99 protein-coding genes, 1 pseudogene and 1 riboswitch (1 of these 101 running past the window's edge) are annotated in these 115,343 nt (G+C 61.4%); of the genes and pseudogenes, 38 read left to right on the forward strand and 62 right to left on the reverse strand.

From position 1 onward, the window contains the following. Positions 1-821 precede the first annotated feature (821 nt). Positions 822-2,825 (forward strand): RNA polymerase sigma factor RpoD, encoded by a 2,004-nt coding sequence (gene rpoD / locus FSO04_RS00005; RefSeq protein WP_168435507.1) that lies wholly within the window; start codon positions 822-824, stop codon positions 2,823-2,825. 60 nt (positions 2,826-2,885) lie between these two features. On the opposite strand, the gene FSO04_RS00010 is transcribed toward rpoD, so the two are convergent. The 13 genes from FSO04_RS00010 to FSO04_RS47335 all read right to left on the reverse strand — a co-directional run bounded on the left by FSO04_RS00010 (position 2,886) and on the right by FSO04_RS47335 (position 22,141). Next, positions 2,886-3,266: a hypothetical protein gene (locus tag FSO04_RS00010; protein WP_154557790.1), complete on the reverse strand. Its 381-nt coding sequence runs from the start codon at positions 3,264-3,266 to the stop codon at positions 2,886-2,888. Positions 3,267-3,652: 386 nt separating this feature from the next. Then, positions 3,653-4,099 (reverse strand): M48 family metalloprotease, encoded by a 447-nt coding sequence (locus FSO04_RS00015; protein WP_166618128.1) that lies wholly within the window; start codon positions 4,097-4,099, stop codon positions 3,653-3,655. A gap of 19 nt (positions 4,100-4,118) precedes the next feature. Continuing rightward, positions 4,119-5,225 (reverse strand): YjgN family protein, encoded by a 1,107-nt coding sequence (locus FSO04_RS00020; RefSeq protein WP_154557792.1) that lies wholly within the window; start codon positions 5,223-5,225, stop codon positions 4,119-4,121. A 147-nt stretch (positions 5,226-5,372) separates the two neighbouring features. Beyond that, positions 5,373-6,170, reverse strand: coding sequence for a YfaP family protein (locus FSO04_RS00025; protein WP_154557793.1), 798 nt, complete (start codon positions 6,168-6,170; stop codon positions 5,373-5,375). 22 nt (positions 6,171-6,192) lie between these two features. Beyond that, complete coding sequence (locus tag FSO04_RS00030) at positions 6,193-6,972, reverse strand: YfaP family protein (RefSeq protein ID WP_174825266.1); 780 nt, start codon at positions 6,970-6,972, stop codon at positions 6,193-6,195. Between the two features lie 203 nt (positions 6,973-7,175). Then, complete coding sequence (locus FSO04_RS00035; RefSeq protein WP_414693357.1) at positions 7,176-9,092, reverse strand: DUF2300 domain-containing protein; 1,917 nt, start codon at positions 9,090-9,092, stop codon at positions 7,176-7,178. 11 nt (positions 9,093-9,103) lie between these two features. Next, entirely contained in the window at positions 9,104-13,900 is a 4,797-nt protein-coding gene (locus tag FSO04_RS00040; RefSeq protein ID WP_166618133.1) for an alpha-2-macroglobulin family protein, read from the reverse strand. Positions 13,901-13,905: 5 nt separating this feature from the next. Further along, positions 13,906-14,637: a DUF1175 domain-containing protein gene (locus FSO04_RS00045; protein ID WP_414693358.1), complete on the reverse strand. Its 732-nt coding sequence runs from the start codon at positions 14,635-14,637 to the stop codon at positions 13,906-13,908. After that, on the reverse strand, positions 14,638-16,428 hold the full coding sequence (locus FSO04_RS00050) for a DUF2138 domain-containing protein (protein ID WP_154557797.1): 1,791 nt from the start codon (positions 16,426-16,428) through the stop codon (positions 14,638-14,640). Positions 16,429-16,917: 489 nt separating this feature from the next. Continuing rightward, positions 16,918-18,114 carry an aminotransferase-like domain-containing protein gene (locus tag FSO04_RS00055; RefSeq protein ID WP_154557798.1) on the reverse strand — a complete coding sequence of 399 codons (1,197 nt, stop codon included), beginning with the start codon at positions 18,112-18,114 and terminating at the stop codon, positions 16,918-16,920. Between the two features lie 123 nt (positions 18,115-18,237). Further along, a complete protein-coding gene (locus FSO04_RS00060) occupies positions 18,238-19,410 on the reverse strand; it encodes an NAD(P)/FAD-dependent oxidoreductase (protein WP_168435508.1) in 1,173 nt (390 codons plus the stop codon). 156 nt (positions 19,411-19,566) lie between these two features. Further along, positions 19,567-21,066, reverse strand: coding sequence for an L-piperidine-6-carboxylate dehydrogenase (gene amaB / locus FSO04_RS00065; protein WP_154557799.1), 1,500 nt, complete (start codon positions 21,064-21,066; stop codon positions 19,567-19,569). 244 nt (positions 21,067-21,310) lie between these two features. Beyond that, on the reverse strand, positions 21,311-22,141 hold the full coding sequence (locus FSO04_RS47335; protein WP_233464694.1) for a type VI secretion system protein TssA: 831 nt from the start codon (positions 22,139-22,141) through the stop codon (positions 21,311-21,313). An 11-nt stretch (positions 22,142-22,152) separates the two neighbouring features. Between FSO04_RS47335 and FSO04_RS00075 the strand changes: the two are divergent. Further along, positions 22,153-22,740: pseudogene (locus tag FSO04_RS00075) on the forward strand (type VI secretion IcmF C-terminal domain-containing protein); the annotation flags it as partial. A 114-nt stretch (positions 22,741-22,854) separates the two neighbouring features. Here FSO04_RS00075 and FSO04_RS00080 read toward each other — a convergent pair. Then, complete coding sequence (locus tag FSO04_RS00080; protein ID WP_154557802.1) at positions 22,855-23,697, reverse strand: HTD2 family dehydratase; 843 nt, start codon at positions 23,695-23,697, stop codon at positions 22,855-22,857. A gap of 251 nt (positions 23,698-23,948) precedes the next feature. Here FSO04_RS00080 and FSO04_RS00085 point away from each other — a divergent pair, with 251 nt between their 5' ends. After that, the gene (locus FSO04_RS00085) at positions 23,949-24,773 is read left to right on the forward strand and encodes a 2OG-Fe(II) oxygenase (RefSeq protein WP_154557803.1); all 825 of its coding nucleotides are present in this window, start codon (positions 23,949-23,951) and stop codon (positions 24,771-24,773) included. 274 nt (positions 24,774-25,047) lie between these two features. On the opposite strand, the gene FSO04_RS00090 is transcribed toward FSO04_RS00085, so the two are convergent. The 4 genes from FSO04_RS00090 to FSO04_RS00105 form a co-directional block, all read right to left on the reverse strand. Continuing rightward, on the reverse strand, positions 25,048-25,857 hold the full coding sequence (locus FSO04_RS00090) for a VOC family protein (protein ID WP_154557804.1): 810 nt from the start codon (positions 25,855-25,857) through the stop codon (positions 25,048-25,050). Positions 25,858-25,914: 57 nt separating this feature from the next. After that, on the reverse strand, positions 25,915-27,099 hold the full coding sequence (locus FSO04_RS00095; protein ID WP_154557805.1) for an ABC transporter substrate-binding protein: 1,185 nt from the start codon (positions 27,097-27,099) through the stop codon (positions 25,915-25,917). A 226-nt stretch (positions 27,100-27,325) separates the two neighbouring features. Then, positions 27,326-28,072, reverse strand: a complete 747-nt coding sequence (locus tag FSO04_RS00100) for a CbtA family protein (RefSeq protein ID WP_154557806.1) — start codon at positions 28,070-28,072, stop codon at positions 27,326-27,328. A gap of 11 nt (positions 28,073-28,083) precedes the next feature. Beyond that, positions 28,084-28,305 carry a CbtB domain-containing protein gene (locus FSO04_RS00105; RefSeq protein ID WP_154557807.1) on the reverse strand — a complete coding sequence of 74 codons (222 nt, stop codon included), beginning with the start codon at positions 28,303-28,305 and terminating at the stop codon, positions 28,084-28,086. Positions 28,306-28,358: 53 nt separating this feature from the next. Next, a riboswitch (adenosylcobalamin (AdoCbl) riboswitch) is annotated at positions 28,359-28,446 on the reverse strand. 95 nt (positions 28,447-28,541) lie between these two features. Between FSO04_RS00105 and FSO04_RS00110 the strand changes: the two genes are divergently transcribed. Continuing rightward, positions 28,542-29,156 (forward strand): histidine phosphatase family protein, encoded by a 615-nt coding sequence (locus FSO04_RS00110; RefSeq protein WP_154557808.1) that lies wholly within the window; start codon positions 28,542-28,544, stop codon positions 29,154-29,156. Positions 29,157-29,193: 37 nt separating this feature from the next. On the opposite strand, the gene FSO04_RS00115 is transcribed toward FSO04_RS00110, so the two are convergent. From FSO04_RS00115 to FSO04_RS00130, 4 genes are read right to left on the reverse strand one after another with little or no spacing between them, the layout of a single operon-like run. Further along, a complete protein-coding gene (locus FSO04_RS00115; RefSeq protein ID WP_154557809.1) occupies positions 29,194-29,634 on the reverse strand; it encodes a hypothetical protein in 441 nt (146 codons plus the stop codon). A 45-nt stretch (positions 29,635-29,679) separates the two neighbouring features. Then, positions 29,680-30,690 carry an alpha/beta hydrolase gene (locus FSO04_RS00120; RefSeq protein ID WP_154557810.1) on the reverse strand — a complete coding sequence of 337 codons (1,011 nt, stop codon included), beginning with the start codon at positions 30,688-30,690 and terminating at the stop codon, positions 29,680-29,682. Positions 30,691-30,733: 43 nt separating this feature from the next. Then, on the reverse strand, positions 30,734-32,092 hold the full coding sequence (locus tag FSO04_RS00125; protein ID WP_154557811.1) for an MFS transporter: 1,359 nt from the start codon (positions 32,090-32,092) through the stop codon (positions 30,734-30,736). After that, the gene (locus FSO04_RS00130) at positions 32,089-33,165 is read right to left on the reverse strand and encodes an alpha/beta hydrolase (RefSeq protein ID WP_154557812.1); all 1,077 of its coding nucleotides are present in this window, start codon (positions 33,163-33,165) and stop codon (positions 32,089-32,091) included. Before FSO04_RS00130 ends, FSO04_RS00125 begins: the two co-directional genes overlap by 4 nt. 336 nt (positions 33,166-33,501) lie before the next feature. Here FSO04_RS00130 and FSO04_RS00135 point away from each other — a divergent pair, with 336 nt between their 5' ends. The 6 genes from FSO04_RS00135 to FSO04_RS00160 all read left to right on the forward strand — a co-directional run bounded on the left by FSO04_RS00135 (position 33,502) and on the right by FSO04_RS00160 (position 39,560). After that, positions 33,502-34,410: a LysR family transcriptional regulator gene (locus tag FSO04_RS00135; RefSeq protein ID WP_154557813.1), complete on the forward strand. Its 909-nt coding sequence runs from the start codon at positions 33,502-33,504 to the stop codon at positions 34,408-34,410. Between the two features lie 100 nt (positions 34,411-34,510). Continuing rightward, a complete protein-coding gene (locus FSO04_RS00140) occupies positions 34,511-34,645 on the forward strand; it encodes a hypothetical protein (RefSeq protein ID WP_429361537.1) in 135 nt (44 codons plus the stop codon). 6 nt (positions 34,646-34,651) lie between these two features. Then, positions 34,652-36,754: an FUSC family protein gene (locus tag FSO04_RS00145; RefSeq protein WP_154557814.1), complete on the forward strand. Its 2,103-nt coding sequence runs from the start codon at positions 34,652-34,654 to the stop codon at positions 36,752-36,754. A 45-nt stretch (positions 36,755-36,799) separates the two neighbouring features. Further along, positions 36,800-37,009, forward strand: coding sequence for a DUF1656 domain-containing protein (locus tag FSO04_RS00150; protein WP_054040146.1), 210 nt, complete (start codon positions 36,800-36,802; stop codon positions 37,007-37,009). Next, positions 37,006-38,025, forward strand: a complete 1,020-nt coding sequence (locus FSO04_RS00155) for an efflux RND transporter periplasmic adaptor subunit (RefSeq protein ID WP_168435509.1) — start codon at positions 37,006-37,008, stop codon at positions 38,023-38,025. Before FSO04_RS00150 ends, FSO04_RS00155 begins: the two co-directional genes overlap by 4 nt. Beyond that, on the forward strand, positions 38,022-39,560 hold the full coding sequence (locus FSO04_RS00160) for an efflux transporter outer membrane subunit (protein ID WP_154557815.1): 1,539 nt from the start codon (positions 38,022-38,024) through the stop codon (positions 39,558-39,560). Before FSO04_RS00155 ends, FSO04_RS00160 begins: the two co-directional genes overlap by 4 nt. Positions 39,561-39,819: 259 nt before the next feature. Here the strand turns inward: FSO04_RS00160 and FSO04_RS00165 are convergent, their stop codons facing one another. The 3 genes from FSO04_RS00165 to FSO04_RS00175 form a co-directional block, all read right to left on the reverse strand. Further along, the gene (locus FSO04_RS00165) at positions 39,820-40,281 is read right to left on the reverse strand and encodes a (2Fe-2S)-binding protein (protein ID WP_154557816.1); all 462 of its coding nucleotides are present in this window, start codon (positions 40,279-40,281) and stop codon (positions 39,820-39,822) included. A gap of 25 nt (positions 40,282-40,306) precedes the next feature. Continuing rightward, positions 40,307-42,577 (reverse strand): xanthine dehydrogenase family protein molybdopterin-binding subunit, encoded by a 2,271-nt coding sequence (locus FSO04_RS00170; RefSeq protein WP_154557817.1) that lies wholly within the window; start codon positions 42,575-42,577, stop codon positions 40,307-40,309. Between the two features lie 281 nt (positions 42,578-42,858). Beyond that, positions 42,859-43,746 carry a LysR family transcriptional regulator gene (locus FSO04_RS00175; RefSeq protein WP_154557818.1) on the reverse strand — a complete coding sequence of 296 codons (888 nt, stop codon included), beginning with the start codon at positions 43,744-43,746 and terminating at the stop codon, positions 42,859-42,861. 100 nt (positions 43,747-43,846) lie between these two features. Between FSO04_RS00175 and FSO04_RS00180 the strand changes: the two genes are divergently transcribed. Next, on the forward strand, positions 43,847-45,268 hold the full coding sequence (locus FSO04_RS00180) for an aldehyde dehydrogenase family protein (RefSeq protein WP_154557819.1): 1,422 nt from the start codon (positions 43,847-43,849) through the stop codon (positions 45,266-45,268). A 59-nt stretch (positions 45,269-45,327) separates the two neighbouring features. On the opposite strand, the gene FSO04_RS00185 is transcribed toward FSO04_RS00180, so the two are convergent. The 4 genes from FSO04_RS00185 to xylA form a co-directional block, all read right to left on the reverse strand. Then, complete coding sequence (locus FSO04_RS00185) at positions 45,328-46,527, reverse strand: sugar ABC transporter permease (protein ID WP_154557820.1); 1,200 nt, start codon at positions 46,525-46,527, stop codon at positions 45,328-45,330. Then, positions 46,524-48,092, reverse strand: coding sequence for a D-xylose ABC transporter ATP-binding protein (gene xylG / locus FSO04_RS00190; protein WP_154557821.1), 1,569 nt, complete (start codon positions 48,090-48,092; stop codon positions 46,524-46,526). The genes FSO04_RS00185 and xylG overlap by 4 nt, the downstream gene beginning before the upstream one ends. Before the next feature lie 88 nt (positions 48,093-48,180). After that, the gene (gene xylF / locus FSO04_RS00195; RefSeq protein WP_054040132.1) at positions 48,181-49,209 is read right to left on the reverse strand and encodes a D-xylose ABC transporter substrate-binding protein; all 1,029 of its coding nucleotides are present in this window, start codon (positions 49,207-49,209) and stop codon (positions 48,181-48,183) included. A 175-nt stretch (positions 49,210-49,384) separates the two neighbouring features. Continuing rightward, on the reverse strand, positions 49,385-50,707 hold the full coding sequence (gene xylA, locus FSO04_RS00200) for a xylose isomerase (protein ID WP_154557822.1): 1,323 nt from the start codon (positions 50,705-50,707) through the stop codon (positions 49,385-49,387). A gap of 310 nt (positions 50,708-51,017) precedes the next feature. On the opposite strand from xylA, the gene FSO04_RS00205 reads away from it, so the two are divergent. The 6 genes from FSO04_RS00205 (at position 51,018) to FSO04_RS47045 (ending at position 56,523) form a co-directional block, all read left to right on the forward strand. After that, positions 51,018-52,235, forward strand: coding sequence for a XylR family transcriptional regulator (locus FSO04_RS00205; RefSeq protein WP_154558009.1), 1,218 nt, complete (start codon positions 51,018-51,020; stop codon positions 52,233-52,235). Positions 52,236-52,268: 33 nt separating this feature from the next. After that, positions 52,269-53,354: an aldose epimerase family protein gene (locus FSO04_RS00210; RefSeq protein WP_154557823.1), complete on the forward strand. Its 1,086-nt coding sequence runs from the start codon at positions 52,269-52,271 to the stop codon at positions 53,352-53,354. Between the two features lie 173 nt (positions 53,355-53,527). Continuing rightward, positions 53,528-53,839: a DUF4148 domain-containing protein gene (locus FSO04_RS00215; protein ID WP_154557824.1), complete on the forward strand. Its 312-nt coding sequence runs from the start codon at positions 53,528-53,530 to the stop codon at positions 53,837-53,839. Between the two features lie 794 nt (positions 53,840-54,633). Further along, on the forward strand, positions 54,634-55,710 hold the full coding sequence (locus tag FSO04_RS00220) for a polyamine ABC transporter substrate-binding protein (RefSeq protein WP_233464703.1): 1,077 nt from the start codon (positions 54,634-54,636) through the stop codon (positions 55,708-55,710). Positions 55,711-55,837: 127 nt separating this feature from the next. Next, positions 55,838-56,200, forward strand: coding sequence for a cupin domain-containing protein (locus tag FSO04_RS00225; RefSeq protein WP_154557826.1), 363 nt, complete (start codon positions 55,838-55,840; stop codon positions 56,198-56,200). Positions 56,201-56,283: 83 nt separating this feature from the next. Continuing rightward, positions 56,284-56,523: a hypothetical protein gene (locus FSO04_RS47045; protein WP_199203002.1), complete on the forward strand. Its 240-nt coding sequence runs from the start codon at positions 56,284-56,286 to the stop codon at positions 56,521-56,523. Positions 56,524-56,612: 89 nt separating this feature from the next. Here the strand turns inward: FSO04_RS47045 and FSO04_RS00230 are convergent, their stop codons facing one another. The 4 genes from FSO04_RS00230 to FSO04_RS00245 all read right to left on the reverse strand — a co-directional run bounded on the left by FSO04_RS00230 (position 56,613) and on the right by FSO04_RS00245 (position 60,941). After that, complete coding sequence (locus FSO04_RS00230) at positions 56,613-57,623, reverse strand: Ldh family oxidoreductase (protein WP_154557827.1); 1,011 nt, start codon at positions 57,621-57,623, stop codon at positions 56,613-56,615. Between the two features lie 154 nt (positions 57,624-57,777). Next, positions 57,778-58,518, reverse strand: a complete 741-nt coding sequence (locus tag FSO04_RS00235; protein ID WP_154558010.1) for a FadR/GntR family transcriptional regulator — start codon at positions 58,516-58,518, stop codon at positions 57,778-57,780. A gap of 257 nt (positions 58,519-58,775) precedes the next feature. Further along, positions 58,776-59,783, reverse strand: a complete 1,008-nt coding sequence (gene lhpH, locus FSO04_RS00240; protein ID WP_154557828.1) for a trans-3-hydroxy-L-proline dehydratase — start codon at positions 59,781-59,783, stop codon at positions 58,776-58,778. A gap of 36 nt (positions 59,784-59,819) precedes the next feature. Next, entirely contained in the window at positions 59,820-60,941 is a 1,122-nt protein-coding gene (locus FSO04_RS00245; RefSeq protein WP_154557829.1) for a branched-chain amino acid ABC transporter substrate-binding protein, read from the reverse strand. Between the two features lie 144 nt (positions 60,942-61,085). Here FSO04_RS00245 and FSO04_RS00250 point away from each other — a divergent pair, with 144 nt between their 5' ends. Beyond that, on the forward strand, positions 61,086-63,329 hold the full coding sequence (locus tag FSO04_RS00250; RefSeq protein WP_233464695.1) for a N,N-dimethylformamidase beta subunit family domain-containing protein: 2,244 nt from the start codon (positions 61,086-61,088) through the stop codon (positions 63,327-63,329). 29 nt (positions 63,330-63,358) lie between these two features. Here the strand turns inward: FSO04_RS00250 and FSO04_RS00255 are convergent, their stop codons facing one another. Further along, complete coding sequence (locus FSO04_RS00255; RefSeq protein WP_154557830.1) at positions 63,359-63,961, reverse strand: NADPH-dependent F420 reductase; 603 nt, start codon at positions 63,959-63,961, stop codon at positions 63,359-63,361. A 167-nt stretch (positions 63,962-64,128) separates the two neighbouring features. Between FSO04_RS00255 and FSO04_RS00260 the strand changes: the two genes are divergently transcribed. The 5 genes from FSO04_RS00260 (at position 64,129) to FSO04_RS00280 (ending at position 69,470) form a co-directional block, all read left to right on the forward strand. Beyond that, positions 64,129-65,058 carry a LysR family transcriptional regulator gene (locus tag FSO04_RS00260; protein WP_154557831.1) on the forward strand — a complete coding sequence of 310 codons (930 nt, stop codon included), beginning with the start codon at positions 64,129-64,131 and terminating at the stop codon, positions 65,056-65,058. A 291-nt stretch (positions 65,059-65,349) separates the two neighbouring features. Beyond that, positions 65,350-66,219: a transporter substrate-binding domain-containing protein gene (locus tag FSO04_RS00265; RefSeq protein ID WP_154557832.1), complete on the forward strand. Its 870-nt coding sequence runs from the start codon at positions 65,350-65,352 to the stop codon at positions 66,217-66,219. A 75-nt stretch (positions 66,220-66,294) separates the two neighbouring features. Next, positions 66,295-67,821 carry an amino acid ABC transporter permease/ATP-binding protein gene (locus tag FSO04_RS00270; RefSeq protein ID WP_154557833.1) on the forward strand — a complete coding sequence of 509 codons (1,527 nt, stop codon included), beginning with the start codon at positions 66,295-66,297 and terminating at the stop codon, positions 67,819-67,821. Positions 67,822-67,829: 8 nt separating this feature from the next. Then, positions 67,830-68,504: a GntR family transcriptional regulator gene (locus FSO04_RS00275; RefSeq protein ID WP_154557834.1), complete on the forward strand. Its 675-nt coding sequence runs from the start codon at positions 67,830-67,832 to the stop codon at positions 68,502-68,504. 111 nt (positions 68,505-68,615) lie between these two features. After that, positions 68,616-69,470, forward strand: coding sequence for an urea carboxylase-associated family protein (locus tag FSO04_RS00280; RefSeq protein ID WP_154557835.1), 855 nt, complete (start codon positions 68,616-68,618; stop codon positions 69,468-69,470). A 56-nt stretch (positions 69,471-69,526) separates the two neighbouring features. Here FSO04_RS00280 and FSO04_RS00285 read toward each other — a convergent pair whose 3' ends face one another. The 6 genes from FSO04_RS00285 to FSO04_RS00310 form a co-directional block, all read right to left on the reverse strand. Continuing rightward, positions 69,527-70,798, reverse strand: coding sequence for an RNA polymerase sigma factor (locus tag FSO04_RS00285; RefSeq protein WP_154557836.1), 1,272 nt, complete (start codon positions 70,796-70,798; stop codon positions 69,527-69,529). After that, positions 70,795-71,166 carry a YciI family protein gene (locus tag FSO04_RS00290; protein ID WP_154557837.1) on the reverse strand — a complete coding sequence of 124 codons (372 nt, stop codon included), beginning with the start codon at positions 71,164-71,166 and terminating at the stop codon, positions 70,795-70,797. The genes FSO04_RS00285 and FSO04_RS00290 overlap by 4 nt, the downstream gene beginning before the upstream one ends. Positions 71,167-71,292: 126 nt before the next feature. After that, positions 71,293-72,375 (reverse strand): threonine aldolase family protein, encoded by a 1,083-nt coding sequence (locus tag FSO04_RS00295; RefSeq protein ID WP_154557838.1) that lies wholly within the window; start codon positions 72,373-72,375, stop codon positions 71,293-71,295. Positions 72,376-72,528: 153 nt separating this feature from the next. Then, complete coding sequence (locus tag FSO04_RS00300) at positions 72,529-73,344, reverse strand: helix-turn-helix transcriptional regulator (protein ID WP_154557839.1); 816 nt, start codon at positions 73,342-73,344, stop codon at positions 72,529-72,531. A 74-nt stretch (positions 73,345-73,418) separates the two neighbouring features. Beyond that, positions 73,419-74,636, reverse strand: a complete 1,218-nt coding sequence (locus FSO04_RS00305; RefSeq protein WP_154557840.1) for an MFS transporter — start codon at positions 74,634-74,636, stop codon at positions 73,419-73,421. 113 nt (positions 74,637-74,749) lie between these two features. Next, positions 74,750-75,184: a winged helix-turn-helix transcriptional regulator gene (locus FSO04_RS00310; protein WP_154557841.1), complete on the reverse strand. Its 435-nt coding sequence runs from the start codon at positions 75,182-75,184 to the stop codon at positions 74,750-74,752. Between the two features lie 157 nt (positions 75,185-75,341). Here FSO04_RS00310 and FSO04_RS00315 point away from each other — a divergent pair, with 157 nt between their 5' ends. Continuing rightward, positions 75,342-76,340 carry an aldo/keto reductase gene (locus FSO04_RS00315; RefSeq protein ID WP_154557842.1) on the forward strand — a complete coding sequence of 333 codons (999 nt, stop codon included), beginning with the start codon at positions 75,342-75,344 and terminating at the stop codon, positions 76,338-76,340. 201 nt (positions 76,341-76,541) lie between these two features. Here the strand turns inward: FSO04_RS00315 and FSO04_RS00320 are convergent, their stop codons facing one another. Beyond that, positions 76,542-77,156 carry an ankyrin repeat domain-containing protein gene (locus FSO04_RS00320; protein ID WP_154557843.1) on the reverse strand — a complete coding sequence of 205 codons (615 nt, stop codon included), beginning with the start codon at positions 77,154-77,156 and terminating at the stop codon, positions 76,542-76,544. 71 nt (positions 77,157-77,227) lie between these two features. Continuing rightward, a complete protein-coding gene (locus FSO04_RS00325) occupies positions 77,228-78,715 on the reverse strand; it encodes a catalase (protein WP_154558012.1) in 1,488 nt (495 codons plus the stop codon). A gap of 856 nt (positions 78,716-79,571) precedes the next feature. On the opposite strand from FSO04_RS00325, the gene mug reads away from it, so the two are divergent. The 5 genes from mug (at position 79,572) to FSO04_RS00350 (ending at position 89,897) form a co-directional block, all read left to right on the forward strand. Then, positions 79,572-80,153: a G/U mismatch-specific DNA glycosylase gene (gene mug, locus FSO04_RS00330; protein ID WP_233464696.1), complete on the forward strand. Its 582-nt coding sequence runs from the start codon at positions 79,572-79,574 to the stop codon at positions 80,151-80,153. A gap of 557 nt (positions 80,154-80,710) precedes the next feature. Then, on the forward strand, positions 80,711-81,964 hold the full coding sequence (locus FSO04_RS00335) for an efflux RND transporter periplasmic adaptor subunit (RefSeq protein WP_154557844.1): 1,254 nt from the start codon (positions 80,711-80,713) through the stop codon (positions 81,962-81,964). Between the two features lie 15 nt (positions 81,965-81,979). Continuing rightward, positions 81,980-85,111: an efflux RND transporter permease subunit gene (locus FSO04_RS00340; protein WP_154557845.1), complete on the forward strand. Its 3,132-nt coding sequence runs from the start codon at positions 81,980-81,982 to the stop codon at positions 85,109-85,111. Beyond that, positions 85,108-88,419 carry an efflux RND transporter permease subunit gene (locus tag FSO04_RS00345; protein WP_154557846.1) on the forward strand — a complete coding sequence of 1,104 codons (3,312 nt, stop codon included), beginning with the start codon at positions 85,108-85,110 and terminating at the stop codon, positions 88,417-88,419. The genes FSO04_RS00340 and FSO04_RS00345 overlap by 4 nt, the downstream gene beginning before the upstream one ends. Then, a complete protein-coding gene (locus FSO04_RS00350; RefSeq protein WP_154557847.1) occupies positions 88,416-89,897 on the forward strand; it encodes an efflux transporter outer membrane subunit in 1,482 nt (493 codons plus the stop codon). Before FSO04_RS00345 ends, FSO04_RS00350 begins: the two co-directional genes overlap by 4 nt. Before the next feature lie 23 nt (positions 89,898-89,920). Here FSO04_RS00350 and FSO04_RS00355 read toward each other — a convergent pair whose 3' ends face one another. Then, positions 89,921-90,955, reverse strand: a complete 1,035-nt coding sequence (locus tag FSO04_RS00355; RefSeq protein WP_154557848.1) for a saccharopine dehydrogenase family protein — start codon at positions 90,953-90,955, stop codon at positions 89,921-89,923. Positions 90,956-91,135: 180 nt separating this feature from the next. On the opposite strand from FSO04_RS00355, the gene FSO04_RS00360 reads away from it, so the two are divergent. After that, entirely contained in the window at positions 91,136-91,747 is a 612-nt protein-coding gene (locus FSO04_RS00360; protein ID WP_154557849.1) for a TetR/AcrR family transcriptional regulator, read from the forward strand. Between the two features lie 46 nt (positions 91,748-91,793). Here FSO04_RS00360 and FSO04_RS00365 read toward each other — a convergent pair whose 3' ends face one another. The 3 genes from FSO04_RS00365 to FSO04_RS00375 form a co-directional block, all read right to left on the reverse strand. After that, positions 91,794-92,096, reverse strand: coding sequence for a VF_A0006 family four-cysteine protein (locus FSO04_RS00365; RefSeq protein WP_154558014.1), 303 nt, complete (start codon positions 92,094-92,096; stop codon positions 91,794-91,796). Positions 92,097-92,299: 203 nt separating this feature from the next. Next, the gene (locus FSO04_RS00370) at positions 92,300-92,731 is read right to left on the reverse strand and encodes a hypothetical protein (RefSeq protein ID WP_154557850.1); all 432 of its coding nucleotides are present in this window, start codon (positions 92,729-92,731) and stop codon (positions 92,300-92,302) included. 132 nt (positions 92,732-92,863) lie between these two features. After that, entirely contained in the window at positions 92,864-93,232 is a 369-nt protein-coding gene (locus FSO04_RS00375; RefSeq protein ID WP_154557851.1) for an antibiotic biosynthesis monooxygenase family protein, read from the reverse strand. A gap of 95 nt (positions 93,233-93,327) precedes the next feature. Here FSO04_RS00375 and FSO04_RS00380 point away from each other — a divergent pair, with 95 nt between their 5' ends. Next, the gene (locus FSO04_RS00380; protein ID WP_154557852.1) at positions 93,328-93,804 is read left to right on the forward strand and encodes a MarR family winged helix-turn-helix transcriptional regulator; all 477 of its coding nucleotides are present in this window, start codon (positions 93,328-93,330) and stop codon (positions 93,802-93,804) included. 90 nt (positions 93,805-93,894) lie between these two features. Here FSO04_RS00380 and soxR read toward each other — a convergent pair whose 3' ends face one another. Next, positions 93,895-94,383: a redox-sensitive transcriptional activator SoxR gene (gene soxR, locus FSO04_RS00385; RefSeq protein WP_154557853.1), complete on the reverse strand. Its 489-nt coding sequence runs from the start codon at positions 94,381-94,383 to the stop codon at positions 93,895-93,897. Between the two features lie 83 nt (positions 94,384-94,466). Here soxR and FSO04_RS00390 point away from each other — a divergent pair, with 83 nt between their 5' ends. Together FSO04_RS00390 and FSO04_RS00395 are read left to right on the forward strand one after the other, a co-directional pair. Continuing rightward, positions 94,467-95,480 carry a questin oxidase family protein gene (locus FSO04_RS00390; protein ID WP_154557854.1) on the forward strand — a complete coding sequence of 338 codons (1,014 nt, stop codon included), beginning with the start codon at positions 94,467-94,469 and terminating at the stop codon, positions 95,478-95,480. A 149-nt stretch (positions 95,481-95,629) separates the two neighbouring features. Beyond that, the gene (locus FSO04_RS00395) at positions 95,630-96,088 is read left to right on the forward strand and encodes a hypothetical protein (RefSeq protein ID WP_154557855.1); all 459 of its coding nucleotides are present in this window, start codon (positions 95,630-95,632) and stop codon (positions 96,086-96,088) included. A 136-nt stretch (positions 96,089-96,224) separates the two neighbouring features. Here FSO04_RS00395 and FSO04_RS00400 read toward each other — a convergent pair whose 3' ends face one another. The 9 genes from FSO04_RS00400 to FSO04_RS00440 all read right to left on the reverse strand — a co-directional run bounded on the left by FSO04_RS00400 (position 96,225) and on the right by FSO04_RS00440 (position 105,713). Continuing rightward, positions 96,225-96,608 carry a hypothetical protein gene (locus tag FSO04_RS00400; protein WP_154557856.1) on the reverse strand — a complete coding sequence of 128 codons (384 nt, stop codon included), beginning with the start codon at positions 96,606-96,608 and terminating at the stop codon, positions 96,225-96,227. Positions 96,609-96,737: 129 nt separating this feature from the next. Next, a complete protein-coding gene (locus FSO04_RS00405; protein ID WP_154557857.1) occupies positions 96,738-98,195 on the reverse strand; it encodes an NCS1 family nucleobase:cation symporter-1 in 1,458 nt (485 codons plus the stop codon). A 168-nt stretch (positions 98,196-98,363) separates the two neighbouring features. Beyond that, a complete protein-coding gene (locus FSO04_RS00410; protein ID WP_168435510.1) occupies positions 98,364-99,830 on the reverse strand; it encodes a trypsin-like peptidase domain-containing protein in 1,467 nt (488 codons plus the stop codon). Between the two features lie 279 nt (positions 99,831-100,109). Further along, complete coding sequence (locus FSO04_RS00415) at positions 100,110-101,309, reverse strand: porin (RefSeq protein ID WP_154558015.1); 1,200 nt, start codon at positions 101,307-101,309, stop codon at positions 100,110-100,112. Between the two features lie 106 nt (positions 101,310-101,415). Then, positions 101,416-101,904 (reverse strand): TIGR00725 family protein, encoded by a 489-nt coding sequence (locus tag FSO04_RS00420; protein WP_154558016.1) that lies wholly within the window; start codon positions 101,902-101,904, stop codon positions 101,416-101,418. Between the two features lie 58 nt (positions 101,905-101,962). Beyond that, positions 101,963-102,793 carry an ABC transporter permease gene (locus FSO04_RS00425; protein ID WP_166618130.1) on the reverse strand — a complete coding sequence of 277 codons (831 nt, stop codon included), beginning with the start codon at positions 102,791-102,793 and terminating at the stop codon, positions 101,963-101,965. 10 nt (positions 102,794-102,803) lie between these two features. After that, a complete protein-coding gene (locus tag FSO04_RS00430) occupies positions 102,804-103,904 on the reverse strand; it encodes an extracellular solute-binding protein (protein WP_154557859.1) in 1,101 nt (366 codons plus the stop codon). Between the two features lie 26 nt (positions 103,905-103,930). Beyond that, complete coding sequence (locus FSO04_RS00435; RefSeq protein WP_154557860.1) at positions 103,931-104,977, reverse strand: ABC transporter ATP-binding protein; 1,047 nt, start codon at positions 104,975-104,977, stop codon at positions 103,931-103,933. A 4-nt stretch (positions 104,978-104,981) separates the two neighbouring features. Further along, positions 104,982-105,713, reverse strand: coding sequence for an ABC transporter permease (locus tag FSO04_RS00440; protein ID WP_233464704.1), 732 nt, complete (start codon positions 105,711-105,713; stop codon positions 104,982-104,984). A 288-nt stretch (positions 105,714-106,001) separates the two neighbouring features. On the opposite strand from FSO04_RS00440, the gene FSO04_RS00445 reads away from it, so the two are divergent. The 4 genes from FSO04_RS00445 to FSO04_RS00460 all read left to right on the forward strand — a co-directional run bounded on the left by FSO04_RS00445 (position 106,002) and on the right by FSO04_RS00460 (position 108,209). Then, complete coding sequence (locus FSO04_RS00445; RefSeq protein ID WP_154558018.1) at positions 106,002-106,886, forward strand: LysR substrate-binding domain-containing protein; 885 nt, start codon at positions 106,002-106,004, stop codon at positions 106,884-106,886. Positions 106,887-106,999: 113 nt separating this feature from the next. After that, positions 107,000-107,518, forward strand: coding sequence for a helix-turn-helix transcriptional regulator (locus FSO04_RS00450; RefSeq protein ID WP_154557862.1), 519 nt, complete (start codon positions 107,000-107,002; stop codon positions 107,516-107,518). Positions 107,519-107,538: 20 nt separating this feature from the next. Next, positions 107,539-107,955: a VOC family protein gene (locus tag FSO04_RS00455; RefSeq protein ID WP_154557863.1), complete on the forward strand. Its 417-nt coding sequence runs from the start codon at positions 107,539-107,541 to the stop codon at positions 107,953-107,955. Next, entirely contained in the window at positions 107,952-108,209 is a 258-nt protein-coding gene (locus tag FSO04_RS00460) for a hypothetical protein (protein WP_154557864.1), read from the forward strand. The genes FSO04_RS00455 and FSO04_RS00460 overlap by 4 nt, the downstream gene beginning before the upstream one ends. Positions 108,210-108,258: 49 nt before the next feature. Here FSO04_RS00460 and FSO04_RS00465 read toward each other — a convergent pair whose 3' ends face one another. Next, positions 108,259-109,380, reverse strand: a complete 1,122-nt coding sequence (locus FSO04_RS00465) for a YncE family protein (protein ID WP_154557865.1) — start codon at positions 109,378-109,380, stop codon at positions 108,259-108,261. Between the two features lie 359 nt (positions 109,381-109,739). After that, positions 109,740-110,057: a DUF4148 domain-containing protein gene (locus FSO04_RS00470; protein ID WP_154557866.1), complete on the reverse strand. Its 318-nt coding sequence runs from the start codon at positions 110,055-110,057 to the stop codon at positions 109,740-109,742. Between the two features lie 329 nt (positions 110,058-110,386). Between FSO04_RS00470 and FSO04_RS00475 the strand changes: the two genes are divergently transcribed. Continuing rightward, positions 110,387-111,340, forward strand: a complete 954-nt coding sequence (locus FSO04_RS00475; RefSeq protein WP_154557867.1) for a LysR family transcriptional regulator — start codon at positions 110,387-110,389, stop codon at positions 111,338-111,340. On the opposite strand, the gene FSO04_RS00480 is transcribed toward FSO04_RS00475, so the two are convergent. The 4 genes from FSO04_RS00480 to FSO04_RS00495 form a co-directional block, all read right to left on the reverse strand. Beyond that, positions 111,337-112,281 carry a cupin domain-containing protein gene (locus FSO04_RS00480; RefSeq protein WP_154557868.1) on the reverse strand — a complete coding sequence of 315 codons (945 nt, stop codon included), beginning with the start codon at positions 112,279-112,281 and terminating at the stop codon, positions 111,337-111,339. The two genes, FSO04_RS00475 and FSO04_RS00480, sit on opposite strands and share 4 nt — an antisense overlap. Positions 112,282-112,500: 219 nt before the next feature. Next, positions 112,501-113,271, reverse strand: a complete 771-nt coding sequence (locus tag FSO04_RS00485; RefSeq protein ID WP_154557869.1) for an ATP-binding cassette domain-containing protein — start codon at positions 113,269-113,271, stop codon at positions 112,501-112,503. Then, positions 113,271-114,260: an ABC transporter permease gene (locus FSO04_RS00490; protein WP_233464705.1), complete on the reverse strand. Its 990-nt coding sequence runs from the start codon at positions 114,258-114,260 to the stop codon at positions 113,271-113,273. The genes FSO04_RS00485 and FSO04_RS00490 overlap by 1 nt, the downstream gene beginning before the upstream one ends. Before the next feature lie 8 nt (positions 114,261-114,268). Next, on the reverse strand, positions 114,269-115,343 hold the 3' portion of the coding sequence (locus FSO04_RS00495) for a sugar ABC transporter substrate-binding protein (RefSeq protein ID WP_154557870.1). The gene runs 14 nt beyond the window's last position; the window shows 1,075 of its 1,089 coding nt (coding positions 15-1,089); its start codon lies off the right edge, out of view — the gene reads right to left on this strand; its stop codon occupies positions 114,269-114,271.

Genomic DNA, 115,343 nt, shown 5'->3' on the forward strand with positions numbered 1-115,343 from the left:
GTTCAAACCTGTTACTGTTTTTCGGTTCAGTTAAGAACCGGTCGCTCACTCAACGTACTGACGAATGATTAACCTGCCGGCGTGAATCCACCCCGACAGGAAAACCTTCCTTTAATACTCGTGTGAGACTTGATACTTTCGCTTCCGGCAGACCCCGAAGAGTCCACCGGCGCGTCGCGCATCAAGCGCCCACACTTATCGGCTGTTAATTTTTAAAGATCGAGTACGCACTCACTACCGGAACAGCGCCGCGCGAGGTTGACATCAACCGTCAACATCACAACCACCCGGCACCGCTTCGTTCTGCGTCGCTGCATCAGCAGCAGAGAAACGAGATTATGAAGAACGACCGACAGGTCGTCAACCCCCTTTTGTGAATTTTCTTTTGACCAAGTGCGATTTGACGCCGAAACATGCACCCCACTATATGGAGCAAGATCGACGAAAAGTCATCCGGTCGTGCGGGAGTGGCCGACATAGCCTATAGTGAAGAGCCTGCATACGCGCACGACGAGCAGTTGAAGTGCTGCCTTCTGCCCCCACCTGAACTTACGGATGACAGGCGATGAAGGGACCCTGCGACAAGAGCGCATGACAAATTGGTGTGCTCATAATGCGCGCGAAGGCGCAAGCTCGTATATAATGCGAGCCGCGCGAATTTCGCACATTTCTATCGGCCCGCTTCGCGCGGGCTCATCTTTTTTGCTCCCCAGAGCACAGCCAAACAACCGCGTTGAGTCACTCAGGTGATGTTGAGCCATGCTCGAAACGCCTGACGGTAGCGTCTTGCGTCTCATAGCGAAGCCTCTAGAGGAGAATACGTGAACCCTTTTGATCGCGAAGATTCGCAACACGAAACTGCCGGATACACCGCCAAGGCACCCGCTGGCCGTACAGCCAAGGGCAAAGGCGCAGGCAAAGCGATCCCCGTAGCGGCTGAACTGCCGCCGCAACAGGCTGAAGAACGCCAGCGCCAGATGCGCGCGCTGATCCAGTTGGGCAAGGAGCAAGGCTACCTGACCCACGCGCAGATCAACGACCACCTGCCCGACAACTTCGCGCAGACGGCGGCGATCGACAGCATCGTCAGCGCCTTCAACGACATGGGCGTGCAGGTCTACGAGCAGGCTCCGGATGCGGAAACCCTGCTGCTCAACTCGAACGCCCCCGCCGTGGTGTCGGACGATCAGGCAGACGAGGAAACCGAAGTCGCGTTGTCGACCGTCGATTCCGAGTTCGGCCGCACGACCGATCCCGTGCGCATGTACATGCGCGAAATGGGCGCAACTGAGCTGCTGACCCGCGCCGGCGAAATCGCGATTGCGAAGCGCATTGAAGACGGTCTTCACGAAATGGTGCAGGCGATTGCCGCTTGCCCGCTCGCGATCTCCGCCATTCTGGCAAGCGCCCAACAGGTCGCGGACGGCGAACTGCGTATCGACGAGCTCGTCGACGGTCTGAATGAAGAAACGGTTGCGGCGGAAGACGCCAGCGCGAGCGCGGACGCCGCAGCGGACGTCGACGCCGACGCGACCGACGATGACGACAGCGATAGCGAAGACGACGACGATGCCGGTCCGGCCGACTCCTCGGCAGCGGACGAAGCACGCCTGAAGCAACTCACCAGCGATTGCCTGGAAATCTTCGCGCAAGTCGGCATTCTGTCCGACCAGCAGAACGCCTCACACACGCGCGGCGACGTCAGCTCGAAGGCTTACCTGCGCGCCCGCGAAGAGATTCAGCAGCACCTCGCCAAGATCCGCTTCACGGCACGCACCATCGACCGTCTGTGCGGCGACGTGCAACACCAGGTCGCGCAAGTTCGTGCGATCGAACGCCGCATTCTGCAAATCGTCGTGACGAAGAGCGGCATGCCGCGCGAACAGTTCATCGAATCGTTCTCGGGTCATGAAGCCGATCTGGGCTGGACCGAGCGCGCCGCGCGCGGTGCGTCGACGTTCGGCGCGGCACTGGAGCGCCATCTGCCGGCAATCCAGTCGGAACAGCAGAAGCTGATCGACATCGAAGCAACCGTTTCGCTGCCGCTCAAGCATCTGAAAGAGATCAATCGTCAGATGGTCGCGGCCGAGTCGAAGATGCGCAAGGCCAAGAGCGAAATGATCGAGGCAAATCTGCGTCTCGTGATCTCGATCGCGAAGAAGTACGTCAACCGCGGCATGCTGTTCCTCGACCTGATCCAGGAAGGCAACATCGGTCTGATGAAGGCGGTGGACAAGTTCGAATACCGCCGCGGCTGGAAGTTTTCGACGTATGCAACGTGGTGGGTTCGTCAGGCTGTGACGCGCTCGCTCGCCGATCAGGCGCGCACGATTCGCGTGCCGGTGCACATGATCGAAACGATCAACAAGCTCAACCGCATTTCGCGCGAGATCCTGCAGCAGACCGGTCAGGAAGCCCATCCGTCGGTGCTGGCAGAACGCATGGAACTGTCGGAAGAGAAGGTGCGCGGCATTCTGAAGATCGCCAAGCAGCCGGTGTCGATGGAAACGCCGGTCGGTGACGACGGCGACGCCACGCTCGGCGACATGATCGAAGATTCGGCAGCTTCCTCGCCGGCCGACGCAGCAATGCAGGCCGACTTGCGCGCCGCCATCGACGACGCGCTCGACTCACTGTCGCCGCGCGAAGCGAAGGTGCTGCGTATGCGTTACGGCATCAACACGAAGTCGGACCACACGCTCGAAGAAGTCGGCAAGCAGTTCGACGTCACGCGCGAGCGGATTCGTCAAATCGAAAGCAAGGCCATGCGTAAGCTGATGCATCCGAGCCGTGCAGATCGTCTGAAGTCGTTCCTCGACCGCTAAGCCAAGCCGGTCGTTGCGCTTGTCGTGCGTCATGCACGACAAGCGCATCTCTCTCCCATTTCAAGCAAGCAACGAGATGATCCCGCCAATGGTGATTCCCGCTGCCAGCCAACGCCCAGCCGTGTAGAACGCATTACGCTCTTCATGAGGCTGATCCGGGCGTTCGAGACCCAGCGTACCGTATGCAAACGCCTTGACCGCCGAGACGTCGGTTGTCGATGCGCCCTCTCCCGCTGAATCGCTTACCGCACCATCCTGAACCGTATTGCCCTCTTGCGCCGCCGTCGCTGCGCCTTCGGCGGAGATATGGACGGCGTCGTCCTGCCCGGATGTATTTGACGCTGTAGTCTGCGTGGCCGTGTCGTCCGTTGCGGACCGGCTCTTCGTTGTCGCGCGATCCGATTCCGGCAGTGTCGACGACAGCGCACTGTCGATTTGCATGGCAACCTCCGTTTATTTCGCCCAACGCATGCGCCGCCTCCGGTTCGCTGTGGCAATGCAAACAGACCCATTACGCTCGCACACGGCGGTTCGACGCACGACCGCTTACAGGACCTATCGACGGCAGCAAGCCAAAACTTGAGCGCCGGAAAGAAGCGGTAAGCTCCATCGGATGGCATTGCGCCATCACACGCCGATCACTCGACGAGCCTGCCAGAAATGTATACGACGACTGCGCAACACGCGGTTCTACAGAACGGATTCCATAGTTCGATTTGTCCACAGAAACTGTTCAGAAGCCTGTGGATATCCTGAGCAAGAGTCACCCAACTCGTTGAGCGCATTGGTTTTCACATCTACGCTTCCGACACGACAGGTCGCACGGCTCACGACTTCCCGCACATTGCCCGAACCGCCGCCCACTGCTGCGCCGTCAACGCACTCTCGCCGACCGGCGATCCCTGATTCCGTGCTTCCCGGTCGAGCGTACGCGGATGATCCGACAGAAACTCGATCGCACCGCTGGCGCTGGCGCTACGCTTCTCCGTCAACGCAAAAAATGCCGCGAGCCCATCACTGCGCAATCCGCTCGCTTGCAGATAGGCAACGCCGTTCGCATCGGCGAGACGTTCCATGTCACGGCTATACGACAAACCCACTAATCGCCCCGCCAGCGAAGAAACGTCTGCGAAACCCAGATGGATACCCAAGGTTGTGCTGATCAGAGTGATACCGGCGCTGCGAAACATCGACAGAAACGCCTCGCTCCAGCGCAGCATTGCCACGTGAGGCGCGGCTGTATGGCCATCGTAATAGCATGCGCCGATCGGCACTGAAGGTTCCACAACCGCGTCAGAACGCGCCGCCATGATCGAGCAGGTTCAGCATGCCTTCGCCCGTGCGCGGCGGTTGCTGATCGCTTTGACCGAGCGTCTGCGGGTCGAGTTGACCGGACACCTGCAGCGTATCGGCTGCGAAGCGCATCACGCGATGCAACACGATCGGAAAACCCAGACCCAGCGTAAAGACGATGATCGCCAGATTGCCCAGCATCATGCCGAGCAGACGCCCGGCGGTAATGCTGCTGCCGAAGCGCAGTTGCGTGCCAAGCGTCGTATTACCCATGACATGGCGCGTCACCAACGCCAGATAGAAGCACTGGATCAGCAACGCACCGACGATGAACAGCACGTAGAACAGGAATATCGAGCCGAATGCGGCGAACGCGGCAGGATCATGGGCCTTCAGCGGTGCATGCCCGATGGGCAGCAACGCCATGATGCTCTTGAGGAAAACTGCCCCGAGCACGACGAACAGCGCGACGACGCCCAAAAACGTGCCGACGAACGCGCCATACAGCGCACGCGCGCGGCCTTCAAAATGAAACGGCAGGCTGCCGAAACTGCTCGCGTTGATGCGTCGCTCCGCAAGGCGCATGGACACCCACGGCACCATCTGTCCAAGCGTGACGATGCACAGCAGGCCATACAGCAATGCGTACGCGCCGTAGACCCACGACGAGCCGGTCATGCCGCCGCGAATCCCACACCATTGGGTGCGGCTCAAGCGGTAACGCTGCGCGCTGAAATACGCCCCTGCTGCGATCACCGCGATCACGATGTAGAGCACAATGATCGGCACGAGAGCCAGTGCAGCGCTCCCTGTGATCGCGCGCAGAATCGCGCTAAGAATGCCAGCACCGACAATCGCGCCAAAGATAATCGCAATCGCCAGTAGAAAACCTTTGAACAGTTCGCCGCCCGTTCCGGTGTACTCAAATCGCTCACCTTGAAAACGCATGCGCGACCAGATATATCGGCGGGTATTCGTGGTGGCCCAAAAACGATAAATGCCAAGCGTGATGATCTGCAGCAACAGATTCTTGATGAATATCCCGTACAGCTCTCCAACCTTGCCGTCATAGCTCAACAGCGGTTGCTTCTGGTCGAGTGAGTTCATTTTTTCTTCCCCCGGCTGGCAAATATACGTTTTTGAGGCCCGCATGCGCATAAGCGCATATGCACGGCGGGCGGGTGGTCTTTCCTTCGCAAAACTGACTACGACAGCGTGAAAATTTGAAATCTGGCCCGCAAGAGAGCAACTGTTTTACGGCATCACGAATGTTTTCACGAGCGTCAGCTCGCCCGGCTTACGCATCGGCACCCGAATGGTTTCGCTCTTCTCGTTCGGCGTGTTCTCGTTCGTGATGATCGTCACCTGCGCGACGGTCATATCGCTGCCGCTGTTCCCGTTACCGTAGTAATTCACATAGACGAGATACGTGCCCTTCAACGGCGCCGCCGAAGAGTAAATCTCCGGGCCGTAGCCGGTCGTCACGTCGACGTCGAGTGCGCCGCCGTTCGGCGCGACCCGGTCGCCATACCACGTATGCACGCCGTCCGGCGACACCACGTGCAAGTCCAGATCGGTGCCATCGGTGTCCCATGCGAGCACCACGCGCAACTTGGGTTGCGTCTTGCCGCTGTAGGCGTCGTAAAACTGCACGCGCTTGCGCGAGCCATCCGGCGCCCGCAGTTCCACGCTGTTGCTGCCGGACGGAAACGCGTAAGGCCGCGAAAACTTGCCGTCTTCCTCCACCCGCTGCGGCAACGGCGTGCCGTCGACCACCAGCGTGCCCACCGTGGTGCTTTTCTTCTTCGGCGTGTTGCGGATCTGCCCTTCGATCAACGCGAACTTCGACTGCCCTTCCGGTGTCGATACCGACACCGCCGGATAGTGCACGTCCTGCGTATAGCGCTCGCTGTCACCGCTGGTGTTGCGCCAGCCGTTCAACGGCGCGCCGAAGTCGATATCGCTCGCGTGCGCCACCGTCGCAGCCTGCAAACAGGCGACGACGAGCATCATCCAGCCAGCCTTCATCCAACCCGTCGTCTTGACCTTCATCGTCACTGCTCCCATCCCGCTGTCAGAGTCGCTCGCTTTTCACGAGCTGCAGGTCGCCGATCTTACGCAGCGGCACGACCATCGTTTCACGCCGCTCGTTCGGCGTGTTTTCATTGAACACCAGCGTCAACGTCGCGGTAATCACGTCGCGCTCGTGCGCGGCGGCGTCGAAGTTGTAGCCGATCGAATCGAAGTTGCCCCAGTAGTTCAGAAAGAACAGCCATGTACCGTGCTCGGGTGCCGCCGACGAAAATATCCCCGGCCCCGCGCCGTCCACCGAATCGACATCGAAGCCGCTGCCGTCTTCGAGAGTCGGATTGGCGAAGAACGCGTGCAGACCGTCCGGCGTGATCACGTGCAGATCCACCTGCGCTTTCGGATCATCCCACGTGACGATCGCGCGCAGCTTCGCCTGCGGCTTGCTGCGGTCGGCTTCGTAGAACTGCATGCGCTGGCGCTGCTTGCCGTCGGCGGAAATCAACTCGATGCTGTTCGAGCCTGCGCCGAATGCCCACGGGCGTGCGAATGCGCCTTCGTCGTCGGTATAGAGCGGCGTTGGATTGCCGTTGACGACCAGCGTGGGCGGCTTGCGCGCGTGTTTGTCGATGTGCTTCAGGCACCCTTCGATCAGCGTGCGATAGCGTTGCGCGCCACGGTCGACCGGCGGCCGGGGATACGCCGCGACGAAGTGCTCGCCTTCGTTCGTCAGCCCACTGTGGCGCCAGCCGCCGAACGCGCCGGTGAGGTCGGCGAGCGCTCCGCCATTGCCGTCCGCGCCGGCGGCTTGCACGTTCGTCACCATACTCGCCGCCAACGCAGCCGAGGCCACAGCAATTGCCATGTGAAAACGAACACCGCGCGCAAGAGGTGGCAAGGTAACAGCCACGCGAACGCAAACTCGAACGCACTGCATAAGAGGCGCCAAGGCAATGGCCGCAGGAATTCGAACGTGGCGCATCACAGGAAGCGCGCGGAACACGGCGGAAAGCGAGCGCGAGACGGTGTTCATTGGATCGGATTGTCGGTACGGATCAGCGTGCGCGCGGTACGTTCGACGAATTCTTCATCGAGCCCACGCGGATGATGCTGGAACGCGAGGTGAATATATTCATGCGCCAGCGCGATACGGTCTTCTTCGGTCTGCAAGCGATACACGTACACGCGATTGCGCTGCGCATCGGCATACGGCCGACCTTCGCGCACCGCGCACACAGCAGGCAGATCGGGCGTCTCGTAGCCGGGCGCGCCGTCCATACGCCGCGCCCACAACGGCGCGTTGCGTTGCAGCCATTGCTGGGCGCCAGCCACCTGGATGCAATCGCCGGACAAGGGGCTCTCGAACGACGTCAAGGTCGCTTGCGGCCAGGTGCGCGAGAGAATGGTGTCGAACGTGAGGCCGGTTTGCGCGGACGCCTTCGCGGCGAGCCAGCTCATCTGACCGGGCGCGGCCTTGTCGTGGTGATACTGGACCGGCACGCCGGTGAGCACCAGCGCATCGGTCAGATCCGCGGCACGACGCGCGGCGGCAGTCGGCACGCGCGGCAGGACGCGCTGCGTGTTGCTGCTGTCATCGATACGGAAACAGCCATGATCGTGATTGCCGTGCTGCACGACGTAGGACCGCGCCGCTACCGCCAACGCCTTGGCCGCTTCCGGTTGGCTCGTGTCGCCCTCCCGCTCGACCACTCGCGCGACGTAGTCGTTCATACCGAAACGGCCGACTACTTGCGGTGCGCCTGCAGCGTCGCGATCGAGCCGCAGTTCGCCTCGACTTTCCACACGTGCCCAGTTGCCATTGACGAAGCCGATCCGGAACTCGCCACGCAACGGGCCGTCCGGTACCGCAGCCGGACCTTTGTCGCCGAGCACCTGGCGAATCGGATAACGGCTGAAGAAGTCGACCAGCACGCACGCGTTGTCGTCCGGTACAGCGACTTGTGTGAGCAACGGCGCGATGCGCGGCGCGGCGGCCGCCAGCACGCGCGCGCTGCCGCCGGCGCCGCCGAGCCACACCGGCGTGCCATCGGCGAGCCAGCCTGCCGCGCCGCCGATCGAGGCGCCGGGCCGCGCGGGATCCGGCATCGTCCAGGTTTTGGCGCGCAGCAGGCTGCCATATAGCGACACGGTGCCTTCGCCGCGCCCGCTCGTCAGCACCGACACCAGCGTACTCGCCGCCGCTTCGCGCGGCTTGGCTGGCATCGCCTGCAATGCAGCGAGCAGGTCGGTCACGGGCACGCGGTGCGTCGGTGTCATCGCGTGAAGGTCGCGTAGCCACGCGGGTGCATGCGCGGCGGTCCAATACTTGCGCCAATCGGCGGGATCGAGTTGCAGGCGTGCGGGCTCGAAAAAACGTCCGCATGATTGCACCAGCGCATGTTCGCGGTCGATGTGCCCGCCCGTCATGCAGCAATACACTTCTTCAGGATCGCCGCCGCTGCAGGTGTAATCCGGCGTAGCGATATTGCGATCGACCAGATAACCGTAGACGAACAGCTTCCACACGCTGCCGAGCGGCGTTTCCAGCGTCGCCGGCAACGGACTCGCCGACTGCGGCACGAGGCCGTCCGCGCCGCCGCCGGCGTTGAATTGCCAAAGCAGCGATTGACCGTCGCGCAACCAGGCGAAGCGCAGCATGTTTACCGGTGGTGCGGCTGACGGCGAGGTTGGCGATATGGTTGACGCCGATCCTGGCAATGAGCTTGGCGACGACGTTGACGGCACATTTAGCGATGAGCTCGTCGCCGACCTTGACGACGCGTTCGGCGCCGAGCTTGCCACCGCAGCTAGTGACGCAGTCGACAATGCCATCGCCGCAGTCGCTGCCACACCCGCGCCACTCAAAACACACCCCACTCCCACGGCGAGCGCAATCCGCAGCGTAGCTGCCAGACGATCGCGCGAGTGCCGAAGAGCGGAGAACATAGCGGTCTCGCTTACTGAATACGCAGAGTCGTCATGCGATCGCTCTTGCCGCCTTCGAACGCCTTGGCGTCCGGCTGATACATGCGGAAGTAGCGCGCAGGCGGCAACGCGAACGTACCCGGCAATGCAAAGCGCACCAGTTGCCGCAGCCTCACTGGACGATCGAGCAAAGGCACCGGCTGGTGATAGGCCAGCTCGCCCATCTCATACGAAGCGGCACGCGCAAACGGCTGCGGACCGCTTACCCCTTCCTTCTCGCCCGGCAACCCGTCAATCGACACGCCCCAGCTTGTCGCCTCCACATCGCCGCCCGGCGGCAGCGGCGCGTCGAGCAGACCGTAGTGGTATGCATTGCCGGAGCGCGGTGTGAGCGTGACTTCGTCGACGTACAGCGCATTGCTGTCGATCGCATCGCCTGGCTTTACCAGGCGCGCAGTAAATGCCGAGCGACCCAGTTGGCTCTCGGCGCCACCCGCCTTCTTCGGATCGACCTTCACTTCGAGCGGCTCCAGCTTGTAGAAACGACGTTCGACGGTGATGTTCAGTCGGCTGTCCTCGCTCGTATGACTGCGGAACGCAACCAGCGCGTTCACGTCGGTGCGCGCGCTGCCTGCATCGAGCGTGGCAGGCAAAGCAGCGCCGGTCCACTTCCACAGCGGCGTGCCAGTCGGCGTCGCAGCGCGCGTCCAACCCGCACCTTGCAGCAACGGCAACGAAGCCGGCGCCGTGTCGCCACCTAGCGCTTTACGCACCCACAGCAACGTCAGTGCGCGATCGAGCGTCGGGTAGTCGGCGCTGCTCTTCGCGAGCAAGGCCGATGCATCGATCGCCGCGCCGCCGTCGCCACCTGTCATGTAAAGCAGGCTTTGCACGAGCGGTGCGGGATCGTTGACCAATGCCGTGCGTGCGGCACTCGCCGCTGCATCAAAGCCGTCCGGCAGTTGAGCACTCGTGCTACGCGCCATATTGGCGACCAGCAGCGTCGCCATCTGCTTGCCACGCGGCGAATCGGCTTGCGCGAACACGATGCTGTCCGACGCGCCATACGTGCCGTTGCGCGCAGGAGTGGAAGCATTGGCCGAGGCCGCTGCATCGCTCTGCAAGTCCGCCGCAACACCCGACACCGGCGTCGCGACCGGCAGGCCCATCTGCTGCATGAACCACAGCGCCAACGCGCGATGCAGCAGCGGCTCTTTCGCACCGGCATCGCGATAGACGTCCATTGCATGCTGCCAGTTGTCGGCGGGCAGCGTAATGCCGAGGCTGCGGCTCGCGAGCCAGTCCGCGTAGTACGCGTAGGTCGTGATCAGCGAACTGCCGCCGGTCGTATCGCCCCACCAGCCGAACGTGCCGCCGACACCCGCCAACATCGCCAGACGTTGCCGCTGATTGCGCAACAGCGCTTCGAGCCCCTGCGTCGAACTGGCGCCGCTGTCACCACCGAGGCCGCGGCCGATCGCATCGTGTGCGAGCGCCAAAGGAATCAGGCGGCTCGACGTCTGCTCGGCGCATCCGTACGGATAGTTGATCAGATCGTCGGCGACACGTGCAAATTGGCTCGCGGCACTGCCGATGAAGCGCACGCTGACGTCCTGCGCATCTTGCGGCAGATTGAGCGGCTTGTTCGAGCCGTCGAGCGCCACTGTGTTCTGATGCAGATCGAGCCAGCCGCTCGCATCGAGCCGGATGGTGGTCTGCAAGCGATCCACATCCTTACCCGCCCGACGCAAGCTCGCGTTGATCACACCCGCCTTCAACGCACCGGTCGGCAAACGCAGGTAGTTCGCGCCGCGCTTGAGCGTGACCTTCTGGTTCAACGAGAGACCGCCGCCGTCGACCACCCACTCGGCGTCCATATCCGCGTCGGTCTGATTGAAGGCGATCATGTCGATGGCCGGCTGATCGTTGACGCGGAAATGCGAAGGCCCACTCCACTTGAGATACAGCGCCTTGTCCGAACGAACATACGCGGTACGTTGTCCGACCATGCCGTCCGGCGCCGCCGCGCGCACGGTGACGCGCCAGCGGGCCAGCGAGTCCGGCATCTTGAAGGTCATGGTGGCGTGGCCATTCGCGTCGGTCTTCAGCGTACCTTCCCACGCGGCTGTGTCCTGATCGTCACGACGCGGCCGTTCGAGCACCTTCACGCCGCGCTCGTTGTAGTTGGCGCGTTGCGGCCCGCCCGGCGCACCCTTCAACGGCGAGCGCGCGAGGTCGTACGTAATGAACGACAGACTCGACGATGTCCGCACATTGTTGCGACGCGGATGATAGAAAAAGTCGACGATATTCGGTGCGATCTCCGGCTGCAGCACGTAGACCATTTCATCGACCACGCTGACCGTCAGATTCGCTGCTTCCGGCTTGCCGTTCAGCGTGCTGTCGAAGTTGAGCGTGACCGTATCGCCCGGACCGTACACCGGCTTGCCGCTCTTCACGTTCAATTCGATCTGCGGTTGCGCGACCACGATGCCCGCGTTCTGGAACACGTATTCGCCGGCATGCACGTACAGCACCGAGAACGTCATGTTCGGCGCGAATGCTTCTCCGACCTTGATACGCGCCTTCCATTGCGACGGCGCCACGCGTTGCAACTGCAGCCAGTCGCCGCCGGCTGTCAGCAACGCGCGATGTTCGACGTTGTCGCGCTCCAGTGTCAGGAGGGCATCGTCGACCGGCATCGGGAAGGTAATCAGCGCCTCGGCGGTATCGCCGATCTTGTACCTGTCGCGATCGAACACGATCTCGACGCTGCCCGGAATCGCCTTCAGGCCATCGCCCGCCACCCAGTGGCTCGCTGCTGCAAGCAGATTGCCTGTGTCGTCCTTGACCGACAGCATGTACGAACCCGGTTCGTCGAATTGCACCGGGAACGACAGCTTGCCGCCCGCCGTTGCTCCCTTGATTGCGCCTTCTCCATGAGTCTGCGATTCAAGGCGTGTCCATTCCCACTTGGCCGGCGCACGCGAAGACGGATCGATCGTGCCGAGCGCCTGCAGATCGAACTTGACCGCTTCCTTCGGCTGCGAAAACGACTTGGCCGTTGACAAGCGATAAGGCGTCGCGCCGCGCGCGATCAGCACCTCACGCGTCACACGTACCTTGTAGGCCGCGCCGTCCTGCGCGAACAGGGTCAACGCATAACGGCTCGGTTCTTTTGCAGCGGGCAGCGTGAGGCTTGCATTGCCGTCGCTATCGGTTGTGAGTTCCTGCTGTTCCAGCTTGACCGGAAACAGCCCTGCGTAGCGCAGTTCACCATCGACGATCGTCACTTTCTGCGCACGCAGCGTGACCGAGACCTTGCTGTCGCGAACCGGTTTGCCGTCCGGATAGCGCAACTGGATCTTGCCCTTCAGTTGCTCGCCCGTCGCATAGTCGGTTTTATCCATCGACAGGTTGACGTCGAAATGCGGCTTCACATATTCGGCGACGCGAAATGCGCTGCCGTATACATCGCCGTTGTAATCGAAGCGCAGCGTATAGCCACCGGCGGTAGCATCGGCGGGCAACGTGAAGGACGCGTCCGCGCCCGTATCGGAAGCAAAATGCACCTTGCTGGTCGCCACCGGTGCGCCGTTCGGATCGAGCACGTCGAGCTTGATATCGGCTTCTGCAGGCGCGGTGGATTGCGTCGCGTTCTGGAACGTGCGGCCGATGAACTTCACATGCACTGCGTCGCCCGGCCGGTACATCGGACGATCGGTCACCGCGTAGATCTTGGTGTTGTAGATCTCGCTGTCGTAGTAGAAATTCTCCGAAACGAATACGCCGCCTTGCGGATCGGTGCCGAGCACGTAACTGCGCTCAGGGCTCACGTGTTGCAGCACCAGTGCGCCGTCGCTGCCGGTGGCGCCGCTTTGCAGCACACCTACGCCGTCGGTCCAGTTCACGTCAGTATTCGCCACCGGCTTGCCGTTATCGCGCCGGGTGGTCCACACCAGCATGCCACTCGATGCCGCTTTCACAACCGCAACCGTGTCCGATACGAACAGCAAGGTATGCGCGCGATAGTTGCCGATCACCGCCTCGACGATATACAGCCCCGGCGGCAGCTTGCCCACCGGAATCATCACGTTGCCCGAACTCGCTTCGATGAAGTTACTGCTGCTGCCTTCGAGATTGACACCCTTCGGCGGCTCGATCACCTTCGCGTCCCAAATCGGATAGCGAAAGCGCGCGACCATGTCATAGCCCTTCAGCGGCGCGAACTGCGAGTTCCGCTGGAATTGCGTCTGTTTGCCGGTCTGCTCGCCGAGCTTGAATTGAGGCTCGGCTTCGGTTGCCTTGCTTCGCGTCGCGAACGACAGCACACGTTGCCAGGCGCGGCGCGCTTCGGTGAACCAGCGGTCCCACAGATAGGCCAGCGTATTTGCCAGCCCTTCGCCCTGATAATTCGGCGCGACGTTCAGGCGATGCAGATTCTTCTGCGCCTTCAAAAAGTCCAGCGGCTTCGGCACGCGATACACGACGATATCCGCACCGCCATACGCTTGCAGCGCATCCTTGAACTCGCGCCCGGGCGCTTCGAGACGCACCTGCGCCAACTGATCGCTGCCGAAGCTCGCATCCGAGAGCAGGAAGAACGGCTGGCCGTCGACCTTCTGCGACGCGAAGTTGCTCGATGGCGCTGTCTGCAGCGTCGGGTTCGCGGCGATGTTGGTGTCGGCGGCGCTGCTCGAGGCGACGTCGTCGGCATAGGCCGTTGGTGCGATGGCGAGCGTCAGGGCCGCAAAGAGCGCGACCACGGTGAAGCCTGCGCGGCGTTTCAGGTTGCCGAGCCAGGCGCGCGACGCGGTGACGGAGTTCATTCGGGTCATGGTGTGAGAAAGTCCAAACGAAACACGCCAACGAAATTCGGATTGCCGTCGAGCGGCTGCCAGCGGGAATCTTTCCATTGCATCAGGTCGGAGACGGCCACGGCGCGCAGACCGGTATCGGTCGGCGTAACGGTGCCTGTGTGATAAGCGATGTAGCGATCCAGCCAGATCATCAGATGCTGGTCGTCGCCCTGGTCGAAGAACAACAGGTCGCCAGGCAGCGCCTGGTTCACGTCCTTCGAAACAAAACGGCTATTGCGTTGAATCAGTGCGATCGCCGACGCATACGCGCCGGTGGACCCGTCGAGCCGCGTCCAACGATTCGCGATTCCGCGTTGCGACGTGGACAGTTGCAATTCGGGCGGCATGCTGCTGGTGTCCGTGAGACTGGTCATGCCGTTCGCGCGCAACCATTTGGTGTCATGCGGCTTGAGCGTCTCGCCGACGGCAAAGCGCACGAGGCCTGCGCAATCGCGTTGCGTCCAGCGCGGCGTCGGACCGCGGCGCATTTGCTGGTCGACGATGCGCACGAACCACGCGCGAAATGCGGCGGATTGCTGCGGGGAGAGCGCGTCGGGGTCGGGCGATGCGGTTGTGCTGGTGAGCGCGTTCGCGTACGGCGCGAGGCTAGCCATGACGAGCGCTGAAGCAGCGCGCGCGAGCCAGATGCGGCGTGCCGTGCGGGCATTCGTCGCGAATGCCACGTCGGGGACGTGAAGGCAGCGCACTTAGTCGCCCTCGGTGCCGGGCTGATCTGCAGGCGAGTCTGCTACTCCCGCGGTGGCGCCGGCATCCGCACCCGCCTTCGCGCGATCGAACCACCACTCCACCGGGACCCAACTCGTCGACCCCGGCAAGCTCTGCGGCAGCGTCAACGAAACCGGCGGGTAGTGTGCCAGCGCATGCAGCTTCGGCACGAGATGGGTGCGCGACGCATTGCGGAACACCGCTTCCTGATCCGCCGGCAATGCCGCGCCCGCTTCGCGTTCGATCAACGCAGCCGCGGAGGAAGGTGTCAGCGTGAGAATCGTGCGCGGCAGACGCTGCGGCGCGAGCGTATCGGCCAGCGCCGGATAACGCTTGTCGAGCACGGCGAGCGTGTCGTCGACTAGACGTGAATCAGGGGAGAAAATTAGATAACCATGCGCCAGCGCGAGCGTCACCGGGAAATAGCGCTCCGCCGACAGTTGCGATGCGAACGACGCCTTGCTGGACAGCGCCGTACCGGAGAGCGCGCTGACCTGCCGTTGCCACACGGTAACGCCGGCGCCCTGGTCGTGCTTCGTGACCGGCAAGCGGCGATAGCCCGAATCAGCCTCGCCGGATTTAGCGGCCTTCGCCTCGTACGCGCCGATCACGTCGCCAAAGGTCTTACCGAGTGCGCTCTGCAGCGCAGCGATGCTCGCCGCGTCCTGTGTCTTCACGCGAGCAACGAACACCGGCGCAACCAACGTGGACTTCGCATACCAGCAGACGGCCGCGGGACCGGTGAGCTGATCGCCGATCGCAGCAGCGCCATCCGCGCCCACATCGGCCACCTTGCCCAACAGGCCCGACGCTTCTTTCCAGTCCGCCGGCAAGCTCGTGCACGCAGCCGGATTGGCCGGCAACGCGCGCCACAAGTCGGCGCTATTCCACGCTTGCGGCAACTTGCCCGGCTCGATCAAAGCGGCAGTCTGCCAGTTCGCCGCAGCGCTGCCGTTCGGCGAAAAATCGAATCGCAGTGCGTCGATGCCGGAGAAAAATGCCTGATAACCAAACGACAAATAATTGGCCGACACCACCAACCGGTGGCCCTTCGGCGCATCGCCCGGCGCGTCCAGCTGATAGGCGCGCGTCGCATCGTCGCGGCCGGAAGAAAGCATCTCGGACACGGCGTCAGCCCGCTCGCCCAGCAAGCTGCCTTTCGCGTCGAGCAGCACGCCCGGGGCGGACATCACCACAAGGCGGTCGTCCTTCGTGGCAAACAGAATCGTGCGGCCAACCGCCAGCTTCAACGCGTACACTGGTACGTCGCCGGAGAGTTTGGCGACCTGGCTCAACTGCGAGTCGCTCGCGGCGACGTTGCCGAAGCCTTGCAGCAGCTTCGCCAGGCCGTTACGGTGCATCGACATCACCCAGTAACCGAGGCGGCCGTCCGGCGAGCGCCACAGCAGCACATGCGCGGGTTCGTCGAATACGCGGCGGATCAGTTCATCGCGCCAGTCGAGTTGATGTTCGAACGCGAGACGGCGCAGCGCGCCTTCTGTGGACAAGCGTGTGTCGTTTGATTCGTAATAGTCGACGAAGTCTTGAGTCAGCACGTCGTGTAACAGCGGCACACGTAAAATGTCGCGCGGCAAACGTGAGAGCGCTTCGCTGTCGATCACCGCATCCGGGTGATGAATATCAAGCACGATTTCGCTGGTCCCGGCGGCTTTGCGATGCCCGAATGGACGCCACACCGCCTGAATGACGATGCCGGCCACGACCAGAAGACCGACTACCAGGATTGCAATCTTTTTTCGCGACATCTTCATCTGATTTTTTCTGGTTCGATGCGACGGTATTAACGTGGATGGCCGATGAATTAACTCACCGAAATCATTCGCCGAAGGCAGCGATGATAACCGATATTTTTAGCCCAAAACCAGCGGGACTCTCCATTTAACATTCAGCCATGTTTCAGGAGTTTGACGGAAATATTGAACAAGCGAAATTAAATCTTTAGAAAGCGGGCTCGTTTGAAGCAGCGGCTTGAGTTAAACGGTGGCTGAAAGCGGCGGCATACAAAGGAAGGGATGCTTGCGCCCGCTGCCGGCTTGAACAGCGCAAAAGAGAGCCCGCTGGCGTAGTCCGGCTAGGCGTGGCCTGATGCCTCTTTACCGGATCGGGATGGTTATGCTAAATCTCAGCGACTTAGCACCTGCATAAAAAAACCCGGCTACGCACAACGTGCTCACCGGGTTATTTCATGTATTGCCCTTACTGCTTTACCGCCAATATTATGTTAGCCGCGTTAGCTGTCATCAAAACAGTGCGAGCGCCTGCTTCATTCTCTGCACGCCGGTTTCGATTTCGGCGACACCGGGCGCTGCAAATGACAGGCGCAGTGCCGTCAAATCGATATTGTCTTTATAGAAAGCGACGCCCGGCACGAACATGACATTGCGCTCGATACAGGCGCGCAGCGTGTCGGACGCATTCTGACCGCCCTTCAATCGCGCCCACACGAACATGCCGCCGGCAGGACGATGAAACGCGATGGCGTCACCCAGATGCTCATCGAGCGCATCGCACAGCGTGCGGCACTTCACGGCATACGCGTCGATGATCCTCGGCAGATGACGCTCCAGCGCTCCACTCGCGAGGTATTCGGCGGCGATCGCCTGGGTCCACGGCGAACTGCACAGGTCGACGGTCTGCTTGGCGACCACGCAACGGCGCAAAATTTCCGCATGCGCGATCATCCAGCCGACCCGCAAACCCGGCGCGACGATCTTCGACAGACTCGAAAAATGCACGACCCAGTCGCGTGAACCGGGCACCTGATCGCTCAACGCGAGCAGCGACGGCAGCGCCGCGCCGCTGAAACGCAGATCGCCATAGGGATCGTCTTCGACGATCAGAAAATGATGACGCGCCGCGAGCTTCAACAACGCCATGCGGCGTTCGAGCGACAAGGTCGCGCCAGTCGGATTGGCAAAGGTCGGGACGGTGTAGAGCAGCTTCGGTGGGCGAGCTAATGTGCCCGCTTCGAGCAACGCGGCAAGCGCGGCGACATCGAGTCCGTCCTGATCGACCGGCACCGTCACCACGTCCGCCTCCTGCAGCTTCAATGCCTGCAAGGTCGCCGGATAGGCAGGCTGTTCGACCAGCACCACGTCGCCCGGCGCGACCATCACGCGCAACAGCAGATCGAAGCCTTGCTGCGAACCCGTCGTGACGAGCAATTCCTGCGGCGTGCAAGGCGTACCGCGCCGCGTCATCAAAAGCGCGAGTTGGTCCTTGAGGACAGCGAGGCCATCAGTCGGCCCATATTGCAGGCAGAGCGTGGGCTGCTGCGACGCACGCGCGGCGGCCGCATCCAAACCCTCGCGATCGAACAGATCGCTCGCCGGATAGCCGCCGGCAAACGAAATCATGCCGGGTTGCGCCAGATACTTGAACAGCTCGCGGATCGGCGAACCGGTCGGCGCTTCGAATGCAGGATTGAACTTGAACATGGTGACGGGCCGCTTATTTCATCGATGGAAGATCCGCGTCGATTGTGGCCATCGTCCGGGTGGGCGGCAAACGATATCTACGCACTACGTATTGCGTTTTCCGCATCACCTCGAACGCGCGCGCTAAACCACGTTCTTCTCGACGATCGGCCGGTTTTCGAGCACACGAGTGAAACTCAGCGAACCAAGATCAAGCGTCGTATAGCGGCCATGAAGGATCAATTCGCTGACACCGCGGCCGGTTGCCGGGCCCTGCTGCAAACCGTGCCCGCTAAAGCCATTGGCAAAAATGCAGTTATCGACGTCCGGGTGGTAGCCGATGATTGCGTTCTGATCGAGCACGTTGTATTCGTAGTAGCCGGACCAGCAGTTCTGCACGCGCAGCGCCTCGAATTGCGGTACGCGATGCGCGAGCGTCGGCCAGATCACGTCGTCGAATAGTGCGTGATCGACTTCGTCGAGCGGCAAATCGTCGGGATCGTTATCCGCTGACGGCGATGTACCGCAAATGAACGAGTTGCCCTCAGGCCGGAAATACACGCCGCTGGGATCGATCAGCAAAGGACAGTGTTCGAGTCGCGCAGGCGACGTGACATTGAAAATACTGCGCCGTCGCGCGAACACCGGAAGATCGATGTCGGCCATCTGCGCGACTTTGCGCGACCAGGCGCCCGCCGCATTCACTACGAAATCGCAGGCGTAGACCTCACCATCCGCGGTTCGCACTTGCGTGACATGCTTGCCGTCGCGATGCAGCGCGGTCACGTCGGCGGCAATGTAGCGCGCGCCGAGCGCCTGCGCTTTCTTGCGCAGCGCCTGCACGAGGCCGTAACCATCGAACCAGCCCTCACCGCTTTCGCCGAAAGCGCCGGCAACGAGGTCGTCGGTATTGAGCCAGGGAAAGCGCGCTTGCAACGCGTCTTTATCGAGCAAACTGATATCGGCGCCAAGACGCTTTTGCAGCGCGTGATTCTCACGCAGCGTCGCCTCACCGGCGGGCGTGGCGAGAAACAGATAGCCGCCTTCGTGCAGATCGATCGAGGGCTTCGAGCCGTCGATTTCGAGCCGCTCGCCGATCGAGCGCAGAAACTCGATGCCAAATAGCGACATCTGAATGGAAAGCGGTGTAGAGAATTGCTGGCGAATGGATGCCGCCGATAACGCCGACGACGAACGCGCATACGTCGGATCGCGTTCGATCACCGTGACGCTGACCGACGGATCATTAAGCCGCAGAAAATACGCAATCGAGCTGCCGATCACCCCACCGCCGACGATCACGACTTTGGAACTCACGTCTCACTCCACGAGTAGCGTGGCCGCTCTGAAACGGCGGGCGGCGCAAACGAATTGCTGAAAGAAGTTGTGAACAGCGGCGCGTGGATGCGCCGCTGCTTTCTGCTGAATGCTCTACTGATCGACTGCTTTATCGCTGTATCGCTACTGGCCGGATCAGTCGATATTGAAGTCGATGCCCTGCGCGAGCGGCAACGCCGACGAGTAGTTGACCGTATTGGTCGCGCGGCGCATATAGGCCTTCCACGCATCCGAACCCGACTCACGACCGCCGCCGGTTTCCTTCTCGCCACCGAACGCGCCGCCGATTTCCGCACCGCTCGGTCCGATGTTCACGTTAGCGATACCGCAGTCGCTGCCCGAGTCGGACAGGAAACGTTCAGCTTCGCGCAGATCGGTCGTGAACACGCACGACGACAAACCGTGCACCGCCGCATTGTTTGCATCGACCGCATCTGCGAAATCCGAATAGCGCAGCACGTAAAGAATCGGGGCGAAGGTTTCTTTCAGCACCACTGCCGTTTGCGACGGCATTTCGACGATCGCCGGACGCACGTAGTAACCGCCTTCATGGCCCTTCACCTCGACGCGCTCGCCGCCGAACACCTTGCCACCTTCGGCCGTAGCCTGCTGCAGCGCTTCCTGCATGCGAGCGTACGATTGCTTGTCGATCAGCGGTCCCATCAGCGTGCCCTTTTCGAGCGGATTGCCGATCGGCACCTTGCTATACAACTGCTTCAGACGTTCGATGGTCTTGTCGTACACGCTCTCGTGCACGAACAGACGCCGCAGCGACGTGCAACGCTGCCCCGCCGTACCCACTGCCGAGAACAGGATGCCGCGCATCGCGAGTTCGTGATCCGCCGTTTGCGCGACGATGCCCGCGTTGTTGCCACCGAGCTCGAGCAGCGAGCGGCCGAAGCGCTTCGCCACTTCAACACCGACCGTACGGCCCATTTCCGTGCTGCCCGTTGCACTGACGATCGATGCGCGCGGGTCGGCCACCAACTTCGCGCCGACATCGCGGCCACCGTTGATCAGTGCGGTCAGGCCGGCCGGCGCGTCGCCGAATTCCTTCAGTGTTTCGCTGAGAATCTGGTTGACGGCAAGCGCGGTCAACGGCGTCTTTTCCGACGGCTTCCAGATCACTGCGTTGCCGCACACCAGCGCCAGCGCCGCGTTCCACGACCACACCGCGGCCGGAAAGTTGAACGCCGAGATCACGACGCACGTACCCATCGGATGCCAGGTTTCAGCCATACGATGGCCCGGGCGTTCCGAGGCGATCGTCAGACCGTACAACTGGCGCGACAGACCGACCGCGAAGTCGCAGATGTCGATCATTTCCTGCACTTCGCCCAAGCCTTCCTGCAGGATCTTGCCGGTTTCGAGCGTGATGATGCTGCCAAGTGCGTGCTTCTTTTCACGCAGACGGTTGCCGAGCAGGCGCACCAGTTCGCCGCGGCGCGGCGCCGGAACGTTGCGCCAGGCCGTGTATGCCTCTTTCGCATTGGCGAGGGCCGCGTCGACTTCCGCCACTGTGTTGCTGGCCACACGGCCGATGAGTTCGCCGGTAATGGGCGAATGAACCGCGATGTCGCCGGCTTGCGCCGCGTGGGCGATGCCGAGGTCGGCGAGGATGGTGGAAGCGTCCATGAGAATCCCTTTAATTTCCGATGCGAAACAAGAGTAAGTTCGGAAACTATACACGCGGGATTTTGCGGCGGCAAGGGTATTTGCCCCGGGGTTGGGTGGCGGATCGGGCTGGATGGGCTTGTGAGCTTGGTGCGCCGTAGAGATGGCGGGGCGTCGGGCGGTGTCGTGGGCCAGTGCTGCCGACACCCCGGCAGCGCGGTATGGCTTGTTCAGTCGTTTCTTATTGGAAATTCGCAAACGACCTTCACGCCTCGGTATCCCACTGCACGAGCAGCTCCGGCGGGATTGCCTGCACCACCTCGGCGTAGCGCTTGCCCACGAACTGCTCTGCGCGCCGTAGCAGCACCGGAATTGGGCTGCTGGGCTCGTGGGTTTCGAACCAATGCCGTGCCTCGCGCATTTTCTCCAGAGCCATCAGTCGATCAGTCGCGGACGTGCAGGCGCTCCGCATGGGCTGGCCCGGCTCGGCTGCATGCGGCGTTGTCGCAACCTGTACGGTAGTTGTAACGTCGAGTGGCGCACCCATATCGCCGACCTGCGTTACACAAGCGGCTGCGTCTTCCAGAACGCCGTCGTGCGCGGCCAGGCTTTCAATTGGCCGCGCAAACAGCCGCAGCACGTTACCGAGCGCGGACAGATCCGGGGCAAATGAATGCAGATGCAGTTCGGACCATGTCTCGATGCCCTCGAAACTCGCCAGCGCCTGATCGAATCCACTCAACACTGCGCAAGTCTGCGCGCGCAGATCGTCCAGTTGCTGTCGCACCGAGTCCTGCGAAAGCGCGTCGGCTGGGCGTGGTCGGGCAAATGCACGTTCCACGTCCCGGACCTGCAGGCGCGTAGCGGTCGACTTGACGAGGAATATTTCCCGCAGATCCGACAGCAGGCCATCGACGTCGGTTAGCGCCTGGAGTGCGTTCGATCGTATCTCTAACGCAGCATCGCGATCCGCATCCACCGCGAGTTGTGGATGGATCGTGTCGGGGTAGAGGTCGAGCCAGCTTGCCAGCAAAGCCATGCCCTCCGCGAAACCAGCACTGCCGGCCAGCTTTGTCCGGCTCCGAGCGAACAGCACGGCGAGCCGGATGGCGTTACAAAACGCTTCCAGGCGCAACCGAGCCCGTGCAGGGGCCGAGTCTGGCGCCGTTCGAGCGTGCGAAGGCCATCAGGGATGTGTTTTTCACAGACCCAGGACAGAAGAAACTAGCCTGGAAAGCCGATATCACCATCCCTGAACTCGACCCGACGATCACCGGACTCGTGCTCGACATTGACGGTCAGAGCGAGCAATACCAGCATGGCCCCGTCCGGCCGTTTTCCATAACTTGGCCCGGGCCACGTGGCGGTGCGCATGCGGAAATTACAGCGAACCCGCGCATTCGTCCGGATACCTCAACGATTTCGACCGACGGCCCGTGGGCGCTGTTGCGTCTGCTAAGCAAAGGGACGCTGATCAATACGGCGACCCGTGGCCGCACACGCGTTGAGTTCGATTTCGACGGACGCAAGGCCGTGCTCGATATTGCGAGTGCGGGCAGTGTCGCCAATCCACTGACGGGCGATGTGCTGAGGGGATTTCAATGCCCCAGTTCCATGGCGATGTTCAGTTTGCCGGATAGCGGACCGCCGGTGGGGTTGCCGCCAGGGTTGCCGGTCACCCAGGCGGTGAATTGACAGGGGAAAGGACCGCCAAGGTTATCGAAGAGCAGTTCATTGGTCTCATGATTGCCCCTCAAATCTCCTGGGCCAATCCTGCCGCGTAGTTCGCGCAAACAACTCTCCCAGAGTTCAAGCAAGCGCGGCCGTAGCCCGCATAGTCAGATAACCTTCGTGGTCTTTGGCCCACAAGTCGACGGTCCTACCGTCGGCAGCCGGTTTGCCGCATACCGTAAAAGGCTGGCCAGCGAAGGTAGGCCGCAACGCCTTGAACGCAAAGCTCTGCACCACCGCGTCCGGTTGTTCACGACGCACCAGATCAACCAGGAGTGTCGCGATCAGCGGCCCGTGCACGATCAGCCCGGGATAGCCTTCCACCTCGGTCACATACGGGTAGTCGTAGTGAATGCGATGGCCGTTGAAGGTCAACGCGGAGTAGCGGAACAACATCACAGCGTCCGCATCGATCGTACGAGTCCACGTTTCGCCCTCGGGTGCGAGCGCCGCTTGCGGTGGCCGGGCGCCCTCTTGTGGCGCATCGCGATAGACAATGTCGTGCTCTTCTTCGAGCTTCAGTTCACCACCAACTTCGATCGCGTGCTGCACCGTCACGAACACGAGACGGCCCGAGCGGCCGGTCTTGTCTTCGATATTGGCGATGGTCGACGTACGTTTCGCATGCTCGCCGACTTTGAGCTGCGCATGGAACGTCAGGCGGCCACCGGCCCACATTCGGCGCGGCAACGGCACCGGTGGCAAAAAGTCACCGCGCTTCGGATGACCGTCCGGACCGACCTCGGACAGCGGCGCGATCGGCAGAAAGTACAGCCAGTGCCAGAGAGGTGGCACCGTATCGCCACTTTCTTCCCGGTCCAGGGTGGCAGCCATTGCCGTCAGCGGAAACGCGGTGATGTCGTCTTCGGTCACCGCTTCCTTGTTGAGCCAGTCGTCGAGTTTCTCTAGGGAAGCAGACATGGGCAAAGTCTCCAAACACACTGATTGGACGAAATAGGTCTTACGATAAACCTTGCGGCAGGTTTCGCGAAGTTTGCATTTTCGAACCGGGCCTTCGCTTTTGCTTAAGACGCTCCGGACACCCACGCGGCGGATTGGAGCGGCTCGGCCATAACGATGCGGGAATTGGAGAGCAAGAGTCGGAGTGCGTGGCCTTGGGCGTGTGCTTACACTCGGTCATGGTTCGATGAATCGCCTTACGGAGAATGCTCATGAATACGGTCGCGAAGGATCTGCACTCACAGTCGCCGGAGTTGGAACTGGAACTGGGGTTCGAGCCCGATCTGAAACACGCTGGCGCATGGGAGTCAGGCTCCAGCACCGTCACCGGTTCGCTTACGCAGCGCGTCGACGCGATCGACTGGTTCGATGTCGAAGAAGAACTGAACGGATATGGCTGCGCGATGCTGCGCAATCTGCTCAGTGCGCAGGAATGCGACGCGCTGACAGCGCTCTATCCGCGCGACGATCTGTACCGCAGCCGCGTCGTGATGGCGCGCCATGGCTTCGGTCGTGGTGAATACAAGTACTTTGCGTATCCGCTGCCGCAGCTGGTGGCGAAGTTGCGCGCCGAGCTTTATCCGCGCCTCGCGCCGGTCGCGAATCGCTGGAACGAGGCGATGAATATCGATGTCCGCTATCCGGTCGCCCACGGCGAATTTATCGAGCGCTGTCACGCCGCCGGCCAGCTGCGTCCAACGCCCCTGATTCTTCAATACGCCAAGGACGACTACAACCGCCTGCATCAGGATCTATACGGCGAACACGTGTTCCCGCTTCAGGTCGCGATTCTGCTTTCGGAGCCAGGCCAGGATTTCACGGGCGGCGAGTTCGTCATGACGGAGCAGCGTCCGCGGATGCAGTCGCGCACGGAAGTCGTGCCGCTCGGCAAGGGCGACGCAGTGGTGTTTGCGGTTCATCACCGGCCGGTGCAGGGCACGCGCGGCGTGTATCGGGTGAATCTGCGACACGGCGTGAGCCGCCTGCGGTCGGGTCACCGGCACACGCTCGGGGTGATTTTCCACGACGCGACCTGATTGCGCTCCACACGATGACCACCCGTCCCGGCTGGACGCGCCGCCAAGCCACGGACCGGTCCCGCGTTCAATTGGGCGCTTAGGCGTAGGAGCGCGTAAGCGGCGATGGGATTCGGATTCTGTTTGCCCACGGCGTTAAGGGACGGTAGCTGTTGTGAACTTGTCCACAGAAAATGTTCGCAAGCCTGTGGATAACAACCCCACAACAGCACCAACTACTTGATCCACTTAACTTCCTAAGCGCTGCACGCTGCGCGCCGAAAGGCGATTCCCCTCATCCCGCGACGATCTCGAACCACGCGCCATGCGTGCGATCACGGTCGAGCACTCGCGACTGCGCTTTACCATCAGCGCGCAAAGCGACACCCAACACCCCTTCCCCACGCGTGGCGAGTTGCCGGCGCAACGCCGCGCCTTCGGGGGTAACACTCGCGGCATCGACATGCACGGGGCTCAGCAACACAACCGACGCATCACCAATCGACACCGTCGCCGACGCTGCCCCCAGCCCCGGCAAAGCCACCGTCCGCGCGTCCGCAAAACCAAGCAACGCCCGATACCGCTGCAAACTCGCCTTCAAATCCTCCACAGCGACCGTCAAGCTCGCCACCCCTCGCACACCGTTCGCATGTTCACGCACTGCGCCTTCAGCCACACGCAGATCACGCGGCGTGATATCCCCGCACAGGAATGGCAAGTCGCTGGTTTGCGGGCGGCCGGTCTGCCACTCGAGCCGCGCGCCGTCCGGGCGGACGCGCCCACCTGCCTGTGGCCCGTCGTATTGCAAGCCCCGCCCATGCGCGGCGTCAATCACAGCACCCACGCTCGACGGCAACAACGCGTAATCAACAAATCCATCGCCATGACGCTGCCCCACATCCCACCAGCGACGCTGCGGCGCCGCCTGCAAGAAAGCGATCAGCTCGATGTAACTGCCGTCGGCGAAACCGATTAGCGCGTTGTGCGTCACGCCATCGGCATGGGTACCGCCTTGCTGCACGGTGAAACCGAGCGCCGTGAAATCTTCAATGGTCTGCGTCAGGTCGTGGACGCGAATCACAATGTGGTCGAGTAAAAGGCTCATGGCACAAAAGACGTGAATGTTGTGAATGTTCGGAGCGTTCGACATACAGCGAAATACCTACTTCTGGGCAACCGTCGCCTTACTCTCAAGCAACGCCCACTTGTCGTTCTTCACCACCACGTTGATGTTTTTCACGCCGATCACACGACGCGTCGCCGGATCGAAATTGGCCTTGCCGAACACGACGCTCGGAATGTCATGCAGCTTCGGCAGCGCATCGCGCACGGCTTTGCGGTCGGGGCCGCCGGCGCGCAGCGCATAGGCGGCGATGATGACAGCGTCATACGCATAAGCATTGAAAGCGTCCGGCTCACGGTGGTATTTCGCCTCGAAGCGTTTGACGAAGCTTTGCACTTCAGGCCCGGATTCACCAGGGAAGAAGCTGGTGTTCGTCGCCACACAGTTGACAGCCGTCCCGCCGAGTTCGAGGAATTTCGGCGAATACACGGAACTGGCTGCGGCGATCGGCAGGTTGATACCGCTTGTGCGCGCCTGGCGGGCGATCTGCGCGCCGTCGGAGTAGTATGAGATCAACACGATGCCATCCGGATTCGCAGCGCTCACGCGCACCAGCGTCGCGCGGAAATCTTTCTCGGCCGACTGATAGCCCTCTGCCGCCACGACTTGCGCACCGCGTTCGTTGGCGGCTTTGACGAAGACGTCCTTGCTGGTGCGTCCCCAGTCGGTGTTCAGATAGAGCACGGCGATGCGCTTGAGGCCGAGCGTTTTCACGGCGAGGTCGGCAAGCAGCGGCTGGGCGTCGGCCTGGCTGACTGACGGGCTCCAGATGTAGTCGCCGCCTTTGGTGAAGTCAGGATGCGAGTTGGTGAAACCGAGTTGCACGAGGCCGGCATGCTGATAAGTCGGCGAGGCGGCCATCGAAGCCGGACTGGAGAAGTCGCCGAGTTCGATCAGGATGCGCGGGTCGTTGACGAATTTCTGCGCGATCGTGATGGACTGGCGCGGGTCGCTCTGGCTGTCCTCGAAGACGTAGTTCAGCGGGCGGCCGTTGATGCCGTTGTGGCTGTTGATCTCATCCAATGCAAGATCGAAGCCGGCTTTCCATTGCGCGCCGTACTGAGCGTTCTGTCCGGTCAGCGGGCCGCTGACGCCTATCAGGATCGGATCGCCCGAAGGTGGCGCTGCGATTGCCGTTGTCGTCGTTATTGCCGATGCGGCCAGCAGCAGAAGTGTCGTGATGCGAGTGGCCCATGATGGGCGCAGGTTTGATGTATTCGACATGGCTCCAGGCTCGGTTTGCATGAGATTGGAGTGAGTGTCGGATTTGCCCCGGCTTCGGGCAACCAAGCGATTCGCATAACGTTATGCGGCCATGGAACTTGTCCACAGAAAATGTTCGCAAGCCTGTGGATAACATTCCTGCAAACGCGCCAAGTACTTGATGTATTTAACTTCTCTCGCGCTGCACGCCGGCGTGACCGCGGCTCGCGCGGTCACACCATTCACATCAAAGGTAAGCGGACTTCGCGGCGCTGCGGCTCGCGGGAGCCAGCAATTTGCTTCGCTCGACGAGGGCGCCGAACAGCAGCCCAACTGTCGTCCACATAACCACCTGCATGCCGATGGCCGCGACGCGGAACTTCCACAGCAGCACCGCCGGGAAAGCCGCCGGCACTTCGTTGATCGTCGGCATCGACAGTTGCACGGCAGCAATGATCACGACGAACACCAGGCCCGCCACAATCGAGCCATTCCACGCGCCCAGCTTCAGCGCCGCGCGGCGCCGAACCTTCAGCGAGAACACCATTGCGGCCAGCGAGATCGCGATCATCAGGAAGAACAAGCCGGTCCGCGTCCCGATCGTCTCGGGGTCGCCCACCGAAGGGGGATTCGCCGGGTACTTGATGTTCGGAACGATCACCAGCGCAATAAACGCGCCAAGCGCGAGCCATGCGGACAACGCGCGCGCACTCAGCGCGCCGACGCGGCCATACGCATACGCGAACACCAGCGAGAACAGGCCACCGAACGCGGCGCCGTACGTGACCACGCCAGTCAACAATCCCAGGCCCGCCTGGGTGCCGCGGCTCACCAGTTCGGATTCGGGCGCTTCGCCTTTGGCGGCGTCGGCCTTTTCCTCGAAGGAAATCGCCTGGTCGACCTGCGGTTCGCCCACCAATCTCGCGAAGCCGAACGTGAGCAATCCCGCGGCGATGCCTGCAAGCATCCCGCGTACCAACAATTTACCAACCATGTTCGACTCCGTTAGTGGCAGGGAAAGCCGAGCAGATGGCGGCCGTCGTGCACGAATTCATGCACATACATGCCAGGCACCAGCGACGTGGCACCCTGTTCCGCACCAACGAAATACAGCGCGAGCAACAGCAGCAAGCCGCCAAACACGACCCAAGGCAGCAATTCACGCAGCGGAATCGGCGTGGGTTGGGCGACAGGCTGTGTCGTGGAATCGAAAACAGCGTTGGTCATAATTGACATCTCCTGGGGGTAACGCGCCCCGATAGTCGATTGAAGAGGGATGGTGCGAAGCTCAGGTCTGGCTTTCGGCTCGTGAATGCCGATTACAGTGGCGCGACCGCGCCGGGCTCTCACCGGCTTCCGTGCTTCGCAGTGACGCTATTCTACGCGCTAAACTTTGCCTCCCGGCAACGTAAAGCATGCACGCGGCGTCCCGCTTTAGTCCGGTCTTTATGGAAATCAACTGAATGGACACACGGCTGTTACTGATCAGCCACGCATCGACCGCGGCGATGCGCGCGGGCCGCTTCCCCGCCGACGACCCGCTCGATGCACGTGGCCTCGCCGAAGCGGCCGCCGCACGAGCACGCCTGTCGATTCCGGACGACGCGGCGGTTTTCGTCAGCCCGGCCGTTTGTGCGCGCGACACGGCGTCGGCCCTGGGGCTCGGTGCCGCGGCATTGGGCCAAGGCACATCGGTCGACAAAGGACTGGCGGATATGCACTACGGCCTGTGGCATGGCCGCCGCCTTGCCGATCTCGCGCTCGAAGCATCGCACGACCTCGCCACTTGGACACATGATCCCGACGCAGCCGCGCACGGCGGCGAGTCATTCAGTCAACTCGTGAAGCGGGTGGGACAGTGGCTCGATGCGCTAAACGGTGCGTTGAGCGAGGGCGTCATACTAGGCAACACGCAAAACGTGGTCGCCGTCACGCACGCGCCTGTGATCCGGGCCGCGATCGTTCATGCGCTTGGAGCGCCGCCGGCCGTGTTTCCACGCATCGAGATCGCGCCGCTCTCGATGGTCGAGTTGCGACGCTCGCGACGCGGCTGGACATGGTGGCCGGCGTCGCAATAAGGGCCGCGCGCGGACAGCCCGAAACGCATCTGCCCACTCATTTGCCCGATACAACCAGCCGCAACTTGCTCGAATCAGCCCGCGTCAATGTGATATCGGTCCGTTTGGCGCGCGTGCCCAGATAAAAATGCTGACGTCCGGGTGAATTCTGGTCATGCGTCGCGTCCGGCAGGCACGAGGCGATGTCCGCCGCGACGCCCTGCAGCGCGTCCGCACTCGAACCGGCGTCGTGATGCGGCGTCCACGTGCATTGATAACTCCCGCGGCTCGCCGAACACTGGGCGTCATCGCCGTAGGGTTGCGCGACGCCCTTGCCGTCTTCCGGTGTCAGTGAAGCCAGGCCGTCCGGCGCAGCCGCAACGATCCGTTTGAGCGATGCGCACGGGCTAGGCGCATCGTCGGCATTCGCGCTGCACGGCAGCAAGGCGCTAAGCGATACAGCGGCGATCGTGGCCGCGAGGATTCGGGTCTTGTTCATGTCGGCACAGTCCTTTGAAAGCTGGCCTTATCGCAGTAGCACGCTTCATGCCTTGCCGAACAACGCCGCCAGCCCCTGCACCGATGCAAAAATCCCCTTCGCATCGTGCCCAACGCCGTCGATCACAAACGTACGATGCTTCGCCGCCCCTTCCGGATGCCTCGACGCCATATAGCGCGCGTAAGCCAGTCCGCGCCCCAGTCGATGCTCACCTTGCGTCTGCGCAGCGCATGAACGGTCGAGTGCCGGATGCTGCGGATCGCAATCCGCGCCGCCGAGCAGCACAGTGACATCACGACGCACATAGCGCGATTCGAGCGCATCAGCCGAGCCCGCCTCACGGTCACTCGAAGCATAGGCCGGCAACTCCTCGAGCCCGTACTTCCAGCGATTGAACGACGGACACGCCGCCGCATCGAACGCCGCGAATGCACCGGACGCGGTCGGCCGCATCGCATCGAAGTACACATACGACGAAGGATTCGCGACCACATAGCGCAGCGCGATTCCGCGCGCGACGAGCGGCGCCTCACCCCGCGTCACCACGGCATAGCGCTGCACCACCTGACCACCACCCGAATGCCCGGCGATCACCACCTCGGTTAGCGACGCAAACTGCTCGCGCGACGCCAGCGTCTGCAGGATGGCGTCGAGTACATCGAACGAACTGAGCGGCGCCGGACCTTCGGCGTTGTCGCCACCCATCCAGCCAGCCCATTCCCAATGCAGCGTGGATGACGGCAACACATGCGCGCTAACGTCGGCACTCGCGAGGAATTGCGGCACGATCAGCAGCGTATCGGCTGCATCGCCACCAGCAATTGCGCACGCGCGCTCCGCCAGATGGAAGTACGTGTCCGCGTTGCGCAGGCGTCCGTGAATCAGAATCACGGCACGCTTGACGTCACACGTCGGCGCAAGCCAGTCGCCGTTCGCGAACACCGGCACGGTGCCGCTGCCCGCAGGCGTCGCGACACTCAGGTGCCGGCTGGCGACGACAGCGACCGGACGTTCATTCGGTGCGCGTTCGTCATCTGTTATCAAAGGCTGGGTCATGCAATAAGCTCGTGGGTCATCTAATCAGTCTGGCTAGTGGCGGTTAACGCGTGACGAACTTCGCCGTTGCGCCGCCCGGCTCACGTCCCGAGCGCGTGAAATACACCATCGCGAGCGACACGCAACCGGCAAAAATCAGGTAGAACGCCGGCGTCAGACTGCTGCCGGTCAGATGCGTCAGGCCGGTGATGGTGAGCGGCGCCATGCCGCCGAACAGCGTCACCGCAATGTTGTACGACAGCGCCACGCCCGCCGAACGGCTGCGCACCGGAAACAGCGTCGCGAGCATGCCGGGGTGCGAACCGGACATGGCGGCGAGGAACACCGTCGCGACCATCTGCGCGATGAACAGATGCCCCGGCGTGGGATTCGTCACGACGAAGTGATAAAGCGGATATACGCAGACCATCCACGTGATTACGATCGGATAGAACAGCCGGTACGCGCCGTAACGATCGGCAAGCTTGCCGGACAGCGGAAACAGGAACAGATTCAGCACGCCCGACACAAACGCGCCGAGCAGCGCGGTGGACAGCGGCAGATGCAATTGCCGCTCGACATAGACCGACAAATACGAGTGCCACACATAATTGGTCGCCGCGCCGATGATGATCACGCCCATCGCGCAAATCGCCGCGTCTCCGTTATCGTGGAAGAACTGGCGCACCGTTGCGCGCGGCGGCTTATCCTTTTGATCGAGCAAGCGCTCGAACTCCGGCGATTCCGCCACGCGATGCCGGATGTAGAAACCGAACGGCCCCGCCAACGCGCCGAACAGAAACGGCAGGCGCCAGCCCCACGCCACCAGTTGCTCATGCGTGAGCTGCGTGGTCAGCAGATAGCCGACGCCTGACGAAAGCAGCAACGCGAACGCCTGCGCCGACATATTGAAGCTGCCGTAGAACATCTTCTTGTGCGGCGGCGCGTACTCGACCAGCATCGCCGATGCCGTCGCGAACTGCCCGCCCACCGAGAGCCCTTGCAACAGCCGCGCGAGCACCACGAGCAACGGCGCCGCGATGCCGATGCTGGCATAACCCGGCGTGAGGCCCATCAACAGCGTGCTCGCCGCCATCGAAATGATCAGCAGCGAGAGCGCTTTGCGCCGCCCCGCCCGGTCCGCGTAAATACCGAACAGAATGCCGCCGATCGGTCGCACGATAAAGCCGACGGCGAACGTGGCGAGCGTCAGCATGATCGACACGAAGCCACTGCCGCCGGGAAAGAACACCAGCGCGATGATCTTCGCGAAGTAGCCGTAGATCAGAAAATCGAACCATTCGAGCCCGTTGCCGAGCACCGAGGCAAAGATCGCGCGCCGCACCATCGCCGGGCTCAGTCCGTTCGATGCCTCCGTAGCGGACGCCGCATCGTCACGCTGATTCAAGCTCGCCCCGCTCATTGCTCGCATCCTTGGGTGTCGAACATTGCCGACAATGCGCAGACCGACGTCAGCATGCGCGCGCCGTTGTGACCCACACCCGGCACGATATGAAAGCTCTGCTTCAGCCCTTCCGGGTGACGCGACTGGAGGTACCGGTAATACGCCTCGGCACGCGCGACACGCTGCGGACCTTGCGCTTCGGCGGCACAGCTTCTATCGAGCGCGCTTTGCTGTGGATCGTCGTCCGCGCCGCCGACCAGGTAGTCAATACGGCGCGAGGCATAAGTCGCTTCGAGTTGTGCGGGCGAGCGGTCGTCGAGGTATGGCGGCCGATTGTCCATGCCGTATTTCCATTGATTGAAATCGGCGCATTGCGCGGCATCGAACGGCGCTGCTACACCTTGCGTGGTCGGCCGTTGTGCATCGAAATACGCATACGTCGACGGACTCGCCACCACGTAGCGCACATCGATGCCCTCATTCGTCAGCACGTCGATGTTATGCGCCGCCACCGCGTAACGCTGCACGACCTGCCCGCCACCTGAATGCCCCGCGAATACGACGTGCCGCAGATTCGGAAACAGCTTGCGATCCGCAAGGCGCGTGACGATCGCGTCGAGCACCGCATACGAACTGATGGGCTGCGGAGCCCGCGCCGCTTCGCCGCCCATCCACGCGTCGCCGGTCCAGCGCAGCAGATCGGCCGGTTCGTGATGCACGCGAACGTCGAGCGTGGCAAGGAATTGCGGCGCGATCAGAAGCGTGCTGTCGGGATCCGCGTGGGCGGCGTCGCGTGCATTCTGTGCCGTACGGAAGTACACGTCCGCGTTGCGCAATTTGCCGTGAATCACGATCACCGCGCGCGTTACCTGCGGTTGCGCGACGCTCCAGTCCTTCGACAGGTACAGCGGAAATTCAGCTTGCCCTTGCGGCGTGTCGATCACGAACCGTGTATCCGAGATCGTCGCCACCGGCTTCAGATGCGACTCGTAGGCATGCACCGCGAATGCCGGTTGCGTGAGCAATGCCAGCAAGGCGGTACCCACTGCCGCGCACCCCATCGCCAGACGTCGGGAAAGATTCAATGTCATGCAGCTTGCTCCTGATCACCGTGCACTGTCTTGAACGCGGTGCATAGTCAGATCCGTCGTTGGAAAGCTCAAAAACTCAGAACTGGTGGCGGATACCGAGCGTCACGCGGAAGGTCAGTTTGGCATGACTATCACTATCGTCTCCAGTCGATTTAGTTTTATGTCGCGGGACGCTCGAGCCTGCTTGCCGTGAGCAACGCGGGCCTCGATCGATGCGATAGACGAGATCGTAGGATTGGGCATGGTAAATGTAAAATACCTGTTTTATGCACCATCCATATTTATACGATATGGCAATGCACAGAACACAAGGCACGACCGAGGAGACAGGACACGATGGAGCTTCGCCACTTGCGCTACTTCCTGGCGGTTGCCGAGGAAGGCCAATTCACGCGTGCTGCCGAGCGGCTGGCCATGCAACAGCCGCCCCTCTCGCAGCAGATTCGAACGCTGGAGGAAGAGATCGGCTTCGAACTATTTGTGCGCATGCCGCGCGGCGTAAGCTTGACGCCCGCGGGGCAGGCCTTTGCGGAAGACGCACAACGCTTGCTGCAGGACCTGCAACAGTCGGTGGACAGGGCGCACCGGATTGCGCGCGGCGAGCTCGGCACGATCTCGATCGGCCTCACCAGTTCGGCGGCGTTCCATCCTTTTACGACGGAGACGATCCGGGCTTTTCGCGCGGTGTGTCCCGAGGTCGCCGTGGAGCTTGCCGAACTCAATGCGGCGGAGATTATCGAGCGTTTGGCCGCGGGGCAGATTCAGGCCGCGTTTCTCCGCAAGCCGGTCGATGTGCGCGAGGGCGTGGCGTTCGAGTTGTTGCTCGACGAGCCGATGGTGGTGGTATTGCCGGTCGGGCATCCGTTGCTGAAAGGAGCGGGCAAGAAACGGCCGCAGGTGTCGTTGAAGGCATTGGCGCACGAGGACTTCATTCTGGTGCGCCGGCCGGGCGCACCCGGCATGTATGCGGATATCCTGGCAGCATGCAGACAAGCCGGGTTCGTCCCGCGGATTGCGCGCGAGGTGCCGCGCATGGTGTCGGGGATCAATCTGGTCGCAGCAGGGTTGGGGGTGACGCTGGTGCCGGCGTCGATGCAACGTTACGACCAGGTTGGCACCGTCTATTGCACATTGACGAATCCCGCGAAGTTAAGTGCTCCGCTGCATCTTGCTTACCCTGCGGGACTGCGCAATAGCGCGGCGACCCGCTTTATCGAACTGGTGAAGGAGCGCGTTTACGGCTAAATGAGCCGGGCTTTTGCGACAGCGGCACGAAAGCCGCGCTTCACAAAAAATTCCGATTCAATAGCTTGCTAACGAATATTTAGGAAATACAATAGCGGCCATGTCGAATCTCGATACCTTGCGCCGCACCGTCAGCAGCACCCTGGTCGTCGCTGCCAGAAAATGGCGACGCACGAGCCATGGCGTGCTCGCGGCCGACGCAGCGGCGCCGCCCAATCCCCGGGATGCCGGGTAACGGGTTATGGTCTATCCCTCCGTCCGCGACTGGCTGTTCTCCGTCAAGACGTTTGCCGCGGCGATGATCGCGCTTTACATCGGTCTCTCGCTCGAATTGCCGCGCCCGTACTGGGCGATGGCCACCGTCTACATCGTGTCGAATCCGTTTGTAGGCGCGACCCGCTCCAAGGCGCTTTATCGTGCGCTCGGCACCATGCTGGGCGCGTCGGCCGCGGTGCTGCTGGTGCCGCCGTTCGTCGAATCGCCGTATCTGTTCAGCGTGATCGTCGCGTTGTGGATCGGCACGCTGCTGTATCTGGCGGTGGCCGATCGCACTGCGCGCAGCTACGTCTTCATGCTGGCGGCCTACACCATGCCGATCATTGCGCTGCCTTCGGTGACCAATCCAGGCGGCGTGTTCGATCTGGCAATCAGCCGCACCGAGGAGATCCTGCTCGGCATCGTGTGCGCGAGCATTGTCGGCAGTTCGCTGTTTCCCAGCCGGCTCGCACCCACCATCATCGAGCGGACCGACGCGTGGTTTCGCGACGCTGCGTTCTATGCGACCGAAACGCTGTCCGGGCGCATTGCGGGCTCGGCGATTTCGGGGGCCCGCCAGCGCATCGCGAGCACGATCAACGGGCTGGAACTGCTGCTGAGCCAGCTTGCCTACGACCACACCCGGCCGGACATCCTGGCGCGTGCTCACGAGTTGCGCGGGCGCATGCAGTTGCTGCTGCCGATCATGTCGGCGCTGGCCGATCCGCTGATCGCCCTCTACAACAGCGGCCGCCAGACATGGCCCGAGGGTCTCGAAACGTTGCTCAACGACGTCATCAAATGGTTCCATGCGCCGCTTCCTGAAGCCAGCGAAGGCTATCACCCCGACCCGGAAGCCAACGCATTGCGCGAGCGCATCGCCGCGATGCAGCCGCTGCCGGCCGCGCTGGCGACCTGGGACGGCGCGCTGCTTTCGAACGCGCTGTGGCGCATGAAACAGGTCATCGATATCTGGCAGGACTGCCGCTCGCTGCGCATCATCATCACGCGCGAAGAAGGCTCGTGGCGGCCACGTTTTCGCAATTGGCGGCTCGGTGGCACCGAGCAGTTTTTCGACCGCGGCATCATGCTGTTTTCGACGGTTTCAGCGGGCGCCGCCGTGATCATCGCGTGCAGTCTGTGGATCGGCTCAGGCTGGGCGGACGGCGCCAGCGCGGTGACGCTGGCCGCCATCGCGTGCTGCTTCTTCGCCGCGCTCGACGAACCCGCGCCCATGGTGTTCAAGTTCTTCGTCGCCACGGCGATCGCCGTGGTGGCCGCCGGTATCTATCTGTTCGCCGTGCTGCCTCACGTGCACGATTTCCCGATGCTGGTCGTCCTGTTCGCCGGGCCGTTCATCCTTGTGGGCACGCTAATTCCGCGTCCGCAGTTCAGCATGGTGACGGTGCTCGTGGCCGTCAATACGGCCACCTTCATCAGCATTCAGGATGCCTACTCGGCCGACTTCCTGATCTTCCTGAACAGCAATCTCGCGGGCCTTGCCGGCTTGCTGTATGCGTATCTGTGGACCCGCGCGACGCGGCCGTTTGGCGCCGAACTCGCGGCCTCGCGGCTGTTGCGCTCGAGCTGGGCCGACGTGGTGCTGACTGCGTCCACCCGGACGATCGAAGACCCGCGCAATCTCGCCGCGCGCATGCTCGACCGCCTGATGCAATTGATCCCGCGTCTTGCGGCCACGGACGACCACCGCCATCCGTCGATCGAAAGCTTCCGCGACCTGCGCATCGCCTTCAACGCGCTCGATCTGCGCCGCCTGACCGGCAAGCTCGGCGGCGAAGCGCCGGCCGCGATCGATCATGTCCTCGACGACGTGCGCGAATACTTCGAATGGTGCATCGACCAGCGCGCGCGCCAACCGGTGCCCGAGAGCCTGATGTCGTCGATCGATGCAGCCGTGGCGCGCGTCACCGCACAAGGCCTCGCCAATGCCGGTGCGCCGGGCCCGACCGCGCAAACCTCGGCGCGCAGATTGCGCGAGGCGCTGCACGCGCTGGTCGGCTTGCGTCTTTCGCTGTTTCCGGCCACGCTAATCACACCCACGCCGCCCGAACCGGAGGCCGCTGCCTGATGCGCCCGTCCCGCAACCCAATCCTCTCCCTGGCCCGTTCCCGCGATGATCGGTGAAATCGATATTTTCGGCGTGTTCGTGCCGGCCGTGCTGGTGCTGATGTTGATCGCCTATCTGATCAACCTGGCCATTCGCACGGTGTTCGAACGCGTCGGCTTTTACCGCTTCGTCTGGCATCGCTCCATCTTCGATCTCGGCATCTATGTGCTGGTGCTGGGCCTTGTCGTCGTCGTTTCGCACAGACTAATAACGTGAAAAAAACCTGGTTCTCCGTCGGTCAAATTCTGCTGACCCTGATCGTCGTCGTGGTTGCAGCCTTCGTGCTGTGGAAACTGGTTGCCTATTACATGTTCGCGCCGTGGACTCGCGACGGCCACGTGCGCGCCGACGTGATCCAGGTCGCGCCGGATATCTCGGGGCTGATCTCATCGGTCGAGGTGGTGGACAACCAGCAGGTCAAACAAGGCCAGGTGCTGTTCGTGATCGATCAGGCCCGCTATGCGCTCGCACTGCGCCAGGCGCAGGCCACCGCGCAGCAACGCCGCGCTACCCTCGATCAGGCGCGCCGCGAAGACGCGCGCAATCGCCAGCTCGGCAACCTGGTCGCGGCGGAAGTCGCCGAAGAAAGCCGTTCGCGTGTCGAAACAGCGGAAGCCGCGCTCGCCGATGCGAACGTGGCAATCGATACCGCCAAACTGAATTTGCAACGCACTACCATCGTGAGTCCGGTCGACGGTTATCTGAACGACCGCGCGCCACGTGCCGGCGAATTCGTCTCGGCGGGCCGTGCCGTGCTGGCGGTGGTGGATATGCATTCGTTCCGCGTCGACGGTTACTTTGAAGAGACCAAGCTGCGCGGCATCGACATCGGCCAGCGGGTCGACATCCAGGTGATGGGCGAGCCGAACGTGCTGCGCGGCCACGTGCAAAGCATCGTCGCGGGGATTGAAGACCGCGACCGCACGCAAGGATCGAACCTGCTGCCGAACGTGAACCCGGCATTCAGCTGGGTGCGGCTCGCGCAACGGATTCCGGTGCGCGTTGCGCTCGACGAGGTGCCTGCCGACTTCCGCATGATCGCCGGACGCACCGCGACCGTGTCGGTGCGCGATCTGTCGCCGACCGGCAAGCCGCGTCCGGCTGCAGGCGCTTCGGGTACGGTGGATGCCTCGGCGGCTTCGGCTTCGGCTTCGGCTGCTGTTCCGGCTGCCTCCGCTACTTCTACTGCGCAACCGGCGTCTGCTGCCGTCATGTCGGGCGCGTCGCAATGAAGCTGTCACGCGCCCTTCCCTTATTGCCGCTGCTGCCACTATTGCCGTTGAGCATCGCGCTCAACGGCTGCGTGAATGTCGGCCCCGATTACGCGCTGCCGAAGCAGGCGCTGGTCAACGCGCCGCTTGCGAATGCGCCGATCGAGGGCGCCGATGCCAAACTGACCACACGGCAGAACGTGCCTGTGATCTGGTGGAAGCTCTACGACGATCCGGTGCTGAACAACCTCGTCGACGAAGCGCTGGAGTCGAATACCGACTTGCGCGTCGCGGCGGCGAACCTCGCGCGTTCGCGTGAAGCGCTGGGCGTCGCGCAGGCTCAAGGCGGCTTCTCAGGAAAGACGTCGGCGGTCGTCGAGCGGGCGCAGGAATCGGCCGAACAGTATCTGCTCTTCAACAAACTGCCGGTCACTAACGAAGGCGATATCGGCATCAGCATCTCGTACGAAATCGATCTGTTCGGCAAGCTGCGCCGTGGTGTCGAAGCGGCGGCAGCGGATACGGAATCCGTGCAGGCGGCCGCCGATCTCGCGCGGATCACGGTGGTCGCGGATGTGGTGCGCTCGTATGTCGATCAATGCTCGGCCGCCGAGGAACTCAGGATCGCGCAGCAATCGCTGGCCTTGCAGAAGGAGCGTGTGGACGTATCGCGCCGATTGCGCGACGCGGGTCGCGGCAATCAGCCCGATGTGACGCGCGGACAAACCCAGGTCGATACGCTGGCGGCGGATATTCCGCGCTATACGGCGCGCCGCCAGATTGCGCAATACCGGCTCGCGGCGCTGCTCGCACGCGCGCCGTCCGATTTGCCGCCAGCCGTGCTGGCCTGCAGCACGTTGCCGCAGATCCGTCAGCCGATTCCGGTCGGCGACGGCGCCGCGCTGCTCAAGCGCCGCCCGGACGTGCGCGAGGCCGAGCGCCAACTGGCAGCGTCGACGGCGCGCATCGGCGTCGCGACGGGCGCGTTGTATCCGACGGTGAGCATCGGTGCGTCGGCGGGTTTGACGGGGATTCTGGAGGACCTCGGCACCTCGCCGACGGCACGCTGGGCCTTCGGTCCACTGATCAGTTGGACCTTCCCCACGAATGGCGCGCGGGGCCGTGTGCGTGAAGCGCAAGCGTCAAGCAATGTTGCGCTGGCAAAGTTCGACGGCGTGGTGCTGACCGCGTTGCGCGAAACTGAAACCAGCCTCGCGACCTATGCGTCCGACTATGCCCGCGCCGACGCCTTGCGTGCTGCGCTGAAGTCGGCCACCGCGTCGGCGGATGAAACGCATCGGCTGTATCGCGCCGGACGCGAGTCGTTCATTTCGGATCTGGATGCGACGCGCACGCTGACTTCGACGAAGTCTCAGGTTGCGGCAGCGGAGGGGCAGGTGGCGATCGATCAGGTCAACCTGTTCCTCGCGCTGGGCGGTGGGTGGGAGACTGATGCGCAGACGGCGCCTGGGACAGCAGCGTCTAACACCGCGACTCCCGCTGCTGCGGCGCCGGCTAAGGCGGCCATGCCGACGGCGGCCACCAAAGCGCCCTAACCCTCCCGCCTCGTCTCATCCGGGTAAATCGCTATTATTGACAAGCTTTCTTTTACCTTTCAATTCAGGTTAAATACGAGCCTCAACATCACACGGTACGGGGTCACGTATGTCGCAATTCATGCAAGGCGCAGCCACACTGGGTGGTTGTATCGGCGTTTTCACGGTAGTGGTGGCGGTCGTGGAGATGCTGGCGAACTGAGCCCGCCGGGCTCGTGATCGGCTCACCCAGGCGTCTCTGTCTGCGGTGATGCCGGCCTTAAGCGGGCCGCCGTTTCGCAGCCGCCTGGTGAATCGCCGCCCTTACCCTCGGATACGTGCCGCAACGGCACACGATGTTGGACATCGCCGCGTCGATGTCCGCATCGGTGGGATTGGGCTTCTGCTTGAGCAGCGCGCAGGCCGCCATTAGCTGCGCGCTCTGACAATACCCGCACTGCACCACGTCGAGATCGATCCACGCCGCTTTTAGCGCCTGCGCTTCGGCGCCCTGCACGCCTTCGATCGTCGTGATCTTCTGCGAGTGCAAGCTCGACATCGGCGTCTGGCAGGCAAGGCCCGCCTTGCCGTCCAGGTGGATCGTGCACGCGCCGCAAATGCCCACGCCGCAGCCGAACTTGGTGCCGGTCATGCCGAGGTCGCAGCGCAGCACCCACAGGAGCGGCATATCCGGTTCAGCTTGCACAGCAACCACGCGGCCGTTGATGTTTAGCGATCCCATGTTTTCTCCGTCAATCTGAAGCGTTTCACGCAACCCTCAACGGCAACGCGCGCAAGCGCTGGCCGGTCAGCGCGAATACCGCGTTGGCCACCGCCGGGGCAACCGGCGGCACGCCCGGTTCGCCGACGCCCTGCGGGTGCATCTGGCTCGGCATGATGTCGACTTCGATCACCGGACAGTCGTTCATCCGCACAACCGGGAAATCGACGAAGTTCTTCTGCGTCACCTGCCCGCCGACGATGGTGATTTCGTCCTGCAACGCAGTCGAGAGGCCGAATACGATGCCACCCTCCATCTGCTGACGAATCAGGTTTGGATTCACCGGCAGTCCGCAATCGATCACGCAGACCACCCGATGCACGCGAATCTGCTTGTTCGCACCGACCGATACTTCCGCCACCTGCGCGACGACACTGCCGAACGCTTCGTGCAGCGCGACGCCGCGTGCCCGCTTTGTGCCATCGGCAGCATGTGTCAAGGGATGTCCCCAATCCGATAAAGCTGCAACGCGCCTCAACACCGCCAGATGGCGCGGATGCTGCGCGAGCAGCGCCGCGCGAAACGCAATCGGGTCCTGACCGGCGGCTACGGCGAGTTCGTCGGTAAAACCTTCGGTGAAAAACGCCTGATGCGAATGGCCGACCGAGCGCCAGAATCCAATCGGGATCGGTAGTTCGACGATCTTGTGCGCCACGCGCACAGTGGGCCATTCGTAGGGCTGATCGAATGCGCCTTCGCAAGTGGTCTTGTCGATGGGGATGCGCGGCACGCCGTAGTAACGCGCAAGCGATTCCGGCACGATCGCCTGACTCGCTGAAGTGGCTTGCCACGCGACGAGCTTGCCGTCTTTGTCGAGACCGGCCTTGAGTCGCGACACGCACGCCGGACGATAGAAATCGTGGGTGAAATCCTCCGCACGCGACCAGATCGTTTGCACCGGACGACCACCGCCTTCGCGCGCAATCGCCGCGGCTTGCGCGATGAAATCGAGTTCGAGACGGCGCCCGAAAGCACCGCCGAGCAATTGCGTTTGCACGTCGACCTTGTCGGCGTCGATGTCCAGCACTTTCGCGACGTGCTGCCGCGCGAGCGCCGGCATTTGCGTGGAGACCCAAACGGTGGCCGCGCCGTCCGCAACCTGCACCGTGCAATTCACCGGCTCGACCGCGCCATGTGCGAGATACGGTGCGTGGTACTCGGCGCTGATCGTTCGCGCCGCGCCGCTCAATGCAGCGTCGACGTCACCGCGGTGGTAGTAGGCGTGGCCGTTGCTGTCGTCCAGTGCTTGCGTAAGCTGGGTGTCCACGTCTGCGCTCGACAGCGTGGCTGCGGGGCCGTCATTCCACACCACGTCGATCGCACTCACCGCGTTCATCGCGCGGAAAGGGTTGTCGGCGATTACCGCGACGCCGCCGCTGCCACCAGCGTAGGGCTTCAGCGAAAACGCCTTGATGAAGCCGGGCATGCTCTTGGCAGGCGAAGCGTCGAAATGCGCCACCGTGCCGCCTAATGTGGGACACATGACCACGCTTGCGTAGATGAGACCATCGGGCAGCGCGTCAATGCCGAAGCGCGCCGTGCCGTTGATTTTCGACGCGGCTTCGATACGCCGCATCGGCTTGCCGATCAGTTTGAACTCAGCGGGATCTTTCAACGCGACCTTGCGTGGCAGCGGTTGCTGTGCGGCCATCGTGGACAGCTCGCCGAAGCTCGCCTTGTGGCCTGCTGCGTGCACTACGTAGCCGCTTTCCGTATGGCACTCGCCGGGTGACACCTTCCATTGCGCGGCCGCCGCGCCGATCAGCATCGCGCGCGCCGAGGCGCCGGCTTCACGCATCGGCGTCCATAGATCGTTCATGCTCGATGAACCGCCCGTCATCATCGTGCCGGCGTCGCGCACCAGCTTGCGGGTCATCCAGACCGTGGCGCGCTTGACCGTGCTGTCGTCGTCCGGGCGAAACGGCAGATCGTCGACGATGTTCTGCACGCTGTTGTAGATCTTGTCGATCGGCGAGTTTTCCACTCGAACCTGCGACCAGTCGGCGTCGAGTTCTTCGGCCAGCAGCATCGCAAGGCCGGTGTGGATACCCTGCCCCATTTCCGCTTTGCACACCACGATCGTCACGGTGTTGTCCGCGGCGATTTTGACCCAGCCGTTGAGCGCGACCTGGTTGCCTTCCGCCGGCAGTGGCGTGGAGGGTGTCAGACGTTGGCCCGGCGGCAGCACCGACCAGCCGACCAGCAGCACGCCGAGCGCGCCGGCGCCGCCTAGCAGGAAGGTTCTGCGCTTTAACATCGTATGGCTCGATCAGCTTGCACGGTGGCGGGGACGCTGTGAAAGCGCGGGCTGGCGCGGGAATTTGTTTCGTCGGAACAGTAGTAAGACGGGAAAGTGGGTGGGGGACTGAAAGCTAAGGGGTTTCAGCCGACCTGCACAGTGCTGGCGGATGCCCTTCGAGGAAAGGGCGAATGCAAGCCGTGTGTCAGTTCATTAAATGTTATTCGTCGCGTGGTGGCACGCTGCAGCGCAACTGGCTTGAACGGCGGAAAAATGCGAGAGGTGGCGGATTTTTGCTTTCACCCGCCCTCCCGAATCATCTCAATCAACGCCCGCAACCCCGCCGGCACATGACGCCGCCCAGGATAATAAAGACATAGCCCGTCGAACGCCGGCGTCCAATCTTCCAGCACACGCTGCAGCGTGCCCGCTTCCAGATCGGCCGCCACGTTCCATTCGGTCATATACGCCAGTCCGAAACCCTCGCGGGCCGCCTCCATGATGAGCAACGGCTCATCGAGCGTCAGCATGTCCTGCACATCCACGCTGAAAGCCTCGCCGCGTCGCTCGAACTCCCAGTGATAAATACGTCCGCTCGGCATGCGCATCCGGATACAACGGTGTGCACGCAGATCGTCCGGCTTGCGCGGCTTCGGATTTTCGGCGAAATAGGCGGGACTCCCAACAACTGCAAATCGCTGCGGCCGGTTGAACGGCACAGCGATCATGTCCTGCGGCACAATCTCAGCCAACCGAATGCCGGCATCAAAACCCTCCACCACGATGTCGATCATGCGCCCCTCGGTGACGAGATCCAGCTTCATCTCCGGATAACGCCGCAGGTATTCCAGCAACAAGGGCATCACCTGGCGCGCCGCGCCCGTCGATGTGTTGATGCGCAGCGTGCCAGCGGGCGTGTCGCGATAGCTGCCGGCCTGCTCGATGGCCACGCGGATGGTCGACAACGCCGGCGCCACACTGTCGACGAATTGCGCGCCCGCTTCGGACAACGACACGCTGCGTGTCGTCCGATTAAAGAGCCGCACGCCGATGCGCGCTTCCAACGCCGCGATCGCATGGCTCAGCGCCGATGTCGACACGCCAAGTTCCGTCGCCGCCGCGCGGAAGCTGCGATGGCGCGCCACCGCAAGCACGCCTTCCAGTTCGCTCAAACCCGGCGTCTTCATTATCCCATCCTGCTCAACGAATCATCCTTGATTATATGGCTAGTCGGCTTAATCGATTGAGCCTATCTTTGAGGCAACAACTTTCTGGGTAGGAGCTTTCATGCAGCAAATCGACAAGATTTATATCGACGGCGCGTTCGTCACGCCGCACGGCGAGGAGTGGTTCGATCTTCACAACCCGGCTAAGGAAACGGTGATCGGCAAGGTGCGTCTGGCCGACGCGGAAGACGCCCGCCGCGCGATCGCGGCCGCCAAACGCGCCTTCCCGGCGTTTTCCCGCACCAGCAAGGAGGAGCGAATCGCGCTGCTCGAACGCATGCACGCCGCGGTTCAAGCGAGAGAAGACGAGCTGTACGAAGCAATCGTCGAGGAATACGGTGCGCCGGTGTCACGCGCGCGCTGGATGGCGAAATACCCGGCGGACGTGCTGGCGGAAGTCGTCAAGGTCTTGCAGACCTATGATTTCACGCGCCGCGCCGGCACGGCCGACGTCGTCATGCAGCCGCTCGGCGTCGCCGGACTGATTACGCCGTGGAATAGCAATGGCGGCTTTATCTGCGGGAAACTGGCTGCGGCGATTGCAGCGGGCTGCACGGCCGTCATCAAGCCGAGCGAAATGAGCGCGATCCAGACACGCATCATCACCGAGGCGCTGCACGAGGCCGGCTTGCCTGCGGGCGTGTTCAATATCGTCACGGGCCGGGGCGACACGGTGGGGGCGGAAATCAGCGCGCATCCGGACGTGGCGAAGATTTCCTTCACCGGATCGACGGCTGTCGGCAAGACGATTCTGCGCACCGGCGCGGAGACATTGAAACGCGTCACGTTGGAGTTGGGCGGCAAATCGCCGGTGGTCATACTCGACGACGCCGATTTCGCGGAAGCGGTGCCGTTGGCGCTCCAGGCAGGGTTCATGAACAGCGGTCAGGCGTGTATCGCCGGTACGCGGATTCTTGTGCCGCAGAGCCGCCTTGCGGAATTCGAAGAGCGGGTGCGCTTTGAAGTCGCTCGCACGCAAGCCGGTGATCCGCGCGATCCGGCTACGCAGATCGGCCCGATGGTCAGCCGCAAGCAGTGGGAGCGCGTGCAGCGCTACATCGGCATCGGCATCGATGAAGGTGCGAGATTGATTGCCGGTGGCGAGGGCCGACCGGAGGGAGTGGAGCATGGCTGGTTCGTGCGTCCGACCGTATTTAGCGGTGTCAGCAACGACATGACGATTGCCCGTGAGGAGATTTTTGGGCCGGTGCTGTCGATCATTGCGTATCGCGATACCGAGGAAGCGATTGCAATCGCCAATGACACAAGCTACGGGCTGCAAGCCTACGTGCTCTCGGCCGATGCAGCGCGGGCTCGCGCAGTCGCCACTCGCATCGACGCAGGGCGTGTATTGATCAACACGTTGGCACACGAGCCGGCCGCACCGTTCGGCGGCTTCAAGCAATCGGGCATCGGGCGGGAATATGGCACGTTCGGGTTGGAAGCCTTCATGGAACCGAAGTCGTTGCTCGGCGTAAACTAAAGCGTTTGATCCCTCAGAAGGCGGTGCGTCAGCATTTGCATGACGCACCGCCTGCTGTTTCACCGCCGGTTCGATCCCGACACCACATCGATCCACACCGCCAGCACGAGAATGCTGCCCTTCACGATCATCTGCCAGTACGCGTCGACATCCAGCATCGACATGCCGTTGTCCAAACTCGCCATCACCAGCGCACCGATCAACGCACCGTAGACCGTTCCGGACCCGCCGCGCATCGACGTCCCGCCGATAAAGCACGCGGCGATCGCGTCGAGTTCGCCCATCGATCCCGCCGACGGTGAGCCGGCCGCGAGTCGCGCCGTATTGACGATCCCCGCGAACGCACACATCAGTCCCATCAGTGCGAAGATGGCCAGCTTCACACGGTTGGTATTCACGCCGGAGAGGCGCGTTGCTTCCAGGTTCGAACCCACCGCGTAAATACGCCGCCCGAACACGGTCTGTGTAGCGATCCACGTAAAAATACCCAGCAGCGCGAGCAGCAGCAGAACCGGCACAGGAATCCCGCCATAACGATCGAGCGTGGCAACAAACGCGGCCAGAATCACGCCCGCCCCGACCACCTTCGCGACGTCCTGCCAGATCGGCACCACCCGCAACTTATAACGCTCGCGGTTGCTTCGTTGTCGCACGGTCAGAAAGGCCAGCACGACAAACAGCACGACGGCAAGCGTATCGCCCGCAAAACGCGGCAAATACCCCTGACCGACAAACACAAACCCATCGGAGACCGGTGCAATCGTCGAACCGCCGGTGACACCAAGCAGAATGCCGCGATACGCCAGCATGCCACCCAGGCCGACAATGAACGAAGGCACACGCCGGTACGTCGACCACCATCCGTTGAACATGCCGACGAGCACGCCAAGCAGCATTACCACAGGCACGGTGACGCCAATCGGCCAACGCCGGTTCACATCGAGAATCGCCGCGACGCCGCCGAGCAAACCCAGCAGTGACCCGACCGACAGATCGATCTCGCCCGCGATGATCACGAACACCATGCCGCACGCGAGCATGCCCGTAATCGACATCTGCCGCAGCAGATTCGACAGATTGCGCGGCGTCACGAACGCGCCGTGCGTCAGAAAGGAGAAGAAAAGCCAGATCGCGGCCACGGCGATCAGCAACGCGAGAATCTTGTAGCGCGCGAACAGTTGCTGAATGCGCTGCGGGCCACCGAATACGCCTCGCGACGCAGCGCCGTCGGCGGGTTGGGAAGTGACGTCGGGAGTCATGCGGCACTCGCTTCGGTTGGTGCGGTCGGGTTGAGGGATCGCTGCACAGGACGGATTGCGGCGCTGAGAATGTCCTCTTGCGTGAGGCCGTCGTTGACGAAATCGCCGCGCAATTCGCCTTCGCCGATGACCAGCACGCGATCGCTGATGCCAAGCACTTCAGGCAATTCGGACGACACCATCACGATCGACATGCCGCGCTGTGCCAGTTGAAAAATCAGTTTGTAGATTTCGAACTTCGCGCCGACATCGACGCCTCGCGTCGGTTCGTCGAGGATCAGTACTTTCGGGTCGGTCAGCAGCATGCGCGTCAGCACGGCCTTCTGCTGATTGCCGCCCGATAGACTCGCAATCGAGAGCATCGGATGCGCCGCGCGCACCGAAAGCCGCTTCATCTCCGTGTGAATCGTGTCGAGTTCGGCCGCGGAATCAATGCGACCGCCCTTCGCGAAACGTTGCAACACCGCAAGCGTGATGTTGTGGCCGACACTCAGACCCGGCACGATACCGTGGCGCTTTCGATCTTCCGGCACCATACCGATGCCGGCGCGAATCGCATCGACAGGGGCGCGAATTTTCACCGGCTTGCCGTCCATCACCACGGTCGCCTCGCTCACACCGGGATACGCGCCGAAGATCGCCTGCATCAGTTCCGTACGCCCCGCGCCGACCAAACCGGCAACACCGAGAATTTCGCCACGCCGCAGCGCAAACGACACATCGTTCACGCGCTTTCGGCGCGGATTGTTGACGTCAAAACAGGTCACGTGGCGCGCTTCGAAGATCACGTCGCCAATCGGATGCGGTTCACGCGGAAACAGGTTCTTGATCTCGCGGCCCACCATCAGGGAGATGATGCGATCAGTGGTCAGCGCGCGCATGGGTTCGGTCGCGACGTGGCGGCCGTCGCGAATCACGCTGATCGTGTCGCATACGGCCGCTACTTCGTCGAGCTTGTGCGAGATGTAAACGCAAGCAACTCCGCGCCGCTTCAGATCGCGCACGATATCCAGCAGGATGTGTATCTCCGTAGCCGTCAGCGACGACGACGGTTCATCGAGGATCAACAATTTCGCGCGCTTGTTCAGCGCCTTCGCGATCTCGATCAACTGCTGGTGGCCGCCACCGTAATTCATCACTGGTTGCGCGGAGTTGATTCCGCTTATGCCGAGCTCGCGCAGCAGTTCGTCGGCGCGCTGATACATCGCGGCGTAATTCATTCTGCCGCCGGGCAGCGTGATTTCGTTGCCGAGAAAGATGTTCTCCGCAACCGAGAGCTCCGGCACCAGCATCAACTCCTGATGGATGATGATGATGCCCGCGCGTTCCGTGTCTCTTATGCTCGCGGCCTTCAGCGGCTCGCCTTCCCAGATGATTTCGCCGTCCCACGTACCGTGAGGATAGACGCCGGACAACACTTTCATCAGCGTCGATTTGCCCGCGCCGTTCTCGCCGCACAAGCCCACACACTCGCCTGGCGCCACCGTCAGGTCGATGCCGTCGAGCGCCTTCACGCCGGAAAACGCTTTGACGATGCCGCGCATCGTCAGTAATGGTTCACTCATTCGCTATGCCTCGCTGCAGGGCGCGCGGTCGCGCCGATGTGCCTGACGCATACCAGGCACATCGGCTTGAACTACGCACACGTTACGCTCATTGGCTCGCGAGCTGGGCCTGGGTGTAGAAGCCGTCCTTGACGACCACATCAACATTGCTCTTGGTGAGCAACGTGGGTTGCAGAAGCACCGTGTCGACCTTCTTCTTGCCGTTGTCGTACTGTGCATTAAAGGCCGGCTTCTCGCCCTTCGCAAGCGCGACGGAGAGTTTCGCCGCTTCGCCTGCGATCAGCTTCAACGGTTTGTACACGGTCATCGTCTGCGTGCCGGCGATTACGCGTTTCACAGCAGCCAGATCAGCGTCTTGTCCCGACACCGGCACCTTGCCTGCCATGTGCTGTGCGGCAAGCGCCTGGATCGCGCCGCCTGCGGTGCCGTCGTTCGAAGCGACGATTGCGTCGATCTTGTTGTTGTTCGCCGTGAGCGCATCTTCAACAATGCGCAGCGCCGTCGACGCGCTCCATTCCGGTACCCATTGCTGACCGACGATCTTGATGTCGCCCTTGTCTATCGCGGGCTTCAACACTTTGAGCTGGCCTTCACGCAGCATCTTGGCATTGTTGTCGGTCGGCGCGCCGCCGAGCATGAAGTAGTTGCCCTTCGGTTGTGCGTTGAAGACACCTTGTGCCTGCAGCTCGCCAACCTTCTCGTTGTCGAACGAGATATAGGCATCCACGTCGGCGTCGAGAATCAGGCGGTCGTACGAGACGACCTTGATGCCTGCTTTCTTGGCTTCGGCGACCACATTGCCGAGCGTCTTCGAATTAAACGGCACGATCACGATTACGTCGACGCCGCGCGAGATCAGGTTTTCAATCTGCGAAATCTGTCGCTCTTCGCTCGCATCGGCGGATTGCACCGATACTTTGGCGCCGAGTTTTTCTGCCGCTGCAACGAAATAGTCACGATCGCGCGACCAACGCTCGACACGCAGATCGTCAATACAGAAGCCAATTTCCGGGTGGTCCTTGCTTGCGTGCGCGAGCGGCGCGACAAGCGACAGGCTGGCGAGCATCGCTCCACACACGAGCGAACTCAGTACGGTACGACGCGTTGCGAATTTCATGTCTCACTCCTTGTTCTGATAGCCGGAATACCGGATTGGACGGTCTGCGCTGCGAGCCGCAGAACCGGACAAGCGACAACCCAAAGCTTCTTTTATTCGCGCGGTCAACGTGGCCGCGCGGTTTTTATGTCTTACTGCGTGCCCTTTTTCGGGCGGTTACTTCATGACTGCCTTTTTAGCGTCGGCTGTATATCGCCTGATTTATAACGTTTTCCAGTTGCTCCTGTCTGCCACTCACATGCTGCGGATTCAGGCCGCGCGTCATTGCATCCGCAGCCAGCGTCGAGAGTGAATAGTCGCCCTTCAGAATCTTGCGCCCGAACTCCGACTCCCAGCCCGCGTAACGCTGACGTTTGAACGCTTCGAGCCGGTCGTTTTCGATCAGTGTTGCAGCACGCTCGACGGCGAGCGCCAGGTTATCGATTGCACCGATATGACCGAAGAACAGATCTTCCGCATCGACGCTCTGCCGCCGCACTTTAGCGTCGAAGTTCATACCGCCGGTGGTGAAGCCGCCGTGCTTGAGGATTTCGTAGAAAGCGAGAGTCAATTCTTCGACGCTGTTCGGAAACTGGTCCGTGTCCCAGCCGTTTTGTTGATCGCCGCGATTCGCGTCGACGCTGCCGAAAATACCCAGCGCGTAGGCCGTGGCGATTTCGTGATGAAACGAGTGGCCAGCAAGCGTGGCGTGATTGGCTTCGATGTTCACGCGAATTTCTTTTTCGAGTCCGTATTGCAGCAGGAAACCGTGTACGGTCGCCACGTCATAGTCGAATTGATGCTTGGTCGGCTCCTGCGGCTTCGGCTCGATTAGCAATGCGCCTTTGAAGCCGATCTTGTGCTTGTGCTCAACGACCATGTTCAGGAAGCGGGCAAGCTGATCACGTTCGCGCACGAGATCGGTATTGAGCAGTGTGTCGTAGCCCTCACGGCCGCCCCACAACACATAATTTTCGCCACCGAGCCGTTGAGTCGCGTCGAGCGCATGACGAACCTGCGTCGCAGCGAACGCGAAAATCTCGGGATCAGGACTGGTCGCCGCACCTGCTGCATAACGCGGATGCGAGAACAGATTGGCCGTGCCCCACAAGAGTTTGACGCCGGTATCCTGCTGCTTGCGCGCCAGATAGTCGGCGATGCGGGTGAAGTTCTCGCTATAGGCTTTCAGGCTGTCACCTTCCGGTGCAACGTCGGTATCGTGAAACGTGTAATACGGCGTGCCGAGCTTCGAGAAGAACTCGAACGCGGAATCCGCCTTTTGCTGCGCCCGTTCCATGGCGTCGCCGGCTTGCTGCCATGGACGCCGAAACGTCCCTTGCCCGAAAATATCGACGCCCGGCCAGACAAACGTATGCCAGTAGCACACAGCGATGCGAAGATGTTCTTCGAGTGTCTTGCCGAGCACCCGCTTACTCTTGTCGTAATGGCGATACGCAAGCGGGTTATCCGATTGCGGGCCCTCGTAGCGGATCTCGGGAATGTGTTCAAAGTAGGACATTAGCTTCTCCTGTGTCGACCTGAGTTAGCGCTTTAGCGCTTACTCAGGTCCCATGCTGCACTGCAACCCGTGCGGTATCGCCGCGCCGGTCGACAAGGTGACGCCATGCTGCCGCTTGCAAGGTGCATCGGCAATTGCGAAATTGCGCAGCGTGCTTGATGTTTCTTACCGCCCATGCGTTTGTTTCACACTGGCGCGATGTTCGCGGCCTAGAATAACCAGACGCTTAAAAACGGTGCTGCCTTCAGAGCGCATCCAACAGGAGACGAAGGCGCTGCGAATCTTGACGATCCGCACGCCACCCACTGCCATGACCCGTCCGCAAACACCACAGACGACCCATCGGATCGCGCTGCTGTTCAACGCGAACAAGGTGTATGACCGCGAGATCATCACCGGCATCGGCAATTACCTGCTGTCGACGCGCGTGGCGTGGGATCTCTTCCTTGAAGAAGATTTCCGCTGCCGGTTGACGGGTATCGAGCGTTTCGACGGCGACGGCATCATCGCGGATTTCGACGATCCCGCTGTGGGTGAAGCGCTGAGAGACTGTCCGTTGCCGGTGGTGGCAGTCGGTTCATCGTTCGAAGATCCGGCGCACTACCCCCCGGACTTACCCTATATCGCGACCGATAACGCCAAGCTCGTTTCGCTCGCCTACACGCATCTGATCGGCGCGGGACTCGAGCACTTCGCCCTGTATAGCCTGCCGCAAGCGCAGGAGAATCGCTGGGCGCAACAACGTGAGTTGGCATTCGCTCACCTGCGCAGCACGGACGGCCATAGCGCCGAGCAGATCGGCACCGAGATCTATCGTGGCCTGTCGACCAGCGCGCCGTCGTGGAATCAGGCAACCGAGCAGCTCACCGCTTGGCTCGCCCAGTTGCCGAAGCCGGTCGGCATCATCGCCGTCACCGACGCCCGCGCTCGGCATCTGCTGCAGGCATGCTTGATCGCGGGTATTCCCGTGCCTGAAGAAGTGGCGATCATCGGCATCGACAACGACCCGCTCACGCGTACGCTGACCCGTATTCCGCTTTCCTCCGTGATTCAAGGCACCGAGGAAATGGGCCGCACCGCCGCTCACTTGCTGCATCAAATGCTGCACGGCGCGCGTTTTCCGGGGCGGCGCATTCTCGTGCCACCGGTCGGCATCAATGTGCTCGAATCGACGAAACACCAGCCGCTCGCGAGTCCGTATGTGATGCGCGCACGGCACTTCATCCGCCAGTATGCGTGCCAGGGCATCCGCACCGAACAGGTTGCCGATTACGTGGGCGTGTCGCGTTCGTCGCTCGAAGAGTACTTTCGGCGCGAACGGCAGTGCACCGTGCATCAGGAAATCCTGCGCCATAAACTCGATGTCGCGAAAGCGCTGCTGGCGAAGCGCGATGCGTCGAGTGCCGAGGTGGCGATCCGTTGCGGCTTCACGTCGCTGCAATACATGTACGCGGTGTTTCGCCGCGAACTCGGCTGTACGCCGCGCGAATACCAGGATCGTGTGAATTCGACCGCAACGCCCGGCTGAGCATGCCTTTCACCTTTTCTTTCCACCGACGACATGATCAGCATCGCACCACTTTCCTCTGAGCCATGGGGCACACTGCCCGGCGGCGATCCTGTGCGGCTCTTCACGCTGCGCAATGCGCACGGCATGAAGGTCGCCATCAGCGACCTGGGCGCGACGCTGGTCTCGTGGCATGCGCCGGACCGCACGGGTCGTCTCGGCGACATCCTGCTCGGCCACGACACGCCCGCCGAATACGTTGCGGCCACAACCTACATGGGCGGATTGATCGGCCGTTGGGCGAACCGCATTGCCGATGCGCGTTTCACGCTCGACGGCATCGAGTACACGCTCGATCGCAATGAAGGCGCGAATCTGCTGCATGGCGGCACGCAGGGTTTTCATCGCGCACTGTGGGACGTGACCGAAGACAACGGTGCGCTGGTTATGCGTCTGGAATCGCCCGAAGGCGACGCCGGTTTTCCGGGCAACGTCACGGTGCAAGTGCGTTACTCACTCGACGACGACGGCACCTTGACGATCGCCTATGAAGCGATCACGGACGCCCCTACGCCACTCAATCTGACGAGCCATCCGTATTTCAACCTGACGGGTCGGCGGGGTGCCGACATTCGCGGACATGTGCTGTCGATCAATGCTGACCGGTTCTTCGAAGTCGATGCGTCGATGATTCCTTGCGAGCTTGCCGAAGTGGCAGGCAATGCGTTCGACTTCAGACAGAGCGCGCCCATCGGTGCACGGCTCGATTGGCCGCATGCGCAGCTTGCGAGGGCCGGTGGCTTCGACCACTGCTATGTACTGCGTGACGCGCCTGACGCCACGATGGCCGGACGCGAACCGCAGGTACGCCAGGTTGCATGCGCCTATGACCCCGGCAGCGGACGCGAACTGACCGTCTCGACCGATCAGCGCGGCTTACAGTTCTACACCGGCAATTTCCTGAAAGGCGACACGGGACGCGGCGGCATCGCCTACCAGGCGTACTCCGGACTGTGTCTCGAAGCGAGTGGCTTTCCGAATGAAGTCAATATGGCCGAGCAGGATCAGGTCATCGTGCGGCCTGGCAGCGCATACCGGCAGGTGACGGCGTACCGCGTAGGTGTACGTTCTGGAGTCTGAAGCAATTCTTCAAATCTTAGGAAGAGCATTACATAACGCCGACTTATCATTTGCTGCAAGACTGAATTACGGGTTTAGGGGTTTGCCCTAGATCGCCCGCTTCCTAGAATCCCTCCATAGGCCGCCGAACACATGTTGCGGCGCCGAATAAAACATCCTCGGAGGGACGCATCATGAAATCGCTGATCAAAGCAGTCGCACTGGTCGTTGTACTCGCAGCCCCGGTCGCTTCGTTCGCACAGTCCGAGCAACCGCTGACCCGCGCGGAGGTCAAGGCGCAACTGATCCAGATTGAACAGGCCGGCTACAACCCCGCCGCTGCAACCGACTCGACCTACCCCGCGGACATTCAGGCAGCCGAAGCACGCGTAGCCGCACAGCATGACGCCACCGGTTATGGTTCTTCGGCAAACGGCTCATCGCAAACCGGCACACCCGTACCCGCTGCGCCTGCGGTTCAGCCCGAACCGATGGGCGGCCAGTAAAACGCTAACGTTGTCTGTTGTTGCGTAGTTCGATGCGAGCCATGCTTGTTGAAGCATGCGCTCGCATGAACGCGTTCCACTGCGCATGACGATGACAGCGCAGTGTCAGAAAATCCTTTGACGAAAATAATGGCTCATATATCCTAGGGCGGCAGTTTGGTGGTTCTCGCAGCGCGGTCTATTTGCATCAGCGAGGACTTCTACTCAACGTCGCTTCGGGTTCCATCGTGAAAGTCCGTGGTCCATTGGTGAGATATCAGCCTGGTCGGGAAAGAACCTTCCTGTCCGGCTGTTCGATCGCTCATCAGGGGAGCAACTGCGCTTCGCCATCCCGCCCCCTGTCCATCGATACCGTGTTGTCGCGTCGATCCGTCCGTCGACACAACGTCATTGCAGCACCCGCAGCTATCGGGGTGCGCACCGACGAAATCGCGTCGCTTCTGCCTTAGCCCCCTTCTCTTTTCGCGAGCAAGTGTTGCATGCGATCAGGCCGCTTTATCTAGCGGTCGAACGTCTGCAATGCGTTTGTCTGTCCGCGCTTTGCATTTGTCTTGCTAGCGTTGGCCGGCTTATAGCGCTCGCCTCTCTGCGTCCCTTTTAGCTCTGCTGTGCGCTTGCGCTGCGGCAGGCGGCGTCACGTCCTTTACTCGTCCGCATTCGTGCGGAACGTATGGACGTGTGGATCGTCACGCTCGTGCATCGGTACCTGCGCTGCGGCGAAAACTGAAGATCGAAACCAAGGAGATAGTCGAATGAAGATCCGTCATGCCAAGCTTCTCTCGCTCACCGGCACGATGCTGTGCTCGTTGACCGCTTTAACCCCGATGAACGCTGCACACGCAGCGGATACGACGATCAACGTCTACAACTGGTCGGACTACATCGCCAAAGACACGATTACCGGCTTCGAAAAGCAATCCGGCATCACGGTGAAATACGACAGCTACGATAGCGACGACACGTTGCAGGCGAAACTACTGGCAGGCAGTTCCGGGTATGACATCGTTGTGCCCACATCGAGTTATATGGCGCGCCAGATCGAGGCCGGCGTGTATCAGAAGATCGACAAATCGAAGATGCCGAACCTCGCGAACCTCGATCCGGGTTTGATGAAACTGATTGCCGATGCGGACCCCGGCAATCAATACGGCGTACCTTGGGCGTGGGGCACGGACGGTGTCGGCTATAACGTTCAGGCCGTGAAAAAAGCACTCGGCGCCGATGCGCCGGTTGATAGTTGGTCGCTGTTGTTCGACCCGCAGAATCTTTCGAAGCTGAAGAGTTGTGGCGTGTCTTTCCTCGACGCAGCGGCGGATGTTTTCCCGGCCGTGCTTCAGTACATGCATAAGGACCCGAACAGCACCAATCCCGGCGATTACCAGGCCGCATACGAAGTGCTGAAGAAAGTGCGACCGTATATCACGCAGTTCAATTCGTCCGGCTACATCAACGATCTGGCGAACAACGATATCTGTGTGGCGTTGGGCTATTCGGGCGATGTGGGAATTGCCCGGCGACGTGCGTCGGAAGCGAAGCGTTCGTACGACGTTCGGTTCTCGAATATCAAGGACGCGGGCCTGCTTTGGATGGACGTGATGGTGATTCCGAAAGATGCCCCGCATCCGGAAGCGGCGATGAAGTGGATGAACTACATCGAAGATCCGAAGGTAAGCGCGGCGATTACGAACGAAGTGTTTTATCCGACTGCGAATCGCGCGGCGAGGCAGTTTGTGACGCCGGCGATCGAGCAGGATGCGAATGTGTATCCGCCTGAAGCTGTGCTGAACAAGATGACGTTGATGCGGCCGCAGCCTGCGCCGATCATGCGGCTTGAAAACCGGCTGTGGGCGCAGTTGAAGTCGGGGAGTTGAGTTCGGTTTAGCTGGTGTAGTCTGCTGACGATAGGTGTCACCTTTTGCGCGTGGCGCATGCAGTGGGTGTGTGCGCTACGCCCTTTTTGAAGCTCTGCTTTTTTAACTCTGTTTGCATCGAACCATTATGAGCATTATGAATATCGTAGATTTTGCGCAGCCTGCCAAGGAAAGCGTTGAGTACATGCCGAAGGCGGAAGCAGTGCTTTCCGGCAATCCTTCGCAGCTTGTTCACACGCATTTTTCCAGTCCCTGTGGGCAGCTCGCGGCTGGCGTTTGGGAGGGAGCTTGCGGGCAATGGACGGTGAACTTCACCGAGAGTGAGTATTGCGAAATACTCGAGGGCGTGTCCGTGATTCGGGATGCGCATGGGACAAGCAAGACTGTGCGGGCTGGGGATCGGTTTTTTATTCCGGCCGGGTTTAAGGGGACGTGGGAAGTGGTTGAGCCGTGTAAGAAGATTTTTGTTTCGGTGGAGTTTAAGGCGTAGGTTGCGGTGGTGCTGCTTTCAGGCTTCGCTGTTGATCGCGCATCACGGGTGGAGTCTGGTCGATCGCATTCCTCGCTTTTCTGGTGACCTATCAATTCATGTTCTGGATACCGACTTTGCTCGTGTCGTACGGATTTTCGCCAGCGAGCGCGGCGTTGGGCTCCGCGGCGAGCGCAATCGGCGGCATTCTACTAACGCTTGGGTTTTCGCCGCAGCGAATCGTGTTGTTCAACTGCTTGCCGATTTTCCTGATTATTGCCTTGCTCGCGATCTCGCAGCTCTACCCGCGACGGTCGCGAGCTGGTCAGGTGCGTACCGATTGACGGCGGCAAGGTCAGGAGTGTTCGTCGATCCACGCCTCGTGCAACACTTGAGATGTTGAGACAGGATGCGACCCTATCCCCGACAGATCTCACGAAATCAAACGGGTAAGTTCGTCGTGAAGCTCCTTTGAAAGCGACACGCCGTGCTCAACGCTGCGCTGTCGCGCATCGAATCGTCGCTGAGAGGGCAGACGCGCGCCCTGACCTACGATTCCTTCAAACAGAGTCTCGGCGCGCTGCAGGTTGTCCGTAGGGGCAGCGCCGGCGAAGACTGCAGGGTCGAAAGCGATGACGATTTCACCATGACAGGGGGCCGCGCCTACGTCTTCGTCAAAAGCCAGCGATTCCGGGCTGAGCATATCGCCAATTAACGGACCAGCCAGCAACTCAACCATCGCTGAGAGCGCGGAACCCTTATAGCCTCCGAATGTAAGCATGGCACCCCTCAATGCTTTATCGGGATCATCGGTAGCTTGACCGTTTTCGTCGATCGCCCAGTCACTCGGGATCTTCGAGCCAGACCGCTTATGCAGCTCGATGTCGCCACGGGCGATTCTGCTCGTAGCCATGTCGAACACAAACGGAAAGGGGCCTGGACGTGGCCAGGCGAACGCGATCGGGTTGGTTCCAAATAGCGGCTTGTTTCCGCCAGCAGGTGCTACACAGCTATGGGTCGGTGTCATGGCCAGTGCGGCTACGCCTTCAGCAGCAATTGCCTCGACCTCCGGCCACAAAGCGCTGAAGTGAAAGCAGTTGTTGATTGCCAGGGCCGCGATACCAGATCTCTTCGCCTTTTCAACGAGTACTCGACTCCCCAGTTCAAAAGCAAGCGGAGAGAATCCGAACCGAGCATCGACTTTAACAAGCGAAGGCGAGACATCGTTTATCTGCGGTTCGGCATCAGCATTGATTTTGCCCATCTTCAGCGTTTTTACGCATCCAATAAGGCGCCATACACCGTGTGAGTGGCAATCGTCCCGTTGACCCGCAACGAGTACCTTCGCCATCGCGTCCGATTGACGCGCGCTGAGTCCATTGGATGCCAATACTTCAAAGGCCAACTTGTGCAGGTGATCAAGTGAAAGAACTATTTCTGCCATGTCTTCTGAAGTCCGTCTTTTATTAGTGGCCGCGCGGCCACGCGCATTCGATTTGTATCCAGCGTCTGGTGATGATCATCGGGGACATCGCTACTGCGATCTCTTTGTCGACGATGGTGGAGTGTTCGCGGCCAGCTAATTGATCAGGCCGGCTTTACTTGGGCGCAATATCCCGTCGCACCCGCTTGATATGCTGCTCCACGTAAAACCCTGCTGCGTCACCATCGCCGCTCACGATTGACTCGTAAATAAGCCGATGCTCGGACGCATACAGGCGTATCCGTAGCGGATCGTAAATCGCGTCGTCCTTTAGCCGCTTCCACAATGGTTGATCCATTGTTTTCGCTACCTCGTCTGCGATCTTGACGAGCAGAGCGTCACCCGTCATGACCGCCAATTGCCGGTGGAACAATCTATCGCTGTTATTCCACAGCGCACGCTCTTCGAGATTGGTGATATCGTGAATTGTCTCCATCTCTGCAAGATATTGCTCAGCCAGGCGATCGCGCTTGCCTCGTGCGGCGGCTCGACGTGCGATTGCAGGTTCGAGGATGAATCGCGTTTCGAGCGTTCCCGTTGGACTGAAATCTGGCTCCGCGTTCTGAGTTCCATGATTGCCGTCGACGTTAAGCAAACGCTCAGAAGCTGCCGAGGAGACGTAGGTACCGGAATTCCGTTTCGTCACAACGAGGCCTTCATTCTGAAGAGCCCCTATTGCCTCTCGAACCGCAGGTCGGCCGACGCCATAGAGCGCTGCAAGTTCGCGTTCCGATGGCAGCCGGGACTCGGCCGCGAACCGTCCCGTGCGGATTTCTTCCTTGATCTTCTCCTCGACCTGCTCATAAATCTGCAGTGGTCTGAAATTCGATTCGAGATCCTGCCGTGTCGTACCCATCTCACTTCCTTTCATTTCCTGACGCCCGATGCGCGGGAGTTCACCTGTCATTGACGGATAATTATCATACGTCGTGGCGACATGATGCCATCTCCTGATGCGACCACGCATGAAGTGTTCCCCGTGGCTCGCACAAGGCAAAAAGGGCGGCGGCATCCCATTTCAGAATGCGCCGCGAAGGCACCAAGGAGATGGGCCAAAAGGTGTCACGCCAGTGCGGCAGTTGCCGTCGAAGCAGCGCCTGTAATCTGCGCTCTCTACCGCACCAGGAACCCGTAGGTCAAAGGATCGCGCTCGTCGATCAACCACGTTCCGTAGCCGCAGATAAACGCATTCCCTTCGATCTCAGGAATCACTGCATCGAATTCACCGCATGTCGTCTCACTCAGCACGCGGCCCTTGAAGATCGTTCCGATGATCGACTCGTTCACGAGCGTCCCATCCGGGGGTAGCTTGCCACGCTGGTAGAGCTGGGCAACGCGTCCTGCGGTGCCGGACCCTGTTGGCGATCGGTCAACCTCGCGATCGGCGAAGATGCAGCAGTTCGCCTGAGTCGATCCCGGATGGCGGGGCGTATTCGAAATGATCGTGCCGTAGAGCCCTCTGATTTCTGGAATCTCCGGATGAACGATGTCAAACGCTGCGTTAGTTGCCTGGGTGATCTCGTCGCCGAACTGCTTCAGTCGATCAACGTTGTTTTCGCCTACCGCCATATCGTACTGTGCGCCATCGACGTAGAAATAGAACGCGCCTCCGTAAGCGATGTCTCCGGACACGGGGCCGAACGTTGGCGTATTGACGGTGACGTCCTTTTTCCAGACGAATGACGGCACATTCACAAAACGCACATTCCCTGCATTTTCGCCGTCCCACTGGACGAAAGCTTCGAGGAATCCGCAAGGCGCATCGATACCCACACGCGTTTCTGGCGACGTGCGCTCAATCCACCCCAGTTCAACCGCTGCGGTGGCCAGCGCAATGGTCCCGTGGCCGCAATGGGGGCTGTAGTCCTTATTCTGCGTAAAGATGATGCCGAAATCCGCGCCTTCGGTCACCGGCTCAGTGAGGAAGCCTCCGTACATATCGGCATGGCCTCGAGGCTCCAGCATCATGGCGCTCCGCAACTCATCCGCATGCTTCTGGATCCACTCCCGCCGCTCCACGATGGTTTTCCCCGCGAGACGCGGGAAACCATTGGTGATGATGCGAAACGGCTCACCACCGGTGTGCATTTCGATCGTGTTAAGTGTTCTGGTAATTCGCATAGATACTCCGTCTTGCTTACTATTTTCGTTGAGACCTTAGTTGCCGTACGTTACGACGGCGCCATCCTTGAATGTGTACACGGTCGTCGCCGAGCTTTTCAGATCATGATGTACGTCGAACGAGTACTCGCCGGCCACGCCGGTGTAGGCGGACTTGGCGAGTTGCGCACCAATTTTGGCGCGGTCGGATGTCGTGCCAGCCTTCACCATCGCGTCAGCCAACAGCTTCATGCCGTCGTAATAGCTCACGCCATACACCTGCGTATCGACGTTGAAGGTTGTCTTGTACTTTTTGAGGAACGCGCTACCTGCTGGCGTCTTGTCCAGCGAGACCCCGCCTTGGGAGCAATACGCATTCGTCGCTGCGGGACCTGCGATTTTGGCCATATCAGACGTACAGATTCCGTCGCCACCCAACAGCTTCGCCCGCAAGCCGAGCTGACGCATCTGTTTGACAAGCGGGCCGCTTTGCGACGCGTAGCCACCATAGAAGATGACGTCGGGATTCGTCGCCTTGATCTGAGAGAGGACACCCTTGAAATCGACGGCCTGACCATTCGTGTATTGCTGGTCGATAATCTTCAGCCCGCGTGCCTTGGCCACGCTCATGAACTCTTCGGCCACGCCTTGCCCGTAGGCCGACCGGTCATCCATGACTGCCGCTGTTTTCGCTTTAAGCGTATCGACGGCGAAATTCGCCATCGCACCGCCGAGTTGCCCGTCACTAGCTCCGATACGAAAGACTTCGTTAAAGCCTTGGAGAGTCAACGCCGGGTTTGACGCAACCGAAAGCATCGGGATGCCAGCGTTCTGGTAGAGCCTGGAGGCCGGAATCGCGACTCCGGAATTGTATGGGCCCAGAACTGCGGCCACCTTGGCGTCGACCAGCTTCTGCGCGACCTGCACCCCGATCCGGGGATCCGCCTGGTCATCTTGCGATACCAATTTGAATGTTACGCTTTTGCCGGAAATCGTTGTTCCGGCGCTATTCAGCTCGTCAACCGCCATGCGCGCACCATTCTCGTTGTCTTTCCCCTCCGACGCCTGGGGGCCGGTCAAAGGCCCGGAAACTCCAACAAGAACAACCTCTTGGGCGCTTGCGCTGCCGAAGACGAGAACTGCAGCGACCGTCATTGCCGAATAGACCAATTTTTTCATCGCACACCCCAAGTGGTTAAAGTACACTGGACTCGATAGTGACCACTTTTGGTTCTATTTGCAACCATTGCAAAATAAAATCTCACAGGGGGTTTCCCCTGGCCGTAGGCGGTCGCAGAGCAGCGCCTGGGACCACGACCAAGAATGATTGATCATTTGACTATGACTACTTCAGACTCCCAAACTCCCGCGATCATCGGCTATGCAACCCCGTGGAGCGCACACGCTGGTCAGGAACTGGCGTTCAAAATCAGTTCGCGCGGCGCTCGCGCCTTTACGGCGACTGTTGAGCGCATAGATTGTTGTGACCCAAACCCCGATGGGCCTGGGATGAAACTGGTCCCGATCGATGTCCGGCTGCAAAGCACCTACCCAGGACAGGAGCAGCCAGTATTTCCCGGCTCCTGCGCTTACGGCCCGATGCCGGCTCTGGAGAACATTCAGCACATCAAGCTCTACCTGACGGTTCAACCCACGCTTGAAGACGCTTCCCTCCAGACATTGGTCGCTCTTCAGAACCACGATGGAACGCATGGTGTAACGATCGCTCTCACTCGCGGCGAACTTGTTTTCCAGAGCCTCGCGAACGGGGAGCTGATCACAACAGGCGTACCTGTCGCAGCCGATCTGTGGACAAATCTGCAGATATCGATCGACCGTGACGGGCACATCCGGGCGATTAGCTCCGGTACAAACGCACGCGAAGAGGCATTCAGGAACGTGGCGGACTTTGAAGTGCCGTTCTCTGCCGCCTCGTTCGACGCTACTTCCGTGTGCTTTGCGGCTGTCTGGACAGGACACCCGGAGCACGCCTTCAACGGCTTCATCGAAAGCCCGGAGTTGCGCGCGCCCAGCAACGATGCACGCGGCGATCAGCGCGAGGACATCCTGTTGGCACATTGGGACTTCACGCCAACGCTTGCTCACACGAGCGTACCGAACTGCCTTGATAGCGGAGCCCCGTTGACGCTTGTGAACGCACCAATGAGGGCAGTTCGGTCGTCGGGGTGGACCGGACGCGAGCTGGACTGGAAGCATGCACCGAATGAATACGCCGCGATCCGGTTCCACGCTGACGACCTGTCGGACTGTGGCTGGCAAACGTCGGTACATCTGAAAATTCCGGCCGACATGGCATCGGGTGTCTATGGACTGCGCGTGGACAATGGAGAAGGGGTCGATACGATTCCGTTTTACGTCACGGTTGCGCCGGAGGGGAAGCATGCGCGCATCGCGTTTCTTGCACCCACGCTGACTTACTTGGCCTACGCCAACAACGCTCGCGGAAATTTTTCGGGCGCGCTTGCCGATCGCGTGGACAAATGGGGCGGCTATCCTCACAACCCGGACGTCGTAACTGCATTTGGTACATCAACATACAACTCCCACAGTGATGGCTCAGGTATAAGCCTCTCCTCCCGCCTGCGCCCGATTCTCACAATGCGTCCAGGTTATCTGACGTTCCTTGACGAGCATGGCTCAGGTCTGCGCCACTTCTCCGCGGACTCCCATCTGACCAACTGGTTAAGGGAAAAAGGATTCGAGTTTGATGTCGTTACGGACGAGGATCTCGATGAGCGAGGCGTCGACGCGTTGAAGCACTATGACGTCGTCCTGACCGGCTCTCACCCCGAATACCATACCCGCCGAATGCTCGATGCGTTCCTCGCCTATCGGTCTGCGGGTGGAAGCCTGATGTACCTTGGCGGAAACGGGTTCTACTGGAAAATCGGGCGCGCAGCGTCTGCACCGCATCTGCTCGAAATTCGTCGAGCCGAGGCGGGCATGCGGGTATGGGAAAGTCAGCCCGGTGAGTACTACAACCAGTTGGATGGCGAGTATGGGGGGATGTGGCGTCGAAACGGATTGCCGCCGCAAAAAGTTGCGGGAGTCGGGTTTACGGCGGAGGGAGATTTTCGGGGCACATTCTATCGCCGCACGCCGGCCTCGTTTGCCACCGAACATTCCTGGCTGTTCGCGGGGGTTAAAGCAGGAGCAGGAGAACCACTTGGAAACTTCGGCTTGTCTGGCGGCGGCGCTGCGGGCTTTGAAATTGATCAAACTGCGGCCGACCTCGGCACGCCCGCCTACGTGACAGTGGTCGCGTACTCCGACAATCACGACGCCAGTTTCGTGACCGTTCCCGAGGAGCTTCTCTTCAATCGAATGGTCGGCAAACCTAGAGTGCATAGCGGCATTCGAGCCCACATGATCTGCGGCTTCGGCCCGAGCGGCGGCGGACTATTCGCAGTCGGCTCAATCTCGTTTCTCGGAAGTCTCTACTGCGCCGGTTATGACAACGACGTCTCGCAAATCGTCGAGAACTGTTTGCGCCGCTTTCTGGCCGTCTCCCACAGCTCCCGCAAGTTGCCCTTAAAGCAAGTTTGAAAGGCGCGGTTTTCCGCGCCCTGGTTTGCTTATCCAAACTTGACGAAATTGTGCACCGGCAGCGGGCCGCCCGGAATTTGAACTAACTTGCCCCCGGCTTCGAGCGACCCCAGGTCAATGCCGAAGAAACCGAACTGCTCGATCAATCCGCTCACCGCCGCTTTCGCCTGCGCGTCGTCTCCCGCGAAGAACAACACGCGGCGTCCGCCTTCGGCCTGCGGATCCTTCGAGAGAAGATGTGCCGGAAGATGGTTGAACGCCTTCACGACGCGTGCGCCCGGCACGAGTTCCGCGAAGATTCCGCTCGACGTCCGGCCATGCAATTCGGCCGGTTTGAACAGCGGCGGCTCGATCGGGTTGTTCGCGTCAATCACGATGCGTCCGCCGAAGTCCGGCAGCCCGGCCAGGGCGGTCGGCAGCTTCGTCCAGTTGACGGCGACAAGGACGATGTCCTGCGCGGCCGCCTGTTCGCGCGTTCCCGGCGTGATCGAGGGGCCGAGCTCGCGTGCGAGGTCGGCGAGTGAGGCCGGGCCTCGGCTGTTCGCGATGACGGCTTTGAGGCCTTTGCCCGCCAGCGCTCTCGCGAACGCGGACCCGATGGCGCCTGCTCCGATGATACCGATGGTGCTCATAACGATGCTCCTGGTGAAGAGTGATCAATCAAGTGATAAGCCGGCAAGGAGAGGGACATCTGAGGTTCACTCCCGGGGCTAGGTGACTGAATGTTGCCGCCTTTATTGCTTGATGATTAGCTGTGAATCGCTTGAATTATTTTCAAGCAATGCTTTAAGATTGCTGGATGGAAACCCTCGCCAACCTCGAGTCGTTTGTCCGCAGCGCCGAAACGGGCAGCTTCTCCGCGGCCGCGCGGCGTCTTGCGCTGACGCCCGCCGCGGTCAGCCGGAACGTTGCGCTGCTCGAACGCAATCTTGGCGTGCGGCTGTTCCAGCGCTCGACGCGCAAGCTCACGCTGACCGAGGCAGGCGAGCGCTTTCTCGTGGAAATCGGCGGCAATCTGGATGCGCTGCAGGCGGCAATCGCGTCCGTGTCGAACGATCGCAGCGAGCCGGCCGGCGTGCTGAAAGTCAGCATGGCGCCAACGTTCGGCATCACGTACGTCATGCCGCTGCTGCCGGCGTTCCTCGCACGCTATCCAATGATTCGTCCGGATTGGCACTTCGAGAACCGGCCGGTTGACCTGATTGAAGAGGGATACGATGCCGCGCTGGGTGGTGGCTTCGATCTCGCCCCGGGCGTCGTGTCGCGCGCATTGGCGCCTGCGCATCTCGTGGCGGTCGCGTCTCCGGCATACATGGCCGGCCGCATCACACCGGCCGATCCCGGCGATCTTGCGGACCTCGACGGCATCGTGATGCGCTCTAGCCGCACGGGCCGCGTGCGCCACCGGACGATGCGCGACGCAGTGGGCAATGAGATGCCCGCACAGCTTGGCGAGACCATCATGGTCAATGACCCGGCAGCGATGCGCGAGGCAGCGATTCTCGGACTGGGCGTGACGCTGCTGGCCGTGTCGGACGTGCTGTCGTCGATTGAACGGGGGGAACTCGTGCGATTGCTACCGCGCTGGTACGCGGACGCCGGGGCGATCTCGATCTACTACGCGACGCGAGCGCTGCTGCCGGCGAAAACACGGGTGTTTGTCGATTTCGTTGTCGAGGCGTTCGAGCGGGAGCGGTTGGCTGAGAGGTTTGCGGGCAACATCGGGTGAGTCGCGCCGCGCAGGCACGCTCCCTTCTTCCCCACGAAATGCACCGTTCCTGAACGCGTTCGCCGGTAACACGCGCAGGCGCACGGAACCGGTGCGCCGACGACGGCCGCGCCTCCGTTAAAGACCAGCCCGCGTCTCCCTCACAGCCGCACCAGACCTACATCACGGCGCGCTCACCCACCTCCTCGTTTCCTTGGCTCGGATCCTGCTTATGCAGGAATTATTGTTGAACAATATTTTTTCTATTGTTCAACAATGTATATTACCTCCACCCCGACGAGCGAGAACTCCATGAAAGCCCAACCTGATCTGAAAACTGTCATGCCCTCCCTGCCGCGGGTCGCGAAGTGCGCCGCCGCGCTCGCGCTGTTCGCCGCGTCTCACGCGTTCGCCTCGAGCGGCGCGCCGACCGTGGCGCCCGGCAAGCTGACGATCGGCGCGGATCTGACGTATCCGCCCTACGACTACGTGCAGGACGCTGATCCCGCCGGCTTCGATCCCGCGTTCATGACGAAGCTCGCCGGGCACCTGAAGCTCCAGCCCGGCTTCGTCGACACCCGTTTCGCGAATCTGATCCTCGGCGTGAACGCCAATCGCTTCGACGTAATCGCGTCGGCGCTCTATGTGACGCCGGAGCGCGCGAAACAGATCGACTTCGTGCCCTACCTGAAAACCGGCGGGTCGCTGCTCGCCTTGAGCCACACCGGCTTTGAGCCGAAGAAGCCCGAAGATCTGTGTGGCAAGCGCGTGAGCTCGATCAAGGGTGCGTCGTGGATTCCGAAACTCAACGACGTGTCGAAGCAGGTCTGTACGCCTGCCGGCCGCGGCGCAATCGACGTGCGCGAGTTCGAGACTTCGCCGGAAGCGGCCCAGGCCGTCCTCTCGCACGCCGTCGACGCGCAATTCGAAGACTCGGCCGTCGCGCAGATGACCGTCAACAAGCTCGGCGGACGCGTGGCGATTACGTCGACGACCCCGCTCTATCCGGTCGTCATCGGGCTCGGCATCAAGAAAGGCAATGACGCGCTTCTCGCCCAATTGAAGAGCGCGTTTGCGTCGATGAAGCAGCTCGGCGAATACCAGGCGCTCCTCAAGCAGTACAACGTCGCCGAGCCGACCGGCAATGACATTGCCCAGGCGCTCGGTACGGCATCGAACTAACTGCACGTTGCGCGCTCAGCCTGAGGCCGGGCACTCGCCCGCGCCCTCGTGGCTGCGCGTCGTAAGGGGAAGCACATGGTATTCGACTGGCACTACACGGCTTCGCTGTTGTTCGACGCCGCCTTCTGGAAAGCCACCTGGCTCGTCGTCGAACTGAGCGCCGCGACCTGGCTGATCGGCATTGTCGCGGGCTTCGCACTCGCCCTCGGCAAACAGTCTGCGTTCATGCCGCTACGCGTGGCGTGCAGCACCTACATCTGGCTCTTTCGCAGCCTGCCGCTGCTGGTGCTGCTGATCTTTGTCTATAACCTGCCGCAGGTGCTGCCCTGGACGGGCGGCCTGTTGTCCGACCCGTTCTGGGCCGGCCTGCTGGCGCTTTCGATCAGCGAAGCGGCCTACATCGCCGAGATCCATCGGGGCGGCCTGCTGTCGCTCCACAAGGGCCAGCTCGAAGCGGGCAAGGCGCTCGGTATCCGCTTCGTCGGCCTGCAACGGCTGATCGTGCTGCCGCAGGCGTTTCGCGTCGCGCTGCCCTCGCTCATTAACGAGTACGTTACGATCGTCAAACTGACGTCGCTCGTGTCCGTCATTTCGCTCGCGGAAATCCTGCTGGTTGGCGAACGCCTGTATACGCAGAACTTCAAGGTGCTGGAGACGATGCTGGCCGTCTCGTTCTACTATGTGCTGATCGTCACGGTGTTCGGCCAGGCGCTGAAGATGCTCGAAAAGCACCTTGATGTCACGCTCCGCACGCGAGCTGCAAATGCCGTCATTCCTGTGGAAACACCGCGGCCCGTGCAGGCAGCAAAGGACGTTCGTACCGCGCGAGCAAGCAGCGCGACGCGTTCGCTGGAAGCCATCGGCATCCGCAAGCGCTACGGCGATCATGAAGTGCTCAAGGGGATCGACTTGACCGTGCGCGCAGGAGAGGTGGTGTCGATCATCGGCCCGTCGGGTTCGGGCAAGACTTCGCTGATCCGCACGCTGAATGGCCTCGAGACGCTCGACGGCGGCGAAGTGCGCCTGCATGACAAGGCGTTCCTGTGGCCGCCGCGTGCGAGGCATGGCAAGGTGCCGCATGCGAAGTACATGCGCGGCATCCTCGATATCGGCATGGTGTTTCAGAGCTTCAACCTGTTTCCGCATAAAACGGTGCTGCAGAATGTGACGCTTGCGCCTCGCTACCACGGGCGTCTGAACGGGGCCCCGCTCGACGAATCCGGCATGCGCCTGCTGGCAAAGGTAGGCATGGCTGCGCATGCGCACAAGTATCCGCATCAGTTGTCCGGCGGTCAGCAGCAGCGCGTCGCGATTGCGCGGGCACTGGCGATGCAGCCCTCGATTGTTCTGTTCGACGAACCGACGTCGGCGCTCGATCCGGAACTGGTCAACGAAGTACTGAAGGTCATCGAGGGACTTGCCCAGGAAGGCATGACCATGATCATCGTCACACACGAAATCAACTTTGCGTTCCGTATTTCAGACCGTATCGTGTTCATGGAAGCGGGCACGATCGTGAGCGATGCGCCGCCGCGCGAACTGGCGACGCTCGACAAGACTTCGCGTATCGCCAGCTTCCTCAAAGACGTCCACCTTGCATAAAACACCGTATGCCCACCTCGCAATCAACTGTTACCCCCCTCGCTGGGCAGGAGCCCGAGCAATCGGTCACGGACCGGATTCTGTCGACGATCCGCAACGAGATCATTGAAGGCAAATTACCGCCGGGCACCGCACTCGTCGAGAACGACCTCACCCAGGCGCACGACGTCTCGCGCAACACGCTGCGTGAAGCGCTGCGTCTCTTGTGCCGTGAAGGGCTCGCGGTGCATTACCGGCATCGCGGCGTGATCGTGCGCACCCTGACGCGCCACGATGTGCGCGACATCTATCGGGTGCGGCGCACGCTCGAACTGCAGGCCCTGATGCGCGAGGACCCGATTGAGGAAGATGAAATCGCCGCGATGCGCGACGCAGTCGTGCACGCGCAAGCGGCGGCGGACGAAGGCGACTGGCGCAGCGTCGGCACCTACAGTCTGCTATTTCACCGGCGCATCGTGCAGTTGTTCGGCAGCCCGCTGTTCGACACATTCTTCACGACGATACTGGCACAACTGCGCCTCGTGTTTGCCTCGGCCCCCGACGAGCGGCGCTTCCAGCGTCCCTGGATTGCGAAGGATCAGGAGATTCTCGAACTGATCGCGAGTGGGCGCACCGCCGAGGCGAGCGCCGCGCTCGCCGGTTACCTGAAGCAATCGGAGCACGCCCTGCTCGATTACCTTTGATTCGTTGCCTCTCATTCCGGCTTAGTCCACCGATTCACGGCTACTGCTCAAACAGGCGACAGTGCGTGACAAGCGCAGCCTGTCCGTGTGCTTTATCAAGGAGTCTCCATCATGTTGAATTACCCCGCCGCCTATCAATCCACCACGGGATCCGCGCTCGACCCCGACAAGGCGTTTTATGGTCGCATCGCCTCCGAACACGATACGCGCACACTGGTCGAATCGATCGTCGTGCCCATCCGCTCGGGTCAGGCATGGACCGTACCGGCTGGCCATGTGTTTCGGATCGTCACGATTGAAGGTCCGCAAGTGGCCGACCTGAACATGTGGAATCTGCACAACCCGCGCGAGCGCATGTGGGCCTCGCGCACGCGCCAGTTGCAGCAGGCACATGTGAGCACCTTCGACCGTTTGTGGTCGACGCTACCCTTCCTGCGTCCCATGGTGACGATCACCGACGACAGCCTCGCCGACTACGGCGTCGACGAGCATGGCGGCCGCGTTCACGACCTGCTCGGCACGCGTTGCGATCCGTACGTGAACCGCATGCTGACGGGTGAGGATTTCCATTTCCACTGCCACTCGAACCTGACGCGCGCAATCGCTCCGTATGGCTTGACCGAATACGACGTGCACGACGTGCTGAACGTGTTCCAGTGCACGGGGCTGAATCTCGAAGACAAGTACTTCATGAAAGCCTGTCCCGCGAAGAAGGGGGATTACCTCGAATTTTTCGCGGAAATCGACCTGCTTTGCGCGTTGTCGACGTGCCCGGGCGGCGATCTCTCGTTGCCGATGTGGGGGCCGGACGCGCGCGATCCGCTGGAGGTATGCCGTCCGCTTGGCATCGAGATCTACCGGCTCGCTCCGCAGATGCTGGAGGGATGGACCTCGCCCGCGGTCGCCGCGTACAAGGGGCAGCATGGGATGACGTTGCAGCAGCCGCAGTGGAAGTGTGGGTGTTGAGGATTCCGCATCAGCGCGAGGCTTGCAAGCTCGCGTGGCAAACGCAAAGCGCCGATCTAACTTCGCGCTGATGACAGCGCGATGCGCTTGCCATGCAGGAACCGGCGCACGGCCGGATCACGCTCGAGTCCGATCGCGAGATCGTACGCGCCGAGCGCTTCGGTCGTTGCGCCGGCACGCGCGAGCAGATCGGCGCGCGCGGCCCAGTACGGCTGGTAGTCGGCCAGCCGCGGATCGTCCGCATACGGCGCGAGCGCGTCGAGCGCCGCCTGCGGACCGTCCCGTTCCGCCAGGGCGAGCGCGCGGTTCACCGCAACCACCGGCGACGCCGCAATCGCGAGCAGCGCATCGTAGAGCTGCACGATCTCGTCCCAGTTCGACCGATGCGTCTGGCAGCGGTAAATGTGCGCTGACTGCAGCGCGGCCTCGAGCTGAAAGCGTCCGATTGCGTTGAATGTGCTTGCGCGCCGCAGCAATGCGTTGGCTGCGTCGATCATCGGCGTGTTCCATGTCGCCGGATCCTGAGCCGAAAGCGGCACGTAGTCGCCGGCCGCATCGCGTCGCGCATCGCGCCTCGCCTGCGCATACAGCATTAGCGCGAGCAGACCCAGTGCCTCGGGCTCCTCGGGCAGCAGCTCGATGAGCAGTTGTGCAAGAAACAGCGCCTCGCCGACAAGATCGCGCCGCTCGGTATCGCCGCCGACCGGATCGGTCCATCCTTCCGCGTACGCCGCATAGACCGCTTCCAGCACGGCAGCGAGCCGGCCGGGCAACTCCTCGCGCTCCGGTACGCTGAACGGAATGCCCGCTTCGCGGATCTTGTTCTTCGCCCGCGCGAGGCGCTTGCTCATCGCGGCGGGCGACATCAGGAACGCGGACGCAATCGTCTTCGCTTCGAGCCCCAGCACCACCTGCAGCATCAGCGGCGTGCGAATCGCGGCCTCGAGCGCAGGGTGCGTGCACGCGAACAGCAGCGCAAGCCGCCGGTCAGGCAACACGCCTGCTTCATGCTCGTCGATCTCGTCGGCGAGGATCGTGAGCTGGTTCACCACTTCGTCGCCGACATGTCGATGGCGCGCGCCATCGATCGCCCGGCGGCGCGCAACCGTCATCAGCCACGCTTCGGGATTCGCGGGGCAGCCGCGCTCGGGCCAGTCCGCGAGCGCGGCTGCAAACGCGTCGGCGAGCGCGTCCTCGGCGGCGGCGACGTCGCGCGTGCGCATCGCCAGCAGCGCGACGAGCTTGCCGTAACTGCGGCGAGCGACCGCCTCGGCAATCGAATGCGCAGCGCCGTCGGCGTCACGCCCGCCGCCGCCGGACGGACTCATGCAGCAGATGGCGCGTCGTAGGGGGCAGTCCAGACCGGGCGCACTTCCATGAGGCCGTGCGCCGCGCCGGGACAACGCGACGCCCACGCGATCGCCGCGTCCAGGTTGGGCACGTCGATCAGGTAGTAGCCGGCGAGCTGCTCCTTCGAATCGGAATACGGCCCGTCAAGCACCTGCGGCTTGCCGTCGACGAGCCGCACCGTGGTGGCCGTGTTGGTGTTCTGCAGCCGGTTGGCGCCCACCAGCACCTCCGCTTTTTTCAACGATTCGGTGTACGCGTGATACGCGGCGACGCCTTGCTGCCGCTCGCTGTCGGTCATCTGGTTCCAGCCGTTTTCTTCCGAATAGATCATCAATAGGTATTGCATATGAGCCTCCGTCATGGGGTTAGGGCGGGTGAACATATCGGGCCGCCATGACAATGACGCTCGGGCGGCATGCTAACGGACAGGTGGTGGCGAAAAATTCAGAGTGGCACGCGCGATCTGCTCCTGTCAAACGCCGTGCGCCGGCACCGCGCGCGTCACATGCGCCAGCAAATTGTCGACATCCTCAATCGTGGTGGAGAAGGAAGTCACGAACCGCACAACGTTTTGTTCCCAACGATCGTGATAGAACCCGAATCCCGCCTGAAGCAGCGATTGGATGGCCACGGAAGGCAATCGACAGAAGATAATGTTGGCCCCAGTCGCGCCGAGCACCTCAACGCCGCTCAACCCCGCGAGTCCTCGGCTCAGGTGCTGCGCGGCGTCGTTGGCCTGGCGTGCGTTGCGCAACCAGAGATCGTCGGTCAAGTACGCGTCGATCTGCGCCGAAAGAAAGCGCATCTTCGAGAACAGATGGCCCGCACGCTTGCGACGGTAGCCCATTTCGGGTGCAAGGGATGCATCGAACAGCACGATCGCTTCCGCTGCGAACACACCATTCTTGGTCGCGCCGAACGACAAGGCATGGACCCCGGCCTTCCATGTCATCTCTGCAGGCGAGCAGCCGAGAGACACCAGCGCATTGGCAAATCGTGAGCCATCCATATGAAGTTTGATGGAGGATGCCTTGCAGACGTCCCCCAGCGCTTCGATCTCGGCCAGTGTGTACACGCCACCCTCTTCCGTCGCCTGCGTGATGCTCGCGCACGAGGGCTGCGTCGAATGTACGTCGCCCACCTTCACGCGAGCCGCGCTATGAAGTTTCGCGGGGTCTATCTTCGCTGATTGCCCGTCCACGGTGACCAGCTTCGCGCCATTCGTGTACCACGCGGGCGCGCCGCATTCGTCGTTGTTGATATGGCTCGACGGATGGCAATAGATGTTGCCCCAGGGCGGCGTCATCGCGCTCAGGCACAAGGAGTTGGCGGCGGTGCCGGTCGGCACGAGAAACACGTCGACTTCGCGCTCGAAGATTTCGCTCAGTTTGCGTTCGACGCGGGCAGTGAACTCATCTCCTCCATATGGGCTCGCCTGCCCGACGCTGCTCGCCGCGATGGCTTCAATTACCTCTGGCGACGCGCCCGCGATGTTATCGCTCGTAAAACCCAGAGCCGGCGCCCTGGCAACGTGTGATCGATTACTGCTGTCCATTGTCCTATCCTCAACTCGACGGGAGGAGCACTTCCCCCCGGATTGACGCATCCTATGTCGAGTGAAGCCGCCGGACTTGTAAAAAATTGATCAGTCGCGCAGCCACAGGGCGAGATGGCGCTGAACCTCGTGCTCTGCCGCCAACTGCGCGGCTTACGCCCTGTAGCACGACGGCGCGACGCCGTATGCCTGCCGGAAAGCGCGGTTGAAGTGACTTTGATCGTAGAACCCGACTTCCTGAGCGACTGTTGCAATCGCTTGCGAGCTTCGCGACAAAAGCGCACAAGCCCGCTCGAGACGAAGACGGAGCAACCACGCGTGAGGCGTCATCCCCACGGTCTGCTTGAATTGCTTGAGGAACTGGAACCTGCCGAGTGAGCACAACGCGGCCAATTCGTCCAACGTGATCTTGTCGCTGAGATGACTGAAGCAGTAGTCTCTGACGCGTTCCCACTGAATGCGCGAAAGCGAGCCCTGAACCGTTTCAGGCACGATCGCACGCGATTGACTCAGCAGGCACTCCAGCAACGTGAGCCATTCCGTCTGCATCTCAAGACTGCTCACGGCGTCGCAGCGCCGCATCGCATCGTGCAGTCGAAGAAGATGGCCCGCGAGCAACGGGTCCTCAAGCAAGGCTCCGGCGAATTCCGGCTCGCGATGAAGGCCGCTGATCTCCTCCGCCACGCTTGCGACGAGTTCTCGCGACAGGCGGAAAGTCTTGAGCGTGGATTGGTTTCCATCCACCACGGTTCCATCGTGAATCTCGCCTGGCGGCATCAGAACGACAGTCCCGGGTGCGTGCAGTACGGTCTTTCCGTTAACTCTCTGGCGCTGCACCCCGTCCGTCACCAACCCGACGTGGAAATCGAGGTGAAAATGGCGGTCGAAACTGAAATCCGCAAAGTGTGCGGTACTCAGCACCAGGCCGGGTATCTCGGACACTTGCTGGAACTGGACATTTTCAGTCATGGAACAGGGGGTGATGGCACGTGTTGGCGGACGTCAGCAAAGTATAGCGCTGCCGAAATCGAGCGGCTTCGTGTTCAATCACCGATCGCTCGCGAATCTTGCCCCGTATCCGCCTGCTCACGCATCAGCAGGAGCAGCGCGATAAGCACAAGCACTATCGTCAAGCCAACGAAGAGCAACGTCGCGCGTTGAATGTCGGCGAGCTGCACGGCGATACCAAGGCCGATCACAGGTAGTGAGATCGCCACATAAAGCACGACGAAAAAGCTGGACGTTACTTCCGCTCGCCTGTGCGCCGGCGCCGCGGACGCGATCTCGCCCAACCCCGCACGGAAGCTGATGCCCTGCCCGATCCCAGCCAGGGCGGTGCCGAGCAAAAGCGCGCCGAGCGAGCGCTCCGGCACGCACAGACCAACACATATCAGTCCCACGACGAGTCCAACGCAGCCGGCCGCTTGCCTCCATCGGGCAGCAATGACCGTCTGCACGATTTGCCCGAGTGCGGAGCACGCGAACAGCAGGAACACGATCGCGCCAGTCACGATACCGCTGTGAAAGCCGAGTACGACCCGAATCAGTTGCGGGGCGACAGCCGCAAAGAAGCCCACCACGACGAAACCGGCAAACCCCGCCAACGCGGCAGGCATAAACGCACGGCGTACTTCGGCAGGAAGCGAAATTTTCTGGATGCCGAGCTTCACGCGCGCAGGAATCGTAGCGGTCTCCGGCACGCCAAGAACGACCAGCGCGGCGACACCCACCAACGCGAGATGCGCGGCATAGGGCAAGCGCATCGGCCAGGGGAATAATTCGACGAGGATGCCGCTTAGCAAAGGACCACAACCCAGCCCGAGCATATTGGACGCCGTAGCCGCGAGCATGGCTTTGCCGCGCCACGCAGGCGGCGCGAGTTCGATCACAGCTACGGTGGCGGTTCCTGTGAAGATGCCGGCGGAGATTCCCGACAGCAGGCGGCCGAGCATCAGAAGCGCCAACCCGTCGCTGAGCAGAAACATCAGCGCTGACGCGGCCGACGCAAACAGTCCGGCCAGTAGCATGCGACGACGGCCGAGCTGATCGGACCAGTTGCCGACCAGTAGCAGTGCACCCAGCACCCCGATTGCATACGAGGCATAGATCACCGTGATGATGGTCGGGGTAAAACCATACTGCAGTTGGTAGTACCGATAGATTGCCGTCGGTAGCGTTGTGCCCATCATGTTGATCGCGAACGCCAACGCGACAGCCAGAAATGCGATCGGGGATCGCGGTGTGACAGAAGCTGCTTTCATGAAACGTCCCAACGGTTGCTCGAAGACTGCGCGCAATTATGGGCAATTTCTCACGGCCTTGCTGGCGGCTCGACAGTGGCGGTCAGCTTCGACCTCGCATTACGACGGCGGCGCTAAGCGATCGGCACATCACGCGGGCGCAGGTGATCGACCCGCTTTTCGCCGTGGTCGAACTCGCGCCGCGCCAATTCCATTTCGCTCATATGGACTTCGACCCAATCCCATATCCCGCAGATCTTGTCGAGCAGGCTCCGCCCCAGCGGCGTCAGCTGATAGTCGACCCGCGGCGGGATCACCGGATGCACGTAGCGCGTGACGAGGCCGTCACGCTCAAGCTGTCGCAATGTCTTGGTGAGCATTTTCTGGCTCACGCCCTCCACCACTTCGCGCAGCCGCGAAAAACGCATCTCGCCGTGCGTACCGAGCGCGTCGATGACGAGGATCGTCCACTTGTCCGCGATCTGCTCGATGATGTTCCGCGCCAGGTCATCAGTTTTTTTTTGCGGATTGTCGTGCGCGTAAGCGCCGTCGCAGCAATTAGTTTCCATGGGGAAAGTATGAAACCGTCAGGTGCCTTCTTGTGATCGCCGGATGCCGCTGAAATAATCGGCTCACCTGCCCGTCCGATGGGCATGTCGCCGTTAGTCAGATCGCATTCGACCCGGATGCGGTGCTTTACGTAGTGCTTTGATTAGAGAGCTTCACATGACTATTGAAACAATCGCAATTGAAGGTTTAACGACCCCCGTCTCACGCATCGGCCTTGGCACTTGGGCGATCGGCGGATGGATGTGGGGCGGCACCGATGAGAAAGACTCGATCGCGGTGATCCGCCGGGCGCTCGACAGCGGGGTCAATCTGATCGACACAGCGCCGGTGTACGGCTTCGGCGCATCGGAGGAGATTGTCGGCAAGGCGTTGGCCGATGGATATCGGCACAAGGCGGTCATCGCGACCAAGGTCGCATTGGAATGGCACGACGGTGCGGTGTTCCGCAATTCGTCGCCAGAGCGCATTCGTCAAGAAGTAGAGGATACGCTTCGGCGCTTGCGGACAGATTACATCGATCTGTATCAGGTCCACTGGCCCGATCCGCTGGTGCCGATCGAAGAAACCGCCGCGGTACTCGACGATCTGCGCAAGGAAGGCAAGGTACGGGCGCTGGGCGTCAGCAACTTCTCGCCTGCGCAAATGGATGCGTTCCGGCGCGTGGCGCCGCTGTCGACCACGCAACCGCCGTACAACCTGTTCGAGCGCGATATCGATCGTGATGTGCTGCCGTACGCAAAACAGCATGGGCTCGTCGCGCTTGCCTATGGGGCATTATGCCGCGGGCTGCTGGCGGGGCGCATCGGTGTCGAGACGCGTTTCGAGGGCGACGATCTGCGCCAGCGCGACCCGAAGTTTCGCGAGCCGCGTCGCGAGCAGTATGTCGCGGCCGTGAAAGCGCTGAACGTGTTCGCGCGCGATAACTTCGACAAGTCGGTGCTCGCACTGGCGGTGCGCTGGGTGCTCGATCGCGGCCCGACGATCGCGCTGTGGGGCGCACGTCGTCCGGCGCAGTTGGACGGGATCGAAGATGTGTTCGGCTGGCGCCTCGACGAGAAGGCGTTCGAGCAAATTGACGCGATTGTCGCGCAGTTCGTCAAGGATCCCGTTGGGCCGGAATTCATGGCGCCCCCGGAACGTGTGCTCGTAGCGTGACAGGGAGCCATCGAACATGCGAACCCATCGACGCACCTTCATGCTCCATTCAATCGGCGCGGCGGCGCTCGCGATTACGGGGCGCCCCGTCTGGGCAGGCAAGAGCATGAACGGCGTGCGCAGGTAGGCGATGCCAGGCAGCGCCGACGGTGGATAGTGCGTTGTTGAAGCGGGCGTGATCGGCGCTTTATCCGCCACGTCTCATTGTGTCGCGCCGGCGTGCCGCAATGCATCCTCCGCAGCCGGGTTGTGCTGTGCGATCGCCATTTGCAACGCGGTCCCGCCGCGCGCATCGACATGATTCGCGTTGGCGCCGTGCGCGACAAGCACCGGAATCATATCTAGTCGGCCGAATAGCGCGGCAAACGACAATGCCGTTTCCCCCGCGTTGTTGGTTTGATCGATGTCGCAATGCGTGTCGAGCAACATCGTTGCGATATTCGTCTCGCCTTTGAAGAGCGCCCCCATCAGTGCCGTGTTGCCATGCCGGTCGGCGGCGCAAGCGTTGGCGTCGGCAGAAAGAAGCGCCTTCAATGTCTCAGGGTGGTTGTCATACGCGCTAAGGATCAGCGCGGTATAGCCTTCGGGCGTTGTTGTCTCGAGCGGGAAATGCGCGTCTATCAACGCCTGAACGATATCCGTGCGTCCCGCACGCGCCGCGGCAAACCAGTCTTCGGTGTAACGCGGCGTGTCCGTCACGGCCGAATACGTTCCCGGCTGATACACATGCTGTGCGCAACTCGCCGTCAACAGTGCGGCCAGGGTGGCGACCGCCACGGTCCGAACAAGGCGCCGGGCAGTGAAAGAGCATTGCATTACGTTCTCCGTAAGAAAGCGTGTCTAGTCATTTGTTGGGAAGCCTGCTTGCGCAGGCTCCCGTACATGCATCAGTTATCGCTCAGGTGTGCGGCCGCATCCTTCACACGGGTGACATCCGCGTTGGTCGCACGCGCGAGACGGGTACCGTAGTCGGCATCAGCCTTATAGAAGTACGAGAGCATTGCGTACTTGTTCGCGTCGTTGGTCACGCGCCCAAGGTCGCCAGACAGCGCCGTGATCAGATCGGTCTTGCCGGTCTCGGACAGCGTCCGGTAATACTCGCCGGCCTGACGGAAGTCGAGCGTCTTGTGGATCGCTCTTTGCTGGGTTGTCCCCTTCAGCGGCGTCTGCACGGACTTGTACTTGTCCTGCTGTGAGATTTCGGCGACTCCGGATGGCTCGTAGTTCACTTCGCCCTTTCGCTCCCCCTCATTCATGAAGCCGTCCTGGTTGTTGTTGTAGACCGGGACGATCGGGCGATTGATCGGCAACTGGTTGTAGTTCGGGCCGAGGCGATACATCTGCGTATCGGCATAGGAGAACAGGCGACCCTGCAACATCCGGTCCTCGGAAGGCTCGATCCCCGGCACGAGCCGCGACGGCGCGAAAGCCGATTCTTCCGTGGACTCGAAATAGTTGTCCGGAACGCGGTTGAGCGTCATCGTGCCCACCTTCTGCTCTGGGATGGAGGACGGCCACACCTTCGTGTCATCCAGCGCATCGAAATCGAATTTGTCCAGGTCCTTCGGCGAGAGCACCTGAATGTATAGGTCCCACTGTGGATACGAACGCGCCTTGACCGAGTTGTACAGGTCATTGGTCATCAGATTCCAGTCCGCGCCGATCGAATGCGGGATATCCTGGGGACGAATGCCTTCGACACCCTGACGGCTCTTCCAGTGAAACTTCACGTAGTGAACTTCGCCTTTTGAATTGACGAACTTGAAGGCGTGCACGCCGTAGCCGTCCATGTGGCGATACGAATCCGGCATGCCCTCGTCCGTGTAGAGGTGCGTCAGCATGTTCGTCGCTTCGGGCGAATGGGCGAAAAAGTCGAACGCCAGATTCGGATCCTGCACGCCAGTCACCGCCGATGGTTTGTTCGCATGCACGAAGTCAGGAAACTTGATGGCGTCCCGAATGAAGAAGATCGGCCAGTTGATGCCGACCATGTCCCAGTTGCCTTGCTGCGTGTAGAACTTGATAGCGAAACCGCGCGGGTCTCGTGCCTGCTCGGGCGAGCCGCGATAGCCCATCACCGTCGAGAATCGAACGAAGACCGGAGTCTTCGATCCAGGCGTGAACACCTGGGCAGAGGTGAGGGAGCTGATGTCTGTAGTCGGCACGAACTCGCCATAGATACCTGTGCCACGCGCATGCACGACGCGCTCGGGTATGCGCTCGCGGTCGAAGCGCTGCAGTTTCTCGATGAGATGAGAGTCCTGCAAAAGCACCGGACCTTCGGGGCCCGCCGTCTGGGAGTTCTGGTTGTCGCCGACAGGCGACCCGCTATCCTGGGTCATATCTACGGCATACGCCGGTTGAGCGATCGCCATTGCCGAGACGATCGAGAAAATGCTTGCTGCAATCTGTGTCTTCAGTATTTTCACGTTGTATTCCTGGTTCAGGGGGGAAACCGGAGTAATCCTATTACTCAGACATTCGATTATCCAATCTCTTTTTCCTATCATTTCAATAGCCACTGAATTCCTTATGAAAATAAAAATTACAAAAATAAAATTGACTGAAAACACGAATTGTTCTGCGGAGCGATTGCAAACCCCATGACGAAAAAATGAAATAAAAAATTATTCGAAATTTTGAAGAGAGAATCCGCCATGGGCCTTGCTGCATTGCCGTTTTCTCAACAATGACTCCGCATCGCGCGTGTGGTGGCCCGCGTAGGCGCCGTGCGTGGTGGTGCTGTGTACGCTTTATTCATCTCGAGTAATTTCAACTGCATTTATTATTTTTACGCATACCCTTATGATTGATATGTTTTTATCCAGCATATCTACAAGACATTTAATTGTTTTATAAATGACCTTAACTTAACCTTATCATTGCACGGAATAGCGATAATTAAATCAGGAACGCAGGCATGCGCGCCAATAGTTGGAGATGCCTTTCCTGATTTCGCCACTTGCCTCGAATGTGAATTGAGGCGTTATCGATAATCATTCCTGCAACAAAGCTCTGGCCGAGTCGTTTTCGATAGAGGGGGATGCAGAGTATCGAGTTCCTGCTTGCCGATTGTGTCGGCTCCCATTGCCAGTGGTATAGACCGCCCCTGGCCAGAATCGGGGCCCGTTTGACCTCAAATCGACCCTCTTGTGGCTTGTCCGCCGTGACGGTGTAGCCCAAACTGCTGCTCTCGTGAGAGCCTCTCCCCAATAAAGGATTGCACCGTCCGTGACTCGCTCCGATCCACTTCAAGGTCTTCCTGACATCCTTGAACCAGGTTTGTCGGTGGTATTTTGCGGAATCAATCCGGGCGTTCTTGCGGCATCGACCGGCCGCCACTTTGCCGGCAGAGGCAATCGGTTCTGGCGGGTCGTTCATCTGGCGGGCTTCACGCCTGAACAGATTTCTCCTGACGACGATCACACGCTCCTGCAGTATGGTTGTGGCCTCACAACCGTGGTCTCGCGTCCAACCGCACGAGCGGACGAACTATCACCCGGGGAGTTCAAAGCGGCTGCGACGGAATTCGAGCAGAAGATTGAACGCTATGCGCCGCAATGTGTTGCCTTCCTGGGGAAGATGGCGCTCTCCGCCATGTCGGGCACACGCGACATCCATTGGGGTCCACAACCGACAACGTTCGGCGGCGCCCACACATGGGTGTTGCCGAATCCCAGCGGACTGAATCGCACATTCAGCCTCGACGCGCTAGTGTCCGCCTACCGGGAACTTCGTCTTGCCGTCGCGCCTGCCGGGGGCGCGCTTCCTCCTTCAACGCGTGGCCCCGTTCCCTCATCGCGACTCGAATAATTTCAACAAGCTTTCATCGCGCACTCCCGCTCGCTGCGACCGCGGCCCAAAGAAAACCCCCACGATCAACCGTTCGTTGGCGCAAGCTACGGGCCGAAACACACCCGACGGAGTGTTTCATATCCCAACATGTATCACTCCGGTAACTCAAGCCTTGCGCGCCCCGGGTAGATTGACGCCATGCTTGGTCTCAATGGTTGTCCACCGGCTTCCACCAAGGCGAACATGAGCAACACACGGTCTGTCAGCAAGGCCCTCGTGGCCGTCGGCGATTCGCCGCACGCGCTATTCCTCCGGCCCACCTTGATAAAACATTACCGCCAATTACGAAGCGCATTCATCGTCACGGATCCAGTCACCAGGCCATAACATCGCCCTGTGCCAATCACGACGCTATACATTTTGCGCAGTCCGCTTTGCTTGCAATTAGCTAACAGCATGCCAAACGGTTGTTGGGTTGTGACAAGGCACGAGAACCATGGCATGGTCCCAACATCCCGGCAGAGAATAACTCCCCATCCGACTATCAACGGCAGCATCTGTTTTCGGAGATACCTATGAGCGAAGCCGTGTCCAAGCAACCCAAGCGCTCCCGACGCGGGCTCATTCTGTTTGCGGTTGTCGTGCTGGCGCTAGTTGCGCTTGTCGTTGTCCATTTGTTGACCCAGAAGAAACCCACGCGCGACGTCGCACCCATCGTCGTCACTGTAGCGAGCGCTACACTCGGTTCAATGCCAGTCACGTTGAGCGAACTCGGCACGGTCACGCCGACCGCCACCGTGACCGTGCTGCCACAGCTAAGCGGCTACCTCACGGCCGTCGGTTATCACGAAGGCCAGGAAGTACAGAAAGGCCAGTTCCTCGCCCAGATCGATCCGCGCCAGTATCAGATCAGCAAGCAGCAGGCTCAGGCAACACTCGCCAAAGACCGCGCGACGCTGGCCCAGGCGCGTGCCGATCTGGTCCGCTTCACGCAGTTGAACGAGCGCAAGTCGATCGCCCAGCAGACCTTTGCGGATCAGCAATTCCTGGTGCAGCAGGACGAGGCCGCAGTCCAGGTCGATCTCGCCAACATCGCCCAGTTCGACCTCGACCTGATCTATTGCCGGATCACCGCGCCGGTCGCCGGCAAGGTCGGTCTGCGCCTCGTCGACCCTGGCAACTACGTGACGGCGTCATCGTCGACGGGGATTGTCGTCATCACCACCATCAAGCCGACTACCGTGCAGTTCACGGTGCCGCAAGACGCGCTGGCCTCCATCGTGCAGCGCCTGAATGGCGGCGCGACCTTGCCGGTCACCGCGTATTCCAGCGACAACGCGCGCGAGGTTGCCACAGGCGCGCTTTACGCCGTCAGCAACCAGATGGCCACGTCGACCGGCACCGTCACCTTACGCGCTACTTTCGCCAACGAGGACGAAGCGCTGTTCCCCAACGAGTTCGTCAACGTCAAGCTGCTGGTCGATACGATGCAGAATGCCGTGCTGGTGCCGACCCCCGCCGTGCAAACCGGCGCGCCGGGTGACTTCGTCTATCTGGTCAACGCCAACAACACCGTCTCCGTGCACAAGGTCAAGCTCGGTCCGAGCGACGGCAAGAACACGGTCATCCTGTCCGGCCTTTCGCAGGGCAACCAGGTGGTCACGGACGGCACAGACCGTCTGAACGACGGCGCCAAAATCCAGCCGGCCAAGTCAAAGCCTGCGGCGGCTGGTCCATCGGCCAGCGGCGCCGCCGCGGAGCCTGCCGCCTCCGAACCCGCTGCGGCGTCCGCGCCAGCAGCGGCGTCGGCCAATGCTGCTTCGTCGTAGCAGGCTCACGCGCCGATGAACATTTCCCGTCTGTTTATTCTTCGACCGGTAGCCACGCTGCTGCTGATGATCGCCCTCGTGCTGGTGGGCCTCGTCGCCATGCGCGTGCTGCCGGTTTCATCGCTGCCCAACGTCGACTATCCGACCATCCAGGTGCAGACGTTCTATCCGGGCGCGAGCCCGGACGTGATGGCCACCACGGTCACGGCGCCGCTCGAAGTGCAGTTGGGCGAGATCCCCGGCTTGCAACAGATGACCTCGTATAGCTCGGACGGCGCGTCGGTCATCACGCTGCAGTTCGATCTGTCGCTGAACCTCGACATCGCCGAGCAGAACGTCCAGCAGGCCATCAACGCCTCCAACAGCTATCTGCCCTCCGGTCTGCCGGCGCCGCCGACGTATGCCAAGGTCAATCCGGCCGACCAGCCGATCCTGACGCTCGCGGTCACGTCGAAATCGATGTCGCTGACCCAGCTTGAAGACATCGCCAACAACCGTCTCGGCACCAAGATTTCCGAAGTGTCGGGCGTGGGCGTGGTCACGACGAGCGGCGGCAATGTGCCGGCCATCCGCGTCGAAGCGGACCCGCACAAGCTGGCTGCCTACGGCCTGAACATCGACGATCTGCGCACGCTGCTCAGCTATGTCAACGTCAGTCAGCCGAAGGGCAATTTCGACGGCCCTGACCTCGATTACACGATCAACGGCAACGATCAGATCACCGATCCGAAGGACTATCTGGACACGGTGATCGCCTACCAGAATGGCGCCCCGGTATTCATGCGCGACGTCGCGCGGGTCAGTCAGGCCGCTCAGGACGTCGAGCGCGGCGCCTGGTACAACGGCTCGCCGGCGATCGTGCTCAACGTGCAACGGCAACCGGGCGCGAACGTGATCGCGACCGTCAACCAGATCATGAAGCAACTGCCGCAGCTCGAGTCCACGCTGCCGGCCGGCATGAAAGTGACGGTGGTGTCGGACACCACGGGCGTGATCCGCTCGTCGGTCTCCGAAGCGGCATTCGAACTGATTCTCGCCATCGCGCTGGTGGTCGCGGTGATCTTCGTATTCCTGCGCAACGTGCCCGCCACGCTCATTCCGAGCATATCGGTGCCGGTGTCGCTGATCGGCACGCTGGCGGTGATGTACCAGTTGAACTACTCGATCGACAACCTCTCGCTGATGGCGCTCATCATCGCCACCGGCTTCGTGGTCGACGACTCGATCGTGATGATCGAGAACATCGTGCGTTATCTGGAGGAAGGCAAGACACCGCTCGAAGCCGCACTGGAAGGCGCGGGTCAGATCGGCTTCACGATCCTGTCGCTGACCATCTCGCTGATTGCCGTGCTAATTCCGCTGCTCTTCATGGGCGGCGTGATCGGGCGTCTGTTCAGCGAGTTCGCGGTGACGCTTGCCGTCACCATCGTGATCTCGGCAATCGTGTCGCTGACCGTGGTGCCGATGCTCTGTGCGCGCATGTTGCGCGCACAGGCCGACCGTCATCCGAGCCGCTTTGAGCGGATCAGCGAGGGCCTGTTCGACAAAACGCTCGGCGCCTATGAGCGCGGGCTGCGCTGGGTGCTGGATCACCAGGTGCTGACGCTCGTGGTGGCCGTCGGTACCGTCGTGCTGACCGGCATCCTGTACGTGGTGATTCCGAAGGGCCTCTTTCCGGTGCAGGACGTCGGCGTGATCGAGGGTATTAGCGTGGCCGACAACTCGGTGTCGTACGCCGCGATGGTGAAACGCCAGGGCGCGCTCGCCGATGCGATCCTGAAAGACCCGGAGGTCACCTCGCTGACCTCCTACGTGGGTATCGACGGCACGAACTCGACGCTGAACAATGGCCGCTTCCTGATCAATCTTCGCGACCGCGACAAGCGTTCCGACACGGCGCAAGAAGTGGCCCGGCGTCTGCAACAGGAAGTCGCCAACGTGCCGGGCGTCAGGCTCTACATGCAGCCCGAGCAGGATCTGACGCTCGACACGACAGTCTCGCCGAACCAGTACAGCTTCGTGCTGCGCGGACCGAGCCAGCAGGCGTTCCAGAAGTACGTGCCGGAACTGATAGCGAAGCTGAAGCAGATTCCTTCGCTTGCCGACGTGCAAAGCGACATGAATACCGACGGCCTCAGCGTGAACGTCGAGGTTAACCGGCAACTGGCGGCGCGCTTCGGCATTACGCCCGCGACGATCGACAACGCGCTGTACGACGCGCTCGGCCAGCGGATCGTCTCGACAATCTTCGAGCAGTCGAACCAGTACCGCGTGATTCTCGTCGCCAAACCGGAATCGCTGCCGAACGTGCAGTCGATCGGCAACCTGTACCTGCCAAGTCAGACCAGCAGCACGGGCCAGGTGCCGCTGTCGGGCATCGCGAAGATCCAGATCACGAAGTCGCCGCTCGTGATCAGCCATCTGGCGCAGTTCCCATCGGTCACCATCTCGTTCAACCTCGCGAAAGATGCGTCGTTGAGCACCGCCGTCACGGCCATCCATCAAGCCGAACAGTCGGTGAACCTGCCGCCTTCGATCACCTCGTCGCTGCAGGGCGCGGCCCAGGCATTCGAAGATTCGCTGTCGAGCGAAGTCTATCTGCTGATCGCGGCGCTGGTCGCGGTGTATATCGTGCTCGGCGTGCTGTACGAGAGCTTCATCCATCCGGTCACGATTCTGTCCACGCTGCCCTCGGCGGGTATCGGCGCGCTGCTCGCGCTGATGATCGCCGGCAGCGACCTGGATGTGATCGGCATTATCGGTATCGTGCTGCTCATTGGTATCGTCAAGAAGAACGCCATCATGATGGTGGACTTCGCGCTGGATGCCGAACGCAATCACGGCAAGCCGCCGCGCGAGGCGATCTTCGAGGCTTCGCTGCTGCGTTTCCGCCCGATCCTGATGACCACGCTCGCCGCCATGCTCGGCGCCCTGCCGATGCTGCTCGGCAGCGGCACGGGTTCGGAATTGCGCCGGCCGCTAGGTCTCGCGATCATCGGCGGTCTGACGCTGAGCCAGATCCTGACGCTCTTCACCACGCCCGTGATCTATCTGTTCTTCGACAGAATGGCCGAGCGTACGAGACGCTGGCGCAACCGCAATAAACCGGAGAGTTCGCCTGGCGGCGGTGCGGAGGAAACGCCTTGAACATCTCGGCGCTATTCATCCGGCGGCCTGTCGCGACCACGCTTCTGGCCGTAGCGATCCTGATCTCCGGGGCGCTCGCCTACTTCCGGCTGCCGGTTGCGCCGTTGCCGAACATCGCCTTTCCGGTCATCGTGGTGCAGGCGAACATGGCGGGCGCGAGCCCGGACATCATGGGGACCACAGTGGCCGAGCCACTCGAGCGGCGGCTCGCCACGATTGCCGACGTTGAAGAACTGACTTCGATCAGCTCCGTCGGCTCGTCGGTGATCGTAGTCGAGTTCGGCCTGAAGCGCGACATCAACGGCGCCGCGCGCGACGTCGAAGCGGCTATCCAGGCGGCGCGCGCCGACTTGCCGACCACGCTGCGCAGCAACCCGAGCTATCGCCAGTACAACCCGGCGGATGCGCCGATCATGGTGCTCTCGCTGACGTCGGACACGCTCACCAAGGCACAGCTCTACGACTCGGCGGACTCGGTGATCCAGCAGCAACTCTCGCAAGTCCAGGGGGTGGGCCAGATCACGCTTGGCGGCGGCGCGTTGCCCTCGGTACGCGTGGAATTGCAACCGGGCAAACTGAACAGCTACGGCATCGGTCTGGAAGACGTGCGCGCGGCGATCAGCGCCGCCAACGCCGACAGCGCGAAGGGCCATCTCGACGAGGGCGACCAGCGCTACGTGGTCACGTCCAACGACCAGATCACGCATGCTGCGCCGTATCGCGACCTGGTGGTCGCCTACCGCAACGGCGCGCCGGTCCAGTTGCGCGACGTGGCCCAGGTTAGGGATTCGAACGAAAATATCCGCAACGCCGGGCTCTTCAATGGCAAGTCCGCCATCCTCGTGATCGTGTATCCAATGCCGGGCAGCAATATTGTGAGCACCGTCGCGCAGATTCGCAAAGTCCTGCCGTCAATCGAGGCGACGCTGCCAAGCAGCGTGCACGTGGGCATCGCCATCGACCGCTCGGAGTCGGTCAGATCGTCGGTGGGCGACACCGAGCGCACGCTGTTCATCGCCGTGCTGCTCGTAGTGGGCGTCGTGTTCATTTTCCTGCAATCGCCGCGCGCCACGCTGGTGCCGGCCGTCGCGCTGCCGCTGTCGATCGTGGGCAGCTTCGGGCCGATGTACCTGCTCGGCTACAGCATCGACAACCTTTCGCTGATGGCGCTGACAATCGGCACCGGCTTCGTGGTCGACGATGCGGTGGTGGTGCTGGAAAACATCGTGCGTCACATGGAGTTGGGGCTCAGCCCGAAAGAGGCCGCCTTGAAAGGCAGCGGCGAAGTGGGCTTCACGGTGATCTCGATGAGCCTGTCGCTGATCGCGGTGTTCCTCCCCATCATGCTGATGCCGGGCGTCGTCGGCCTGCTGTTCCATGAGTTCGCGGTCACGCTCTCCGTCGCCATCCTGATCTCGCTGGTGATTTCGCTGACGGTCACGCCGGCCATGTGCGCCTACGTGCTGAGCCGCGACAACGCCGGGCATTCGAAAGCCCGTTGGGCGATATGGGTCGAAAAGCAGTTCGATCGCTTCAAGAATGCCTACGCGCGCTCGCTCACGGCCGTACTGGACCATGCGCTGCTGGTCATCCTGCTGTTGATCGGTCTGCTGGTGGCCAACGTGTTTCTGTTCAAGCTGGTGCCGGCCACCTTCTTTCCCGAGCAGGACACGGGCATCCTGATTGGACAGATCATCGCCGACCAGAGCATCTCCTTTCCGGCGATGCAAAAGAAGCTCACGCAATTGCAGGAGATCGTGCAGAAGGATCCGGCAGTGGCCTCGGTAGCGGGCTTTACGGGCGGCCGCGCGCTCAATACCGCCAACGTGTTCATCGAACTCAAGCCGCTGGCGGAACGCCACGCCTCGGCCACCGAGGTCGTGAACCGCCTGCGGCCCAAGCTCAATGCGGTCTCGGGCGCCCGGCTCTTTATCCAGGCACAGCAGGATCTGCGAATCGGCGGACGGCAATCCGCCGCCGAGTATCAGTACACGCTCACCAGCGACGATTCCGCCGCGCTGTTCAAATGGACACCGCTACTCGTTGCCGCGCTCGCCAAGGAGCACGCGCAGTTGCTCGACGTGAACTCGGACTTGCAGCAAAACGGTCTGCAGACCTACGTCACCGTCAATCGCTCGACGGCGGCGCGCTACGGCTTTGCGCCGAACCAGGTCGACAACGTGCTGTATGACGCGTTTGGCCAACGGACGGTATCGACCATCTACAACCCGCTCAACCAGTATTTCGTGGTGATGGAGGTAGCGCCTGATTACTGGCAGTACCCGCAAGCGCTCAACCAGATTTACCTGAGCAGGGCGTCGGGCAACCCCACCGGCACGGCGGGCACGCAGATGCCGGGTGCCACGGTGTCGGGCGTGACTGTGGCGACCGAAGCCAGTGCGACCACGAACGCACTCAACTCGAACGCGCAAGCCAACGCGACCACCAACAGCATTGCCAATAGCAAGGGCGGCAGTTCGACCGGCAGCGCGGACAGCACGGCAGCCGAAACCATGGTGCCGCTGGCGGCGCTGGCTTCGTTCTCGAACAGCCATACGTCGACACAGGTGAACCACCAGAGCGGCCTCGTGGCCGCGACGATTTCGTTCAACCTGCCGGCGGGCGGTTCGTTGAGCAAGGCGGGCGTGGCGATCAACAACACGATCCGCGAGATCGGCATGCCCGCCAGCATCCACGGCTCGTTCGCCGGCGCGGCGGCGGCCTACTCGCAGTCCATGGGGACGGTGCCGCTGCTAATCCTGGCGGCGCTCGGCGTGGTGTATATCGTGCTCGGCGTGTTGTATGAAAGCTCGATCCACCCGCTGACCATCCTGTCGACGCTGCCGTCCGCGGGAATCGGCGCGACACTGGCCTTGCTGATTTTCGGCACACCGTTCTCGGTGATCGCGTTGATCGGCATCATCCTGCTGATCGGTATCGTCAAGAAGAACGGCATCATGATGGTCGACGTCGCGATCCATTTGCAGCGCGCCGAAGGCATGCCAGCGAGGGACGCGATTCACTCGGCCGCCGTGGTCCGTCTGCGGCCGATCATGATGACCACCTTCGCGGCCGTGCTCGGCGCGGTACCGTTGGCCATCGGCATTGGCCAGGGCGCGTCGCTGCGGCAACCGCTCGGTATCACGGTGATGGGCGGCCTGATCCTGAGTCAGGTCTTTACCTTGTACACGACGCCGGTGATCTACCTCTACCTCGACCGCTTGCGTTTCAAGCTGGTCAGATGGTCCGCCAACCTGCCATGGAATCGCGACGCGCAGCAACCCGGACAACCGGATACGAGGGCATGACGATGAAGATTTCCCGTAACCGCTTTGGTCGCTTTGGTCGCTTTGGCCCCCTTCGGCCGCTGGCCGTCGCGGCGCTGGCCCTGCTGGCCAGCGGTTGCATGGTCGGCCCGGACTACCACCGGCCGCAAGTCAATGTGGCCGCCACCTACTCGGAGTTGCCGGGCTGGACGCAAGCCGAGCCCGCGGCGGACAAACCGAAGGGCGACTGGTGGACAGCCTTCAACGATCCGCTGATGGACCAGCTCGAACCGCTGGTGTCGGTGTCGAACCAGACCGTGCGCGCGGACTACGCGAACTATCAGCAAGCGCTGGCAGAAGTGCGGGCGGCGCGTGCCGGCCTGTTCCCGACCATCGATGCAACCGGTTCGGGCACCAAGGCGCGTAGCTCGGTCGGCAATGCCGCCAGAGTGGTCAACTCGGCCTCGCTGGAAGGCAACGTCAGCTGGGCGCCGGATCTGTGGGGCCAGGTGCGGCGCACGATCGAAGAAAACGCCGCGACGGCGCAATCGAGCGAAGCGACGCTCGCCAATGCGACGCTCTCCGAGCAGGTGGCGCTGGCCACGGCAATCATCCAACTGCGCACCAGCGACGCCAATATCGACCTTCTGCAAAGGACGGTCGTGGCCTACCAGCACTTTCTGGACGTCGTGTCCGACCAGGATCAGGCGGGCACCATCCCGCCGTCCAACGTGATTAGTGCCCGTGCCCAGCTCGAGACGGCGCAGTCCAATCTGATCGCTCTTGGCGTGGCGCGCGCCCAAGACGCGCACGCGATCGCCGTGCTGGTGGGCAAGAATCCGGAAGAGCTTTCGATTACGCACAGCACCACGATGCCGACGCTGCCGGGTGTGCCCGTCGGCGTGCCGTCGACGCTGCTCGAACGCCGGCCCGATATCGCCGCCGCCGAGCGCAAGATGGCTGCGCAAAACGCGGCAATCGGCGTGGCGGTGTCGGCGTACTACCCGGCGATTTCCCTTTCCGGGTTGGCCGGGCTCACGCAGTCGCCGTTGTCCGGTCTGTTCAATGTGGGCAACTACGTCTGGTCGCTGGGCGGCAGCGCCACCGAAACGCTTTTCGACGGCGGCTTGCGCAGCGCCGACGTCGACGCGGCAAAGGCAGCCTACGACGCGGCCGTCGCCAACTACCGGGGCACGGTGTTGACGGCGTTCCAGAACGTTGAAGACGACTTGTCCGGATTGCGAATCTTGGCCGAGCAATCGGTCGTTCTGGATACGGCTGTACAAGATGCAACCCGCGGCGCCGAGATCGCTTTCAACGAGTACGAGGCCGGCACGGTGGACTACACGACCGTGGCGACCGCGCAGGCCACACAGTTGGCCACTCAGCAGACCGCGCTGAGTGTTCAGGAGACGCGCTTGCTGGACTCGGCGTCGCTATTCGGCGATCTGGGCGGCGGCTGGTCGGCGGACCAGTTGCATGATCCGCGGCATCCGGATAGGCAGGCAGCGTCGCAGTGAGCACCTGACAGCAGGGCCACCATTCACGGCATCTCCAATGCCAGATGCTCCTGATGACGCAGCGACTCCAGAAAGTCACGCGCGCCGAAGGCTTCGCCGGCGGTGAAGACGCCTGCTCCGTGGACCCGCCCACTGACGACACGCCTGACCGCCTCAACCACCAGAGGCGCGCTGATTGCGTAGATATCCTGACCGCTTGCCGATGCACGGCGTTCGTTGCCCCCCGACCGTACGACAACGTCGACCAGGAAGGTTTGCGCGGAGCGTCCGTTTTCGTCGACCGCGACAGGTGGCGACTCATCCGGCTCCAACAGGTCTTTAACCGCCACGGCCGTCATGTACGAGCGTATCTCGGGTGTCTCCAGATGGCGCGCGATCGTCACCGTATCTGCCATCGTGAATTCTCCAATGACCGGCTGCGTGCCGAGCGGTGCAGGGAACTGCCATTCGCCAACCGGCGCTGCGTCCGTGCGGAACGCCATCTGCCCTTTCGTAAAGACAAGGCGCCGCCCCTCTCTACGCTGCCGCGACACCTGGCCTGCCGCCCTTGTGCCGAGCGTCGGCTTCCAGCTACTGAGCCCATAGGCGATGCAGATTTCGTCCGCTGCCGTCCAATCGCCCATTGCCGCCGTGGCAAGGAGATCGCCCAAGCCGCCGAAAAATGCCATCCCCGGCACGATCACGATGCCCGCCTCGCGCGCCCGTTCAGCGTAATGCTTGAACGTATCCAGATTGGCCTCTAACTCCGCCGCGACGTCCAGATACGGAATCCGTGCACGCAACGCGGCTTCGATCACCGGCGCGGACGTACTGGCGAAAGGGCCGGCGCAATTGATCACAGCGGCCGCACCTGCAAGCGCCCGGTCGAGAGAATCCGGGTCATCTACCGACGCGGGCCGAATGTCCAGCCCGGGGTAAGCGGCGCCGAGGGCGTTCAGCTTGCTGGCATCGCGCCCGGAAAGGATAGGTCTCCAGTCACGCCTGACCAGTTCAGACACCACGAAGCGGCCGGTGTGGCCATAGGCGCCGAAGACGACCACGGTTTGATTCGACGTCATTGCAGACCTCCAGTTGTTATGGTGTTTCTTCGAACGGGGAGACAGCAGTTTGGCAAGACAACAACGCTACAGATCTGTATCTTTTTTTGAAGAGTAGAGTACAGATCTGTAGCGTGTCAAGAGATATGTTGGTACAGTAATCGGTAAGCAGAAAGTTTCCGTCTCTCAAGAGGACTTGTCATGAGCAGAGGCACACCTACCACCGCAAAAGAGGCCGGGACCACCAGTTCCGCCAGCGTCCGGGAACGCATACTCGATACGGCGGCTGAGTTGTTCTATCGGGAAGGCGTCAGAGCAGTCGGCGTCGATCTCGTCGTCGAACGCTCAGGGGTTGCGAAGACCAGTCTCTATCGTCACTTCACGACCAAGGACGATCTTGTCGCTGCGGTGCTCGAGCGGGACGACGCGAATTATTGGGCCGATTGGGACAAGACCGCGACACGCCACCGGAACGCCCCCAGAGATGAGCTCACGGCTCACCTCAAGTGGATCGCTCGTGATATCGCCGCACCGAAATACCGCGGCTGCCCTTTTCTCAACGTGGCAACCGAGTTTCCGGCGCCGGATCATCCCGCGCGAGTGGTGGCCCTCAGGCATAAGGTCGAGTTGCGCCGCCGTCTTGGTACGCTAGCGAAGCAAATCGGCGTTGCCCGGCCGGACAATCTGGCTAACCAGATCGCACTTCTTATCGACGGCGCCTACGTCTACGGACAGTTGGCAAACAAGGAGGCAGCGCAGCCGCTCGTGCCGGCGGCGCTTGCTCTGATCTCGGTCGCGGACAATCGTGGCTGATCCGTGCGGGAGGCTTGGGAGAGGGGCATCAGCAATCCGAAATAGCTCACATCTGATTCTGGCGTTGGCATGCTCTCAGAATCTGTTGAACCGCAAATTCGTCTCTCACGCTCTGCACATTCTGCAGGACACACACGTGATACGATTTTTCGCGAGGTAAGAGCAACTCGCCGTTTCTGTAAAGCGCGTCGCACGAGCGTCTGATCGCGTCTGCCGCCACGCTGCTTTGGCTGTTCCTCAGCGATTGCAAGATACATTGATCGTAGTCTGGATTGTTCATGCCGAACGCCTGGGCCGAGAGCGGCGAGGCGAGCGTGATCGAGAGAAGCAGATAGGCGAGGTTGCGCATGGATTCTGGACGAGCCGCAGAGATGAAGGCGAATAATCGTACCATCGCATTTCGATGTTCTCGACGTAATGATCGGCCGAAATCGACCTCCGAATTCACGTAGTACTGAGCCGCGTTCGGAAGTCGTTCAGCAGTTCAGTCGCGTGTGCGGCGAGCCGATGTATATCGTCGCTGGCGAGCGTGCGTTCGAAGTGCGCGCGTAATCAATGGTAGGTCGTCGTAGACGACTGCAGCTTCGTCAGCACGCCGCGCTTGAATCGGAACCAGCCTTGCGAGCTTTGCATTACGACTTCATCGCTTTGCCAGAACACGCGCTTGACCGTCATGCGCTCACCCAGGCGCTGCACAAGCGGCGGATGGTGACGAAAGTCGTACAGCACCGGGCCTGAATCAGTTTGCACGAGCATACGCGTGACGGTGTCATTTGCACTGTCGATATCATCGAAGTGCGCGAGCGTGTTCGCACCGAAGCGATCGAAAATCTCTTTGTCGAGCATCCCCACGAAATCACGGTCGACGCGCTCGAACTGCAGTTTGCCCGCGGGCGTGACGAGCGGTCCGGATTCGTTGCTTTGCGCATGAACGCAAGTCGCGAAAGAGGTGGCTGCGAGTGCAGCGAGGAATAGTCGTTTCATGCTTCCTTTTGGGTTCGGCGGCGTCTCCGACAACGGAGCACAATCCGCAATTTTTCTTGGGAGCATTGTCGTCAATTTTGGTCGACATGTCGAACGCTCGCATCTGGTCGAACCCAGTCCGACGGGGCGCCCCTAACCCACGCAAATACCTGGTACTGCGACCTTCTGGAACAGGTGCGGAGAAGCGATCGCCGATGAGGGATACGCGGTGAGCTTCGCCTTGAATTCCGGATGAGTGAACGCCGCCCGGAAGTGGGCGGTGGACTCCCACACTGCATAGTTCAGGTACGTCGGACTTTCACCGACTGCGCGGTGAAGTTGTGTCGAAATGAAGCCGGGCTGCTGCTTCATAAACGCCGCATCGTCCTGCCAGACCTGAAGAAAAATCTGCTCGTCAGCCTTGTCTAGGGTGAAAACGTTGACAAGAACGACAGGGGCGGCGTCAGTGGCGAGTTGACGTTCGATCGGGAAAGAAGGGTCGAGTGGACGCAATTGCGGCATAGTAGCTCCATCAGTTTGGTTGCATAATGTCAACTTGACATGATTGATTTATAGTGCATTGACACTATGATGTCAACTTACTTCAATGGTGACAGATGCGTAAGACAAAGAGAACGCCAGCCGGCGAGACCCTGACGAGCTTCATACTCGATTTTTTCAGGCTGAATAGCCGACTTCTGACCGCGGGCGATCGCCTGGTTGCGGAACTCGGGCTCACGAGCGCCCGCTGGCAGATCCTTGGCGCAATCACCGCGGCGCAGCAGCCTCAGCCAGTCGCGTGGATCGCTCGGGACCTGGGCGCCAATCGCCAAAACGTGCAGCGAATAGTCAATGACCTGGAAGAGGAAGGGTTAGTTAGATTCGAGGTCAACCCCCACCATCGCCGCGCGCAACTTGTCGTTTTGACGGACAAGGGGAGGCAAGCATTTGACGCTGCCATGGGCCTTCAGGTCGCTTGGGTCAACCGCCTCTCTGACGGGTTATCTGTCGAGGACATCGAGGCAGCAAGCCGCGTCATGATGAGACTGCGAAAAAATCTGGAGGACAGTATGGACCCAGAAAATCTGGAGTGATTGCGCGGAGGTCTTGGCGGCTGACGCATCGAGCCGTGACGACGGAGGCCGGCGTGAGCGCTTCACTAGCGAGTTATCACTGCCGCCGCATCACGTCTTCTGCTTATCCGCGACATCGTCCGCCAACACAGCGCGCGAGGTGTCGCCCAACAGATATCGCGGACCGCTTCCCCGCCGTCGGGCAACATCGTCGGGATTGTAGAGAGAACAGGACTTCAGCGAAAGGCACCCGCAACCTACGCAGGATGCAAGCTGATCGCGCAATGCAATAAGACCGTCGATGCGTTCCTGAAGCAGAGGCTGCCAGGCGCGAGAGAGACGCTGCCAATCCTGCCTGGTCGGCGTGCGTTGCCCGGGCAACGTCTCAAGGGCAGAACGAATCTCCGAAAGGTTCAATCCGACAGCCTGTGCGGCGCGGATGAACCCTACGCGACGGAGGACCTCCCTTCGATACTGCCGATGACCACCTTCTGTTCGGGTACTGCTGATCAGCCCCTGTTCCTCATAGAAGCGGATCGCACTCGCGGCTACGCCCGAGCGTCTGGCAAGTTCACCAATTGTAATCGTCGTCTCGTTCATGACGTTTCCACGAATTCTCTCTTGACTTCAAGTTTACTTGAACTTTCACAATGGATTCGTTCCTTTGATCGAGAGACGACAATATGCGCAAGGACCCCGTTAAGCTCAAATTGAACGAGCTTCTGGATGCAAACGCTCGCTTCGACCTGATGGCCAGAGGTACAACCAACCATTGTCCGATGGCGCTTGTCGCGTTGGCCGGGATGGGGGCGTCGCCTGCTCGACTGCAGGAATTCTTCGATATGTGGGAGCGCGAATATGCATTAAGCGCGGCGCCTGTCGACACAATCGTCAGCCGTCACGAATGGTCGCGGCAACTCGGCAATGCCCCCGCATTCGGCGCCTTGCGCCTGTGTTTTCTAGACTGGATCGTCGAAGCCGGCGCCGTCCCGGTCATCGCGGCAGTGCTGGAAGAGGTGCCGTTCGCACCGGCAACGCAGGCCTTTCACGCGCTTATCCGCTTGGCATACGGCATCGAGGCGGTGCATCCCGGCGAAATCGCCTCCGGCCTGGCCGCGTTAATCTCGTCGCATCTGCCGATTGACGCCTGTTTCGACGGGTCCCGCACAGCAAAAAACGTCGATGCCGGGTTTGACAGCGTCGTACGTGCAATAGACGACAGTGTTGTACAGGGCGACTCGATCACGTCACGCTTGCGCGCCGTTGCATGCGATGTGCGGTTCAGGCAGGCTGTGCTTGCGCCTCCGGTTACTGTGTCCTTACTCGACGACCTGGCGCGGGCGACGATTAGCGCCTACTGGCGCTCGCCGGACTTCACGGTGCTTCACACGGTTACTGCGACACACGCGGCTCGGATCCTCCTGGCACAATTGTCTGACGCGTTGGCGGAACAATTGCTGCCCGGCTTGTGGATTGCGCTGTGCGCGGCGTATGCAACGGTTCGCAGGCCCGCGAACGTTGAAATAGAGTCGCCTGACGTTGTCGTTGGCTGGGACGACGTGTGCCGGATGGCCGTGGCGTCAAACGACGATCATGTGATCAAGTTGGCGTACACGTGTCTTTGCGAGAACCGTCGCAATCCATCACCTCTTTACCTGGCGTCAGCGGCGCGCATAGTTACAGGGTTGTCTGGCTGAACGCAGTCAGTTGTCGAACTATTCCGTGCGACGAAAACGTCACCGGGAGTGCAAGTGCGTGTAAATTCGAATCCAGTGGTTTTCGACCCGCCACTGGTCTTCGAATCGGTCGTCATCGGCGTTGGTCTTATGGACTTACAGGAGCCGGTATGAGCACGAAGCACAACAAAAAAGATCATCTTGAAGCCGCCGCGTCACATCACGAGCAGGCAGCGCGATTTCACCGCGGGGCGTCGCGGCATTTCGAGGCGGGTAAAGACTATGCCCACGCCGCACATCAGGCGATGATGGCCCATGGCCATACCTTGCACGCGATCGATCAGGCACACGACGCCGGCGCACACAGCGCGAACACGCCGCCGGTCGCACCGGCATCGACCGGCTCTGGCGCAGATAACACGAACGCCGCAAAACAGCACGCAATGGCGGCCGAGCTTCACGATCAGGCGGCCCAGCATATGCGCCACGCCGTCAAGCTCTTCGATCAGGACCGTAGTGCGGTCGCCCACGATGCGCAGCTAGCGCTCACCCTTGCACTGCGCGCTTTGTCGCACGGCAACGAAGCAGCGAAACTATTTATCAAGCTCGCTCCCGTCGATGCGCCGTGAGTGATGTCGACCTTCGCTGCGCCGGCACCGGCGCTGATCAACACCCTGTTGTCGCGTCGCGCGGAACTACGGTCATGGGCCAGCCGTCAGGAGCCGCGCACGGTGTGCGCGGCTGAATCCAGCGTTGCGCTCGGGACTAGGCCTTTCGGTCCAGCAAGTCTGCCGCAATAGACTTCGCATGCGCGACAGCCTGGTTCGGGTCTGGGAATACACCGAGCTGTTCCCAGTGTTCTTCGACCGCGTAAGTCCCTTTCATACCGAGTGCCCTTTGCACGCGCAATTGCGCCGCGTACTTGCCGTCCTCCAGCGGTCGAGCCGTTGCAATCACCTTGTGCGGGAGACCGGATCTCTCCGGTTGAACCAACTCAACGTGACCGCCCGGCTCACCGATATCCTTTAACGCGTTCCTCGTTTTGCAGTCTGGGCAGTAGAAGCACCACCCCGCGTCCTCGTGAATGGATCTAACCTGCCCGCGGGCCAGCACGGCGCGACATTCAACGTTTTCGCAGATGAACGGCATAGCAGTCTCCGGAGTTGTTTGCGAGAAATCCTAGCATGACCGGCGACGGCCAACCATAAGCATTGTTGCCGTGCCTGTTCCGCGCGCCAGAGGCCGGGAGCCGCCCCCACCGGCGCGCCAGGAAAACCTTCAGGCACGGGTCGGCGCGATCGCTGCACGCGGCCGCAGCGTGGCCATGATCAGGTACATGCCGCCGCCGATCACCACGCCGAAGAACCATCCATAGGTATTCCACCAGACCGGCAGCAGATTGGTGAAGTTTGGCAGGAAGGTCGAAAACACGCTGCCGACCGCCGCGGAGACCAGTGCGTTGACGTTCCAGCCACCTTCGTAGCGATACTCGCCGTGCTCCTGATAGAGCGCTGCAACATTGATATTGCCTTTGGCCACCAGGTAGTAGTCCACCAGAATGATCCCCAGCAGCGGGCCCATCGTGGCGCCGATGGCATTGACGAAATGCGCGGCGTTGCCTTCCCACGGCGCGAAAGGATAGAGCACCAGCGCGATGGCCGCGGCGATGTAGCCCCCCCTTTTGAAGCTGATCCGTTTGGGGAACGTGTTGGAGATGTCGAACGCCGCCGAGACGAAATTGGCCACCACGTTAATCCCCAGCGTGGCGACCGCGAAGGTCAGTGCCGCGATAAGCGCCAGCACCCAACTGTCGAACTTGGCCGAAATCTGTTCGGGGTGAAGCAGCACCTCGCCGTACACCTTGAAGGCGGCGATGGTGGTCACGCCGGCGACCAGCGAGAACGCGATCAGGTTGACCGGCAGGCCCCACAAATTTCCTTTTTTCACTGCGTCGCGATTTTTCGCGTAGCGCGAGAAGTCGCAAAAGTTCAGGTAGAGCGCTGCGAAGTAGGTGATCCAGGTCGCGCCCACGGCCATCAGCGCCCAGAACGAGCCGGGCTCGCCGCTGACGCCGGCGTCGCCGGTCTTCTGGAGCAGTACGTCCATCGGAATGCCATGGGTGAACGAGAAGCCGCCGGCCTTCACACACAGGCCGATCGCAAGAATCAGCATCGCGACCCACACCGCCGGACCGGCCCAGTCCTGGAACTTGCGCACCGTTTCCATGCCCTTCTGGATGATGAGTAGCTGCAGCGCCCAGATGATCACGTAGCAGATCACCTCCAGCCCTGAGTGGCCCAGTACCTGCGTGCCCTTGTGGAACGCCATCAGGCCGTCGCTGCGAATCAGCAACGCGACCATCGCGCCCGACGCGGCCGCCGTCTGCGCGCCGTACCAGAAGCAGGCCACCACGGCGCGCACCATGGCTGCCAGATTGGCGCCCCACACGCCAAAGGAGGCGCGCGCCAGCACCGGATAAGGCACGCCGGTTTTCTCGCCGGCGTAGCCGATCAGGTTCATGAGCGCGAAGATCACCAGCGAGCCGAGCCCGATCGCCAGCACGAAGTTGATAAAGCTGCCGCACAGCAGGAACAGGCTGGCGGCGAGGTAGTAGCCCCAGAGGCTGTGCACGTCCGAAGTCCAGACGTTGAAGATGCTGAACGCACCCCAGTTGCGCTGCCTGGCGGGTGCGAGATCTTCGTTGTAGAGGCCGGGGGAAGGATCGCGGATTTCCATCTGTCATCTCCTTTGATCTCGTGGAACCAAGGAAACACCGCCGGACACGCCGGGCGGAGATCTACCCGCGTCTGAAGCCTGCTGGTATGTCAGAACTGTATGTGCTTTGCCGCCTCGTTTCGAATGGGTTAACCCTGGTCGAGATGCGTGCTGGCGCAAGCCTGCTGATCATCTAACCGCGACCGAAACGAAACTGCGGGCGTGATTGCGCTGGATCAGCACGGCGACCTGTTTCCCTGCCTTTGCTTCCAGCGCGGCCACGTCCGCCTGCGTTTCGACCAGCGTGTCATTGAGCGACAGGACGATATCGCCAGGCTGGATGCCGGCGCTTGCCGCCGGCCCATCAACGCCGTCCACCATCAGACCAACGGCCAGGTCGCTCGCGCGCCGCTCGTCTTCAGTCAGCGGATGCATGCTCAAACCCAGGCGATCCCCTGAACCTGAGCCGCCTTCGACTGGTCGAGCTTTGGGGCTTTCCGCGGACGCGCCGACCATGACTGTGAGTGTCATCGGCCTTCGATTGCGGATCAGCTTGAGTGTGGTTTTCGTCCCGGGCGGCAAAGCGGCTGCATCCTCGCCGAGTTCGGTCGAGCGATCAATCGGCTTGTCGCCGATCCGGACGATCACGTCGCCTGGCTTGAGGCCGCTCGCGGCGGCCGTTGTGCCGGGCGCGACGGAATTGACCAGCGCACCTGCCGGTCGCGGCAGGCCAAAGGCCACGGCGAGTCCAGGGCCGACGTCCTGCACCTCCACGCCAAGACCGCCAGGAGAGGTCGCTTTCGCGGCTTGCACCTGCGATCGCACCTTGGCCGCCATGTTGATCGGAATGGCAAAGGCCAGGCTGGGGGACCTGTCCGAGTCCGCGTAAATCTGCACATCGATGCCGACCACCTCGCCGGCACGGTTAAACAGTGGGCCGCCCGAATTGTCCGGATTGGCAGCGATATCGGTTTGGAAAAAGGGAAAACTGCTCCCGTCCTGGAGCGTGCGAGACGTGGCACTGACAATGCCGGCTGCAACGGTATTCGCGAAGCTGTCGGGCGAGCCGATCGCCAGGACCGATTCGCCGACGCGCACCCGTGACGAGTCGCCAAGTTTGACGGTCGGAAGCTTCGTGGCATCGATCTGAATCAACGCGACATCGCTCTGGGCGTCGACCGCCAAGACCTTCGCCTTGAACTCGCGTCGATCGGTGAGTCTGACCGTCACTTCGTCGGCTTGATCCACCACGTGGGCGGTGGTCAGAATGAGGCCGTCGGGGCTGACGATAAAACCGGAGCCCATACCCGTCATGGCGCGTGCTGAACCGTCCTGAGACGCCTGCGATTTCGGCGTCACATGCTTGACGAAGGCAAGAATGGGATCGTCCGCATCGATTGCTGCGGGAGCGGGTATCGACGATGACTGCTCAGACGCCGTCGCGCTGATATTCACGACGGCGGGCCCATATCGCTCCACGATGGTAGGGAAGTCGACCGATGCTGAAGCGCTGGCCGGTGGAACCCGCTTCTCCTTGGCAGGCGGCGGAGCGACGGTCGCGGCATTCGCCGCCGGAGGCAGGCACAGATAGCCGGAGAGAAACGCCGCTATCAGGGCAGCTTGGAGCAACGTGCGCGCAAGAGTCGGGGCAAACACAGTGCACCTCCATGGCGGTGTGATGCCAGGGACAGGCGCGCGATCACAGGCCGGTCGATACATGAATGCATCGACCGTGCCGGTACGACAATACGCAGCCCTCCCCTACTATGATTTATAGCGGAGAGGCGGGGAAATTAAAGGGAGTGCTAATCCTGGGGTACGGTCACGGCCGGCACAGCGAGTCGCGGCAGCGCCGCGATCCAGCGTTTTGCGCGTGTCGGCTATCCAGTTCACGTGACGGATATCGGTGAGGCGGCGAGGTGCGCCGCCCGCGCCTTAGAACGTCTGCCGGATACCCACTCGAACGAGTGTTTGCACATTGTTCGCCGACGAAATTCCGTTCCCCACGTCGCCGACCGAGGCCGTCGCGTTGACCGTATTGCCGAATGCGTCGAGCGTCTTGCCGCTCGCCTTCTGGTAACCGACCAGTCCGTAAAGTGCCGTGCGCTTGGACAGGAAATAATACGAGGCGAGGTTGAACTGGTTGTACTTCGGCGCCGACTCGCCTTTGATAGAACTGCCCTGCGTGTAGTCGTAACCCGCGGCGATGCGCAGCGCCGACGTCGCCTGCCAGGACACCGTCGCGCCCGCCGAGTTGAACGTCTCTTTGCCGGAGAACAACGAGAAGCTGCCGGCCTGGTATTGCGTATTGCTGTACGACACACCGAGCGTCACCGAGCCGATCTGATACGTGCTTGCAGCGGCAATGATCTGCTGGTTCTTTGCCGACGCAAAGCCTTCGTTGATCGACGAAGCGAATGTGCCGTCATACGCGCTGGTCCAGGCGCCGCCATTGGCCCCGTAAGCGTTGGTCGCCTGCATGTAGGCCGCGCCGATGGCGAACGGACCGCGGGTATATTGGCCGCCCAAACTCCACGTGCTCTGATTCTTGACGCTGCCCGCCTGACCGCCGAAACCGTACAGTGCGCCGAACTGAAGCCCCGAAAATACCGGGCTCGTGTACTTGATCGAGTTGCTCTCGCGCGCCTGATTGTCGATGTTATCCAGATAGCCGGGGTGCGCGCCCATGCCCGTCAGAAAGGTCCCCGCGCTGATGCTGCCGACGAAGTCGACGATCGGATCGTACTGGCGACCCAGCGTGAGCTTGCCGAGTTTCGTGCTCGACAATCCCATCCATGCCTGACGACCGAACTCGCGGCCGCCCTGACCGAGCTGCCCCGTACCGATGTTAAAGCCGTTCTCCAACTGGAACACCGCCGACAGGCCGTCACCCAGGTCTTCGTTGCCCTTCAGCCCCCAGCGATCGCCTGACCAGGTGCCGCTCGCAAACCCATAGCTCGATCCGTTACTGTAGACGGCCGGCTTGCCTGCCGCGCCCTTGATCTGCAAGACGCGTTGGCCGCTCGTATAGCCAAGACCTGCGTCGACAATCCCGTACAGGGTCACGCTGCTCTGTGCGTGTGCGGTGAGCGACAGGCTGCTCATCGCGAGCAATGTCACGGCGGTTTTTTTCATCATGATAAGGATGCCTATTTATTAGAGAGAAGTGATTAAACTGATTTGAATACCTGTTACATCAGAGCCTCGGACGCGAGTCGGTGACTCGCGCCCGCATTCCGTTTCACTCTTTGGCTGTTTGCGTCTGTCTCGCGGTTACAAGCCAGTTCGCCACGCTGACGACGAGCGTATCAACATCGTCGAACACCTCGGCCCCCCGTACCAAAGGTGCACCTAGCAGCGTGAAGACGGGCTTGTTCCACTGCAGGCCAAGCGCCATCTCCGACAACGTGCCCAACCCGCCTCCTATCGCGATGAGGCAGAGCGAAGCGCGCGCAATCAACGCATTTCTTGTGATGCCCAATCCGGTTGGCAGCGCCACCGTAAGAAACGGGTTAGCCTCGTTCGCATCGTCCTCGGGCAGCAGGCCGATCACGATGCCGCCCGCGCGTTTTGCGCCGAACGCGGCCGCTTCCATCACCCCGCCTTTGCCGCCGCAGAGAATCGTCATGCCGGTGCCCGCTAACGCGTAGCTCAGGTTTCTCGCCGCCTGCAGTTGTTCCAGTGTGGCCTCCCTAGGACCGATCAATCCGACCGGCATCGCATGCCGCATTGGCCCCGTCTGGTGAACTGCCAATCTCTGCAGCGCCAGATACGCTGCGTTGGACCATTCAGTGTCGTCGTTGCCGTGCAAGGCATTCTCCTAGTGCCAGAACGCACGTACAGACCGCCATCAACACCAGCGAAAGCGCGGCTGCCTGCGGAAAATCCGTCTGTCCGTCTGAAAGTTTCAGGTACATCAGTAGCGGCACGATATTGATCTGCGTCCCGGCGAGCGCGAGTGCGGTACCGTAGGTTCCCAGTGCAATCGATGTGACGAGACACCAGGCCGCGGCGACCGATGGCCACAGTTCCCGCAACGCCACGTCAAAGAGCGCTCGCAGAGGTGACGCGCCCAGTGTCAGCGCGGCCTCGATCGGACGGCGGTCCAGGTTGGCAATCGCCGGATAGAGCATCAGCGCCACGCGTGGAATCAGGTAGTACGCGTAGGCCGCGACCAGACCCGCGGTCGTATAGATCAGCGCCCCGACCGTGGCCGGGTCGGCGCCGAGGCGGGCGAGGACGCTCGTCACGAAGCCGGCGCGGCCGAAGGCGAGAATGAACCCGTACGCAATCACCAGGCCGGAAAACGCCAACGGCACGCCGAGCAACGCGAGCAACCAGCCGCGCCGCTGCGGCGGCTGTCCGGCCAGCACCATCGCAAGCGGCAGCCCCACCGCCAGCGACACGGTGCCGGCGGCGAGCGCCAGCGCGAGCGAGTGACCGAGCGCACTGACCACCAGCGGATCATGAGCGAGGCGCACGAAGGCCTCGCCGTTCCCCTCAGCCGCCGAAACCAGCAATGCGCCGAGCGGCAGCGCAAAGAACAGGGCGAGAAGGAGGCCCGCCGGAACCGCGCCGAAACGCCGCGCGAGCCCTTCGTTCATCGAGGAAGTTCCCATCTGCCGCCCCTTATTTCGCGAGCGCTGCCTGCGCCCACAACTGGTCGACTTCCGCTTTCTTCGCCGCGGCCTTGACCACGTCGAGCGGATGCATCTGCGGCACGTCGGGCATCTTCGCGCGGATGTCCGCCGAGAGCTGCACGTCAGGCACCGCGGGACGCACGTAGCCTTGCGCGAACAGCGCCTGGCCGACGTCGCTCATAACCAGGTTCAACCACAGACGCGCCGCGTTCGGATTCGGGCCGTCCTTCACGAGGCTGATGGCGTACGGTGCGGACACCGTCGCTTCCTTCGGGATCACGACCTCGACGGCGTCGCCCATGCCGTCGGCGTACTTCGCCTTGAGGCCGTCGTTTTCGTAGCCGATCAGGATCGGAATCTCGCCCTTGACGAACTTCGCGTACGGAGTGGTGCCTTCGACGCGCATCACGTTGCCCGCTTCGCGCAACTTGCCGAAAAAGTCGGCACCCGGCTTCGGATTGTCGACGCTGCCGCCGAACGCATAAGCCGCAGCGAAGACCGCGACCTGTCCCTGTCCGGTCGAACGCGGATCCAGATAGACCACCGAGTTACGGTACTCGGGCTTGAGCAGATCGGCCCAACCCTGCGGGACGTCCTTGATCAGTTTCCGGTTGACCAGCAGGGCGATGTTCAGCGAATGGACCGTAAACCAGCGGCCGTCGCGCTCGCGAAACACCGGCGGCAGCTTGTCGAAATTGAGCGGCTTGAACGGCGCCACCACGTCCTTGTTGACGGCGTCCAGTGCGGAGGCTGCAAAGTAGTACGCAGTGTCGGCCTGCGGACGTCGGCGCGACTTGTCGAGCGCCACCACCGTCGCGGCCGAGCCGATATCGTTGTACGTAATCTCGACCTTCGGATAGCGCTTTCTGAACTCGGCGAACAGCGCCTTCCAGTTGGCCCATTCGGGACCGGTGTCGAACGACACGACGAGTCCTTCATCCGCGGCCTTCGCGTACAACGCGTCTTCTCCGGGGTAAAGCGGCGCGGCCGGCGCGGCATGTGCGCCAGACGCGGCGGTCAGTATCGACAATGCACAAACGACTCCGGCGATACGGCGGACTCGCGACAAAAGACTAAGCCCTGCAAACATTCTGGTTCTCCGTCAAACAAGGTGAATTAGCAAAATTGACCGGTCGGCGCGGGCAGCACGCGCAAGTGTTCGGGGTCGATGGCGATGGCGTGTTCGGCAAGACGGCGTCCTTCGCACAGAAGCGGTTTTTGCGTGGAATCCGGAACGAAGTCATAGCGGCACGTCGCCCCGAAGTAGCGCACCTCGGCGCGGCGACCGGCGAGCCGGTTAACCGCGTTCGCCGGCGGATCGGGCTGCACGTGCTCGGGACGAAGCAGGACCTCCACCTGATCGCCAGGGCGGAAAGCACGGGTATCGGCGGACAGCAGCGCAAAGGAAACGTCGACCGTGCCGTTCGCAATCACGCGCCCCGGCATCACGCTCGAATGACCGACGAAGCGCGCGACCTGGGTCGATACCGGCTGCTCGTAGAGACGTTCAGGCGTATCCACCTGCAAGACACGCCCGCCGTCGACCACGGCCACGCGGTCCGCAAGACTCAACGCTTCGTCCTGATCGTGCGTGACCAGCAGGGTAGTGGCGCCGCATGCGCGCTGCAGCGTGCGAATCTCGTCGCGTAGCTGCTGACGAATGCCTGCGTCGAGCGCGGCAAGCGGTTCGTCGAGCAGCAGCACCTTCGGCTCGAACGCCAGCGCGCGAGCCAGCGCGACGCGTTGCTGTTGCCCGCCCGACAGCAAGGTCGTACGCCGCCCGGCATGCTCGGCAAGACCGACCCGTTCGAGCATGTCGAGCGCGCGAGCCCGGCGTTTCGCGGCATCGATGCCGCGCATCCGCAGCCCGTAGGCCACGTTGTCCAGCACGTTCAGATGCGGAAAAAGTGCGTATTGTTGGAACACCATGCCGACCTCGCGGCGCCACACCGGAACACCCGCCACGTCGCGCCCGTCGATCGCGATCCGTCCTCGATAGCCGTCCAGCAGACCCGCAGTCAGCCGCAGGATCGTCGACTTGCCGGAACCGCTGCGGCCCATCACGGCGAGCAGTTCGCCCGGCGTGACCGACAGCGTGACGGCTTCGATACCGTGTTGCGCGCCGGGATAAGTAAAGCTCACGTTGTCGAACTGGAGGCTCATCGTTTTACTTCAGTCGTTGAACAGTGTTGATCGATACCAGGGTCGCGATCACCGCGAGGCAAAGCAGCACCACGGTGGCGGCACACGCCATGCCGGTCGCGCCGTAAAACGCCTGCAACAGCACGACCGGATAGTTCCGGTAGCGAAAGCCGGCGATCAGGTTGGACACCTGAAATTCCCCGATCGACAGTGCGGCCACCATGACGAGTCCCGAGAACAGGCTCTGCCGGAGGTTGGGCAAAACGATCGTGAAGAACTGCCGAAGCGGCGTGGCGCCAAGCGTCGCAGCACACGCTTCGAGGCGCGCGATGCCGAGGTGGCGCAAGTCGCTAAGCAGCGTTTGCGTGAGGTAGGGCAAGGTCAGCACCGTATGGGCGGCAATCAGCAACGGCAACGATCCGAGCCAGGGCAGCGTGTCGCCGCTGAAGATGGCGATGTAACCGAAACCCAGCGTGAGCGCGGGCACCCCGACCGGCAGCAACGCGACCAGCCGCGCGGTCATGCCGCGCCCGGAGAGCGAGCGGTAGTGCAGCGCATACGCGAGCGGCAAACCGATCACGGCAGCCGCGCAGCAACACGCCAATGCGACCATCAGGCTCACGCCGAAAGCGCGCCGGAAACTCGTGTTGACGGCGAGGTCGGCGAACCAGTGTCCGGTGACGCCGGTCGGCAGCAAGGTGTTGGTCCACGTTTCACCGAACGCGCCGATCAGCAGCAGAGCGATCGGCAGCAGCATGTAGATCGCGAAGAGCACCACCACGGCATGAAGCGCGACGCGCTGGATCGACGCAAAGCCCCCGCTGCTGTGACGAGCGGGAACATGGGGCTGGATGACCGGTGCGGCAGGCGTTTGCATGCAAGCTTTCCTCGTGAAACGGACTGAAATCTGCGCGCCCTGACTGGACTGGGGCGCAAGATTTCGATTTGCTTGCAAGTGTGCGGATGCGACATGGCGTCGTCATGAAAGAAACGTACAAAACACGCATTGCGCTGTGCGCATCCGGAATACTTCGACGCCAGACCAATGAAACACCTTTACCCGAACGTCACCGAATTACTCGCCTTCACAAGCTCCGCCAAACATCTGAACTTCTCCAGGGCGGCGCGTGAACTGGGACTGACGCCCAGCGCGGTCAGCCGGCAGATCGCCAGCCTTGAAGATTCATTCGGCGTGCAGTTATTCATTCGGGACGGCCGCAACCTTGCGCTCACCCGGGCGGGCAGCCTTTACCTCGCGCGCGTGGCCACCCCGTTGCGCGACCTGGGCAACGCGTCGCTCGAGCTCATGAGCGCCGCCGGGCAGAGCGACGTGCTGACGATCGCGAGCGTGCCGACATTCACGACCAAATGGCTGATTCCCCGCCTACCGGAATTCCTGTCAAGCACCCCGGGACTCACGATCAGCTTCAGCCGGCACCTCGCGCACGGCGATCCGTTTCCGCTGGATCTGGACGCGGCTATCCGCTATGGCGATGGAAGTTGGGAGGGCGTCCAATGCGATTACATCGACGGGCGTACTTTTCTGCTGGTCTGCGCGCCCGAATGTCAGCAAAGGTATGCGTTACGACGGTTGCAGGATGCCGCGCGTGTGCCCCGGCTATTGCACAGCCAGGCTGAACAGGTATGGAGTCAATGGGCCGAGTTCTACGATGTCCGCGATATGCATGTGCTTGCAGGCCCGCGTTTCGAGCAATACTCCGTGCTGATCCAGGCAGCTCAGGCCGGTTTGGGACTGGCGCTCATCCCAGCCTTTCTCGTGCGCGACAACCTCGCGGCCGGCACCCTCGTTGAGCCGCTGACGGCTCCGATCGACGTCGATCATGGACACTATCTCTGCTATTTCCCGGGGCGCATCGAAACACAACCGGGGTTGAAGCGTTTCCGGGAATGGATGTTGTCCAAGGTCTGAGACTCAATGCGCCAGAACACGCGTTGTCGGCCTCAGCGGGCGCCAGTGCGCCGCTTTGCGGGTGCCCGCGTTGAGCCTAAACTACCCGCATCCCGTCGGCCCTCCCGGAACTCATGCCCCTTCGCGAAGACCATCACGCCCAGCCGCTTGCCTCGTCCCCCACACCGGTCGGCGCGGACGCGTTGCAAGACCCGGCCCTGCTGCGCCGACTGCTACGCGCCAAAGACCGCATGGACGCCGCCTCGCACGAAGCCTGGCCCGTCAAGCGCCTCGCCGAGGTCAGCGGCGTCTCTGAAGCCCATTTCGCACGTTCCTTCAAGCGGGCCTTCGGCCTCCCACCGCACCGCTACCTGCTGACACGGCGCATCGAACAGGCCACCACCCTCCTGCGCGACACCGAGCTCAGCATCACGGAAATTGCCTTCGCCACCGGCTGGGAGAGCCTGGGCACCTTCGGCCGCATCTTCCGCGACATCACCGGCCAAAGCCCCAGCGCCCTGCGCCTCGAGGCTCAGGCCAACATGCCTCAACTCGACCGTGTGCCCGCCTGCGTCCTCAAGGCCGCGCAGCGACCCGACCTCAACATCGCAGTTTTGGAGAAGCGCCGCCGCGTGGCCAAAGATACATTCTGACCATCAACCAGGGAGGTGCCATGAACCAAGGTGTAAATGTTGTGGGCTTGTACGTCGATAACCAGGACGAAGCGCTCACGTTCTACGTCGACAAGCTCGGATTCCGCGTCCACACGGACGTGCGCAACGGTCCCTACCGCTGGCTCACGGTCCAGCATCCGGATCAGCCCTCGTTCCAGCTCGGCCTGTTCACACCGGGGCCACCCATCCACGACGACGCCACTGCGCAAACCTTGCGCGCCATGGTCGCCAAGGGGGCCATGCCGCCCCTGGTTCTCTCTGTGACCGACTGCCGCGCCAGCTACGCCAAGCTGAAAGCCCGCGGCGTGGAATTCACCCAGGAGCCGGTAGACCGCTTCGGCAGCGTCGATGCCGGATTCCGCGACCCCGCCGGCAACGGCTGGAAGATGATCCAGGCCCCGAGGAGCGCGACATGAATACCAGCAGCTGGATTCGTCGGTCTCACCGGTGGGTATCCATCGCCTTCACGCTGACGGTTATCGCCAACTTTGTCGCTATGGCCCAGGGTAACGGCGTCCCGCCACCCTGGATCACTTACGCGCCGCTGGTGCCGCTGGCCCTTCTGTTGTTCTCGGGGCTCTACCTGTTTGCGCTGCCCTACTTCGGCCGCTACAGCAGCCGTCATAGCTCACAGCGTTCTGTCGGCGACCAGGAGGCGCCGCTCGCATGAACAACGCCCCTATCGTGCGAGCTGAGCCTGCCTGGGCGTTGGTGACAGTCTAGCGGGTCGAGAACACTGAGATGCCGCCGTTGGGGAATCCTGCCGCGCCGGCCTGGAACGGCACATACACTTGCCCAAGCGAACTGTCGATGGCGACCGAATGCGCGCCTGTGCCCACGGGAATCTTAAATAGCAACTGCCGTGACGCGCCATCGATTACCCCCATCTGCGGGCTAAACCCTGAGGCGGCAGCAGTACCGCTGGTGACATAGTGCCGGGCCGGCAGGAAATAGCGATTGGAGGCCGGATCGTAATTGACCTGGTCCACCCCGCCAAATGGCAGGCTGGCTTGAATTGCGCCACTTGTACGATCGAGGATCAGCGTGATGAGGGGATTGCCGGCGGGTGGATCGCATCCAATGAGCACGTCGTTATTCGGACCGAGCACGATGCCCGTCGGTCCGCATTTCCCTAATGGAAACGACTTGCTGACAGCAGGACTTCCCGCCGCCGCGGAGCTGGCAGTGATGACATCGAGTTCGCCATCGGGATTGGCAGCGGTCCCGTCGTTGTTGATCAAAAAGCTTTTCGAGGCTGGATCATATGTGCATGCTTCCAGCCCCGACGAACCGTTGAAAGGAAGCTTTACCAGCACCGTTTGTGTCAGCGTGGAAATGAACGTGACGAACGGCGGCGAGTCTCCAGGGCTCGCGTACATCACGAGATGATCGTCAGGATCGTAGCAACCCTCATCGACGCGCTGTCCGGAATTACTGATGGTGATGGTGTTGACCGTCTTTTGCGCAGCCGTATCGATCACCTTGACCGAGTCGACGTCGCCGGCATAGATCGTGTTCGTGCCGGTGATACCTACAATACCGTCGGGACCGGACTCGTTTGTCGTGGCGCCGGCACCGATGAATGGACCCGGAATCTGGGCGATCAACGTGTTCGATTTGGTGTCTACGACATCGACTGCTTTGTTGTTGCGGTCGGTGAGAAAGTACTTGCCGGCCTCGACGTAGCCGATGTCGAAACTGAATGGCGGGCTCGAAGCATTGGGCACGGCGATGTTCGTCAGTAGCTTTGGCGATGTCGGTGTGCTGATGTTGTCTCCACCTCCACAGCCGGCCAATGCGGCCGCAGCGAGTAATATCCAGGCCATCCGGCGCTTTTCCATCGATTCGTCTCCTTTCCATTTATGGGCTTGACCGCTGGTCCACGGATTGGCCTGAGTATTTGAATTTCCCGCCGCTCTCGATCGACGAGCCATTTCTTAAGGAATCTTAAGAAATGGCTATCTGTACAGATAGCCCTATTCCCCATCGATGCGGCTGTATGGCTCACACAATGGCGGCGCGGCGGAAAATCGGAAAGTAAAACTTATTTATGGTCTGTATTCAGTGAACGCCATACCTGTAATGGATCTGAAACATTCAGTGGCGTTCGCTCATCTCGCCGATATCCGTGTTTTCAGACGGCCGTTCACCCAATACGCCGAAAGAAGTAACCAACGATGGCTTGTGAGACCCGCGAGCTTCAGTGACCGAAATAGATCGAGTGAGTAGTTGCGGTTGCCGTCGGCGCACCCGCCTGCGATGAGCCATCCGACGTTCCGCCTACATCCGTGCTCCCCTGCGCCGCAACATTCTGCGCGTGGACACGCGCCTCTGCTGCCTGGATATCGTCTGGGTAGTGCACATCTTTGGCGGCCGGCCGGTACCCGGCCTGTTCTAGTCGAATCAGATCCGCGCGTACTTCCGCCCGCGTCAGCGGAGCCGCAGCCTCCTGCGCGAAAGAGGCAACTGGAGCGGCGAATACGCCGGCAATCAACGCTGCATAGATAAGGGTCTTCATGATGAAATATCTCCCGAACTTAAGTTTGGTCAGCTTCACGCCACTATGACTGAAGCCTCCGATCTCACCACCTCGTGGAAGCGGGAGTGAGTGTTCCTTATTCTGTACGGCGAAGATGGATGCACGCTGACGCTCACATTACAGTGATGTCATATTCGCTTCAGCAGCCCCCCGTTTCTTGCTGCAAGAGTGAAGATCAAGGGGTTATCCTTCGACACTCACGGCGATACAGGCACGTCGATCGTTGACAGTTATTCGCCTGGCATTTTTTGAGCACGAACTTTGCACTTGCCACAACTACTCCGTTGTTTCACGCGGGAAATATAGCCATGGATTATTTTGCCGCGGTACGGGCCTTCATTAACGCTGCAGAACTGCAGAGCTTCAGTAAGACGGCCCATGAAATGGCAGTCAAGACCTCGACCATCTCGCGCTACGTAAGCGAGCTCGAAAAGGATCTGGGCATTGCCCTGTTCAACCGGTCGACGCGAGGGCTAGTCCTGACAGAGGGCGGCAGACTGTTTCGCGAACACGCCATGATTGCCCTGCAGGCGCTCGACGACGCACGCCAGGTCACGTCATCGCTGAATCTCACACCGCAGGGCGTGCTGCGCGTCACGATGCCGTCGGCATTCGGGCGCCGGCATATCGTGCCGCATCTGCCGGCGTTCATGACGCGCTACCCCGACATCGGCCTCGATATCGTGTCGACCGATGAAACGCTCAACATGATCGAAGCCGGCATTGACGTGGCAATCCGTATCGGCGTGTTGCCCGACTCTTCGTTAATGGCCAAACGCATTGCGCCGCATCGTCGTATCGTCTGCGGCAGCCCGGCATATTTCCAACGCAGCGGGATACCTCGTATCCCTGAAGATCTGGCCGCGCACGATACGCTTCGCTTGTCCCTGCTGCCGGACGACAAATGGTCTTTCACGCGCGTCGCGGATGCACAGGCGTCGCCGGAACAGGTGCTGGTGGAATTGCAAGGGCGCTTGCGCGCAGACGACTCCGAAGCCGTGTTGGAACTCGCTGTGGCCGGCTGCGGCCTGGCTCTTCTGCCGACGTGGCTCGCGTCTACGGCCTTGCGCGAAGGGCACCTTCAGCACGTGCTGCCTGAATGGGAGGCGCGCACGGGGCGGGCCGAACCAGCGGTCTGGGCGGTCTACCCGCCGAAGAAAATCGTCTCGTCGAAGGTGCGCGCGTTCGTGGATTTCTACGCCGAGATGTTTGGCGAGCCGCCGTACTGGGACGACGGACCCGCATTGGCGCTTAAGCCTTAACGGGCGAAGCGGATGTCGAGCGTGCGCAGCCAGGTCTGCAAGCCGGCATCCTGGATCGGGATCACATAAGCGTTTTCGTTCGTTTCATTGAAATGCGCATGCCAGTATCCCGGCGGCGTAACAAACGCCATCCCGGCTTCCCAATCGACGCGTATCGGATTCGCGATATTGCCGCTCTCATCCAGTTCGGTACCGACCAACGTATAGACGCCTGGCTTGCCCCCGGCGATAAAGTCGAGTGCAATCGACTGGTGACGGTGCGGCTTCTGAATTGAGTTGGGCGGCACAATGCCGAACATGGCCCACAACACATGCGTGACCGTTCGCGTCTGCGGGAAGTTAGCGTTGCCCATCAGCACGCTGATGCGGTTGCGGCGGCCTGCATTGGCTTCTTCCGAGACCTTGCGCAATTCCGCCTGCGCCTGGGCGGCCGGATAGAGCGTCGCCGCAAAACGCGCGCGGACGCCGGTCGTGCCGAGATACGTGAGCAGCGGCGCATCGTTGACGTAATAGAGCGTGGCCGTCGCGTCGGCGGACAGCACCCCGGCATCGCCGCCCGGCAGCGTGAAGAAATCGCCCTGCGCGAATGGGAAGCGGGTTTCGGCCTGCGTCACGTTGCCGGTCCCACTAATGACGTAGCAGACCTGCGAGGTCGCGTTCGGGGCAAGCGTCAACGCGTCGCCTGCGTTGATGCGCAGGAAATTGGCGCTCAAGCCGGGACCGGTCGCGGGGCCGGGGCAACCCAACTCCGCGGAGAGGTCGAGCGGCACGACCCGGGTCGCGCCATCCGCGTACAACGAAGGCGGGAAATTGCGGAAAGGCACGCGCGAGATGAGCTTCGCGCCGATCGGATTGGCGGACGACGTGTACTCGAAGTATTGCGCGTCCAGGGTCGCAGTAGCGGGTTCGGCGAGAAGCGCCGGGGACGTCCTGGTCAACATGGTCTGCTCCTTTGGGTTAGGCGGGCTTCGTCCGGGTCCCCTCATGAAGTTGGGGTTAGCGTCCGAAAGCTGACCTGACTATAGGTGCGGGCCGCTGGCCTCAGAAGTGCCGGAAATCGAAATCACTTTTGCGCAAAGGGGTATACCGTGCCGGGCCGCATTTGAAAGCGCGCGTGGATCACGCCCAACTCGAATGCTCACGCACGTAGCAGTCCGGTGTCAGTTTGTCGTTGCCCGCATTGCCCGATATTCGCGTCGAACGATATCCATCAGTTCCTCGACGGACGTGCTGGCTGCTTCTCGCTGGTAAGTGACACGTCCGCGCTGCATCAGCATCACGCGGTCCGCGATATCGAGCGTCTGAGCGTAGTTATGCATGATCATGACGATGGACAGACCACCTTTATTCTTGAGTCGAAGGATCAGATCGATGATCAGTCCGGCCTCGCGGGCACCCATTGCGGCGAGCGGCTCGTCAAGCAGCAATATCCTGGCATTTGAATTGACCGCGCGAGCGACTGCGATTGCCTGTCGCTGCCCGCCGGAAAGTTGTTCGACCGGCAGATCGACCGAAGGCACGTGCACGCCGATCTCCTCAAGACACTCCGCGGCACGAATACGCATGGCGCGATTGTTCAAGAGGCGAAACGGGCCTCGACGTATGATTTCCCGATTCAGGAACATGTTGTGATAGATGCTCAGCGAATTGGCGAGCGCCAGATCCTGGTAGACGCATTCAATGCCGAGTGAACGGGCGTGATCGACCGAGCGAAGCATGGTTTCCTCGCCACCTACAAAAAGCTTGCCGCTGGTCTGCTGATGAAACCCGGTCAGAATCTTGATCAACGTCGATTTGCCCGCGCCATTGTCGCCGAGCACGCCAAGGATCTCGCCTTGCCTTAGCGTCAGCGACACGCCATCGAGCGCGGTAACCGCACCGAAGCGCTTGACAATATCTTCGCCGCGCAGCGCCTCCAGCACCTCGGACATCACAACTCCCCTTTGCGCGCGAGACGAACCACGTGGATGTTGAAGATCATAGCCCCGAGGATCGCCGCGCCGAGAATCATGTTGAAGGTGAAAGCGTTGATGCCGATCAGCGTGAAACCGTCGTTGAGAATGCCAAGCACCGCCGCACCGATCAACCCACCGATGATCGTGCCCGATCCGCCGGCGAGCGGCGTGCCGCCAATCACGGCTGCGGCAACGGCAAGAAACATGATCTGATTCCCGCCCGCTTGCGGATCGATCGACGTGATCCGAAAACCCTCCAGAATCCCGGTCAAGCCGGCTAGTAGCGCGGCAAGAATAAAGTTGCCGAGCTTCAGCCGTCTGACCTGTATCCCTGCTTCGCTCGCGCCCAGCGGATTCGCTCCCGACGCGATCGTATGCAAACCCCAGCGCGTATGGCGAAGCAGCACGTGCATGACCGCGGCAATGGCCAGCGTCCAGATGATCTCGCTGTATCCCCATCCTCCCATGACCGCCGCGAATACGGAATCCTCCGGTGGCGAAACCGGCGTGCCTCGCGAGATCGTCAGCGTGAGGCCGTTTACGAAGAACAACGTACCGAGCGTCGTCACAAAGGATGGGATGCGCAGGTAGACCGTCACGGCGCCGTTAATGAGCCCGACGAGGCCTGCCGCAATAACGCCGGTAAACATCGCAAGCCATGCGGGCAGGCCGGCCTCGAGGGAAAAATGCATGATGAAAGGCGCAAACGCAAAAACCATCCCGGCGGAAAGATCGATCTCTCCCCCGATCATCAGCATGATTTCACCAAAGGCAATGATCGCCACCGGGGCGATGAACTGCGAGAGATTCTGCAGACTCGCGCCGGTCAGCAAGAAGTCGTGGTTGACCGTCTCGAAGTAGATGCAAAGAATGAGTGCGACGGCAAGGATGCGAATCTCACTGGAACGCCCGAGCGCGCTTGACCAGCGCCTCGGACGTGCAGCGGGTTGTGGGGCGTCCGGCACGGCAGAGGTCACCCTTTGATCGCGCCTGTGCGTGGCACGATCTGGGCTTTCGTGCTTTTGCCTTCATAGCGCGTCGAGGTGTTCAGGTAAGGATCGACGGTGCCCTTGGTGACGAATTTCAGACCCGTGTTGATATTGGCCGGCCCAACGAGGCCGCCGGATGAAAGAAAGATGAAGGCCTCCAGCACCGTATAAAAACCCTGTACATAAGGTTGCTGGTCGATCGTGAAGTCCAGGAAACCTTCGTGGATCAGATCGACCGTGCGCGGCAACAGATCAAAGCCGCCGCCGTGCACACCTTTGGCGGGCAGGTTGGATTCTTTCATCACCTCGGCAACGCCCTGGGTGCTGCCCGCATCGACGGCAAACATGCCTTTGAGATCCTGGTGGCCGAGAAAGAAGGACTTGATCTTCGAGAGTTCTTCGTTGACGGTCGCGCCGGTTGCGATGGTCTGCACGTCGATCTTCTTGCCCGATTTCTTGATTGCGGCCGCTGCGCCGTCAAGCCGGGGCTGAATGTTGAGCTGGCCTGGCGTGGCGATAAAGAGCGCGACGAGACCGCTGTCGATCAGGCTGACGATTCGCTCACCCATCTGGTAGCCGGACAGATAAAGATCCTGGCCGATATAGGCAAGGCGCGGATTCGTCGAACCCGAGGGCGCATCGGCGTTATAGGCGAACACGGGGATGCCGGCGTCGAGCGCGGCCTGGATCGGCTTGTCGAACGCCTTGGGATCGACGATCGGCACCGCAATTGCGTCAGCTTTCCCGGCAATCGCCGCGTTGACCGCATTCACCATTTCGCCGATGTCGGCATTGGCCGACCCGGTCCATTGATAGTCCATGCCCAGCAACGCGGTCGCATCCTGAATGCCGTATTGCGTGGGAACGAAAAACGGATTCGTTGTGACGTGGTTGACGAATACGATCTTCCACCGTTTGTGCGCCGGGAACGATCCGGCTTCCGCCGCCTGCGCCGGCGTGATCATTCCACCCATTAGCGCCAGTGCTGCGGACAGGCCCGCGCCCTGCAGCAAGCCGCGACGCATGCCTTGCACTTCGTCCTTTTCTTCCTTACCTTCC

The organism is Paraburkholderia madseniana, from assembly GCF_009690905.1.
GTDB lineage: Bacteria > Pseudomonadota > Gammaproteobacteria > Burkholderiales > Burkholderiaceae > Paraburkholderia > Paraburkholderia madseniana.

What these genes read in the sequence shown, in the direction of transcription:
- FSO04_RS00010 (WP_154557790.1), bottom strand. Translation starts at nt 3,266, where the DNA reads ATGCAAATCGACAGTGCGCTGTCGTCGACACTGCCGGAATCGGATCGC.
- FSO04_RS00020 (WP_154557792.1), bottom strand. Translation starts at nt 5,225, where the DNA reads ATGAACTCACTCGACCAGAAGCAACCGCTGTTGAGCTATGACGGCAAG.
- FSO04_RS00025 (WP_154557793.1), bottom strand. Translation starts at nt 6,170, where the DNA reads ATGAAGGTCAAGACGACGGGTTGGATGAAGGCTGGCTGGATGATGCTC.
- FSO04_RS00030 (WP_174825266.1), bottom strand. Translation starts at nt 6,972, where the DNA reads ATGGTGACGAACGTGCAAGCCGCCGGCGCGGACGGCAATGGCGGAGCG.
- FSO04_RS00035 (WP_414693357.1), bottom strand. Translation starts at nt 9,092, where the DNA reads ATGTTCTCCGCTCTTCGGCACTCGCGCGATCGTCTGGCAGCTACGCTG.
- FSO04_RS00040 (WP_166618133.1), bottom strand. Translation starts at nt 13,900, where the DNA reads ATGAACTCCGTCACCGCGTCGCGCGCCTGGCTCGGCAACCTGAAACGC.
- FSO04_RS00050 (WP_154557797.1), bottom strand. Translation starts at nt 16,428, where the DNA reads ATGAAGATGTCGCGAAAAAAGATTGCAATCCTGGTAGTCGGTCTTCTG.
- FSO04_RS00055 (WP_154557798.1), bottom strand. Translation starts at nt 18,114, where the DNA reads ATGTTCAAGTTCAATCCTGCATTCGAAGCGCCGACCGGTTCGCCGATC.
- amaB (WP_154557799.1), bottom strand. Translation starts at nt 21,066, where the DNA reads ATGGACGCTTCCACCATCCTCGCCGACCTCGGCATCGCCCACGCGGCG.
- FSO04_RS00080 (WP_154557802.1), bottom strand. Translation starts at nt 23,697, where the DNA reads ATGTCTGCTTCCCTAGAGAAACTCGACGACTGGCTCAACAAGGAAGCG.
- FSO04_RS00085 (WP_154557803.1), top strand. Translation starts at nt 23,949, where the DNA reads ATGAATACGGTCGCGAAGGATCTGCACTCACAGTCGCCGGAGTTGGAA.
- FSO04_RS00090 (WP_154557804.1), bottom strand. Translation starts at nt 25,857, where the DNA reads ATGAGCCTTTTACTCGACCACATTGTGATTCGCGTCCACGACCTGACG.
- FSO04_RS00095 (WP_154557805.1), bottom strand. Translation starts at nt 27,099, where the DNA reads ATGTCGAATACATCAAACCTGCGCCCATCATGGGCCACTCGCATCACG.
- FSO04_RS00100 (WP_154557806.1), bottom strand. Translation starts at nt 28,072, where the DNA reads ATGGTTGGTAAATTGTTGGTACGCGGGATGCTTGCAGGCATCGCCGCG.
- FSO04_RS00105 (WP_154557807.1), bottom strand. Translation starts at nt 28,305, where the DNA reads ATGACCAACGCTGTTTTCGATTCCACGACACAGCCTGTCGCCCAACCC.
- FSO04_RS00110 (WP_154557808.1), top strand. Translation starts at nt 28,542, where the DNA reads ATGGACACACGGCTGTTACTGATCAGCCACGCATCGACCGCGGCGATG.
- FSO04_RS00115 (WP_154557809.1), bottom strand. Translation starts at nt 29,634, where the DNA reads ATGAACAAGACCCGAATCCTCGCGGCCACGATCGCCGCTGTATCGCTT.
- FSO04_RS00120 (WP_154557810.1), bottom strand. Translation starts at nt 30,690, where the DNA reads ATGACCCAGCCTTTGATAACAGATGACGAACGCGCACCGAATGAACGT.
- FSO04_RS00125 (WP_154557811.1), bottom strand. Translation starts at nt 32,092, where the DNA reads ATGAGCGGGGCGAGCTTGAATCAGCGTGACGATGCGGCGTCCGCTACG.
- FSO04_RS00130 (WP_154557812.1), bottom strand. Translation starts at nt 33,165, where the DNA reads ATGACATTGAATCTTTCCCGACGTCTGGCGATGGGGTGCGCGGCAGTG.
- FSO04_RS00135 (WP_154557813.1), top strand. Translation starts at nt 33,502, where the DNA reads ATGGAGCTTCGCCACTTGCGCTACTTCCTGGCGGTTGCCGAGGAAGGC.
- FSO04_RS00140 (WP_429361537.1), top strand. Translation starts at nt 34,511, where the DNA reads ATGTCGAATCTCGATACCTTGCGCCGCACCGTCAGCAGCACCCTGGTC.
- FSO04_RS00145 (WP_154557814.1), top strand. Translation starts at nt 34,652, where the DNA reads ATGGTCTATCCCTCCGTCCGCGACTGGCTGTTCTCCGTCAAGACGTTT.
- FSO04_RS00150 (WP_054040146.1), top strand. Translation starts at nt 36,800, where the DNA reads ATGATCGGTGAAATCGATATTTTCGGCGTGTTCGTGCCGGCCGTGCTG.
- FSO04_RS00160 (WP_154557815.1), top strand. Translation starts at nt 38,022, where the DNA reads ATGAAGCTGTCACGCGCCCTTCCCTTATTGCCGCTGCTGCCACTATTG.
- FSO04_RS00165 (WP_154557816.1), bottom strand. Translation starts at nt 40,281, where the DNA reads ATGGGATCGCTAAACATCAACGGCCGCGTGGTTGCTGTGCAAGCTGAA.
- FSO04_RS00170 (WP_154557817.1), bottom strand. Translation starts at nt 42,577, where the DNA reads ATGTTAAAGCGCAGAACCTTCCTGCTAGGCGGCGCCGGCGCGCTCGGC.
- FSO04_RS00175 (WP_154557818.1), bottom strand. Translation starts at nt 43,746, where the DNA reads ATGAAGACGCCGGGTTTGAGCGAACTGGAAGGCGTGCTTGCGGTGGCG.
- FSO04_RS00180 (WP_154557819.1), top strand. Translation starts at nt 43,847, where the DNA reads ATGCAGCAAATCGACAAGATTTATATCGACGGCGCGTTCGTCACGCCG.
- FSO04_RS00185 (WP_154557820.1), bottom strand. Translation starts at nt 46,527, where the DNA reads ATGACTCCCGACGTCACTTCCCAACCCGCCGACGGCGCTGCGTCGCGA.
- xylG (WP_154557821.1), bottom strand. Translation starts at nt 48,092, where the DNA reads ATGAGTGAACCATTACTGACGATGCGCGGCATCGTCAAAGCGTTTTCC.
- xylF (WP_054040132.1), bottom strand. Translation starts at nt 49,209, where the DNA reads ATGAAATTCGCAACGCGTCGTACCGTACTGAGTTCGCTCGTGTGTGGA.
- xylA (WP_154557822.1), bottom strand. Translation starts at nt 50,707, where the DNA reads ATGTCCTACTTTGAACACATTCCCGAGATCCGCTACGAGGGCCCGCAA.
- FSO04_RS00205 (WP_154558009.1), top strand. Translation starts at nt 51,018, where the DNA reads ATGACCCGTCCGCAAACACCACAGACGACCCATCGGATCGCGCTGCTG.
- FSO04_RS00210 (WP_154557823.1), top strand. Translation starts at nt 52,269, where the DNA reads ATGATCAGCATCGCACCACTTTCCTCTGAGCCATGGGGCACACTGCCC.
- FSO04_RS00215 (WP_154557824.1), top strand. Translation starts at nt 53,528, where the DNA reads ATGAAATCGCTGATCAAAGCAGTCGCACTGGTCGTTGTACTCGCAGCC.
- FSO04_RS00220 (WP_233464703.1), top strand. Translation starts at nt 54,634, where the DNA reads ATGCTGTGCTCGTTGACCGCTTTAACCCCGATGAACGCTGCACACGCA.
- FSO04_RS00225 (WP_154557826.1), top strand. Translation starts at nt 55,838, where the DNA reads ATGAGCATTATGAATATCGTAGATTTTGCGCAGCCTGCCAAGGAAAGC.
- FSO04_RS00230 (WP_154557827.1), bottom strand. Translation starts at nt 57,623, where the DNA reads ATGGCAGAAATAGTTCTTTCACTTGATCACCTGCACAAGTTGGCCTTT.
- FSO04_RS00235 (WP_154558010.1), bottom strand. Translation starts at nt 58,518, where the DNA reads ATGGGTACGACACGGCAGGATCTCGAATCGAATTTCAGACCACTGCAG.
- lhpH (WP_154557828.1), bottom strand. Translation starts at nt 59,783, where the DNA reads ATGCGAATTACCAGAACACTTAACACGATCGAAATGCACACCGGTGGT.
- FSO04_RS00245 (WP_154557829.1), bottom strand. Translation starts at nt 60,941, where the DNA reads ATGAAAAAATTGGTCTATTCGGCAATGACGGTCGCTGCAGTTCTCGTC.
- FSO04_RS00250 (WP_233464695.1), top strand. Translation starts at nt 61,086, where the DNA reads ATGATTGATCATTTGACTATGACTACTTCAGACTCCCAAACTCCCGCG.
- FSO04_RS00255 (WP_154557830.1), bottom strand. Translation starts at nt 63,961, where the DNA reads ATGAGCACCATCGGTATCATCGGAGCAGGCGCCATCGGGTCCGCGTTC.
- FSO04_RS00260 (WP_154557831.1), top strand. Translation starts at nt 64,129, where the DNA reads ATGGAAACCCTCGCCAACCTCGAGTCGTTTGTCCGCAGCGCCGAAACG.
- FSO04_RS00265 (WP_154557832.1), top strand. Translation starts at nt 65,350, where the DNA reads ATGAAAGCCCAACCTGATCTGAAAACTGTCATGCCCTCCCTGCCGCGG.
- FSO04_RS00270 (WP_154557833.1), top strand. Translation starts at nt 66,295, where the DNA reads ATGGTATTCGACTGGCACTACACGGCTTCGCTGTTGTTCGACGCCGCC.
- FSO04_RS00275 (WP_154557834.1), top strand. Translation starts at nt 67,830, where the DNA reads ATGCCCACCTCGCAATCAACTGTTACCCCCCTCGCTGGGCAGGAGCCC.
- FSO04_RS00280 (WP_154557835.1), top strand. Translation starts at nt 68,616, where the DNA reads ATGTTGAATTACCCCGCCGCCTATCAATCCACCACGGGATCCGCGCTC.
- FSO04_RS00285 (WP_154557836.1), bottom strand. Translation starts at nt 70,798, where the DNA reads ATGAGTCCGTCCGGCGGCGGCGGGCGTGACGCCGACGGCGCTGCGCAT.
- FSO04_RS00290 (WP_154557837.1), bottom strand. Translation starts at nt 71,166, where the DNA reads ATGCAATACCTATTGATGATCTATTCGGAAGAAAACGGCTGGAACCAG.
- FSO04_RS00295 (WP_154557838.1), bottom strand. Translation starts at nt 72,375, where the DNA reads ATGGACAGCAGTAATCGATCACACGTTGCCAGGGCGCCGGCTCTGGGT.
- FSO04_RS00300 (WP_154557839.1), bottom strand. Translation starts at nt 73,344, where the DNA reads ATGACTGAAAATGTCCAGTTCCAGCAAGTGTCCGAGATACCCGGCCTG.
- FSO04_RS00305 (WP_154557840.1), bottom strand. Translation starts at nt 74,636, where the DNA reads ATGAAAGCAGCTTCTGTCACACCGCGATCCCCGATCGCATTTCTGGCT.
- FSO04_RS00310 (WP_154557841.1), bottom strand. Translation starts at nt 75,184, where the DNA reads ATGGAAACTAATTGCTGCGACGGCGCTTACGCGCACGACAATCCGCAA.
- FSO04_RS00315 (WP_154557842.1), top strand. Translation starts at nt 75,342, where the DNA reads ATGACTATTGAAACAATCGCAATTGAAGGTTTAACGACCCCCGTCTCA.
- FSO04_RS00320 (WP_154557843.1), bottom strand. Translation starts at nt 77,156, where the DNA reads ATGCAATGCTCTTTCACTGCCCGGCGCCTTGTTCGGACCGTGGCGGTC.
- FSO04_RS00325 (WP_154558012.1), bottom strand. Translation starts at nt 78,715, where the DNA reads ATGGCGATCGCTCAACCGGCGTATGCCGTAGATATGACCCAGGATAGC.
- FSO04_RS00335 (WP_154557844.1), top strand. Translation starts at nt 80,711, where the DNA reads ATGAGCGAAGCCGTGTCCAAGCAACCCAAGCGCTCCCGACGCGGGCTC.
- FSO04_RS00340 (WP_154557845.1), top strand. Translation starts at nt 81,980, where the DNA reads ATGAACATTTCCCGTCTGTTTATTCTTCGACCGGTAGCCACGCTGCTG.
- FSO04_RS00350 (WP_154557847.1), top strand. Translation starts at nt 88,416, where the DNA reads ATGACGATGAAGATTTCCCGTAACCGCTTTGGTCGCTTTGGTCGCTTT.
- FSO04_RS00355 (WP_154557848.1), bottom strand. Translation starts at nt 90,955, where the DNA reads ATGACGTCGAATCAAACCGTGGTCGTCTTCGGCGCCTATGGCCACACC.
- FSO04_RS00360 (WP_154557849.1), top strand. Translation starts at nt 91,136, where the DNA reads ATGAGCAGAGGCACACCTACCACCGCAAAAGAGGCCGGGACCACCAGT.
- FSO04_RS00365 (WP_154558014.1), bottom strand. Translation starts at nt 92,096, where the DNA reads ATGCGCAACCTCGCCTATCTGCTTCTCTCGATCACGCTCGCCTCGCCG.
- FSO04_RS00370 (WP_154557850.1), bottom strand. Translation starts at nt 92,731, where the DNA reads ATGAAACGACTATTCCTCGCTGCACTCGCAGCCACCTCTTTCGCGACT.
- FSO04_RS00375 (WP_154557851.1), bottom strand. Translation starts at nt 93,232, where the DNA reads ATGCCGCAATTGCGTCCACTCGACCCTTCTTTCCCGATCGAACGTCAA.
- FSO04_RS00380 (WP_154557852.1), top strand. Translation starts at nt 93,328, where the DNA reads ATGCGTAAGACAAAGAGAACGCCAGCCGGCGAGACCCTGACGAGCTTC.
- soxR (WP_154557853.1), bottom strand. Translation starts at nt 94,383, where the DNA reads ATGAACGAGACGACGATTACAATTGGTGAACTTGCCAGACGCTCGGGC.
- FSO04_RS00390 (WP_154557854.1), top strand. Translation starts at nt 94,467, where the DNA reads ATGCGCAAGGACCCCGTTAAGCTCAAATTGAACGAGCTTCTGGATGCA.
- FSO04_RS00395 (WP_154557855.1), top strand. Translation starts at nt 95,630, where the DNA reads ATGAGCACGAAGCACAACAAAAAAGATCATCTTGAAGCCGCCGCGTCA.
- FSO04_RS00400 (WP_154557856.1), bottom strand. Translation starts at nt 96,608, where the DNA reads ATGCCGTTCATCTGCGAAAACGTTGAATGTCGCGCCGTGCTGGCCCGC.
- FSO04_RS00405 (WP_154557857.1), bottom strand. Translation starts at nt 98,195, where the DNA reads ATGGAAATCCGCGATCCTTCCCCCGGCCTCTACAACGAAGATCTCGCA.
- FSO04_RS00415 (WP_154558015.1), bottom strand. Translation starts at nt 101,309, where the DNA reads ATGAAAAAAACCGCCGTGACATTGCTCGCGATGAGCAGCCTGTCGCTC.
- FSO04_RS00420 (WP_154558016.1), bottom strand. Translation starts at nt 101,904, where the DNA reads ATGCGGCATGCGATGCCGGTCGGATTGATCGGTCCTAGGGAGGCCACA.
- FSO04_RS00425 (WP_166618130.1), bottom strand. Translation starts at nt 102,793, where the DNA reads ATGGGAACTTCCTCGATGAACGAAGGGCTCGCGCGGCGTTTCGGCGCG.
- FSO04_RS00430 (WP_154557859.1), bottom strand. Translation starts at nt 103,904, where the DNA reads ATGTTTGCAGGGCTTAGTCTTTTGTCGCGAGTCCGCCGTATCGCCGGA.
- FSO04_RS00435 (WP_154557860.1), bottom strand. Translation starts at nt 104,977, where the DNA reads ATGAGCCTCCAGTTCGACAACGTGAGCTTTACTTATCCCGGCGCGCAA.
- FSO04_RS00440 (WP_233464704.1), bottom strand. Translation starts at nt 105,713, where the DNA reads ATGCTGCTGCCGATCGCTCTGCTGCTGATCGGCGCGTTCGGTGAAACG.
- FSO04_RS00445 (WP_154558018.1), top strand. Translation starts at nt 106,002, where the DNA reads ATGAAACACCTTTACCCGAACGTCACCGAATTACTCGCCTTCACAAGC.
- FSO04_RS00450 (WP_154557862.1), top strand. Translation starts at nt 107,000, where the DNA reads ATGCCCCTTCGCGAAGACCATCACGCCCAGCCGCTTGCCTCGTCCCCC.
- FSO04_RS00455 (WP_154557863.1), top strand. Translation starts at nt 107,539, where the DNA reads ATGAACCAAGGTGTAAATGTTGTGGGCTTGTACGTCGATAACCAGGAC.
- FSO04_RS00460 (WP_154557864.1), top strand. Translation starts at nt 107,952, where the DNA reads ATGAATACCAGCAGCTGGATTCGTCGGTCTCACCGGTGGGTATCCATC.
- FSO04_RS00465 (WP_154557865.1), bottom strand. Translation starts at nt 109,380, where the DNA reads ATGGAAAAGCGCCGGATGGCCTGGATATTACTCGCTGCGGCCGCATTG.
- FSO04_RS00470 (WP_154557866.1), bottom strand. Translation starts at nt 110,057, where the DNA reads ATGAAGACCCTTATCTATGCAGCGTTGATTGCCGGCGTATTCGCCGCT.
- FSO04_RS00475 (WP_154557867.1), top strand. Translation starts at nt 110,387, where the DNA reads ATGGATTATTTTGCCGCGGTACGGGCCTTCATTAACGCTGCAGAACTG.
- FSO04_RS00480 (WP_154557868.1), bottom strand. Translation starts at nt 112,281, where the DNA reads ATGTTGACCAGGACGTCCCCGGCGCTTCTCGCCGAACCCGCTACTGCG.
- FSO04_RS00485 (WP_154557869.1), bottom strand. Translation starts at nt 113,271, where the DNA reads ATGTCCGAGGTGCTGGAGGCGCTGCGCGGCGAAGATATTGTCAAGCGC.